The organism is Streptococcus sp. HPH0090 (genome assembly GCF_000411475.1).
Taxonomy (GTDB): Bacteria; Bacillota; Bacilli; order Lactobacillales; family Streptococcaceae; genus Streptococcus.
The window spans coordinates 257,028-372,370 of record NZ_KE150465.1 but is presented as its reverse complement, the minus strand read 5'-3'; the positions used below and the strand labels follow the sequence as shown (position 1 = coordinate 372,370).

The window sequence follows — 115,343 nt, the reverse complement described above, 5'->3', positions numbered from 1 at the left end:
ATTGAACCTTGTGTTATGTGTAGTGGGGCAATTGGGCTCGCACGGATTCCAAACGTGGTCTACGGGGCTAAAAACCAGAAATTTGGCGCTGCTGGAAGTTTGTATGATATTTTGACGGATGAGCGGCTCAATCACCGTGTGGACGTTGAAACAGGCATTTTAGAGAGTGATTGTGCAGGGATTATGCAGGACTTTTTCCGAAATCGACGTAAAAAATAATTTCTCTTTAAAAACATAAGGGAATGTGGTATAATAAATAGTGGAGCAACAGTTCTGCGTGAAGCGGGTCAGGGGAGGAATCCAGCAGCCCTAAGCGATGTGAATTGTGTGCTCTTTTTTCGTGCTTTTTTCGAATAAATAAGATAAAATAGCCTAGAATAAAAGATTAAAAGAGGATATTATGAAAATTCGTGGTTTTGAATTAATTTCTAGTTTTACAGATGAAACTTTGTTACCTAAACGTGAGACAGCACATGCAGCTGGCTACGACTTAAAGGTGGCAGAACGCACAGTCATTGCACCAGGAGAAATTGTCCTCGTCCCAACGGGTGTTAAGGCCTATATGCAACCGACAGAAGTGCTATATCTCTATGACCGTTCATCAAATCCTCGTAAGAAGGGCTTGGTTTTGATCAACTCTGTGGGTGTCATTGACGGAGACTATTATGGCAATCCAGGAAATGAGGGACATATCTTTGCACAGATGAAGAATATCACAGACCAAGAAGTGGTTCTAGAAGTTGGTGAACGCGTAGTTCAGGCTGTCTTTGCACCATTTTTAATCGCAGATGGAGATGAGGCAGACGGCGTGCGAACTGGTGGATTTGGATCGACAGGGCACTAAGACATGAATCTATTTTCCACCTAATAGAGTGAGAAATCAATTGATGGAAAGAAGAATAATGAATGAGCTATAAGGATTTTCAAGCTTTTACTGCCGAGAATTGTCTAGGGTATAAGAAGATTTATGAGATCAGTATTGGAGGATTTCTTTACCTAGCATTTCTCCCTGATGCCTATCATAAAATTCTTTGCATTTCTTCAGACTACATGTCAATCATTGACAGCGAAAATGGGCAAGTAACACCGATAGACGGAGATTACGATGAGGTAGAGTTAGTAGCCATGTGCGAGGGCTATGATTCACCTATCCCTATCGCTGGTCAATACGGTGGAAATCTCCCTCTGGATAATGACAAAGACATCAGAGTGAAAATGGATAAAGACCAATCTGAAGATTATCCCATTTTAACTATTTATTGGGAAAAAGATAAGGAAGATAGAAGCCAAATCTATAAAGGTTATTTACCCTATATTTTTGGATTTAGCCCTGATGGTCAGTATTATGTCCATGCGGATGATGGCGGACTGATTGTTCTGAAAAGAAATAGTTATTGATGTGAAAAATTAATAAGAGATTTTAAAATGAGAGGATTAGAATCATAGCAAAGAAAAAAGCGACATTTGTATGTCAAAATTGTGAATATAATTCACCCAAGTATCTAGGCCGCTGTCCAAACTGTGGGGCATGGTCTTCTTTTGTGGAGGAAGTTGAGGTTGCAGAAGTCAAAAATGCGCGTGTGTCTTTGACAGGTGAAAAAACCAAACCCATGAAATTAGCTGAGGTGACTTCCATCAATGTCAATCGAACCAAGACTGAGATGGAGGAGTTTAACCGAGTGCTTGGTGGCGGTGTGGTACCAGGAAGTCTCGTCCTCATCGGCGGGGATCCTGGGATTGGGAAATCAACCCTTCTCTTACAAGTATCGACTCAGCTGTCCCAAGTAGGGACTGTTCTCTATGTCAGCGGGGAGGAGTCTGCCCAGCAGATTAAGTTACGAGCAGAGCGCTTGGGGGATATTGACAGTGAGTTTTATCTCTATGCTGAGACCAATATGCAGAGCGTTCGTGCAGAGGTCGAACGTATCCAGCCGGATTTCCTTATCATCGATTCGATTCAGACCATTATGTCTCCTGAAATTTCAGGGGTACAAGGATCGGTTTCCCAAGTACGTGAGGTGACAGCTGAACTCATGCAGCTGGCCAAGACTAATAACATTGCCATCTTTATCGTCGGGCATGTAACTAAGGAAGGAACCTTGGCGGGTCCGCGTATGTTGGAGCATATGGTGGACACGGTGCTTTACTTTGAAGGGGAGCGCCACCATACCTTCCGTATCTTGAGAGCAGTCAAAAACCGTTTTGGTTCGACAAATGAGATTGGAATCTTTGAGATGCAGTCAGGTGGACTAGTAGAGGTACTCAATCCAAGCGAGGTCTTTCTAGAAGAACGTTTGGATGGAGCAACTGGTTCGTCAATCGTAGTAACTATGGAAGGGACGCGTCCAATTCTTGCAGAAGTACAGGCCTTGGTGACTCCGACTATGTTTGGGAATGCCAAGCGAACTACTACAGGTCTTGATTTCAATCGTGCTAGCTTGATTATGGCTGTTTTGGAGAAACGGGCAGGTTTGCTCCTCCAAAATCAGGATGCCTATCTTAAATCGGCGGGTGGTGTCAAATTAGATGAGCCTGCCATTGACCTTGCTGTAGCAGTTGCTATTGCATCAAGTTATAAGGACAAACCAACAAATCCTCAGGAATGTTTTGTGGGAGAATTAGGTTTGACTGGAGAGATTCGACGCGTGAATCGTATCGAACAACGGATCAATGAAGCTGCTAAACTTGGATTTACAAAAATCTATGTACCGAAAAATTCTTTGACAGGTATTAAACCGCCTAAGGAAATTCAGGTGATTGGAGTGACAACTATCGGAGAAGTCTTGAAAAAAGTATTTTCTTAATCGTTTTACTCGGCTTTAGATTGCAAAATATTTTGTTGTAAAATTTATAAAAACAAGGAGGAATTTCTGATGAAATTTTCTATGGATAGTCAAATGCAATTTCCTTTGGTAGAGTTGTCGCTCAACCAAGGAGAAACAGTCTTTATCCAGCGTGGAAGCATGGTCTACCATACGCCTAATGTCAGCCTCAATACCCAGCTTAATGCGAGTGGTTCTGGTTTGGGGCGTTTTGTCAAAGCTGTAGGGCGTTCCATGGTTTCTGGTGAAAGTACCTTCATTACTCAAGCCATTGCAGAGTCTGACAACGGGCACCTTGCTTTAGCACCAGATACTCCTGGTCAAGTGATTGCTCTTGAACTTGGCGAAAAGCAGTATCGCTTGAATGATGGGGCTTTTCTAGCTCTTGATGGAACGGCTTTCTATACAATGGAGCGCCAATCTATTGGTAAAGCACTTTTCGGTGGTCAAGGTGGTCTTTTCGTGATGACTACTCAAGGGCAGGGAACGCTTTTGGCAAATGCTTTTGGTTCGATTAAGAAAATTGAACTCCAAAACCAAGAAGTGACGATTGACAATGCCCATGTGGTGGCTTGGAGTCAGTCTTTAGACTATAATATCCACTTAGAAAATGGTTTCTGGCAGTCTATCGGTACAGGCGAAGGAGTGGTGAATACCTTCCGAGGTACCGGTGAGGTTTATGTACAAAGTCTCAATCTTCAAAGCTTTGCAGGTTCTCTTAACAAGTATATCCAAAAAGGTTCATAATAATAAAAAAACTAGGACAGAAACCCAAGCTAGTTGCTGGATGTCTCTGCCATAGTTTTTTATAGGAAAGTTGAAAACTGACAAGACAAAGAAAAGATGGTAAGATAGGAGATAAATAATTTGGTGTTCAAATTATCTGGCAAGTAAGAAAGTGAGTTGTCATGTCCTATTTTGAAAATTTTTTAAAGGCTAATCAAGCCTATGTAGAACTACACGGAGACCTCCATTTATCCATTAAACCCAAGACCAAGGTTACGATTGTAACTTGCATGGATTCGCGTCTCCACGTTGCGCCAGCTCTGGGATTGGCTCTGGGAGATGCTCATATCTTGCGGAATGCGGGTGGTCGAGTGACAGAGGATATGATTCGCTCATTGGTCATTTCCCAGCAGCAGATGGGGACAAGAGAAATCGTGGTTCTTCACCATACAGACTGCGGTGCCCAAACCTTCAATAACGAGGACTTCCAAGAGCATTTAAAACGTGAATTGGGAGTTGATGTATCTGGCAAAGACTTTCTTCCTTTCCAAGATGTCGAGGAGAGTGTGCGTGAGGATATGAAATTGCTTCGAGAATGCCCATTAATTCCAGATGATGTCATTATTTCGGGAGCTGTTTACGATGTAGACACAGGAAGAATGATTGAAGTATACTAATTTTTTGATTTGAAAGTGTATGTCGTACGGTGATGAGGTGATAAATTTTCGCTTCGCTATCACTAATATAAAATAGCATAAGACAAGGGGGATAAATGTCTACTCTTGTCTTATTTTTTATTGAAAAATCGAGAAAAAAGCGCTACAATGGTAGATGGAAAAATGTTGTGAAAAACACAAGTGATACATAAATACTGGAGGAAATCATGTCTTTTTCTGATTTAAAGCTGTTTGCCCTTTCTTCAAATAGAGAATTGGCAGAGCGTGTGGCGCAAGAGATTGGGATAGAATTGGGAAAATCGACTGTTCGTCAATTTTCAGATGGAGAAATTCAAGTTAACATCGAAGAATCTATCCGTGGGAAACATGTCTTTATCTTACAATCAACTAGTTCACCTGTAAATGACAATCTACTAGAGATTTTGATTATGGTTGATGCTTTGAAACGTGCCAGTGCAGAATCTGTCAACGTTGTTATGCCTTACTATGGCTATGCGCGTCAGGATAGAAAAGCAAGAGCGCGTGAACCAATTACTGCAAAACTCGTGGCAAATATGCTTGAAGTAGCTGGAGTAGATCGTTTGTTGACGATTGATTTGCACGCTGCACAGATTCAAGGATTCTTTGATATTCCTGTTGATCACTTGATGGGTGCTCCTTTGATTGCGGATTACTTTGAGCGCCGTGGTATGGTTGGTTCTGACTATGTTGTTGTCAGTCCAGACCATGGTGGGGTAACTCGTGCTCGTAAATTAGCAGAATTCTTGAAAACTCCGATTGCGATTATCGATAAACGCCGTAGTGTAGACAAGATGAATACCAGTGAAGTGATGAATATCATTGGTAAGGTTGAAGGTAAAACTTGTATCTTGATTGATGATATGATTGATACAGCTGGTACTATTTGTCATGCGGCAGATGCCCTTGCTGAAGCAGGAGCTGTTGAAGTTTATGCAAGCTGTACGCATCCAGTTCTTTCAGGACCAGCTATGGATAATATCCAAAAATCAGCTATTAAAAAGTTGGTTGTTTTGGACACTATCTACCTACCAGAAGAGCGCTTGATTGATAAGATTGCACAAATCTCAATCGCTCATCTTTTGGCAGATGCTATTATCCGTATCCACGAAAAACGTCCTCTATCTCCATTATTTAGTATTGAGAAAAGAATCTAATCTTTCACTTGATTAATGAATGTCCTAGCAGAGTTCTTCTCCTGCTAGGATTTTTTGTAGTCAAAAACTGCAAGCCTTTTCAAAATATGCTATACTGAGAAAAAGGAGGAATTCTATGACACAAGAATTTAGCAATCCAAGTGATGGAGTAATCCGTCAGTATTTAGAAACTAGCAAAACCCTAGCAGTAGTAGGTTTGTCTGACCGTGAGGAAACAACTAGCAATCGAGTGACCAAGGAAATGCAGGCTCGTGGTTATAAAATTATTCCAGTAAATCCTAAAGCTGTAGGTGGCGAAATTTTGGGAGAAAAGGCTTATGCCAGTCTAGCTGAGATTCCTTTCCCTGTAGATATCGTCAATGTCTATCGTCGCAGTGAATTTTTACCTGATGTAGCACGAGACTTTCTCAAGGCAGATGCTAAGATTTTTTGGGCGCAATTAGGACTTGAAAGCTTAGAAGCAGCCGAAATCTTGCGTGCTGGAGGATACGATGATATCGTGATGAATCGTTGCATCAAGAGAGAACATACACGTTTAATTCTTGAACAATAAAAAGGTAGCCTTTGGGCTACCTTTTGCCTTAGAAAATACCGATGAGTGTTTGCATACCGAGACTAGTCAGGATAATGGCAATCCAGCAAAAAGCTCCAAGTAGAATAGATTTACCACTGGATTTGACCATGGCGATGAGATTGGTTTTGAGACCGATAGCACTCATGGCCATGATGATGAGGAATTTGGAGAGTTGTTTGAGAGGTGCAAAAAAGCTGTTGCTGACACCGAAAGAAGTCAGAAGAGTGGTAAGCAGAGAAGCTAGGATAAAGTAGAGAATGAAAACGGGGAAGATTTTTTTGAGTTTTACTCCTTGGTTATCACCTTGTTGGCGACTTTGCCAGTATGAGAGAAAGAGAGTAATAGGGATAATAGCTAAGGTACGAGTCAGTTTGACAATGGTTGCAGACTCTAGAGTATTGGTATGATAGAGGCTATCCCAGGCGCTAGCTGTAGCTGTTACTGATGAGGTATCATTGACTGCTGTCCCTGCAAAGAGGGCAAAGCCTTCATTAGAGAGGTGAAGCCAGGCTCCTAGGGTTGGGAAGATAAGCGCTGCTAAAACATTAAAGAAAAAGATAACAGAGATGGCTTGTGCGACTTCTTTTTCCTTGGCGTGAATAACAGGAGCAGTCGCTGCAATGGCAGAACCGCCACAGATAGAAGACCCAACTCCAATCAAGGTAGCTAGCTTTGTATCAAGGTTAAAAAATCGTTGGAAAAAGAAAGCTATAATCAAAGCGATAGAAATGGTCGAAAGGATAACAGGGAGGGAAGATTTTCCAACTGCGAAGACTTGAGAGATATTGAGTCCAAATCCAAGCAAGATAACAGCATATTGAAGCAATTTTTTGGAGCTATAAGTCAAGCCGGCATCCAGTTGTTTATAGGAAGTGAGAAAGGGATGGAGAATCATTCCGATAAAAATGGCGAAAACAGGTGCTCCCACAACAGGCAGAAAGCCTCCTAAAACCCAAGAGATGATAGAAATGATCAGACAGGCTAACAGTCCTGCCCAATTTTTTGATAGAAATGACATAAAAACCTCCGAAAATAAAATACTCCTTATTATAATCTTGTTTGTCAGAAAAGTAAAATAGAAAGTGGGAATAAGGTTGCAAATAAACGGAATTTTGCGGTCAGAGAGCTTTTGTAGTATAATGGATATATGTTCTTTGATCAAGGAGGATATCTATGGACTTAACCAAACGCTTTAATAAACAATTAGATAAGATTCAAGTTTCCTTGATTCGTCAGTTCGACCAGGCTATTTCAGAGATTCCTGGAGTGCTACGTCTGACTCTAGGAGAACCGGATTTTACAACACCAGACCATGTCAAGGAGGCTGCAAAACGAGCCATTGACCAAAACCAATCTTACTATACAGGGATGAGTGGTTTGTTGACTTTGCGTCAAGCAGCTAGTGATTTTGTAAAAGAAAAATACCAGTTGGACTACAATCCAGAAAATGAAATCTTGGTCACAATTGGTGCGACAGAGGCTCTATCTGCTACTTTGACAGCTATCTTAGAAGAGGGAGACAAGGTTCTTTTGCCGGCCCCTGCCTATCCTGGGTATGAGCCAATTGTCAATCTGGTTGGAGCAGAGATTGTCGAGATTGATACGACTGAAAATGGCTTTGTCCTGACTCCTGAAATGCTGGAGAAGGCAATTCTAGAGCAAGGTGACAAGCTTAAGGCTGTCATTCTCAACTATCCAGCTAACCCAACTGGCATTACTTATAGTCGCGAGCAATTAGAAGCCTTGGCAGATGTTTTACGCAAGTATGAGATTTTCGTCGTCTGTGATGAGGTCTACTCAGAGTTGACTTATACAGGAGAAAATCATGTATCTTTGGGAACTATGCTGAGAGATCAGGCTATTATCATCAACGGTCTATCTAAATCCCATGCTATGACAGGTTGGCGTTTAGGTTTAATCTTTGCACCAGCAAACTTCACAGCTCAACTCATCAAGAGTCACCAATATTTGGTTACTGCTGCGAATACCATGGCACAACATGCTGCGGTGGAAGCATTGACAGCTGGTAAAGATGACGCAGAACCGATGAAGAAGGAGTACATCAAGCGTCGAGACTACATTATCGAGAAGATGACGGACCTTGGTTTTGAGATTATCAAACCAGATGGCGCTTTTTATATCTTTGCCAAGATTCCTGCAGGTTACAATCAAGATTCTTTTGCTTTTCTAAAAGATTTCGCTCATAAGAAGGCTGTTGCTTTTATCCCAGGTGCTGCCTTTGGACAGTATGGAGAAGGCTATGTTCGCTTATCCTATGCAGCCAGCATGGACACGATTAAAGAAGCCATGAAACGTCTTGAGGAGTACATGAAAGAAGCATGATTCAGTCTATTACGAGTCAAGGATTGGTGCTCTATAATCGTAACTTTCGTGAGGATGATAAGCTAGTCAAGATCTTTACAGAGCAAGCAGGGAAACGGATGTTTTTTGTGAAACATGCTAGCAAATCTAAACTTGCTCCAGTCATTCAGCCCTTGGTCCTGGCTCGTTTTCTCTTAAAAGTCAATGACGATGGACTCAGCTATATCGAGGATTACCATGAGGTAAAGACTTTTCCGAAAATCAATAGTGACCTCTTTGTTATGGCCTATGCAACCTATGTTGCAGCCTTAGCAGATGCTAGTTTGCAGGACAATCAGCAGGATGCATCCTTGTTTGCTTTTTTGCAAAAGACTTTAGAGCTGATGGAAGAGGGCTTGGACTATCAGGTTTTGACCAATATTTTTGAAATTCAAATTTTGACACGTTTTGGAATTAGCCTCAACTTTAATGAGTGTACTTTTTGTCACCGTGTGGGACAAGCTTTTGATTTTTCATTCAAGTACGGTGCCTGTCTTTGTCCAGACCATTATCACGAAGATGAAAAACGATGCCATTTGAATCCCAATATTCCTTATCTGCTCAATCAATTTCAAGCCATTGATTTTGAAACTTTGGAGACTATCTCACTTAAGTCCGAAATCAAGCAGGACTTGCGTAAGTTTATAGATCAAATCTACGAGGAATATGTCGGTATTCACCTAAAATCAAAGAAATTTATTGATTCCCTAGCCGACTGGGGACAATTACTAAAAGAGGAAGACAAATGAAAAAAATCGCAGTAGACGCAATGGGTGGCGATTACGCACCACAAGCTATTGTAGAGGGTGTCAATCAAGCCCTTGCTGACTTTTCAGATATTGAGATTCAACTTTACGGAGACGAAAGTAAAATCAAGCAATATCTAACAGCTACAGACCGCGTCAGCATTATCCATACAGATGAGAAAATTGATTCTGACGACGAGCCTACAAAAGCTATCCGCAAAAAGAAAAATGCTAGTATGGTCTTGGCGGCTAAGGCTGTTAAGGACGGAGAAGCAGACGCTGTTCTCTCGGCAGGAAATACAGGTGCTTTGTTAGCGGCAGGATTTTTCATCGTTGGTCGTATCAAAAATATCGACCGACCTGGGCTTATGTCAACATTGCCAACGATTGATGGTAAAGGTTTTGATATGCTGGATCTCGGAGCTAATGCCGAAAATACAGCTCATCACCTCCATCAATACGCTATCCTAGGCTCCTTCTATGCCAAGAATGTTCGTGGCATTGCAAATCCCCGTATTGGCCTTCTCAACAATGGTACAGAAAGCAGTAAGGGAGATCCACTACGCAAGGAAGCCTATGACTTATTAGTCGCTGACGAGAGTTTGAATTTTGTCGGGAATGTGGAAGCACGTGACTTGATGGATGGTGTTGCAGATGTAGTCGTAACCGATGGTTTCACGGGAAACGCTGTTCTCAAAGCTATTGAAGGTACTGCTATGGGGATCATGGGATTACTTAAGAATGCCATTGTAGGTGGTGGACTTAGAGCCAAGCTCGGCGCATTCCTTCTCAAGGATAATCTCAGAGGTTTGAAAAAACAGCTCAACTATTCAGATGTTGGTGGTGCCGTCTTGTTTGGCGTTAAGGCGCCTGTTGTTAAGACTCATGGTTCAAGTGACGCTAAGGCTGTATACAGTACACTTCGTCAAATTCGTACCATGCTTGAGACAGATGTAGTTGCACAAACTGCGCGTGAATTTTCAGAGGAATAAGGAGAATAATATGACAGATCAACAAATTTTTGACCGTATCGTAACCATCATTCAAGAGCGTCAAGGAGAAGACTTTGTCGTAACCGAAAACTTGAGCTTAAAGGATGATTTGGATGCTGATTCAGTAGATTTGATGGAATTTGTCCTAACCATTGAGGATGAATTTGGAATCGAAATCGGTGATGAAGAAATTGACAACCTCCAAAGCGTCGCAGATGTATTGGCAATTATTAAAAATAGAATATAAGAAAAAGCAACATGCTGGTCATGTTGCTTTTTTGATTGTGTGGAATATTTATTTTAACGGATTTATCAATCCATATGTTTGCTTAAACTTTTAAAAGTGCTATTTGGGTGTAGATTTTGTTTTTTTAGAAAGAGTTATCTATTTCTTACTTTGTTTGGCTAAAATAATCTTACAGAACTTTTAATTAGATTATTAAGAAAAAAGGGTAAGAATATGAAATTTAGGAAAAAACACTATCGCTCACAGATGGATCAGAAAGACTGCGGAGTGGCTTCGTTGGCCATGGTGTTTGGCTATTTTGGAAGCCATTATTCATTAGCACGTCTACGAGAATTAGCCAAAACGACTATAAATGGGACGACAGCTTTGGGGCTGGTGAAGGCTGCAGAAACATTAGGTTTTGAGCCACAAGCCGTTCAAGCAGATATGACGTTATTTGATTCTCCAAATTTAATCTTTCCTTTTGTGGTTCACGTGCTTAAGGACAAAGAATTATTTCATTATTACGTAGTGACAGGGAAGGATAAGCAGAATATCCATATAGCTGATCCAGATCCAGAGGTTAGATTGACGAAACTATCGCGCGAAAGATTTGAAGAAGAATGGACAGGGACAACTATCTTTGTGGCTCCCTCCCCAAATTATCAGCCACATAAGGACAAGAATCAGGGTTTGACTTCTTTTCTACCTATTTTGATAAATCAGAAAGGTTTGATCACCAATATCATTTTAGCGACTGCTCTAGTAACCTTGATTAATATCGGTGGTTCATACTATCTACAATCTATTATTGATACCTATGTACCAAATCAGACATCTTCGACCCTAAGTATTATTTCTATATGTCTTGTTATCGTGTATGCCCTCCAACAGATTTTGTCTTTTGCTCAAGATTACCTGTTAATTGTCCTTGGGCAACGTCTATCGATTGATGTTATTTTATCTTATATTAAACATGTTTTTCATCTACCTATGTCTTTTTTTGCAACTCGACGGACGGGGGAAATCGTGTCTCGATTTACAGATGCCAATAGTATCATAGATGCCTTAGCTTCAACCATTATTTCAATTTTTTTGGATATATCTACGGTATTGATTATTTCCATCATCTTATTTTTGCAAAATAGTAGTCTCTTTTTCATAAGCTTATTGGGTCTTCCCATTTATGCTGTAATTATATTTGCTTTTATGAAACCTTTTGAAAAGATGAACCGGAATACCATGGAAGCAAATGCAACCCTATCATCTTCCGTTATAGAGGATATCAATGGTATTGAAACGATTAAATCCTTGGCTAGCGAAAAAATATGCTATCAAAAAATTGATAGGGAATTTGTGGACTACCTGAAAAGCTCCTTTACTTATAGTAGTGCAGAAAGTCAGCAAAAAGCTCTTAAAAAACTTGCTCAACTGTCGCTAAATGTCTGCGTATTATGGATAGGGGCTAATTTCGTTATGGATGGAAAGATGAGTTTGGGCCAGCTGATTACGTATAATACACTTCTGTATTATTTCACTAATCCTCTAGAGAACATCATCAACCTTCAGAGTAAGCTTCAAACAGCTCGAGTTGCTAATAGTCGTCTTAACGAGGTGTATCTGGTCAAATCCGAGTTTGAAGAACAGAAAATGGTAGAGGATTTGAGTACGATTCAAGGAGATATGGCTTTTAAGGGAATTCACTACAAGTATGATTATGGTCAAGATATCTTATCAGATATCAATTTGACAATAAAACAGGGTTCTAAAATAGCTCTTGTAGGAGTTTCAGGATCAGGGAAGTCGACCTTAGCTAAGATGATGGTTAATTTTTACAACCCAAGTCAGGGAGAAATCAGACTGGGGGATCTGAATTTAAATCATATTGATAAAAAGTCTCTGCGCCAACATATCAACTATTTGCCTCAACAACCCTATGTTTTTAATGGAACAATATTAGAAAATCTCCTTCTCGGTGCTAAGGAGGGGACGACTCGGGAGGATATACTACGTGCAGTTGAGCTAGCAGAAATTCGTGAAGATATTGAGCGTATGCCTTTGAATTACCAGACAGAATTGACTTCTGATGGGACAGGAATTTCTGGTGGTCAACGCCAGAGGATTGCTTTGGCGCGTGCTCTCTTGACAGATGCCTCTATCTTGATTTTGGATGAGGCGACGAGCAGTCTAGATATCTTAACAGAGAAACGGATAGTAGACAATCTTATGAATCTAGATAAGACCTTGATTTTCATTGCTCACCGCTTGACTATTGCTGAACGGGTGGAGAAAGTTGTCGTTTTGGATCGGGGTAAGATTGTGGAGGAGGGGAATCATGCTGACTTGCTTGCTCAAAATAGTTTTTATACTCATTTAGTTAACTGTTAGAAAGGAGAAAGAATGCATCTTGAATTTTTAGAAAGTGCGGAATTTTATAATCGACGTTATCATAATTTTTCCAGCCGAGTGATTTTTCCTATGTCACTTTTGGTTGTGTTTACGTTTGGATTTGCAATGTTTGCAGAAAAGGAAATTAGTTTATCTTCGAAAGCTACAGTTGAACCTAGTCGTATCATTGCTAATATCCAATCAACTAGTAATAGGCGGATGGTAGTTAATTATCTGGAAGAGAACAAACAAGTGCAACGAGGAGATTTACTTGTTCAGTATCAGGAGGTTGGAGATGTGATTCAGGATGAAGCTAATGTTAATCAGTTGGAGAGTTTTAGAAATCATCAAAGTAAAACAAGTAACCTTAAGAATAGTACTACACAGCCCAATATAGGTCTCTTTTCTCAGAATTCTTCGACTGTACAAGAGCAGATAGCTTTAGAGCAAGATGATTTAGAAAGAGAAATAGGCAAAAAAAATCAAACTAGCTTACTCGAAAAAGGAACAATAAGAGCCCAGGAAGACGGAGTTCTTTATCTCAATCCTGAAAGGAATCAATCTGCGGTAGTCACAGAAGGAACATTACTGGCTAAATTATATCCACTATTAGATAGAGAAGGGAAAACAAAATTGACGGCCTATCTTAGTTCAAAAGATATTGTGAGAATCAAGATTGGAGATTCTGTACGCTTTACCACGACTAATGGCGCTAATGGTCAAGTGAGACTTGTTTCTACTATCACTAGTATTGATACAATTGCAACGAAAACTGATCAAGGGAATTTCTTTAAAATAGAAGCGGAAACAAAAATAACTCCAGAACAAGCTGAAAAGCTTAGGTATGGTTTAGAAGGCCGTTTACAGATAATTACAGGCAAGAAAAGTTATTTACGCTATTATTTGGATGATTTCTTGAATTGGGAATAATGATCACTTTTTCTTAAATAATATTTAAAAACTGTAATCCTAAAACGATTTACAGTTTTTATAAAACTCAGGAGGGAATGCATTTTCGTTCGTGAAATATTTGATTTTTACTTATCGTTGTGATAAAATGAGCTCAAGTAATACGAAAGGCGAACAAGAAAATGTCCATTAAACTTATTTATACGGGAAAAGCTAAAGATATCTATACTACAGAAGACGAACATGTGATTAGGTCCGTTTATAAGGACCAGGCTACCATGCTGAATGGTGCTCGTAAAGAGACCATCGAAGGCAAAGGTGTGCTAAATAATCAGATTTCGTCTCTTATTTTTGAAAAATTGAATGCTGCGGGTGTAGCGACTCACTTTATCGAACGTATTTCTGATACCGAACAATTGAACAAGAAGGTTACTATTATTCCTTTGGAGGTTGTTCTTCGAAATGTGACTGCGGGTTCTTTTTCTAAACGTTTTGGCGTTGAAGAAGGTTTGGACTTGGAGACTCCAATCGTTGAATTTTACTACAAGAACGATGAGTTGGACGATCCATTCATCAATGATGAGCATGTGAAGTTTTTGGATATTGCCAATGATGAACAAATTGCTTATATCAAGGAAGAAACGCGTCGTATCAATGAATTGCTGAAAGATTGGTTTGCACAAATTGGTCTGCGTTTGATTGACTTTAAATTGGAATTTGGTTTTGATAAGGATGGCAAGATCATCTTGGCAGACGAATTCTCTCCAGATAACTGCCGTCTTTGGGATGCTGAAGGGCACCACATGGACAAGGATGTTTTCCGTAGGGATTTGGGTAGCCTAACGGATGTATATCAGGTTGTGTTAGAGAAGTTGCAAGACTTGAAATAATTTGGTTGAAACGGAAAACCTTCGTCTTCGATAACATGTTTGAATAGAAATAAAGGAAATAAAATGGATAAACGTATTTTCGTTGAGAAAAAAGCTGATTTTCGTGTGAAATCGGACTCTTTAGTAAAAGAATTACAGCATAATCTTCAGTTGAAAACCTTGAAGGATCTTCGTATTGTTCAGGTTTACGATGTTTTTGGTTTGGCAGAGGACTTGTTTGCGCGTGCGGAAAAACACATCTTCTCTGAGCAAGTGACCGATACTGTTTTGGACGAGGCTACGGTTCAAGCTGATCTTGAGAAGTATGCTTTCTTTGCTATCGAAAGTTTGCCTGGTCAATTTGACCAACGTGCGGCATCTTCACAAGAAGCTTTGCTTTTGCTTGGTAGTTCAAATGAAGTAACAGTGAACACAGCGCAATTGTACTTGGTTAACAAAGATATTGATGCGAATGAGTTGGAAGCTGTCAAAAACTACCTTTTGAACCCAGTGGATTCTCGTTTCAAAGATATCACTGTTGGCATTGCGAAACAGGATTTCTCTGAGTCCGACAAGACCATTCCAAGCTTGGATTTCTTTGAAACTTATACGGCAGAAGATTTTGCACAGTATAAGGCAGAGCAAGGATTGGCCATGGAAGTGGATGATCTTCTCTTCATTCAAGATTACTTCAATTCTATTGGACGTGTTCCAACTGAGACTGAGTTGAAGGTGTTGGATACTTACTGGTCTGACCACTGCCGTCACACAACTTTTGAGACGGAGTTGAAGAATATCGACTTCTCAGCTTCTAAATTCCAAAAACAATTGCAAACGACTTATGACAAGTATATTGCCATGCGTGATGAGTTGGGACGTACCGAAAAACCTCAAACCTTGATGGATATGGCGACTATTTTTGGTCGTTATGAGCGCGAAAATGGTCGTTTGGATGACATGGAAGTATCTGATGAAATCAATGCCTGCTCTGTTGAAATTGAAGTGGATGTCAATGGTGTCAAAGAACCATGGCTTCTCATGTTTAAGAACGAAACTCACAACCACCCAACGGAGATCGAACCATTTGGTGGAGCGGCTACTTGTATCGGTGGTGCCATTCGTGACCCATTGTCAGGGCGTTCATACGTTTACCAAGCCATGCGTATCTCAGGTGCTGGTGATATCACGGCTCCAATTTCAGAAACTCGCGCTGGGAAATTACCACAACAAGTGATTTCTAAAACAGCGGCTCACGGCTATTCTTCATACGGTAACCAAATTGGTCTTGCAACAACTTATGTTCGTGAATACTTCCACCCAGGTTTCGTTGCTAAGCGTATGGAGCTAGGTGCCGTTGTCGGTGCAGCTCCTAAGGAAAATGTTGTCCGTGAAAAGCCTGCAGCAGGTGATGTGATTATCTTGCTTGGTGGTAAGACTGGACGTGACGGTGTCGGTGGTGCGACAGGCTCTTCTAAAGTTCAAACGGTTGAATCTGTTGAAACAGCTGGTGCTGAGGTTCAAAAAGGGAATGCCATCGAAGAACGTAAGATTCAACGTCTTTTCCGTAATGGAGATGTGACACGTCTTATCAAGAAATCAAATGACTTTGGTGCCGGTGGTGTCTGTGTGGCTATCGGTGAATTGGCAGATGGTCTTGAAATTGATCTAGACAAAGTACCATTGAAATACCAAGGTTTGAACGGTACAGAAATTGCTATCTCTGAATCTCAAGAACGTATGGCCGTAGTGGTTCGTCCAGAAGATGTAGATGCCTTCGTTGCTGAATGTAACAAAGAAAATATTGATGCTGTTGTCGTTGCAACAGTAACAGAAAAACCAAATCTTGTCATGCACTGGAATGGTGAAACAATCGTTGATTTGGAACGTCGTTTCCTTGATACAAACGGTGTGCGTGTAGTCGTAGATGCTAAGGTCGTTGACAAGGATGTCAAGCTGCCAGAAGAACGTCAAACATCTGCTGAAACCCTTGAAGCTGACGCTCTTGAAGTCTTGGCTGATCTTAACCATGCCAGTCAAAAAGGGTTGCAAACCATCTTTGATAGCTCAGTTGGTCGTTCAACAGTTAATCACCCACTTGGTGGTCGCTACCAAATCACACCAACGGAAGCTTCTGTACAGAAATTGCCAGTTCAACATGGTGTGACAACAACTACTTCTGTTATGGCGCAAGGGTTCAACCCTTATGTAGCAGAATGGTCTCCATATCATGGTGCTGCTTATGCGGTTATCGAAGCAACAGCTCGTTTGGTTGCTGCTGGTGCCAACTGGTCTAAGGCTCGTTTCTCTTACCAAGAATACTTCGAGCGTATGGATAAACAAGCAGAGCGTTTTGGTCAACCAGTAGCTGCTCTCCTTGGATCAATTGAAGCTCAGATTCAACTTGGTTTGCCATCTATCGGTGGGAAAGACTCGATGTCTGGTACCTTTGAAGAATTGACAGTACCACCAACCTTGGTTGCTTTTGGGGTAACAACTGCAGATAGCCGTAAGGTTCTTTCTCCAGAATTCAAAGCTGCTGGTGAAAATATTTACTACATTCCTGGTCAAGCTTTGGCACAAGAAATTGACTTTGATCTTATCAAGTCTAACTTTGCTAAGTTTGAAGCCATCCAAGCTGACCATAAAGTCACATCTGCATCAGCTGTCAAATATGGTGGTGTCGTTGAAGCGCTTGCTCTTGCAACATTTGGTAACCATATTGGTGCCACTGTAACCCTTGAAAATCTTGAGACTGCCTTGACAGCTCAATTGGGTGGATTCGTCTTCACATCTCCGGAAGAGATTTCAGGTATTGCCAAGATTGGACAAACAGTAGCTGACTTTACACTTACTGTCAATGATGTAACGCTTGATGGACACAAACTTGACAGTGCCTTCCAAGGTAAACTGGAAGAGGTTTACCCAACGGAATTTGCACAAGCAACTGAGTTGGAAGAAGTACCTGCTGTAGCATCCGATGCTGTGATCAAAGCTAAAGAAACAGTTGAGACACCAGTAGTTTACATCCCAGTATTCCCAGGTACTAACTCTGAGTACGATTCAGCTAAGGCCTTTGAAAAAGAAGGTGCAAAAGTCAACTTGGTACCATTTGTAACACTTAACGAAGAGGCTATTGTCAAGTCTGTTGACACTATGGTTGACAATATCGAAAAAGCTAACATTATCTTCTTTGCAGGTGGTTTCTCAGCAGCGGATGAACCAGATGGATCAGCTAAATTTATCGTGAACATCTTGCTCAATGAAAAAGTATGTGCAGCTATTGATCACTTCATCGAACGCGGTGGTTTGATTATTGGTATCTGTAACGGATTCCAAGCCCTTGTTAAATCAGGTCTTCTTCCATACGGTAACTTTGAAGATGCAAGTAGCACGAGTCCAACCCTCTTCTACAATGATGCTAACCAACACGTGGCTAAGATGGTGGAAACACGGATTGCCAACACCAACTCACCATGGCTTGCCGGAGTAGAAGTTGGTGACATCCATGCCATCCCAGTATCACACGGTGAAGGTAAGTTTGTCGTGACAGCTGAGGAATTTGCGGAACTTCGTGACAATGGTCAAATCTTTACCCAATACGTTGACTTTGATGGTAAACCAAGCATGGATTCAAAATACAATCCAAATGGTTCGGTCAATGCAATCGAAGGTATCACAAGCAAGAACGGTCAAATTATTGGTAAGATGGGTCACTCAGAACGTTTCGAAGATGGTCTCTTCCAAAATATTCCAGGAAATAAAGACCAGCACCTCTTTGCATCAGCGGTGAAATACTTTACTGGGAAATAAAAGGTATATAAAATGACATACGAAGTAAAATCTCTTAATGAAGAATGTGGTGTATTTGGTATCTGGGGCCACCCAGATGCTGCCAAATTGACCTATTTTGGACTCCATAGTCTTCAGCACCGTGGTCAGGAGGGGGCAGGAATCCTCTCCAATGACCAGGGGAAATTGAAGCGTCATCGTGATATGGGGCTTTTATCAGAAGTCTTCAAAAATCCTGCTAATTTGGATAAATTGACAGGAACTGGAGCGATTGGACACGTGCGTTATGCGACTGCGGGAGAAGCTTCTGTAGACAATATCCAACCTTTCCTCTTCCGCTTTCACGATATGCAGTTTGGTTTGGCTCATAATGGGAATCTGACCAATGCAGAATCGCTCAAGCAAGAATTGGAACAAAGAGGAGCAATCTTTAGCTCGACTTCTGATTCAGAAATCTTGGCTCACTTGATTCGCCGTAGCCACAATCCAAACCTGATGGGGAAAATTAAGGAAGCGCTCAGTCTTGTTAAAGGTGGTTTCGCTTATCTCTTGATGTTTGAAGATAAGTTAATTGCAGCGCTTGATCCAAACGGCTTCCGCCCTCTGTCAATCGGGAAAATGGCCAATGGAGCAGTTGTGGTTTCATCTGAGACCTGTGCCTTTGAAGTCATCGGTGCCGAGTGGATTCGCGATGTGAAACCAGGCGAAATTGTTATTATTGATGACAGTGGCATCCAGTATGACAGCTATACAAATGATACTCAGCTGGCGATCTGTTCCATGGAGTATATCTACTTTGCACGTCCTGACTCTAACATTCACGGTGTTAATGTTCATACAGCTCGTAAGCGAATGGGAGCTCAATTAGCACGTGAGTTCAAGCATGAAGCTGATATTGTGGTCGGTGTGCCAAATTCCTCACTCAGTGCAGCGATGGGCTTTGCGGAAGAGTCTGGGCTACCAAATGAAATGGGTCTTATCAAGAACCAATATACGCAACGGACCTTTATCCAACCGACTCAAGAATTACGCGAGCAAGGAGTTCGTATGAAACTCTCTGCCGTTTCTGGTGTCGTGAAAGGCAAACGTGTGGTCATGATTGATGACTCGATTGTACGTGGAACAACATCACGTCGTATTGTCCAACTTTTGAAAGAAGCGGGGGCCTCAGAAGTACACGTTGCCATTGGTAGTCCTGCTCTTGCCTATCCATGTTTCTACGGGATTGATATCCAGACACGTCAGGAGTTAATTGCGGCTAATCATACCGTTGAGGAAACTTGCCAAATCATTGGTGCGGATAGCCTGACTTACCTTTCGATTGATGGCTTGATTGACTCTATTGGGATTGAAACAGATGCGCCAAATGGCGGTCTCTGTGTGGCTTACTTTGATGGGAAATATCCAACTCCTCTCTATGATTATGAAGAAGAATATCGTAGAAGTTTAGAAGAAAAAACGAGTTTTTACAAATAAAATTCCCCATCGAAGGAAAGGAAAAGGAATAAACAAATGACAAATAAGAATGCATACGCCCAATCAGGTGTGGATGTTGAAGCGGGTTATGAAGTTGTTGAACGCATCAAAAAACACGTAGCACGTACAGAGCGTGCGGGTGTTATGGGAGCTCTTGGTGGTTTCGGTGGTATGTTTGACCTTTCAAAAACAGGTGTTAAAGAACCAGTTTTGATCTCAGGGACTGATGGCGTCGGCACCAAGCTCATGTTGGCTATCAAGTATGACAAGCATGATACGATTGGGCAAGACTGTGTGGCTATGTGTGTCAACGATATCATCGCTGCAGGTGCAGAGCCCCTCTACTTCCTAGACTATGTGGCGACTGGGAAAAATGAACCAGCTAAGCTAGAACAAGTGGTTGCTGGTGTGGCTGAAGGTTGTGTACAAGCAGGTGCGGCCCTCATCGGTGGGGAAACTGCTGAAATGCCTGGTATGTATGGCGAAGACGACTATGACTTGGCTGGATTTGCTGTCGGTGTGGCTGAAAAATCTCAAATTATCGACAGTTCAAAAGTGGCAGAGGGAGACGTCCTTCTCGGACTTGCCTCAAGCGGTATCCACTCAAATGGTTACTCACTTGTTCGTCGTGTCTTTGCGGACTATACAGGTGAAGAAGTCCTCCCAGAATTGGAAGGCAAGAAACTCAAAGACGTTCTTTTGGAGCCAACTCGTATCTATGTCAAGGCTGTTTTACCACTCATTAAGGAAGAGTTAGTCAACGGGATTGCCCACATCACAGGTGGTGGTTTCATCGAAAATGTACCACGTATGTTCGCGGATGACTTGGCGGCTGAAATTGAGGAAAGCAAAGTCCCGGTCCTTCCAATTTTCAAAGCCCTTGAAAAATATGGCCAAATCAAACACGAAGAAATGTTTGAAATCTTCAACATGGGTGTGGGGCTTATGCTTGCGGTTAAACCAGAAAATGTTGAACGTGTCAAAGAACTTCTCGACGAACCAGTTTATGAAATCGGTCGTATTGTGAAGAAAGATGGCGCAAGTGTGGTGATTAAATAATGGCTAAAAAAATTGCTGTTTTTGCCTCTGGCAACGGCTCAAACTTTCAGGTGATTGCGGAACAATTTCCGGTAGAATTTGTCTTTTCAGATCATCGCGATGCCTATGTACTTGAGCGTGCAGAGAATCTTGGGGTATTATCCTACGCTTTTGAACTCAAGGAGTTTGAAAACAAGGCAGACTATGAAGGAGCCATCGTCGAACTCTTGGATGAACACCAGATTGACTTGGTTTGTCTCGCAGGCTACATGAAAATCGTCGGGTCAACCTTGTTAGCAGCTTATGAAGGTCGTATCATCAATATTCATCCGGCTTATCTCCCTGAATTTCCAGGCGCTCATGGTATTGAGGATGCTTGGAATGCAGGTGTCGATCAGTCTGGTGTGACTATTCACTGGGTGGACTTTGGTGTTGATACCGGTAAGGTCATCAAACAAGTCCGTGTGCCACGCCTTGAAGGTGACACCCTTGATACTTTCGAAACTCGCATCCACGAAACAGAGTACAAGCTCTATCCAGAAGTGTTGGATAGTTTGGGAGTTGCACGAAAATAAGGAAGCCATCGATCGGAAAGAACATTTTCGACTGTAGCAGAGAAAGAACTTTTTTAAAAAGGAAAAGAAAGAAAATGACTAAACGCGCACTAATTAGTGTTTCAGACAAAGCGGGCATTGTTGAATTTGCCCAAGAACTAAAAGAACTCGGTTGGGACATCATCTCGACAGGTGGGACTAAGGTTGCCCTTGACAATGCTGGGGTAGACACTATCGCCATTGACGATGTGACTGGTTTCCCAGAAATGATGGACGGTCGTGTCAAGACTCTCCACCCAAATATCCACGGAGGGCTTCTCGCTCGTCGTGACTTGGATAGCCACTTGGAAGCGGCTAAGGACAACAAGATTGATCTCATTGACCTTGTAGTGGTAAATCTTTACCCATTCAAGGAAACTATCCTCAAACCAGATGTGACTTACGCGGATGCGGTTGAAAATATCGATATTGGTGGGCCATCCATGCTTCGTTCAGCAGCGAAGAACCACGCTAGCGTCACAGTCGTGGTAGACCCTGCTGACTATGCTGTTGTGCTTGACGAATTGGCAACAAACGGTGAAACCTCTTACGAAACTCGCCAACGTTTGGCAGCAAAAGTATTCCGTCACACAGCAGCATATGATGCTTTGATTGCGGCATATTTCACTGCTCAAGTGGGTGAAGAAAAACCTGAAAAACTCACTTTGACTTATGACCTTAAGCAACCAATGCGTTACGGTGAAAACCCTCAACAAGACGCAGACTTCTACCAAAAAGCTCTTCCAACGGAATACTCCATTGCATCCGCTAAACAGCTAAATGGTAAAGAATTGTCCTTCAACAATATCCGTGATGCTGACGCTGCGATTCGTATCATCCGTGACTTCAAAGACCGTCCAACCGTTGTGGCTCTCAAACACATGAACCCGTGCGGTATCGGTCAAGCTGACGACATCGAAACTGCTTGGGACTACGCTTATGAGTCAGATCCAGTGTCTATCTTTGGTGGTATTGTCGTTCTCAACCGTGAAGTAGATGCTACGACAGCTAAGAAAATGCACGGTGTTTTCCTTGAAATCATCATTGCACCAAGCTATTCTGACGAAGCACTTGAAATCTTAACGACTAAGAAGAAAAACTTGCGCATTCTTGCCTTGCCATTTGACGCTCAAGATGCTAGCGAAGTGGAAGCAGAATACACTGGTGTTGTTGGTGGTCTTCTCGTTCAAAACCAAGACGTTGTGAAAGAAAGTCCAGCTGACTGGCAAGTGGTTACCAAACGCCAACCAACTGAGACAGAAGCGACTGCTCTTGAATTCGCTTGGAAGGCTATCAAGTACGTCAAATCAAACGGAATCATCATAACCAACGACCACATGACACTTGGCGTTGGCCCTGGTCAAACCAACCGTGTGGCTTCAGTACGCATCGCTATTGACCAAGCTAAAGACCGTCTTGACGGCGCTGTTCTTGCTTCAGATGCCTTCTTCCCATTTGCGGATAACGTGGAAGAAATCGCCAAAGCAGGTATTAAGGCTATCATCCAACCGGGTGGATCCGTACGTGACCAAGAATCTATCGAGGCTGCTGATAAATACGGCTTGACTATGGTCTTCACAGGCGTGAGACATTTTAGACATTAAGAAAACGAAAGGGAAGAAAACAGTTTCTTTCCTTTTTTGCTTAAAAAAGCTAAACGAAACAAGATTAAAACGAACGTTTATGATATAATGTTAGTAAATAATTCGCAAAAGAGGTTGATGGATGAAACTGTTAGTTGTTGGTTCTGGTGGTCGTGAACATGCGATTGCCAAGAAATTATTGGAGTCTAAGGACGTTGAGCAAGTTTTCGTGGCTCCTGGTAATGACGGGATGACATTGGACGGTCTTGATTTGATCAACATCGGAATTTCCGAACATTCTAAGCTGATTGACTTCGCAAAAGTCAACGATATTGCTTGGACCTTTATCGGTCCAGATGATGCCCTTGCTGCTGGGATTGTGGATAATTTCAATGCGGCTGGACTCAAAGCCTTTGGTCCTACAAGATTGGCAGCTGAGCTGGAGTGGTCTAAGGATTTTGCTAAGGAAATCATGGTCAAATACGACGTTCCGACAGCAGCCTATGGGACCTTTTCAGATTTCGAGGAAGCTAAGGCTTATATCGAGGAGAAAGGCGCTCCAATCGTCGTCAAGGCAGACGGCTTGGCCCTTGGGAAAGGTGTCGTCGTTGCGGAAACGGTTGAGCAAGCAGTTGAAGCTGCTCACGAGATGCTTTTAGACAATAAATTCGGTGATTCAGGCGCGCGCGTGGTCATCGAGGAATTCCTTGACGGGGAAGAGTTCTCTCTCTTTGCCTTTGTCAATGGTGATAAGTTCTACATTATGCCAACGGCACAGGACCACAAACGTGCCTACGATGGCGACAAAGGCCCTAACACTGGCGGTATGGGTGCCTATGCGCCAGTTCCTCACTTGCCACAGAGCGTGGTTGACACAGCAGTTGACACTATTGTCAAGCCAGTCCTTGAAGGCATGATTAAAGAAGGCCGTCCTTACACTGGTGTCCTTTACGCTGGACTTATCTTGACAGCTGACGGCCCTAAAGTCATTGAGTTCAACTCACGCTTTGGCGATCCTGAAACACAAATCATCTTGCCTCGCTTGACATCTGACTTTGCACAAAATATCACCGATATTTTGGAAGGCAAAGAGCCAGCCATCACTTGGACGGACAAGGGTGTGACACTAGGCGTGGTTGTAGCCTCAAACGGCTACCCACTCGCTTATGAGAAGGGTGTCAAACTTCCAGCCAAGACAGAGGGTGACATCATCACTTACTATGCTGGAGCTAAATTCGCTGAAAATGGCCAAGATCTCCTCTCAAACGGCGGACGTGTCTACATGCTCGTCACAACAGCAGACACCGTCAAAGACGGCCAAAACATTATCTACAACGAACTCAACAAACAAAACACAGAATGCCTGTTCTATCGAAATGACATCGGTAGCAAAGCGATAAAAGATTAACAGATACTATATTTGTCAATGGCGAGCGAAAGCGAGCCAAAGTAAGATAATGGTCGCTGTGGTGAAAAGACCAGAACTCTTACTGTTCTGGTCGGGGGAAACTTTGAGACCCTAGGCTCAAAGTTTGGGAATGAAACCGAAGGTTTGCTTCCGTCCCCACCACCTAAGACCATTATCAAAAAAGAAAAGGATATTAACTATGAAACCAGTAATTTCCATCATCATGGGCTCAAAATCCGACTGGGCAACCATGCAAAAAACAGCAGAAGTCCTAGACCGCTTCGGTGTAGCCTACGAAAAGAAAGTTGTTTCCGCACACCGCACACCGGACCTCATGTTCAAACATGCGGAAGAAGCACGTAGCCGTGGCATCAAGGTCATCATCGCTGGTGCAGGTGGCGCTGCTCACTTGCCAGGTATGGTCGCAGCTAAAACGACCCTTCCGGTTATCGGCGTACCAGTCAAATCACGTGCCCTCAGTGGTGTGGATTCGCTCTACTCTATCGTTCAGATGCCAGGTGGGGTACCAGTCGCAACCATGGCGATCGGTGAAGCGGGTGCGACTAACGCTGCCCTCTTTGCCCTCCGTCTCCTCTCAGTAGAAGACAAGGCCATTGCAGATGCGCTTGCTAACTTTGCTGAAGAACAAGGAAAAATCGCAGAGGAGTCTACAAATGAGCTCAACTAAAACCATTGGAATCATCGGTGGTGGCCAGCTCGGTCAGATGATGGCGATCTCAGCTATCTACATGGGACACAAGGTTATCGCGCTGGACCCAGCAGGTGATTGTCCAGCCTCTCGTGTGGCAGAAATCATCGTGGCCTCTTACGACGACGTAGCTGCTCTTCGTCAGTTGGCAGATCGCTGTGATGTTCTCACTTATGAATTTGAAAATGTGGATGCTGACGGTTTGGATGCTGTTGTCAAAGAAGGACAGCTTCCACAAGGGACCGACCTACTTCGCATCTCCCAAAACAGGATTTTTGAAAAGGATTTTCTCTCTAACAAGGCTCAAGTAACGGTGGCTCCTTACAAGGTTGTGACCTCAAGACAAGATTTGACAGATATCGATCTGTCGAAAAACTATGTCCTCAAGACAGCAACCGGTGGTTACGATGGCCATGGTCAAAAGGTCATTCGTTCAGAAGCAGACTTGGAAGAAGCATACACTTTAGCGGACTCAGCAGACTGTGTCTTGGAAGAATTTGTCAACTTTGACCTAGAGATTTCTGTCATCGTGTCTGGAAATGGCAAGGATGTGATAGTCTTCCCCGTTCAGGAAAATATCCACCGCAACAACATTCTTTCAAAAACCATTGTGCCCGCTCGTATTTCAGAAAGTCTAGCTGAGAAAGCCAAAGCCATGGCCGTGCGAATCGCTGAGCAACTCAACTTGTCTGGAACGCTTTGCGTAGAAATGTTTGCGACAGCTGATGATATCATCGTCAACGAAATTGCGCCACGCCCACACAATTCAGGTCACTACTCAATCGAAGCCTGCGACTTTTCCCAGTTTGACACTCATATCTTGGGCGTTCTCGGAGTACCACTTCCTGCTATTCACCTCCATGCGCCTGCAGTTATGCTAAATGTCCTCGGCCAGCATGTCGAGGCCGCTGAAAAGTATATCGCAGAAAATCCAAGCGCCCACCTTCACATGTATGGTAAAATAGAAGCGAAGCACAATCGAAAGATGGGACATGTGACTTTGTTTAGTGATGTGCCGGATAGTGTGGACGAGTTTGGGAAAGAAGAGTTTGATTAAAAATTATGGGATTATTTAATTTCGGAAAACCAAAAGATGAAATATTAGATGCTAAGTTACAGAAGCTTACTGATGATATTAAAATAAAAAAGGTAGATCTAGCCAAATTAGAGCAACAAATAAAAAAAGGGAAAGAAGTAATCTCGCTAGATACTGAACTTGCCCAAAAGAGGAATGAGTTAGCTCAATTAAATGAGGAAATTGCCGTGGCAAATGGCAATCTAAATTTGCAGGAATTTGGTTTCTTTGAAAGACAATATAGCTTTTCTGATAGTACAAAGTATAAAGATAAATTAGATTCTTTAAGAATGCAACAAAAATCCATGGTTAAAAATGGAACTGCTGGAAGAATAATCACTCCTATGCTCTTAAATAATAGCAAAAGTAAAGGAAAGGCTATGCAGAATCAACTAATTAAAGCAGCTTTAAGAGGCTTTAATGGTGAGGCTGATGCTCTTTTAGTCAAGGTTTCAGTGGTAAATGTTGATAATAAAATTAACGCTTTAAGAAAAGTATTTGAACAGTTGAATAAAATGTATTCACGGAATTTAATTGAAATCACTTATCCATATTTAGACTTGAAAATCGAAGAGCTACGTTTAGCAGCTGAGTACGAACTTCAAAAACAAGAAGAAAAAGAGTTGCTTCGTGAACAACGGGAAAAGGAACGAGAAGATAAAAAACTTCAAGCTGAGATTAAAGCGAAACGAAAACAACTGGAGAAGGACAGAGATCACTTTAAGAATATGGTTGCCAAGGTAACAGAGTTACTGAAAGAAGCAAGAAATGATGAAGTAGATGAACTCAGACGCCAATTGATCGAATATCAAGATAAACTATCTGAATTAGATGAAATTGAAGAAGATATTGATTATCGAGAAGGTCATGCAACGGCAGGTTATGTGTATGTGATATCTAACATAGGTTCTTTTGGTGAAGATGTATATAAAATTGGAGTAACTCGTCGTTTAGAGCCATTGGAACGAATTAGGGAATTGAGTAGTGCATCTGTACCATTCCAATTTGATGTTCATGCGTTGATATTTAGTGAAGAAGCATTTACACTGGAAACAGAATTGCACAATCAACTTGCTAATTATAAAGTAAATAAGGTGAATGGACGAAAAGAGTATTTCAAAGTTCCCTTTGATGAAATTAGAAGTATTTTAGCAGCCCATAAAGAATTAACAGTGGAGCTGAATGAAGATGCTGAAGCATTTGAATACAGGCAAACAAAAGCTATTGAAGATAAACAGTTATAATAAATATCCCTCGGCTGCTAACTGATGTGAAACATCAAAAGAAAGGAAAAATAAACATGATTGATAGATATAGCCGCCCTGAAATGGCGAACATTTGGACTGAAGAAAATAAATACCGTGCTTGGCTTGAGGTGGAAATCTTGGCTGACGAAGCATGGGCTGAATTGGGGGAAATCCCTAAAGAAGATGTGGCTTTGATTCGTGAAAAAGCGGACTTTGACATCGACCGTATTCTTGAAATCGAGCAGGAGACGCGCCACGACGTGGTTGCCTTCACACGTGCGGTTTCTGAAACGCTTGGTGAAGAGCGTAAGTGGGTTCACTATGGTTTGACATCTACTGACGTGGTCGATACTGCCTATGGTTACCTCTACAAACAAGCCAACGACATCATCCGTCGTGACCTTGAAAACTTCACCAACATCATTGCTGATAAGGCTAAGGAGCACAAGTTCACTATCATGATGGGTCGTACCCACGGTGTGCACGCTGAGCCGACAACTTTTGGTCTTAAATTAGCCACTTGGTACAGTGAAATGAAGCGTAACATCGAGCGTTTCGAGCATGCAGCTGCTGGTGTGGAAGCTGGGAAGATTTCTGGTGCGGTTGGGAACTTTGCCAACATCCCACCATTCGTTGAAAAATACGTCTGCGATAAATTGGGTATCCGTGCTCAAGAAATCTCTACACAGGTTCTTCCTCGTGACCTTCACGCTGAGTACTTTGCAGTTCTTGCGAGCATCGCAACTTCTATCGAGCGTATGGCGACTGAAATTCGTGGTCTTCAAAAATCAGAACAACGTGAAGTGGAAGAGTTCTTTGCCAAAGGTCAAAAAGGTTCTTCAGCTATGCCTCACAAACGTAACCCAATCGGTTCTGAAAATATGACTGGTCTTGCGCGTGTGATCCGTGGTCACATGGTAACAGCTTATGAAAACGTAGCCCTTTGGCACGAACGTGACATTTCTCACTCATCAGCTGAGCGTATCATTGCACCAGATACAACCATCTTGATTGACTACATGCTCAACCGTTTCGGAAACATCGTTAAGAACTTGACAGTCTTCCCAGAAAACATGATCCGCAACATGAACTCTACATTCGGTTTGATCTTCAGCCAGCGTGCTATGCTTGCTTTGATTGAAAAAGGCATGACGCGTGAGCAAGCTTACGACCTTGTTCAACCGAAGACTGCCCAATCATGGGATAACCAAGTCGACTTCAAACCACTTCTTGAAGCTGATCCAGAAGTAACATCACGCCTCACTCAAGAAGAAATCGACGAAATCTTCAACCCAACTTACTACACCAAACGTGTGAATGAAATCTTTGAACGTATCGGTTTGGGTGACTAATCATAAAACAAAAAAGCGAGATTCTATCTCGCTTTTTATTTGTGCTTAATCTTTTTTCTTGCTAAGTCCATATGCTGTGAGAGCAGCCATAAGACCTGTAGCGATCAACCATTCTGAACCTTGGCTTCCTGTCTCAGGAAGTTTATTTTCTTTTACTACAGAAGCTGGACCTTGAGGAAGGGCTTTGTTTTCCTCAGCAGGAGCAGTTGCTGGAGCTGGCTCGCTTGGAATCTCTAGTACTGGTTTTTCTTCCGCAACAGGAGCTAGTCCATGTTCGTCTCCTACATGCGTTACAGGAGTTCCAACTTCGATGATTTGAGTAACTGGTTCTTGAGCGATGGCGCTGCTTACCAATGTTTTAACTTCAGTTCCATCAGCATTAGTAGTCACAGAATAGAATTGGCTACGACGTCCGTTGACACCTTCGGTTACAACACGAGTTTGTCCCTTGGCTAAGGTATCAGTCTCACGAGTGATCGTTGTAAATGGAATATCTTCATTTACAATTACAAGACGTGGTTTTGCGTCTGCAACTGGAGCAACACCTTCTTCATCACCAACATGAGTGACTGGAGTTCCAACTTCAACCACTTGGTTGACAGCTTCTTTTGTAACTTTGCTTTCAAGAACAGTTTCGGTTTCCTTACCATTTTCAGTTGCGACAGATACATAGATGGTCCGTTCGCCTTTGACACCTTCAGTGACAACTTTTTCTTGTCCTGCTGGAAGGTTAGGATTTTCTTTCTTGACAGTCTCAAAAGGAATTTCTTCCGTTCTTGTGATAAGCTCTGGTCGGTTTTCAACGTTGGCAGCAACTTCATTTTCGTCAAGACTTCCTGAGTGAGTTGCAGCTGGTTTGAGACCAAGTCTTGCAGCTTTAAGGTTGGCTACAAGCGTATCTAATTCAGCTTGTTTATTACGGTTGAGGTTGTAGTTAAGAGCATCTTTAGCAGCCTTGAGAGCATCGAGGCTTTCTGTGCTATAGCCTTCTAAGTTTTCAGGGATTTGAGCAAGTTCCTCGCGTAGAGCCTTGTAGTCAGCACGGAAGTAATCTTTGTTGTGGTCTGCAAAGGCAGTCATCAGTTCAAAGATTTCTTCTTCTTTGTACTCAGCGCTTGGTCTATCTGCCCAGATAGCAACCATACTACCAACAGTAGGTAGGTCGACTTCAGGGTATTTAGTCGATGCTAGTTGGTTAAATGGAGTTTTTTCAGTATTATCGATAGCTTTTTTGAGGAAACCACCACCATCTTCAGGTTTTTGGCCTAGGATATAGTACCAATCTCCATTCGTGTTAAGGAACTTATACCCCTTGCTTGCTAGATATTGAGGAGATGCAAGGTTATAACCCCACCAACCTTTAGACCAGTAAGAGATGATAACATCTTTATCAAACTCAACATCATCCTTGTCTTCGTAGTAGAAGCCATCGTTAAAGGCCATTGGTTGCAGACCTTTTTCTTTAGCCATGGCAGCTAGGCTATTAGCATACTCAGCAAACTTAGCATAGAGACCATACCACTTGAGGTAGTACCAACCTTGAGCATTGGTAGCATCGTTGGCATACTCATCTGTACCATAGTTAAAGATTTTAGTCTTGCCTGCAAAGAAGTCCATGTACTTGCCAATGAGGGCTTTTGTAAAGTTCATTGCTTCTTCGTTTTCAAGGTTCATAGTTGTTTTTGAGACCTTGTCAAAGTTAGCTTGAGGGTTTGCAATGCCTAATTTTTCCATAGCGACAAGCATAGCATCCATGTGACCTGGACTATTGATAGCAGGGATGAGTCCGATACCTCTATCCTTAGCATATTGGATAAGTTCAGTAATTTCAGCTTGGCTCAGAGTTGTTCCGTTTGGATCATCGTAGTATGCTTTTGTTCCTTCAATGATGGCATTTTTCACATCGTCACTTGCATAGGTCTTACCGTTTGCAGTGATGGTCATGTCATCTAGTAGGAAGCGAAGGCCATCATTTCCAAGAAGGAGGTGAAGGTCAGAGTATCCAAGTTCGCTAGCCTTATCCACGATGCGTTTGAGTTGGTCTAGTGTGAAGTATTTACGACCAGCATCGATAGAGATGACCTTATTTTTCTCAAGTTTTTCAACTTCGCGTTTAGCGTCTTCTTCTTTTTGAGCTTCTGGAGTGAAAGTCAAGTTGCTAACTGCTTCTTGGAGTTTTGCAATCGCTTGGTCAATACTATCTTGTTGAGCACGACTAAGGTTGCTATCAAGAGAGCGAATGGCTTTTTCAGCTTCTTTAACGGCTGCAATACTTTCAGCTGTGTAGCGGCTAAGGTCTGTTGGAACTTCTTTCAGAGCTTGTTCAGTAGACTCGTAGTCAGCAGCAAAGTACTCAGCATTAGAGTTTGCGAATTGACGCATGAGTTTGAAGAGACGAGATGGAGAGTAGCGAGCAGATGGAGTATCGGCCCAAGCGGCTACCATCCCACCGATAATAGGAACATCAGCTCCTTCTGTTTTTGGAACAGAAGTGATTGGTGTGCTCTTAATGCCGTTCAATCCTTGGTCTAGGTTATACCAACCTTGTCCGTCAGCATTACGTCCGAGAACATAGTACCAAGCATCATTAGTATTGAGGATTTGGTGTCCTTTTTCAGATAGAAGTTTAGATGAGGCAACATCGTAACCGCCCCAACCACCAGTCCACATAGACACGATAATGTCTTTATCAAAGGTACCAAAAGTAGTATCACTATTATAGTAAATACCGTCGTTAAAGGCCATTGGTTTAAGGCCATGAGATTTGATGATATGAGCTAGGTCATTAGCATAGGCGATGAATTTATCATAGCCCTTATCTGGGAAGCCATCTTCTGGATACCATTTATAGGCTTGAAGAACGCTCCATCCTTTGGCATCAGTAGCATCGTTAGCATATTCATCCAAACCGATGTTGAAGATTTCAGATTTGCCTGCAAAGTAAGTAGCGTATTTATCAATCAAAGCTTTTGTGAAGGCAACTGCTTTTTCATTATCAAGGTCAACGGTACGTGCAGATTCTTTACCAAAATAGTTGAAATTAGGGTTTTCAATGCCGAGTTCTTTCATAGCATTGAGGATAGCATCCATGTGACCAGGACTGTTAACAGAAGGGATAAGTCCGATGCCTTTATCCTTAGCATAGCTAATCAAGTCGGTCATTTCACTTTCAGTTAGATGATTGCCGTTTGGATCGTTGTAGTAGGCATTTGTTCCGTTTTCGACAGCACGTTTGACATCGTCACTTGCGTAAGTTTTGTCTCCTACAGTTAGGGACATATCATCAAGCATAAAGCGCAAGCCGTCATTTCCGACGAGGAGATGAAGGTCAGTATAGCCATAGTGTTTGGCCTTGTCGATGATTTCTTTCAGTTGGTCTGGAGAGAAGTATTTACGTCCTGCATCGATAGAAACAATTTTCTTTTTAGCCAGTTTTTCATTCACTTGAGCTGCTCGTTCTGTAGCGACTGCGGGTGCTTCGACCTTAGCAACTTCTTTGTTTTCTTCTTTTTCTTTTTCAGATTCTGTCTTCTTAGCTTCTTCAGTAACTTCTGGTTTTTCTGGAGCGACCTCGTTTTTAGCAGGCTCTTCTACGGTAGGAGCAGGAGTAGCTTCAACTTTTGGAGCTTCAGTATTTGTTACTGGAGCGGCGGGAGCCACTGGAGCCACATTTTCTGTTGACGGAGCAGTCTCGAGCTTTTCTTCACTCGTTGGTGGAGCAACCTCTCCAGTAGTTTGGACAGCAGGCTGATTCTCTGTTGTAGCAGGTACAACTCCATCTGCAGCAACAGCCTGGGCCTGAAAGGCAAATCCGATCAATACAGAAGCTGCTCCAATTGCATACTTACGAATGGAGAAGCGCTGTTTGTTTTCTGGTTTCATTAAAAACCCTCCCTTTTATGTTTTTGATAGCGTTTTCACATTAATCCTATTGTATGTTCTAACCTAAATAAAGTCAAGCTTTTGAGGAAATTACTATAAAAAATAGAATAAATTATAAATTAAGATATATTTTTCCAGTTTTGACTATTTTTTAGTAAAAAAGTTACTAATTATAGAATTGTTTGAAATGCTATTCTCAGGAAAGGGAGCCAATGCTATAATGGGAATATAAAAAAACTGAGACAGTTGCCTCAGGATTTTTATAGATTAGTGACCACGGTCACAAGAGATGAATTTAATTTTGTAGAAATCAGAACGTTTATAAGTTTCGATGTATTCCAAAACTTGACCAGTAGCTTCAAGCTTAGTTGTCTTAGTTTGGAAAACAGTTGGAAATTGAGTGTCGATTCCTAGGATAGAAGCGGCATGTTCTGGAGTTGGAAATACAATTTCATTAATTTCTTCAAAATGCTCGTCATTCATGTGAATGTGGTAGTCCAATTTGAAACGATTATAGATAGAACTATAGTATTCAAGGTTTGGATAGTTGGCATTGATGTATTGTTCAGGAATGTATGAACTGTGATAGATATAGGTGATGCCGTTTGTTTCACGAACACGTTCAATCTTGTAGTAGAATTGATCGCCACGTAGGCCGAGCTTTTCTAGGTATTTAAGATCGTTCCCGCGTTCGATAGAAAGAACAGTTACCTTATCGTCTTTGGTCTCGAAGATTTCTACATCAGAAAATTCAACGAGTTTATGCTTGCGGGCACGAGCTACGAATGTTCCTTTACCTTGTTGACGAACAATGTATCCGTCTTTAGCAAGGTCATTCAAGGCACGAACCACTGTGATTGAACTAACATCATACATGGAAATCAATTCTGCTTCAGTGTAGAATTTATCTCCACTAGCAAATTGACCAGAAATGATCTTATTTTTCAATTCATCTTTAATGTATTGATACTTTGGAATTGCCATATTTTCACCTCATTTTTTCCTTCTCCACTTATGATTTTAACATAAAATCTGAAAAAAGAGTAGAAAAGCACTGAAAAAATTTAAAATATCGGAATAAGAAATTAGAATACATATAAATAATTCGTGTTTTAGTCCTTGTTTTTGCTTGTTTTTCCAAATGTTGATTTTACAGGCTTTGAGAAGATTTTTAGAAAAGATTCAGTAAAAAAATAGAAAAATTTTAAAGAAAATTTCAAAAAGTATTGACATTAATCCCCGATTAGTTTATAGTTGATATAACAATACATGAAAGCGCAAACTTTTTCGTTTTTAGGGGAGGAAGAATGGCAAGATTTGAAATTAAAGATGATTTCTATCTGGATGGAAAACCATTCAAGATTTTGTCTGGTGCCATTCACTATTTTAGAGTTCCTGCGGAAGATTGGCATCATTCATTGTATAACCTCAAGGCTTTAGGCTTCAATACAGTTGAGACTTATGTTGCCTGGAACATGCATGAACCTGCTGAAGGAAAATTTAACTTTGAAGGAAATCTTGATTTAGAGAAATTTCTTCAAACTGCACAAGATTTGGGCTTATACGCAATTGTACGTCCTTCTCCATTTATCTGTGCAGAGTGGGAATTCGGTGGTTTACCAGCATGGCTCTTAACCAAGGATATGAGAATTCGGTCATCTGACCCAGCTTTCATTGAAAAGGTTGGTCATTACTATGATCAGTTGCTTCCACGTCTAGTTCCAAGATTATTGGAAAACGGTGGAAACATTCTCATGATGCAAGTCGAAAATGAGTATGGCTCCTATGGTGAAGACAAGACCTACTTGAGGGAAATTCGACGTTTGATGGAAGAACGAGCAGTGACTTGTCCGCTCTTTACATCAGATGGTCCATGGCGAGCAACTCTTAAGGCTGGGACCTTAATTGAGGATGATCTCTTTGTGACAGGGAACTTTGGTTCCAAGGCTGCTTATAATTTCTCGCAGATGCAAGAATTCTTAGATGAGCATGGCAAGAAATGGCCACTCATGTGTATGGAATTCTGGGATGGCTGGTTTAATCGTTGGAAAGAACCTATCATCAAGCGTGATCCAGAAGAATTAGCAGAAGCAGTTCGCGAGGTTTTGGAGCTAGGCTCTATCAACCTTTACATGTTCCACGGTGGAACAAACTTTGGTTTTATGAATGGTTGCTCAGCCCGAGGAACGATTGATTTACCACAAGTAACTTCTTATGATTATGACGGTCTTTTAGACGAAGCTGGAAATCCAACTGCTAAATATTTCGCAGTGAAGGAGATGATGGCGACTTACTATCCTGAGTATCCACAATCTGAACCGCTTCACAAGGAAAGTATGGAAGTTGAAGCGATTCCGCTAGTCGAGAAGGTTTCTCTATTTGAAACCTTGGATGACCTATCAAGTCCGATTGAAAGTCTCTATCCTAAGAAAATGGAAGAACTTGGGCAAAGTTATGGCTACCTACTCTATCGTACAGAAGCTAGTTGGGATGCAGATGAAGAACGTATTCGAATTATTGACGGAAGAGATAGAGCTCAGCTCTTTGTAGACGGCAAGTGGATTGCCACTCAATACCAGACTGAAATCGGCGAAGATATCTTTTGTCAAGGAAAAAAGAAAGCGCTCTCCAACATTGATATACTCATTGAAAATATGGGACGTGTCAACTATGGACACAAATTCTTAGCAGATACCCAGCGAAAAGGAATTCGCACAGGTGTTTGTAAAGATTTGCATTTCTTACTCAACTGGAAACAATATCCGCTTCCACTTGATAATCCTGAGAAGATTGATTTCTCAAAAGGATGGACAGAAGGGCAACCTGCCTTTTACGCTTATGACTTTGAAGTTGAGGCGCCAAAGGATACCTATTTAGACTTATCTGAGTTTGGTAAAGGGATTGCTTATATCAACGGACGCAATCTAGGTCGTTTCTGGAATGTTGGCCCAACCTTATCTCTATATATTCCACACAGCTATCTCAAGGAAGGTGCTAACCGCATCATTATCTTTGAAACAGAAGGGGAGTATAAAGAACACATACATTTAACTCGTAAACCTACACTAAAACAAATAAAGGGGGAAAACTTATGACAATTGTAGGATGCCGTATCGATGGGCGCTTAATTCACGGACAAGTAGCAAACCTTTGGTCTGCTAAACTGAATGTTTCACGTATCATGGTCGTTGACAATGAAGTTGTGAACAACGATGTTGAAAAAAGCGGCTTGAAACTTGCAACACCACCAGGTGTAAAACTTAGTATTTTGCCAGTTGATAAAGCAGCAGCGAATATTCTTGCTGGTAAATATGATAGCCAACGTCTTTTGATTGTAGCACGCAAACCTGACCGTTTCCTCGGTTTGGTAGAAGCAGGTGTGCCACTTGAAACTGTCAATGTCGGCAACATGTCTCAAACACCAGAAACTCGTGCTATCACACGTTCTATTAACGTTGTAGATAAAGACGTAGAAGATTTCCACAAATTGGCGGAAAAAGGTGTTAAACTTACTGCTCAAATGGTTCCAAATGATCCAGTTTCAGACTTTTTGAGCTTATTAAAATAGGAAAAAATTTTTAGGAGGTCATTGTTATGATACAATGGTGGCAAATTTTACTTCTCACTTTGTACTCAGCTTATCAAATCTGTGATGAGTTGACGATCGTTTCTTCTGCAGGTTCGCCTGTATTCGCTGGTTTCATTACTGGTTTAGTCATGGGAGATTTGACAACTGGTTTGTTTATCGGTGGTAGCTTGCAGCTGTTCGTACTTGGGGTAGGTACCTTCGGTGGCGCTTCTCGTATCGACGCAACTTCTGGTGCGGTTCTTGCGACTGCTTTCTCAGTTTCACAAGGAATCGAAACAGACCTTGCGATCACTACAATCGCTGTACCAGTAGCAGCACTTTTGACTTACTTCGACGTACTTGGTCGTATGACTACAACATTCTTCGCTCACCGTATTGATGCTGCGATCGAACGCTTTGACTATAAAGGAATCGAACGTAACTATCTTCTTGGTGCAGTTCCTTGGGCTCTATCTCGTGCCCTTCCAGTATTCTTCGCCCTTGCTTTCGGTGGAGAATTCGTACAAGGTGTTGTAAACCTTGTTAAAGAATACCAATGGGTTGCAGACGGTTTGACTCTTGCAGGTCGTATGCTTCCAGGTCTTGGATTCGCTATCTTGCTTCGTTACCTTCCAGTTAAACGTAACCTTCACTACCTTGCTATGGGATTCGGTTTGACAGCTATGTTGACTGTACTTTACTCAAACGTAACAAGTCTTGGTGGAGCAGTTGCTGGAATCATTGGCACTCTTCCTGCTGAAGTTGCTGAAAAAATTGGCTTTGTTAACAACTTCAAAGGATTGTCTATGATCGGTATCTCTATCGTGGGTATCTTCCTTGCAGTTGTTCACTTCAAGAACAGCCAAAAAGTTGCTGTAGCAGCACCTTCTACACCATCAGAAAGTGGGGAAATTGAAGATGACGAATTCTAATTACAAATTAACAAAAGAAGATTTTAATCAAATTAACAAACGTAGCTTGTTCACTTTCCAATTGGGATGGAACTACGAACGTATGCAAGCATCAGGTTACCTTTACATGATCTTGCCACAATTGCGTAAAATGTATGGAGATGGAACTCCTGAGTTGAAAGAAATGATGAAAGTTCATACTCAATTCTTCAACACTTCACCATTCTTCCACACAATCATCGCTGGTTTTGACCTTGCTATGGAAGAAAAAGATGGCGTTGGTTCAAAAGATGCGGTTAACGGTATCAAGACAGGTTTGATGGGACCATTCGCTCCTCTTGGAGATACTATCTTTGGCTCACTTGTTCCTGCTATCATGGGATCTATCGCTGCAACAATGGCTATCGCTGGTCAACCTTGGGGTATCTTCCTTTGGATCGCTGTTGCAGTAGCTTATGACATCTTCCGTTGGAAACAGTTGGAATTTGCCTACAAAGAAGGGGTTAACCTTATCAACAACATGCAAAGTACTTTGACAGCTTTGATTGAAGCTGCATCTGTACTTGGTGTATTCATGATGGGTGCTCTTGTAGCAACAATGATCAACTTTGATATTTCATACAAATTGCCAATCGGTGAAAAGATGATTGACTTCCAAGACATCTTGAACTCAATCTTCCCACGTTTGCTTCCAGCAATCTTCACTGCCTTCATCTTCTGGTTGCTTGGTAAGAAAGGTATGAACTCTACAAAAGCTATCGGTATCATTATCGTGCTTGCCTTGGCTCTTTCTGCCTTTGGTAAATTTGCACTTGGAATGGGCGCATAATTTATGGCTAAATCATTGATTTTAGTGAGCCACGGTCGTTTCTGTGAAGAACTTAAAGGTAGCACAGAAATGATTATGGGACCACAAGACAACATTCATGCGGTAGCTCTTCTTCCAGAAGATGGACCAGAAGAATTTACTGCAAAATTTGAAGCTGCTGTTGAAGGTTTGGATGATTTCCTAGTCTTTGCAGATCTTCTAGGTGGAACACCATGTAACGTGGTGAGCCGTCTAATTATGGAAGGTCGCGACATTGAACTTTATGCAGGAATGAATCTTCCAATGGTCATTGAATTTATCAATGCAAGCCTAACGGGCATCGATGCAGACTACAAGAGTCGTGCGTCAGAAAGCATTGTGAAAGTTAATGATTTATTAGCTAGCTTCGATGACGATGAAGATGAATAAGATGTCAAAAACCATCTTATAGAAAATAGACATGGGAATGGGAGCGACTCCCATTCCCATGTTTTCAATCATGAAACAATATTAGATTAGAGGTTTTCAATGCTAGATTATACAAAAGAAGATTTGCTTGAGTTGGGAGCAGAGATCACCACACGCGAGATTTACCAACAACCAGATGTTTGGAAGGAAGCTTTTGAATCTTACCAAGCACGCCGTGATGAAATTGCAGCCTTTTTGCAAGGAATTGCAGATAAACATGACTACATTAAGGTTATCCTGACTGGTGCTGGAACTTCGGCTTATGTAGGCGACACCTTAGTTCCATACTTCAAGGAAGTCTATGACGAACGTAAATGGAATTTCAATGCTATTGCGACAACAGATATCGTTGCAAACCCACAAACTTATTTGAAAAAAGATGTGGCAACTGTTTTGGTATCATTTGCACGTAGCGGAAACTCACCTGAGAGTGTAGCAACGGTTGACCTGGCTAAGGCCTTAGTTGATGAGCTTTATCAAGTAACGATCACTTGTGCGGCTGAGGGGAAATTAGCACTTCAAGCTCACGGTGATGATCGCAACCTCTTGCTCTTGCAACCGGCAGCTTCTAATGATGCTGGATTTGCTATGACATCAAGCTTTACTTCAATGATGTTGACAGCACTTTTGGTCTTTGATCCAACTGAATTTGCTCTTAAAGCTGAACGTTTTGAAGTGCTTTCTAGTCTTGCTCGTAAAGTTCTTGACAATGTGGCAGATGTGAAAGAGTTGGTTGACCTAAACTTTAACCGAGTGATTTACTTAGGTGCAGGTCCATTCTTCGGACTTGCTCATGAGGCACAACTGAAAATTTTGGAATTGACTGCTGGTCAGGTTGCGACAATGTATGAAAGTCCAGTCGGCTTCCGTCACGGTCCAAAATCTCTTATCAATGAAGATACTGTAGTTTTAGTTTTTGGTACTACAACGGACTATACTCGTAAGTATGACTTAGACTTGGTTCGTGAAGTTGCAGGGGACCAAATCGCTCGTCGCGTTGTTCTCTTGAGTGATCAAGCTTTTGGTCTTGAAAACGTTAAGGAAGTAGCACTTGGCTGTGGCGGTGTCTTGAATGACGTTTACCGTGTATTCCCTTATATTGTTTATGGTCAATTATTTGCTCTCTTGACTTCGCTTAAGGTTGGCAACAGACCTGATACACCATCACCTACAGGTACAGTAAACCGCGTCGTTCAAGGTGTTATTATTCACGAATTCAAATAATAAGGAGAAAAGGATGAAAACATACACAGAACGTGTATTTGGGAAAGTTGATGACAAGGATGTCCTAGCCTATCGTTTTGAGACGGATGCTGGCTACCAACTAGAAGTCATGACTTACGGTGCGACAATTCTACGCTATGTAACTCCTGATAAGGCTGGTAATTTTGCCAATGTTATCCTAGGCTTTGATGATTTTGATAGCTATGTAGGTAACAGTCCTAAACATGGAGCGAGTGTAGGTCCAGTTGCAGGTCGTATCGCAGGTGCGACATTCGAATTGAACGGGAAAACCTATGAACTTGAAGTCAATAACGCAAGCAACTGTAACCACAGTGGCTCAACAGGTTGGGATTCTAGTCTGTTTGAGCTAGTCGAGGTGAGCGACCATGGTTTGACTCTTTACACAGAAAGAACAGACGGTACAGGAGGTTTCCCTGGAAACCTTAAAATCTGGATTAGCTACCACTTGGAAGAAACTGGTGCTTACGAAGTTAGCTACAAGGTGACGACGGACCAGGATACCTTGGTCAATCCAACCAACCATAGCTACTTTAACTTGTCTGGCGATTTCACTCAGACTGTTGATCGCCATGTCTTCCAATTGAACACCGAGGGTATCTATCCAATCGCTCCTGACGGTGTCCCAGCTAAAGCTCCAGATGCTAATCGTGATGTGGTCAAACATATCTACAATGGCGCCTTGTTGAAAGATATCTTTGCAGAAGAAGATGAGCAAATCCAACTCGTATCTGGTTTGGACCACCCATTTGCTCTGCCTGCAGGACATGACAATGCTGGTTTCTTGTATGACCAAAATTCAGGTCGATTCTTACTCTTTAAGACAGAAGCGCCTTGCTTTGTAGTTTATACAGCAAACTTTGTGGATGAGAGTGTCATCATCGCTGGTCAACCAATGATTCAACACAATGGGATTGCTCTTGAAGCACAGGCTTTACCAGATGCTATTCACAGTGACCTGAAAGATCAAGTCATTCTCAAAGCAGGTGAGACTTTCACTAGCAAAACTCGTTACGAAATTGTCGTTAAATAATAAAAAATTCTCTGAAGTCATAGGATTTCAGAGAATTTTTTATTATTCTTCATCTGGTGTGAGAATCATCGGAATGATGATTGGTTCACGTTCAGTATTTTCGTAAAGGAATGGTCGAATGGCGTTTACGATAGCACCATTGACAGATTGGACGCTGGCATCCTTGTTTTTTAAAGCGATACGAATAGCATTGAAAAGGATGCGTTGACTTTGACGGATCAAGTCGCCAGATTCGCGCATGTAGACGAAACCACGACTAAGGATATCTGGTCCAGAAATAATCATCTGAGACTCAAAGTCTACCGTTGCAACAGCAAGTACGACACCATCTTCGGATAGGTCTCGGCGGTCTTTTAGGACTGCTGCTCCGATTTCGCCGATACGATTTCCATCGACGTAGATATCTTGAGCGTTGAAATGACCAGCGATACGAGCAGAGTTTGCAGTAAGGGCAAGGACATCACCATTGCTCATGATAAAGATATTGTCCTTCTCAACTCCAGTATCTACGGCAAGTCCAGCGTGGACTTTTTGCATGCGGTATTCACCGTGAACAGGCATGAAGTATTTTGGTTTGATGAGGCGGAGCATGAGTTTTTGTTCTTGCTGACCACCATGTCCAGATGTATGGATGTTGTTAATCTTACCATGGATAACTTCAACACCAGCTTCAGAAATGATGTTAATCAGCTTGTTAACGCTAGTGGTGTTTCCTGGAATTGGGCTAGATGAGAAGATAACCGTATCACCAGGCTGGAGTTGCACCTGACGGTGAGTTCCGTTAGCGATACGAGAGAGAGCCGCCATGGGTTCACCCTGGCTACCCGTACAGAGGATAAGAATTTCACCGGCAGGGTAGTCTTTGATTTCATTTGGCTCGATAAAGGTTCCCTTAGGGGCCTTGATGTAACCAAGTTCAATCCCATTGACAATGGCTTTCTCCATAGAGCGTCCAAAGACAGCAATCTTACGACCTGTTTTAACAGCAGCATCAGTCGCTTGCTGGAGACGGAAGATATTTGAGGCAAAGGATGCAAAGATAATACGTCCTTCGATACCTTGGATAATCTTCATGATAGACTGGCCAACGACCTTTTCAGAGTTTGTAAAGGTTGGCACTTCAGCATTTGTTGAGTCAGAGAGTAAGCAAAGCACTCCGTCTTCACCTAGGGCTGCCATACGGTGCAAGTCTGCAGGTTCACCAACTGGTGTAAAGTCAAACTTAAAGTCACCGGTACAGACGATTTTTCCTTGAGGTGTGTGGATGACGATACCCAAAGGTTCTGGAATCGAGTGAGTTGTTCTAAAGAAAGTTGCCTTGAGATTTTTAAAGGTCAACTCAGTGTTGTGGTTGATTTCGTGAAGTGTAGCGTTGCGCAAAAGTCCGTGCTCTTCGAGTTTGCCACGGATCAAGGCAAGAGCTAGAGGTCCTGCATAGATAGGGATATTTGCTTGCTTGAGCAAGAACGGAATACCTCCGATATGGTCCTCGTGTCCGTGGGTAATCAAGAGAGCCTTGACGCGGTCGATATTTTCGACAATGTAAGAGTAATCAGGGATAACGTAGTCGATACCAAGAAGATCATCCTCGGGGAATTTAATCCCTGCATCAACGATGATGATTTCGTCTTGGTATTCGATTCCGTATGTGTTTTTACCGATTTCTCCTAGACCACCAATGGCAAAAACGCCTACTTCTTCTGGTTTAAGAGTATAGGCCATATTAGAACTCCGTAACTTCGAATGCGCCAGTTTCTTTTTCGTAGTCAAGTAGTTTGTCAGATAAGAGTTCGATGTATTCTACGTTATATTCTGGGCGGTTTTTTTCAACAAGTTCACGGGCAATAATGCGTCCTTCAAGCTCTGAACTAGCATCGATGTCTAAGTAAAGTGAGCGTGTTGTTTCACGACGTGGGCTACGGTCTTTTGTTTCTTGATAAAAAACTTTGTAAATCATGTGTTTCCTTTCTGTTTTCAGGTCAGCTGTATTCAAAAAATTACCAGCTTGAAGCTGTTTGTTTCCATTTCATTTTCTGTCTGGATTGACCTTGATTCGTTACAATTATCTCAATTATAACATAAAAAGGGAAATTAGTAAAAGCAGGAAACATGAAAGTAAGGAGCTTGAAATGCGTTTCATTTTACCTTGTCTAAGTATTTGAAGACATCAGATGCAAGTGCTATAATAAAGTTAGAAAAGAGGTTTTTCCTTATGAAGGAGGGCACGATATGTTTCAACTAGCTATTGTCATTCGTCTTCTGGCCTTTGCGATATTTGCTGCCTGTGTTTACGGTGGCAATTTACTATTTCTTCGTCTAGAACATAGAAAACTAGCTGTATATTGGAAAATTGTCTTTGTAACACTGTATTCCATTTTCCTCCTTCTGGTGACCTATGTGGTTTGGCTTGTATTTTACTTTGGTTTGAATGCTTAGGCGATTGTCCTGTCTGTTTGGCAGGACAATTTTGTTTCGGGGCAAAGAAAATTCCCATGCGGGGGCTTTTGTAGTATAATAGTAAACAGACAAAAAGATAGGAATGTGTTATGAAAGTATTAGCCTTTGATACGTCTAGCAAGGCTCTGTCTCTAGCTATTTTAGAGGACAAGCAGCTTCTTGCCGAGACCACGATTAATATCAAGAAAAATCACAGCATTACCCTTATGCCTGCCATTGATTTTTTGATGGCCAGTCTAGATTTGACACCAAAGGACTTGGATCGAATCGTCGTGGCAGAGGGGCCTGGTAGTTATACTGGCTTGCGAATCGCCGTAGCAACTGCCAAGACCTTGGCACATACCCTGAACATTGAGTTGGTGGGGATGTCTAGCCTTTTAGCTCTGGTACCGAGCCAGCAGGAAGGTTTGGTTGTTCCTTTGATGGATGCGCGTCGCAACAATGTTTATGCAGGGTTTTATGAAAATGCCCAACCTGTCCTTCCCGAAGCCCACTTGTCTTTTGCGGAAGTTTTGGAGCAAGTCAAGGATGCTGAACAAGTCACTTTTGTCGGTGAAGTGGGAGCCTTTGCTGAGCAAATCCAAGAGCGTTTACCACAGGCTTGCTACCAAGAAATCTTGCCAAATGCGGCTAATCTAGCTCTTTGGGCCTGGGACAAGGAAGCAGAATCCTTGCATGACTTTGTGCCAAATTACCTCAAACGTGTCGAAGCTGAGGAAAACTGGCTCAAGAATCACACCGAGTCTGGAGAATCTTACATCAAACGCCTATGATTGAAATCAAACGAATCCAACAACAGCCTGATTTGTCTCAAGCTATCTACGCAGTGATGACGGATGTTTATCCCGTCAGTCCTTGGACGTTGGAACAAATCCAAGCAGACCTGTCTCAAGATCAGACCTGGTATGCTCTTGCTTTTGATGGGGTAGAAGTGATTGGTTTTCTAGCAGTGCAGGAAAATTTTTTTGAAGCAGAAGTTCTGCAAATCGCTGCCAAGAAAGCTTATCAGGGTCAGGGAATTGCGTCAACCTTATTTGCTCAATTACCGACGGACAAGGAGATTTTTCTCGAAGTCAGAAGGTCAAATCAACGAGCGCAAGCATTTTACAAGAAAGAAAAAATGGCGGTCATCGCTGAGAGAAAGGCCTACTACCATGATCCAGTTGAGGATGCCATTATCATGAAGAGAGAAATAGATGAAGGATAGATATATTTTAGCATTTGAGACATCTTGTGATGAGACCAGTGTCGCCGTACTGAAAAACGACGATGAGCTCTTGTCCAATGTCATTGCTAGTCAAATTGAGAGTCATAAACGTTTTGGTGGCGTAGTGCCAGAAGTGGCTAGCCGCCACCATGTTGAAGTCATTACAGCCTGTATCGAGGAAGCTCTAGCAGAGGCAGGGATTACCGAAGAGGACGTGACAGCTGTTGCCGTTACCTATGGGCCGGGCTTGGTCGGAGCCTTACTAGTTGGTTTGTCCGCTGCTAAGGCCTTTGCTTGGGCACATGGACTTCCTTTGATTCCTGTGAATCACATGGCTGGTCACCTCATGGCGGCTCAAAGTGTAGAACCATTGGAGTTTCCTTTGCTAGCCTTATTAGTCAGTGGAGGACACACAGAGTTGGTCTATGTTTCTGAAGCTGGTGATTATAAGATTGTTGGGGAAACGCGTGATGATGCAGTTGGTGAAGCCTATGATAAGGTCGGCCGTGTCATGGGCTTGACCTATCCAGCAGGTCGTGAGATTGATGAGTTAGCTCATAAAGGTCAGGATGTGTATGATTTCCCTCGTGCCATGATCAAGGAAGACAATCTGGAGTTTTCATTCTCAGGTTTGAAGTCTGCCTTTATCAATCTCCACCACAATGCCGAGCAAAAGGGAGAAAGCTTGTCCAAGGAAGACCTTTCTGCCTCCTTCCAAGCAGCAGTTATGGATATTCTCATGGCAAAAACCAAGAAGGCCTTGGAGAAATACCCTGTTAAAACCCTCGTTGTGGCTGGTGGCGTCGCTGCCAATAAAGGCCTCAGAGAACGCTTAGCAGCTGAGATTACCGATGTCAAGGTTATCATTCCACCTTTGCGCCTTTGTGGAGACAATGCAGGTATGATTGTCTATGCTAGTGTTAGCGAGTGGAACAAAGAAAACTTTGCAGGCTTGGAGCTAAATGCCAAACCTAGCCTGGCTTTTGATACCATGGAATAAAGAGTTAGCCTAGGGTTAGCTCTTTTATCTTGGACAAATGCCCGAGTTTTTTAGTATAGTAGAAATATGAGATTTAAAAAAACAATCAGTGTTGTGCTTGCTCTAGTAGTACTGTTGCTGTCTTTAATGGTTTTTCGGATGTTTCAAAAGACGCAATTGGTCATGTTTGAATCCGTTTCTTTTAATATGCCCCTCGAATCTTTTGAAAAAGCGTTTGGAAAACCTCATGAAATAGTAGAAGAGACAGAAACAGGCTATCACAATCCTTGGCGTGCAAAAGATCCTTATCTCTTTAAAACTGGGCGCCTTTTCTACGACTATGAAAATTTTAAATGGAAAGGTTATAGTGGTCGCGTGACCTTTACTTTTTCAAAATCACATCGTTTACAAGGGGCGCCGGTTTATTTCCCTGTAGCTACTAAAGATCAACAAAAAGAAATATTCTATAAAGTGACCCAAGATATGAAAGCAGAAATCGAAGCTTTACCAAACTTTCAGTCTTTGAAAGTTGATGCTTTGGTGGGGTATGATGTTGGTTATCGATTTAAGGTCAAAATGAAAGGGCAAGGGAGAGAACTCTGGATTGATGTCTATCCTACAGAATATGAGAATAAGGATAATCCTGAGAACAACCAATATAATATTGCAATCGATCAATTTCGATGGTAGTTACCCTAGCGTGCTTGTTTTGAATGCTTGGTAGTAGAATGCTGTATTTGTAAGAATGAGGAGGTTTATGAAAGAAAAAGGATTTTGGGAGGGTGTACAAGCAGCTGTACCGACGGCTTTAGGTTATATCAGCATCGGTCTTGCCTGTGGGATTATCGGATCTCCCTATGTAACACCTGTGGAAATGGGCTTGATGAGCCTCTTTGTCTATGCTGGGAGTGCCCAGTTTGCCATGATAGCCTTGATAGCAGTTCAAGCGCCTGTGGCAGCTATTGCTATGACCGTCTTTTTGATCAATCTGCGTCTCTTTTTGTTGAGTTTACATGCTTCGACTTATTTCCGTCAGACCAGTCTCTGGCATAATATCAGCATGTCTAGCCTTTTGACCGATGAGACCTATGGGGTCTTGATGGGTGAGTTGGTGCATACGGACAAGGTCAATCCCATGTGGATGCATGGGAACAATCTCAATAGCTATCTAGCTTGGTTTGTCGGAACTGTTGTCGGAACAACCCTCGGTGGACTTTTGCCAAATCCAGAAGTTTTTGGCTTAGATTTTGCCCTAGTGGGGATGTTTATTGGGATTTTCACTTCCCAGTTTCAGATTATGCAAAAACGGATTCCCTTACGCAATCTCTTCATCATTCTTGGAGTTGTTGCTGTTTCCTTTTTTGTACTCTTGACAGTAGTGTCTCAGTCGCTAGCTGTCCTGTTTGCGACCTTGCTAGGTTGTACCATGGGGGTGATTTTAGATGGTCAGTAAGTATATTTTAATGGCAATCGTCTTTTCTGGATTGGTGACTTGGATTCCGAGAATGATTCCTTTCATCCTTGCCAAGTACAAGGGTTTGCCGCCTATCGTAGAGCGCTTTTTGAAATTTCTCCCAGTTTCAATTATCTTTGCCTTGATTCTTTCAAGTGTTGTGAGCGGAAAAGTTGGAAGCTTCCCACAGATAAAATGGTTGGACTTTTTAGTAGTCTTTCCGACAGCCTTTGTAGCCTTTCGTTACCGCAATCTGGTGGGGACGGTCCTTTTTGGAGTGATCTTAGTTGCTGCCTTACGTTTTATCTTTTAAATCAGCTATAAAGAAAACTTATGGCAAAGATAGAAATCATATAATAGCGTAATTGCTTTTTTTCTGTTAAGATAAGACTATATTCTATTTTGGAGGAAATATTATGAAGAAAATTATTAAATATTCATCACTTGCTGCTCTAGGGCTTGTAGCCGCAGGTGTATTGGTAGCTTGCTCAGGCGGTGAAAAGAAAGATGCTGCATCTGGTGAAGCAACATCTAGTAAAAAAGAAATTATCGTTGTAACCAATGCTACACCAAAACCATTCAACTATGAAGAAAATGGCGAATTGACTGGTTACGAGATTGAAGTGGTTCGCGCTATCTTTAAAGATTCTGACAAGTATACTGTCAAGTTTGAGAAGACAGAGTGGTCAGGTGTTTTTGCAGGACTTGATGCTGATCGTTACCAAATGGCGGTTAGCAACATCAGCTACACTAAAGAACGTGCTGAAAAATACCTTTATGCAGCTCCAACTGCTAAAAACCCTAACGTTCTTGTAGTGAAAAAAGATGACTCTAGCATCAAATCGTTTGATGATATCGGTGGAAAATCAACAGAAGTTGTTCAAGGAACAACATCAGCTAAACAGCTAGAAGACTACAACAAACAACACTCAGATAACCCAACTATCCTTAACTACGTTAAAGGGGACTTCCAACAAATCATGGTACGTTTGAGTGATGGCCGATTTGACTACAAGATTTTTGATAAAATCGGTGTAGAGACAGTCATCAAGGACCAAGGTTTGGATAACTTGAAAGTTATCGAACTTCCAAGCGACCAACAACCTTACGTATACCCACTTCTTGCCAAAGGTCAAGATGAGTTGAAGGCATTTGTGGACAAACGCATCCAAGAATTATATAAAGATGGAACCCTTGAAAAGCTATCTCAACAGTTCTTTGGTGGTTCGTACCTTCCAGCAGAAGCTGACATTAAATAAGTTTGTAAATCATCCACTCTTTCAGAGGTGGATGATTTTGCGACTTTCAGACATATAGTTTCAAACTATATGTCTGCCTATCTAATAACAATTTGCGAAATCAAATAAAGTATGAGATACTATTACGGTATTATTTTTAAAGGAGAATGAATCATGAAAATCAAAAAATGGTTAAGCGTAGCAGCTATCGCTACAGTAGCAGGCCTTACACTTGCAGCTTGCGGAAATTCAGACAAGAAAGCAGACAATACAACTACAGTTAAAATTGCAACTGTTAACCGTAGTGGTTCAGAAGAAGCACGTTGGGACAAAGTCCAAGAATTGGTTGAAAAAGACGGAATTAAATTGGAATTCACAGAGTTTACAGACTACTCACAACCAAACAAAGCAACTGCTGATGGTGAAGTAGACTTAAACGCTTTCCAACACTACAACTTCTTGAACAACTGGAACAAAGAAAACGGTAAAGACCTTGTAGCGATTGCAGATACTTATATCTCACCAATCCGCCTTTACTCAGGTAAAAACGGTGAAGAAAACAAGTACACTAAAGTGGAAGAAATCCCAAATAACGGTGAAATCGCAATTCCAAATGATGCTACTAACGAAAGCCGTGCCCTTTACCTTCTTCAATCAGCTGGTTTGATTAAATTGGATGTTTCAGGAACTGAACTTGCTACAATCGCAAACATCAAAGAAAATCCAAAGAACTTGAAAATCACTGAGTTGGATGCTAGCCAAACAGCTCGTTCATTGACATCAGTTGATGCAGCGGTTGTCAACAACACTTTTGTTACAGAAGCAAAATTGGACTACAAGAAAGCACTCTTTAAAGAGCAAGCTGACGAAAACTCAAAACAATGGTACAACATCATCGTTGCGAAAAAAGATTGGGAATCATCACCTAAAGCTGATGCAATCAAGAAAATTATCGCAGCTTACCACACTGACGAAGTGAAAAAAGTTATCGAAGAAACTTCAGACGGCTTGGATCAACCAGTTTGGTAATAAACACAGGGAGGTGGGAGAGATTTTTTCCACCTCTTGCTTTTATATAAAGCCTAAAGCAAATGAAATCTACTTGTATTGATTTCAAAGGTACAAGTCCTAGTAGAAAGGTAGAGATAAAATGGTTTTCCCTAGCCAAGAAGAACAAATTGAAAAGTTTGAAAAGGATCATGTAGCGCAGCATTACTTTGAAGTTTTGCGTACCTTGATTTCTAAAAAATCAGTCTTTGCCCAACAAGTCGGCCTGAAAGAGGTGGCTCGTTATCTAGGCGAAATCTTCAAGCGTGTAGGTGCAGAGGTCGAGATTGACGAGAGCTATACAGCGCCTTTTGTCATGGCACATTTCAAAAGTTCACGACCAAATGCCAAGACTATCATTTTCTACAACCACTATGACACAGTACCTGCGGATGGCGACCAAGTCTGGACAGAGGACCCTTTTACGCTTTCTGTCCGTGATGGTATTATGTATGGACGTGGGGTCGATGATGACAAGGGGCATATCACTGCTCGCTTGAGTGCTCTGAGAAAATATATGCAGCATCATGATGACTTACCAGTCAATATCAGCTTCATCATGGAAGGCGCAGAGGAATCTGCCTCTATGGACTTGGACAAATATCTAGAAAAACATGCGGACAAACTTCGTGGTGCAGATTTATTGGTCTGGGAACAAGGAACCAAAAATGCTTTGGAACAGCTAGAAATCTCTGGTGGGAACAAGGGGATTGTGACCTTTGATGCCAAGGTTAAGAGTGCCGATGTGGATATCCACTCGAGCTACGGCGGAATTGTAGAGTCAGCTCCTTGGTATCTCATTCAAGCTTTGACCAGTTTGCGATCTGCGGATGGACGTATTTTAGTCGAGGGCTTGTACGATCATGTGCAGGAGCCTAATGAACGTGAGTTGGCCTTAGTTGAAACCTATGCCCAACGCAATCCAGAGGAGATCAGCCAGATTTATGGCTTGGAATTGCCTCTTTTACAAGAGGAACGTACAGCCTTTCTCAAACGGTTCTTCTTTGAACCAGCACTCAATATCGAAGGAATTCAGTCAGGTTATCAAGGTCAAGGAGTTAAAACAATTCTGCCAGCAGAAGCTAGTGCCAAGTTAGAAGTTCGCTTGGTCCCTGGGCTAGAACCACATGATGTTTTAGAGAAAATCCGGAAACAACTAGACAAAAACGGTTTTGATAAGGTAGAATTGTACTATACCTTGGGTGAGATGAGTTATCGAAGCGATATGAGTGCACCATCTATTCTCAATGTCATTGAGTTGGCCAAGAAATTCTATCCACAGGGCGTATCGGTCTTGCCAACAACGGCTGGGACAGGTCCTATGCATACAGTCTTTGATGCCTTAGAAGTACCCATGGTTGCCTTTGGTCTAGGAAATGCTAATAGCCGAGACCATGGTGGAGATGAAAATGTGCGAATCGCCGATTATTACACCCATATTGAATTAGTAGAGGAGCTGATTAGAAGTTATGAGTAGAGATATTATCAAGTTAGATCAGATCGACGTTACTTTTCACCAGAAGAAAAGAACTATCACAGCGGTCAAGGATGTGACCATTCACATCCAAGAAGGGGATATCTACGGAATTGTAGGATATTCTGGAGCAGGGAAATCAACCCTAGTACGTGTTATTAATCTCTTGCAAAAACCATCTGCAGGTAGAATTACCATTGATGATGATGTAATTTTTGATAATAAGGTGACTTTGACTGCGGGACAATTGCGCCGCAAACGTCAAGATATTGGGATGATTTTTCAACACTTTAACCTTATGAGTCAAAAAACGGCCGAGGAAAATGTAGCCTTTGCCCTCAAACACTCTGGCCTTAGCGAGAAAGATAAGAAGGCTAAAGTGGCTGAATTATTAGACTTGGTCGGTCTTGCGGATCGTGCCGAAAACTATCCTTCACAACTTTCTGGAGGCCAAAAACAACGTGTGGCTATTGCGCGTGCCTTGGCCAATGATCCAAAAATCTTGATTTCAGACGAGTCAACTTCAGCTCTGGACCCTAAGACAACGAAACAAATCTTGTCGCTCTTGCAAGATTTGAATCGTAAGCTAGGTTTGACCATTGTCTTGATTACACATGAGATGCAGATTGTCAAAGACATTGCTAACCGTGTGGCAGTCATGCAGGATGGCCGCTTGATTGAAGAGGGCAGTGTTCTTGAAATCTTCTCAGATCCTAAGCAACCATTGACTCAGGACTTTATCTCAACTGCGACAGGTATTGAAGAAGCCATGGTCAAGATTGAGAAACAAGAAATTGTAGAGCACTTATCTGAAAACAGCATTTTGGTACAACTCAAGTATGCAGGAGCTTCTACAGATGAGCCACTTTTGAATGAGTTGTACAAACACTACCAAGTAACAGCCAATATTCTTTATGGAAATATTGAAATTTTGGATGGTACCCCTGTGGGTGAGCTTGTTGTTGTTTTGTCTGGAGAAAAAGAAGCATTGGCAAGCGCTCAAGATGCCATCCGTCAGGCTGGTGTGCAACTAAAAGTATTGAAGGGAGGACAGTAAGATGGCAGAGTTGATTCAAACATACTTACCAAACGTCTATAAGATGGGCTGGTTAGGTCAAGCAGGCTGGGGAACAGCTATTTATTTGACGCTTTATATGACAGTTTTTTCCTTTATCATTGGAGGATTCCTAGGACTAGTTGCAGGACTTTTCCTTGTCTTGACAGCTCCTGGTGGTGTCTTAGAAGATAAATTTGTCTTTTGGGTTTTGGATAAGATTACTTCAATCTTCCGTGCGGTTCCCTTTATCATTCTCTTGGCAGTCTTGTCGCCCTTCTCACATCTAATCGTAGGAACAAGTATTGGGCCGAATGCCGCTATTGTACCACTATCTTTTGCGGTGTTTGCTTTCTTCGCTCGTCAGGTTCAAGTAGTTTTATCAGAGCTTGATGGAGGTGTCATCGAGGCAGCCCAAGCCAGCGGAGCTACATTCTGGGATATCGTGGGTGTTTACCTTTCAGAAGGGCTTCCAGACCTGATCCGTGTGACGACTGTAACTTTGATTTCTCTTGTCGGTGAGACAGCTATGGCGGGAGCAGTAGGTGCTGGCGGTATCGGTAACGTAGCTATCGCTTATGGATTTAACCGTTACAATCACGATGTGACTATCTTGGCGACTATCATTATCATTTTGATTATCTTTTCTATCCAATTCTTGGGAGATTTCTTGACCAAGAAATTAAGTCATAAATAAAAAAGAGCCAATCGGCTCTTTTTATGATGTTTTTTTTTCTGCAATTTTTTTAATAAGCACTTGTCCAATAAGGGCACCAAGTAGAGCACCGATAAGGATACTTGCTACAAAGAGAAGGATAGTGCCAGGATTCGGTGCGACCATGATGCGGTCAATATAGTCCTGAGATTTGCCACGAGCTACGAGGGTTGCTATATAAGCCTGAGGAGTTAGCCACATCAGTAGGATAGGGCCAGTAGTACCAAATGCAAAGATTAGGAAGGAAAGAAGGTTTTTGATCTTATCTTTGTAGTGACCTAGATGAGCGATGCCATCCGCTGCAAGCCCGCAGATAATCCCTGGTAGAAAAGCTCCAGCGCCATGTTTACTAGCTAGGAAAAATAGAGAAATCACAAGCCCAATCGTTGTAATCACTCCAAAACGAGGAACCTTTGCTAAAAGGATCATATAGACGCTACCACCCACAAGAGCAGAAAAGGCGGGGGCATAAAACATATTTCCAGTGTGGTCGACAAGGTTCCCTAGTAGAACCCCCACTCCGATACAGAGAAAGTAGACAAGGGCAACAACAAGGGTTGTCAAGATATTCTTTTTCATAAGTTCTCCTTCGTATATCTGATGATATTCATTGTATCATGCCTGTGGCAGATTGTAAATGCTAGTTGAAATCAGGTATTTGGGTGAAAATGATAACAACTGTGCATGGTCAAAGCTATTTCTTTACTCCTCCGACTGTCCCAATCCCTTTATTTATGGTAAAATAGGACTATTAAGTTAGAAAGAGGAACCTCTATGAAATTACAAAAACCAAAAGGAACGCAGGATATTTTACCTGCTGAGTCTGCCAAATGGCAGTACGTTGAAGGCTTTGCGCGTGGAATTTTCAAACGTTACAACTATGCAGAAGTACGTACCCCTATTTTCGAGCATTATGAAGTCATTAGTCGTTCTGTTGGAGACACAACTGATATCGTAACCAAGGAAATGTATGATTTTTACGACAAGGGTGATCGCCATATTACCCTCCGTCCAGAAGGAACTGCTCCAGTCGTTCGTTCTTATGTGGAAAACAAACTTTTCGCACCAGAAGTGCAAAAGCCAAGCAAGTTCTACTACATGGGCCCAATGTTCCGCTATGAGCGGCCACAAGCAGGTCGTTTACGGCAATTCCACCAGATTGGTGTGGAGTGCTTTGGCTCTAGCAATCCAGCTACGGATGTGGAAACTATCGCTATGGCAGCCCACTTCTTGAAAGCAATCGGCATTCAAGGTGTCAAACTACACCTCAACACTCTTGGAAATCCTGAAAGTCGTGCAGCCTACCGTCAAGCCTTGATTGGCTACTTAACACCGCTCAAAGATAGCTTATCTAAGGATAGCCAACGTCGTTTGGAGGAAAATCCTCTTCGTGTCTTGGACTCGAAGGAAAAAGAAGACAAGGTGGCAGTGGAGAATGCACCATCTATCTTGGATTACCTCGATGAAGAAAGCCAAGCCCACTTTGATGCTGTTCGTCAAATGTTGAAAAATCTTGGAGTAGACTATATCATCGATACCAACATGGTGCGTGGTTTGGACTACTACAACCACACGATTTTTGAGTTTATCACAGAGATCGAAGGCAATGAATTAACAGTTTGTGCAGGTGGTCGTTATGATGGCTTGGTTGCCTACTTTGGTGGCCCTGAAACTGCTGGTTTTGGATTTGGACTTGGGGTGGAGCGTCTTCTTCTAGTCCTTGAAAAACAAGGTGTGGCCCTCCCTATCGAAAACGCTCTAGACGTTTATATTGCAGTCTTGGGTGAAGGAGCAAATATTAAGGCTCTAGAGTTAGTACAAGCACTTCGCCACCAAGGTTTCAAAGCAGAACGAGATTACCTTAACCGCAAACTCAAAGCTCAGTTCAAGTCAGCTGACGTTTTTGCAGCTAAAACTCTTATTACTCTAGGAGAGAGCGAAGTCGAAAGTGGCCAAGTGAAGGTCAAGAACAACCAAACTCGAGAAGAAATAGAAGTATCTCTTGAGTCTATTAGTCAGAACTTTACTGAAGTCTTTGAAAAATTAGGATTTTAATGGTAGCATTCAAGCTGGGAGATACTTCCCAGCTTTTTTAGTTTAATTCGTCATAACTTTATTAAAAAGCCGACTGTTAAAATTAATATTTTTAAAAACGGTCGGAAAAAAATCATATTTTTATATAAAAGAGAAGGATGTTATTCAAAACTATTGTAAACGGATACAAAAAATGCTATGATATACCTGATGAATAAAAAGGAGTCAATTATGCAGAACTTTAAAAAGAACGCGATGCGTATGTTCGGATTTGTGGGGATACTCGTGTTATCTTTGACGGTGCTTACGACGGTGTTTGCTGCGGATGTTATAGATTATACAAATAAAACGACCATCACTGTTGACGGTCAACCATTAACAGCTGATACTCAAATCAGTACCGGTAAAGCCTTAGAGGCAACTAATAACATTTCATTTCCTGACAGTCAACAAATTAATGAAGGAGATGTGCTTGTACTTGACCTTCCAAAAGAATTGGGATTGATTACCAAGCTTGAATTTCCAATAACACACAGTAGTGGCGAGATAATTGGGAATGCAGTGACAGATCCAAGTACACAAAAAGTGACCATCACTTTTACGGACTATTTCTCTAAGAATTACAAAGATAAAGTTATGACTTTGAAATATGCTGTTCGTCCTAATGTAACGAATTTGCCAGAATCAGGGAAATATACTTTCCAATTTGGTACTGATAACTTTACACTCAACTATGATAAGACGGACGGAGAAGCTGGTGACTATGAAATGAAATATGGTTATCAAGATTCAGAAAATCCTAACCGTATCAAGTGGCGTATTGTTCTGAATGCTGTTCAAGATAAGTTGAATAACATGGTCATCAAGGATGACTTTAGTGACAGTGGACAAGTCTTGGTAGAAAGTTCATTCCGTGCAGTTCGTTATGCGACTCAACCAGAAAAGATTCCAAATGAAGCAGCACTTCTAAAATTGGAACCAATTGATAACTTCAGTAATAAAGCAGAATTCACTCGAAATGCGGATGGCAAAATCACAGGATTCACCATTAACTTTGGTGATAACTGGAATTGGGCGATGTACATCGAGTACACAACAGAGTTGACTTCAGAACTTCCAAAAGATACAAAAGTTGCCAATGTTTTGGAATGGTCAGCAAGTAATTTCAACAAGTCACGTTCGATTGAGGCCTTGACGCGATTAGAAACTGCTTCAGGTGATGGTAGTGGTGATAGAACCACTACAACCACTTCAACAACAACTACAGAAGCACCGACGACAACTACAACAACAACGACAGAAGAACCAACAACCACTACAACCACAACAACAGAAGCGCCGACCACAACTACAACGACTACAACAACAGAAGAACCAACAACCACTTCAACTACAACAAGCACTACTGTAACTACAGTTCCAAGCCCTTCTGAAACAACAACGACAGAAGATAAACCAGAACTTCCTAAAACTGGGGAAGCAATGGGGACTGGCTTGGTAATTGCAGGGATTGTTATCTTATCAGGTACAGTTGTATTGAATCGCAAATATAATAGATAATAGAGGAGAGAGCCATGCTCTCTCTTTTTAAAAATTATGCAAAACAATGTATGAAAAACCACATTTTGCCAGCCGGAATTGCGACTGTTTAATAAAAATTATGTCCCTTAAAGTTGCAAATAATCTAAAATTCTCTTAAAAGGAAACAAATCAGAGAAAGAATTCATTAGATACTTTAAATCACTTGCAATAATAAATAAATATGATATAATCAGTTTTAAAAATGACGATTTTGTGTTGTTATTTTAAAAAGAAAAGGGAGCCATAATGAAAAAGTTTGCAAAAACTAGTTTTGTGCTGTCATTATTTATTTCGATATTGACAGTATTTTTTGTGGTGTCAGCTGGCAAGGTATCTGCTGACACATCTAAAAAAGTGGATGTTATCACAGAAGTCAAGATTCAAAATGACAAGGGCGAAGCTTTAACAGGACCGGTTGGCCGATTCGATAATTTCCGTCTGAATGCAAAATTTGCTTTAGAAGGAAAAAATGTTAAAGCAGGGGACACGACTGAAGTTAGCATTGCCTCTCCGATTGATATCAAGTCTCAGGATTTTGAAATTAATGACTCAATTACTGGTAAACTGATTGCCAACGCAAAGGTTGATGCAACTGCTGGTAAAATTATCTTGACCTTTACAAAATTTGTGGAAGAAAAAAATGACGTTTCAGGTTCATTCTTCTTCTATGCTCAAGTCAATAAAGTGAAATCTCCAAATGATGGAGAAGTTCCGGTTAAAGTCTCTGTAAATGATAAAGAGAAATTCACTGGTAAAGTCACAAGCGGGACAATCGGTGGAGGATATCGCTACTCTATCATTAAATCAGGTTGGAGCGAAGCAGGAAACAAAGAGCTTGGCTTCCGAATTTCTGTCAACAGAACCAATGAAGTTATTAATGATGCTGTTGTCACAGATACCTTAAAATCACCAGGCCTTACTTATAAGCCAGGAAGCTTCAAGATTAAAAAAGGTACTTGGGAATATAGCAATGGTAAATGGGAACTCAAAAACGCAAAAGATGTAACTGCTAACTATCAAGTAAATATTAATGGAAATTCGTTTTCTATTAATCTGGGTAACATTACTGCGGATGACCAATTTGCAATTGAATATAGAACTGATGTGAACTATACTGTAGTTGATGGTGAAAAAATTCTTAACCAAGCTACTATCAAGGGAAGCAATAAGGATGAATATGCATCAAACAGTACAGTGAAAATCCAAATTGCTGGTGGTGAAGGTATTGGTTACGAGTTCAGTATCAAGGTTACTAAGGTAGACGAGCAAAACGGACCTCTTAAAGGTGCAAAATTCCAAGTTGTTCGTCAAGCAACTGGCCAAGTTATCGGTGAATTTGAATCAGATGCTAACGGTGAATTCACTGTTAAAAACATCTTGCGTGACAAATACATCATCAAAGAAATCCAAGCGCCAGCGGGTTATGAGTTGGCAGCAGATACTGTTGTTGAAGCTGGAGAATTTAAAACACCAAAAGCACCAGTGGCTAAGACGATTGTAGATCAAAAAACCACTACAACCACTACCACTACCACAACAACAGAAGAACCAACAACGACTACAACGACAGAAGCGCCGACAACGACTACAACCACTACAACGACAGAAGCGCCGACAACGACTACAACCACTACAACGACAGAAGAGCCGACGACCACTACAACAACAGAAGCAACAACCGAGGCGACAACAGTATCAACTTCTGAAACAACTGAGGCGACAACAGTGTCAACTTCTGAAACAACAGAAGCAACTACTGTAACTACAGAAGAGCCAACAACTACAACAACTACGACTACAACAACAGAAGAACCCACTACCACTACAACAAGCACCACAACAACTACAACCACCACAGTTCCAACACCTTCTGAAACAACAACTACAGAAGACAAACCGAAACTTCCTCAAACTGGAGAAACAGTGGGAACAAGTTTGGTGCTTGCAGGTGTCCTTATCTTATCTGGAACAGTTGTTTTGAAATGTAAGTGTTCTAATAAATAATTGTTGAGTTTCTTTAAAGAGGAGAGAGCAGAGTTCTCTCCTTTTTTAAAAGTAAATAGTAAATGGAGCATCCAGATGAAACTATCAATTCTTATCACTCTTTTAAATGAAGAATTAGTTCTAGCTCAAACGCATAAAGCCATTTCTGAACAGTTAGAGAGTATGATTTTATCCGAAGAACTATCTGATTACGAAATTCTCTATGTGGATGATGGAAGTAGTGATAGCACTCTAGAGCTAATCGATGCTATTGCAAATGAAAATCCGCGGGTGAAGTATATCAGCTTTAGCAGAAACTTTGGACGCGAGAGTGGAATTCTTGCTGGTTTTAAGTATGCAACTGGCGATGCAGTCATGGTAATGGATGGAGATTTGCAACATCCGCCCTACCTTATCCCTCTCTTTGTAGAAGCTTATAAAGAAGGCTACGATATTGTCAGTGGCCAGAGAAGTCGAGAAGGGGAGTCATTTGTAGGAAGCTTCTTTGCTCGTAGTTTCTATAAATTTTCTAACCACTCCATGGATGTCAAATTGACAGACGGAAAATCTGAATTACGACTCCTAAGTAAGAGGGCCGTTGATGTATTTGTTTCACTACCAGAGTACAATCGTTTCAACAAAGGACTCTATGAGTGGATTGGTTTTAAAGAAAAGGTTATCCCTTATAAAAATGAAGTTCGTAAAGCAGGAAAAAGTAAATTCGGCTTTAAAAAGTCTATGAATTATGCTTTCCAGGGGATTATCTCATTTAATGATCGCCCACTCAGAATTTGTATCCAATTTGGTTTTATCAGCATGGCTTTGTCTCTACTCTACATTGTATATGAGTTTTGCAAATTTATCTTTTCTTCAGACTATACGAGTGGCTATTTTACGACAATAGCAGCCATTATCTTGTTTAGTAGTGTGCAATTGATCTTCATCGGTGTACTTGGAGAGTATATCGGAAAGATTTATTACGAAGTGAAGCAACGTCCTCACTTTATCGTCGCGAAAAGCAATATTGACCAAGCTGAAAAAGATAAGATTGGATAAGATGATATAGGAGAAATCAATCATGAATAAGTGGTTAATGCGTTGGCAAGAGTTGAAAGGGAAACATGCCCAAGCCTTGCTTTATACAATCAGCGCCTTATTACCGATGACAATCATGCTGGTTGTCTGGTTCTTCATGGGTAGTTATCCCTTTGGAAATAAAAGTCTGATGGCAGTTGACTTTGGTCAGCAGTATATCAGCTTTTTTGGCTTGCTTAAGAATGCAGTACTTACTGGGAATCTAAGCAGCCTGACCTATTCCTTCACCAAATCTCTCGGTGGAGATATGATTGGGGTTTTAGGTTACTACTTGATGAGTCCCTTTAATATCTTTTATATTATTATCCCCTTCAAACACTATGGTTTGGCGGTCTTTCTTACCATTTGGCTCAGATACGGTGCAATCGGACTTTCTTTCTCTCACTTTCTGATCAAGCGCTATAAGGGTGCAGAATCACGTATGTGGTTGGTACCCCTATTTGCAACAGCCTATGCTCTATCAGGTATGCTCGTTTCTTATCAGATGAACGTTATCTTCTATGATGCCATGATCATGCTACCGCTCGTCATCATTTATCTAGAAGATCTCTTGGATGGTGGAAGACCCTATCGCTATGCCTTTATTCTAGGGCTAACAGTCTTTTTGCAATTTTATATGGGCTATATGATTTCGATTTTTATCGTCCTATACTCTTGCTATTATGTTTCACCGCGTCTCTCTATCCAAGGAAATTTAAAACAAAAGCTGAAACACTTCCTAAGTCCTTTGGTGAAAACATTTGCCTTCTCTGTCATTGGAGTTGCTATAGCTTCGATATTGATCGTACCAGTATTTTATAATCTTCTTGAGAGTAAGGGGCAGGTTGGAGATGCTATGAGGTTCTCCTTTGCCTTTCAAATCAATCCTGTAGATATCCTATCGAAGCTTGCTATCGGTGGTTTTGATACGGCTTCTGGTTGGTCGGCTGGGCCTAACCTTCCAAATATCTATATCGGTGCTTTAGGATTTATTGGTTTCATCCTTTACTTTACATCGAAACAGGTAGCCAAGGAAAAACGTTGGGCTGCAGGTGCTGTTACCCTCGTTTTCTTGATTTCCTTTGTCAATGAATTTGTAAGTAAAATATGGCATATGGGACAAAACCCAGCTGGATTCTTTTTCCGTTTCTCATGGCTGTTCTCTTTCTTTATGCTTGTTTTAGCCTACCAAGTAATCAAGGGACAAGTAGAGGTTTCTCGCAGAGGAAAACTGCTTTCAGCTATATTACTGGTTTTATCAGCTATTTATCTCTATACCAAAAATTTCACTTATCTACCAAAAACCCAGCCTGAAGCTTTGACTCAGTTCCTATCAAAGAACTTCATCGTATTTTGGCTTTTACTAGTAGCAATTTCAGGTGCCCTTTCGTACCTCTATTGGAGTCGTTCTCGTAAAGCTCCTCAAGTGAAAAAAATCGTACTCTTGATAGCTTGCTCTGTTGTGTTTCTTTTGGGAATTCTTCTCCAAACGGGTTATCTCTTATCTCAGGTTGTCTTAACCTTGCTGGTCTATTTGGCAGTTATCTTCTTACTGCGCACAAGAATGACCAGATTAGCAATTCTTGCCTTGTCTGCCCTAACCATCTTTGAATTAGGATACAATGCTTATCTATCTCAAGTGACCTTTGGTTATGCAGATGTGGATAAGTTTGTAGATGCAACAGTATCTGTAAAACAAGTGACAGACGATGTTCAAAAACAGGCAGATCAACCATTCTACCGAATCGCCACAACCTTCGCCTATTCAAAAACTGTACCATCACTTGTTTCTTACCCAGGTTTAAGTACCTTTAGTTCTAGCTTAGAGCGTTCTACCATGGACCAATTTGCCTACATGGGTGACCAAGGGATTAATGCGGCAACTGAGTATGAAAATGGTACTCTGTTAACAGATGCCTTATACGGGGTTCGCTATTATATGGATATCAAGGATTTGGAACCTGCTCAGAAAGAAGCTCATCCTGAGAGAATGTACTTCACTCGTTTTGCAAGTCGTTTTGATATGCACCGTTATTTCACGCGTAAGGTCTATGAAGACGAACGCTATATTGTGTACGAAAATCCCAATTCCTTCCCATTAGCTTATGGAACAAATGATTTGGTAAGAAATATCAACTTCGGTAAAAACAATGCTATCCAAAATCAAAACATCATCCTCAATTCTATGGAAGGTGCGAAAAAAGGCGAGGAAAACTACCTTGACTACTTCAAACCTCTAGCATACGGCGATGTTGAAATAGAAAATCTAACAGAGGAAAATGTCGACAAAGAAAAAGGAACGGCAGTCTACAAGCGTGTGGATTCTTCCAAAGATGCAGTGGTTCGCTACCGAATTACTCCGCGAACAGACTTGACTTATTACTTCTTTGTACCTGCAAGTCTAAATTCAGATAAAGATTACTCCGTTCTTTTGAATGGCAAGTGGTTTACTCATTCTAAGAGAAATACGCAACGTCAACTTTGGCAAATCGCAGATAATGCGATGGATCAAGAATCTGTACTTGAGTTCCGCTTTAAAACTGATAAGGTTGACCTTTCAAACGCAGGTGTTTATCGCGCAGAGATCAGTCAAATCCAAAGTGCTTTAGAAAAAAGAAAGGCACAAGGTCTACAAGTTGAGAAATTCTCAAATACTCATATCGTCGGTTCAGTGAATATTACTGACGACAGTAAATATATGATGACTTCCATCCCTTATAGTGAGGGTTGGAAAGTGAAGGTCGATGGCAAGGATGTCCCTGTGACAAAAGCATGGAACAGCTTTATCTCATTCCCGATTACCTCAGGACAACACAAAGTAGAATTTGTATTCTCCCAAAAAGGAACAATTACAGGTGCTTTGCTGACTCTCATCAGTCTATCAACGCTGTATATCATCAGAAGAGATTACAAAAAAGAAGATAAAAAGCAAGTAAAAGAAGATTCAGATGCTTCATCAGCTGAGTAAGCAATCTTCTATTAACTATAAGAAAAAAATATGGTCAGGATACCACTCCTGACCTTTTTCTTTTGCAAAATGACAAAAATTTTAAACTTTTTGACAAATATGCTTGTCAAAAATAAAAAGATATGTTACAATGAAATCAAGATAAGAACAAAGGAGTAAAAAAGACATGCTTAAAAATCGTCTAAAAGAGCTTCGAGCTCGCGATGGTCTGAATCAAACTGAACTGGCCAAGCTAGCAGGCGTGTCCAGGCAGACCATCAGTTTGCTAGAACGGGATGAGTACACACCATCCATTGTTATTGCCCTGAAGATTGCTCAGATCTTTCATGAGCCAGTCGAGTCGGTCTTTCGCTTAGAGGAGGATGAGTGATGAACAAGTATAAAATGATTTATTATCTATGTATCGTTGTGTTTATCGTAAATTTTTTGGCTATGATTGGAAGCCTATTTGGTTGGTTTACGATCGTAGAAGGCAAGTACCTCTTCTGGAATAATATAGTGCTACTATTAGTCTTTAGATGGGTAGAGAAAAAAATAAAGTTTAAAGAGATCCTAAAAGGAGAAAAGTTATGAAAGAGTTTTTAGCAGGTTTTCAAGTCGATACAGAGAACAAAGCACTTGCAGGTGTTTGTGCAGGTTTAGGAAATTATTTTAACATTCAAGCCAATATCATTCGTTTGGTGACAGTCTTCTTGTTCCTCTCTTCGACGGAGATTGGGATTATAACAGTAACTCTCTATGCTTATCTAGCAGGTTGGCTTGGGAATGAACCCTTGGGGGATGGAGCAAAAAAAGCTAGAAATCAAGCTATTCTCTTACTTGCTGTTTGTTTGCTTTTGGTATCACTAGGAGCAGAAGGTTTGACAGCTATTTTTGAATCAGGTAAGTCCCTAGGTCAATGGTTGTCTGGCTTGTTTTAGAAAGAGGTTAAAAGATGGAAAAGAAACATGTCATTTTCGCACTGAAACTTTTTATTGCCGGAGTTTTATTAGGAATACTTGCTGGTTTCCTTGGCGTTAATCCTTTAGGTATCAATCAAGGGCAAGTAGTCATTGCCTTGGAATCACTCTTTCTTTTTCTAGGCCTGATTACGACGATTCTAACTTTTTATTTCATTAGAAAAAGTCATAAGGCTTATAAGAGCTACCAAAGAGAAGAAGAGGACGAAGAAAACGAACAAGACTATCTTGCTATGTATCGTTTCTTGGATTATGGTACGGTAGCTTGGAATGTTTGCCAAATTAGTATGCTAGCCTGCTTACTTTTAGATTTGGGAGGTTTAGGCCTATCAGCAGCATCCTTACTTTTGATAGTTGTAGGTATCTGGTCGGGTGCTTACTGCCTCAAAATCACTAGCAAGGTCCGTAACTACAAACTGTCTATTATGGCAACCCCTAAGGAAGTTTTGGAATACCTCGATACTTATGATGAGGGAGAAAAACAGGCTGAAATGGAAGAAGCTTACTTGATCTTGTTCAAGGTCAATCAAATCCTCATTCCTGGCATCTATGTTGTCTTAGTAGTACTATCTGTAGTATTGGGTCAAGTGCAGTTGGTTGCTCTACTCGTAGCAGTTGTCATCCATTTGTACACGAATGTTGCACAGTTGCGAAAAACAAAACGTTATTTTAAATAGGAGAATCTTATGAAAACACTTAAAAATATCGGTTGGTATAGCCTTACTTTCTTATCATTTATTATGATTTATACTTTTATTCAGGGTGTAGGTGTGGCAGCGATGAAGTTGGGAGCACCTGACTACGTTTTTGTCCCTGTTTATGTCTTATTAGCAGGAATCTTCACCTTCGTTACCTACAAGTGGTATAAGACAGGAACTGTTACGATTGAAAAAACAGCCCTTAACAAATACATCTGGTTACCTGCCTTAGTATTGGCCCTTGTCATTGTTGCTCAATTCTTTTTGCCAAATGATCCGTCAGTCAATCAACAGACGGCAGAACAATTGACTCATAATCAACCTCTCTTTTCTTTCTTTATGGTGGTGGTCTTTGCGCCCCTGACAGAAGAATTAACCTTTAGAGGTATGCTAGCTCGCTATGTCTTCCCTCAACAGGATAATGTCAAGCAAACAGTTCTCTTTCTTCTTGTAAGTAGTATCATTTTTGCTCTCGTTCATTTCCCTGGCACTCCACAGCAATTCCTAGTTTATGCTTCACTTGGCTTTAGCTTGGGCTTGGCTTATATTAGCAAAGGTGGTCTAGCTTATAGTATAGCCCTACATGCTTTGAATAATTTAATCGCATTTTTAATGATAGTCATGCTATAATAGACTCAGGAGGAAGTCATGAAACGAGTGATATTATTAGCAGTGATTCAGGCAGTTGTTCTCTTTTTTATCATTGGAGTGCTTGCCTATGCTTTAAAAGGGGATTTCTTTTATAACTATTTAGCAGTAATCTTCGCACCAATCGCAGGTATTATGCGATTTGCGACGGCTTATGCAACGGAGATTGTTCTCCCTAAAAAGGCGGCAGAGATTGCGGAAAAGCGTAAAAAATAAAGAAAACCTAAATCCAGCGAATGACTTTGCTGGATTTTTTCATTTATGAGAGGATTCTCTCAACTTTTCTGATGATTTTCATGAAGAGCCTGCGCTTTTATGGTAAAATAGTAACAGAATAAAAGAGGAGAGAAAACATGAAACGTAGTATGTATGCTGGTCGTGTTCGTGAGGAGCACATCGGACAAGAAATTACCTTGAAAGGCTGGGTTGCTCGTCGTCGTGACCTTGGTGGTTTGATCTTTATCGACCTTCGTGACCGTGAAGGAATCATGCAATTGGTCATCAACCCTGAAAAAGTATCAGCAGAGGTGATGGCAACAGCTGAAAGCCTTCGTAGTGAATTTGTCATCGAGGTGACTGGTCAGGTTGCTGCACGTGAGCAAGCAAATGACAAGTTGGCGACTGGAGCGGTTGAACTGAATGTAACGGCTCTTACTGTGCTTAATACAGCCAAGACAACACCATTCGAAATCAAGGATGGCATTGAAGCGAACGATGATACACGTCTACGTTACCGTTACCTTGATCTTCGTCGTCCAGAAATGTTGGAAAACCTTAAGCTTCGTGCCAAGGTAACGCATTCTATCCGTAACTACTTGGATGAGTTGGAATTTATCGATGTGGAAACACCATTCCTTTCTAAGTCAACACCAGAAGGGGCGCGTGACTATTTGGTGCCATCTCGTGTCAATAAAGGGCATTTTTACGCTCTTCCTCAAAGTCCGCAGATTACAAAACAGTTGTTGATGAATGCTGGATTTGACCGTTACTACCAAATTGTTAAATGTTTCCGTGATGAAGACTTGCGTGGAGACCGCCAACCAGAGTTTACTCAGGTCGACTTGGAAACTTCTTTCCTTACTGAACAAGAAATTCAAGACATCACAGAAGGTTTGATTGCGCGCGTGATGAAGGAAACAAAAGGCATCGAAGTGACACTGCCATTCCCTCGTATGAAGTACGATGATGCCATGGCTCTTTATGGTTCTGATAAACCTGATACACGTTTTGAGATGTTGCTTCAAGACTTGACAGAAGTTGTCAAGGGTGTTGATTTCAAAGTCTTCTCAGAAGCACCTGCCGTTAAAGCCATCGTCGTCAAAGGCGCAGCAGATAACTACTCACGTAAAGATATCGATAAGATGACAGAAGTAGCCAAACAGTATGGTGCTAAAGGTCTTGCTTGGGTCAAGGTTGTCGACGGTGAATTAAACGGTCCAGTTGCTAAGTTCTTGACTGGTATTCAGGCAGATTTGACAGCAGCACTTGGTCTTGAAGATAAGGACTTGGTTCTCTTTGTGGCAGACACACTTGAAGTAGCCAATGCAACACTTGGTGCCCTTCGTGGACGTATTGCTAAAGAACTAGGCTTGATTGATAACGATAAATTTAACTTCCTTTGGGTAGTTGACTGGCCAATGTTTGAATGGTCAGAAGAAGAAGGCCGTTACATGAGCGCCCACCATCCATTTACCCTTCCTCAAGCAGAAACTGCTCATGAACTTGAAGGAGATTTGGCTAAGGTTCGTGCCATTGCCTATGATATCGTATTGAATGGTTATGAACTTGGTGGTGGTAGTCTTCGTATCAACCAAAAAGAACTCCAAGAACGAATGTTCAAAGCTCTTGGATTCTCAGCTGAAGAAGCAAATGACCAGTTTGGTTTCCTTTTGGAAGCTATGGACTATGGTTTCCCACCACACGGTGGTTTGGCTATCGGACTTGACCGTTTTGTCATGCTCTTAGCAGGAGAAGAAAACATCCGCGAAGTTATTGCCTTCCCTAAGAACAACAAGGCAACTGACCCAATGACGCAAGCACCATCAACAGTAGCTCTTAAACAATTAGAGGAACTTAATCTACAAGTAGAACAAGATGAAACAAACGAAACTAACTAAAAAGTGGTACCATTATCTGCGCCGCTTTGCTTATCGGGTGAAGATTTTGCGCGTTTTGCAAAGTATCTCCCGAGAAAAATACGATGAAAAAATCTCAGCTTCTCTGGTATATGGTTTTCTATCAGCAGTAGCCGTCAATTTCTTCTTCCAACCTGGACACGTTTATTCGAGTGGAGCAACAGGTTTGGCCCAAATCATTTCTGCACTTAGTAATCACTGGTTTGGCTTTTATTTCCCGATTTCAGTAGCATTTTACGCCATCAATATTCCGCTCATGATTCTGGCCTGGTACCAAATTGGGCATAAGTTTACGGTTTTTACCTTCATCACGGTATCTATGAGCTCGCTCTTTATCCAGTTTGTACCTGTGGTGGTCTTAACAGAGGACCCAATCATCAATGCCCTCTTTGGGGGTGTTGTTATGGGGCTGGGAATCGGCTTTGCGTTACGCCATAATATCTCCAGTGGAGGAACAGATATTGTCAGCCTTACCATTCGTAAGAAGACAGGCCGTAATGTCGGAAGCATCTCCTTCCTAGTGAATGGGACCATTATGCTGATTGCAGGCTTGACCTTTGGTTGGAAATATGCTCTCTATTCTATGATTACTATCTTTGTTTCAAGTCGTGTAACGGATGCAGTTTTTACCAAACAAAAACGCATGCAGGCCATGATTGTTACTAGTAATCCGGATGCGGTGATTGAAAAAATCCACAATAAATTACACCGTGGGGCGACTATGATTCATGATGCCGAAGGGACCTATAACCATGAGCGTAAAGCGATTTTGATTACGGTTATCACTCGTGCAGAATTCAATGATTTTAAGCATATCATGAAGCAAGTTGATCCGACAGCCTTTGTTTCTGTATCTGAAAATGTTCATATTTTAGGACGATTTGTTGAGGTTGAAAACTAATTAGTCAAACAGAAGACTACATAAAAAACCAACTCTAAATTAGAGCTGGTTTTTATTTTTCAATAATTTCATGTGCAATCACTTGACGATAGCAGATTTTCCGGTTTTCTTTGACGTCATTGATAATTTGAAGAATAGTTTCGAACGAAGTTCGACCAAGTAATAGGCTATTGATATCCACGTAGGCAGCTAGATTTAATCTCGGATTGACAGAGTCAAAGCTAAGAACAGGGATGTTGAGACCGTGTTCACTAAGGTAGTTGCAAACCCCTTCGGCTAAAAGGCTATCAGTCGTGATAATGGCATCAGTCTGAGGATCGTGTTTGAATAGCTGTTTGCTAAAATTATATCCCTTTTCTTCAAGGAATTCATCAGCGAAAAAGGTACGATGACTATCCAGAGGCAGTTTGCTTTCTTGCAGAGCTTGTAGGTATCCAGCCAAGCGGTCTTGAGTAACGTAGAGTTTCTTAGCCCCTCCGATAAAGGCAATGCGATTGCATCCTTTTCTAATAAAGAAATTTGTAGCATCATAGCCAGCCTGAACATTATCATTATCAACGAGCGGGATAAAAGGCGAGAGTGATTTCCCTAGAATGAGGAAAGGAAACTGTTCGTCAGAAACCAGTTTTACTAAGGGATCATTCTCTTGTGCATACAGGAAAATCAAACCATCTACACGTTTTCCATAGACCATCTGAGAGATAGCATCTAGGCGTTCTTTTTCGTTTTTTCCAGTGGCGATTTGAATGGCATAGTGATTTTCTGAGGCAACCTGTGCAATCCCTCTCAGAACAGAAGGAAAGAAGGGGTTTTGATAGAAAGCATCAGAGTCGTCTGGAAGAACCAAACCAATGACCTGCGTGTAACTGCTAACTAAGCTTCGCGCATTGAGATTGGGATGATAATTGAGTTCTTTCATTGCCTTGCGAACTCGTTTTTTTGTCTCATCGCTAATAGTTGATTTGTTTTGAATAACACGGGTTACGGTTGAGGGTGAAACCCCTGCAGCCTTGGCCACGTCTTTAATCGTAACAGGCATAATAATCTCCTACTTATGGTAGTCTGGATCACGGAAATGCGTTTTGTAAAAGATAGTGACCAGGTACAGAACAAATAAAATATTTTGAATAGTAATTAAAGTTGACATGTTTTGGCCTAGGAGACCGAGAATCATGGCAAGCAAAGTTGGTAATCCTAAACAGTTCAAGATGAAATGATAGCACTCTTTATAGGTCTTAAATGAGAAGAGACGTGATTTTTTCGTAAAGTAGAGCAAGAGGCTAGAACCTAGAGCGACAATGAAAAAATTAAGTCCGAAGAGGAAACTAGAACCTAGCACAAGAAAGAGGCTAATATAGACACGATTCTGTTGGTACCAGTCTTTAGAAATGGCTTGCGTTAAGCTTTCCTTGTTTTGGAAACTTTCAGTCGTGATCGCATGATAGCGAATGCTGGTTAGTTCTTTTCCTTGCTTGCTGATGACGAGTTGCTCAGGTTCAAAATGAAGAAGTAATTCCTCAGGGAAACTTGAACTAGAAGTATCTCCAATTTGAACAGAAGCTTGATGAGGAGTTGACCCCGTATAGCTTAGTTTACCATCTACAATCTGAGCATTCTTAGCTAGATCCTGAACGACTTCGTCCGTCAAAGGAGCGTAGACATCATCGATAAAAGTTTCTAAGGGATAAGTCTCTTGAGAGCTGTTCTGAATGGCGATAGGGACCATAGACAAGCTAATCAAGAATATACTGGTAAAAATCAGTTGAAACCAGTTTAGACCAAAACGATGAGAGAGGGGCTTACGGAATCCCCAAATACTATTAAAATAAGAAAACGGATATGGTAACATAAATCTCTTTCTATAGGCATTTTTCTATACGAGTATTATATAGAGAAATGGTTTTTATTTCAAGCGGGGATAGTAGAATCCTTGGTAAAAGTGAATGTTTGTCATGGTTTGTTCACTAACTAACAAGGAAAACTCAGTAAGTTCTTGTTTCTCACCAGACAATCAATGTACAAGTTCAAAAAGAAAAAAGGGTGGCGAGGGTATATTACCCCTTGTCGCCACCGCTTGTAAGTCCTGAAACGAAGTTCTTTTGCAAGAAGAAGAAGAGTGTACAGATTGGAAGAGCAATGAGGATAGCACCTGCTGAGAAGTAAGCAATCTTCAAGTTCTTCGCATTGTTGACGAAGGTTTGTAGACCAACGGCAACTGTAAAGTATTCTTTCTCACGAAGCAAGAAACTAGAGAGGATATAGTCTCCGAAAGGTCCCATGAAGGCCCAGAGTGCTTGTACGGCAACCATTGGGCGAACAAGAGGGAGAACGATTTGCCAGAAGCGGCGGAAGTGTCCTGCACCATCCAGTTTTGCAGACTCATCAAGAGACATTGGTACGGTGTCAAAGTAACCTTTCATCAACCAAGCGTTCATAGGGATACCACCACCGACGTAGAGGAAGATGAGGAACCAGCTATGGTTAAGGGCGTTCAACATGAGCGCCATAACGAAGAAGGCTGTCAAAGCGGCCATTGTAGGCACCATTTGGATAATCAAGAAGAAGACCAAACTTTGCTTACGAGCCAAGAAGTTGTAACGGCTGTAGGCATAACCAGCAAGTACGATAATACTTGTCTGAACGACCATAGTGACCAAAGCGATGATCAAAGTATTAAGGTACCATGTACCGTACAAGGTTTCTGTAAAGAGTCCTTTGAAGTTATCAAGACTAAAGTTGACATTGCTGTCGAGTTTGAAGGCTACTACGTTACCGGCCTTGAAGGCTGACATAATCGTGATTAAAAGTGGATAGATAATGACGATTGAAAGTCCAATCAAGTAGAGGTAAGTGAGGGTTTGAGTCAGTCTACGTTTGAGTTTGATTGAGTTATTCATCTTAGACGTCCTCCATATCAAATGCGTGTAGTTTCTTGAATGCAATCATAGAAATAGAGATGACAATGATTGAAATAATCAAGGTAACGGCAGCTGCCATAGAGTATTGAGGAGCTGTACCAGTCGTCAAGCGGTAAATCCATGAAATCAAGATGTCGGTTGAACCAGCTCCACCACCGACACTACCAGGACCCCCACCATTGAAGAGGTACATGATAGAGAAGTTGTTGAAGTTGAAGGTGTATTGGCTGATCAAAGTAGGTGCCGCAACAGCCAAAATCATTGGGAAAGTAATGTTGCGGAATTTTTGCCAAGCGTTTGCACCATCGATATAAGCTGCTTCATACAAGTCATTTGGAATTGACTGAAGGATACCGAGAGTCAAGACATAGATATAAGGGAATCCAAGCCAACCTTGCATCATAATCAAGGCAATTTTAGTCCAAGTTGGGTTTGTCTTCCAAGGAATAAGAACGCCATCTAAGAAAGGAAGAAACTTAGCAAAGATAGGCAATACTTGAGTGTTGATAGCTCCGACACTGTCGTTAAACATGTTTGAGAATGTCAAGATAGTGATGAAGGCTGGAACTGCCCAAGGAAGAAGGAAGATAACACCAAAGATACGTTTTCCTTTGATGAATGGTTGGTTAGCGATAATAGCAGTAAAGATACCGAGTACGATTTGCAAAGTAGATGCAGATAAAGCCCAGATAATAGTCCAAGAAAGAACAGAACCGAAGGCTGAACGGAAGGTACTCAAGCTCCAGATATTTGTGAAGTTAGTCAATCCAACCCAATCCAACAATTTATTTGGTGGTAAATGTTGGAAATCATAGTTGGTAAAGGCAATCATCAAGGTTACAATAACTGGGAAGATGATAGCAAATGTCATGGCAACATAAGATGGGATGATGAGTAAGTATGGGAACCCATTTTCATAGATTCCTTTAATCATATCCTTTAATGTCAATGGGACAGGAATGCCATTATTGATACGTTTTGCAATCGTATGAGCGTCTTTAATATTGAAAATATAGAATGCTAGATAAACAATTACAAAGATAGAGTGAAATGCACCACGAATCAACATGAAGAGAGAGTTATCACGTCCAGGTTTTTCACCGAGTGTGATCAAATTGCTCAATTCAGGTGCTGCAAGTGCTACAAAATAGAGGACAAAAACTACTGTTACAGCAAGGAAGATAAAACCTTTAGCTTTTTGTTTGTTATAGATTTGCCCCAACCCAGGAATCAATGAAAGCAAGGCTGCTTTTTTTGGTTGTTGTTCCATGAGTGCTCCTTTCATAAGATATGAGCTCAGAGCTCGATGCTAATCAGCAAGGTTACTGAAAACATTGTCAGTGTATTTAAAAATCAAGGGAGATATTTGAATTATCTCCCTTGAAGCAATCAATTAGTTACCAAATTTTTGTTGGATTGTTTCTTTGATCAATGTCACAGCATCGTTAGCAGCTGTTTTAGCATCTTTTTTACCACTTACAGCGTCAAAGAGCATTGTTTTCGCTGGGTCCCAAACAGTTGACATTTGAGAGATGTTTGGCATTGGTTGAGCGTTCTTGAACTGTTCGATAACGGCAGTTGTCAACTCATCTTTTTTACCTTCTGCGTAAGCGCGAGCTTCAGTGTTCGCTGGGATTTCGTTAGTAGCATCGTAGAATGCTTTTTGTTGTTCAGTTGAAACAAGGAAGTCTACAAATTTTTGAGCCCCTTCAAGGTTTTTAGTGCTTGATGGGATGATCCAAGCTTTACCACCACCAAAGGCTGCGTAGTTTTTACCGTTTGGAAGTGTTGGGATAGTTGCAACACCGTAGTTCACTTTAGCATCTTTGAATGCTTGAGCTTTCCAAGGACCATCGATGATTGCAGCTGTTTTACCTTCTTGGAATTGAGTTTGGATCAAGTTTGCAGCACCTTCAGTGTCTTGCATACCTTTAGGCCATTTTTCGTACCAAGTCTTAGCGTATTCGATACCTGCGATAGCACCATCGTTAGCAAGACCGATATCTTTAGGATCTTTACCGTGGTCACCAAATACGTAAGCACCGTTACCTGCAAGAAGTCCGTATGCGTAGTAGAAGTTAGTCCAGTCAGCTAGGAAAGCAGTTGTTTTTCCTTCTTCACCAGCAAAAGCGTATTTGCTATCTTTAGCAAGGTTTTCTAGGTCAGCAAATGTTTTTGGAGCTTCTTTAATCAAATCTTTGTTATAGTACATAACAAGTGATTCGATAACTGCAGGAGCACCGTAAACTTTACCACCAACAGTTACAAGAGATTTAGTAGTGTCATCTGTTTTAGCACCGTCGCTCAAAGTAACTTCTGAAAGTTGTCCGTCAGTACCAAGGCTACCTACACGGTCGTATGGTGCCATCATGACATCAGCAGCTTTACCTGATTGGTTGTCAAGTGAAAGGTTGTCAAGTCCACCTAATTGGTCACCAGTTTTAATAGTAACTTTTACACCAGCTTCTTTTTCGTAAGCTTTTGCAGCTGATTCTGCGAATGCTTTATATTGATCTTCAACGTAGAAAGTGATTTCTTGACTTCCTGATGCTGAAGAATCAGCAGCTTTATCAGCAGTTTTGCTTCCACAAGCTACCAAAAGCAAGCTAGCAAGAGTAGCAGTACCAAGTACAGCAGCGCTCTTCATGAATTTAGTTGACATAGTGTATTCCTCCTAAAGAATAACAAATTTTAATTTCGAGGAAACGCAAACGTTTTCCCTTATGACCCTAGTATAGCACAAACAGAAAACGGTTGCAAGCGTTTTTTTAAAAAATTTTTAAAAAGCTTAAAATTAAGAGAAACCGAAAACTGTCAACATAATAGGAAGAAAAAGTAAATAATTAAGACAAAATTGTTCGGAAATGGACAAATGGAAACGATTGCGCAATTTTTTTTGAAAAAATATCAAGTTAAGAGAAGAGGATATAGTAAATTTTATTTTTAATAATATAAATAAATCAAAAAAAGTTTTCTAAAAACGCTTGCATTTCTTTTGGAAATGGGTTATACTTTAATTAGCGCAAACGTTTGCGCAAAAATTGAAGTAATTAACAATATAAACACTTGAGGTGCTAATATGAAAAAACGTCAAAGCGGTGTGTTGATGCACATCTCATCACTTCCAGGAGCATACGGAATAGGATCATTTGGTCAAAGCGCCTATGATTTCGTTGACTTCTTGGTTCGTACTAAGCAACGCTACTGGCAAATCCTTCCTTTGGGAACAACTAGCTATGGAGATTCTCCATACCAATCATTCTCGGCCTTTGCTGGAAACACTCATTTTATCGACCTTGATATTTTAGTGGAGCAAGGTTTGTTGGAAGCAAGTGATCTTGAAGGTGTGGATTTTGGTAACAACCCAACTGAAGTTGACTACGCTAAAATCTACTATGCACGTCGTCCGCTTTTAGAAAAAGCAGTTAAACGTTTCCTTGAAGTTGGAGATGTCAAGGATTACGAAAAGTTTGCTCAAGAAAACCAATCATGGCTTGAACTCTTTGCTGAGTATATGGCGATCAAAGAGCATTTTGACAATCTTGCTTGGACTGAATGGCCAGATGCTGATGCTCGTGCTCGCAAAGCTTCAACTCTTGAAAGCTACCGTGAGAAATTGGCAGACAAGCTTGTTTACCACCGCGTAACACAATATTTCTTCTTCCAACAATGGTTGAAATTGAAAGCATACGCTAATGACAACCACATTGAAATCGTTGGAGACATGCCTATCTACGTGGCAGAAGACTCAAGCGATATGTGGGCAAATCCGCATCTCTTCAAAACAGATGAAAACGGAAAAGCAACTCACATTGCAGGATGCCCACCAGATGAGTTCTCTGCAGACGGTCAGCTTTGGGGTAACCCAATCTATGACTGGGAAGCAATGGATAAAGATGGTTACAAATGGTGGATTGAACGCTTGCGTGAAAGCTTCAAAATCTACGATATCGTTCGTATCGACCACTTCCGTGGATTTGAGTCTTACTGGGAAATCCCTGCTGGTTCTAAAACAGCGGCACCTGGTAAATGGGTGAAAGGACCTGACTACAAACTCTTTGCAGCTGTTAAAGAAGAACTTGGTGACTTGAACATCATCGCTGAAGACCTTGGATTCATGACTGATGAAGTTATCGAGCTTCGCGAGCGTACGGGCTTCCCAGGAATGAAAGTTCTTCAATTTGCCTTCAACCCAGAACATGAAAGTATCGACAGCCCACACTTGGCACCAGCAAACTCAGTTATGTACACAGGAACACACGATAACAACACTGTTCTTGGTTGGTACCGTGATGAGATCGACGATCCAACACGTGAGTACATGGCGCGTTATACAAACCGCAAGGAATACGAAACAGTAGTACATGCTATGCTTCGTACAGCATTTTCATCAGTAAGCTTTATGACTATCGCTACTATGCAAGATTTGCTAGAGTTGGATGGTTCAGCTCGTATGAACTTCCCATCTACTCTTGGTGGAAACTGGTCATGGCGTATGACAGAGGATCAATTGACTCCTGCTGTCGAAGAAACTTTGCTTGACTTGACTACAATTTATCGCCGAATCAATGAAAATTTGGTAGAATTAAAGAAATAAGACATTATCAGGAGACACAAAAAATGTTACCATTAAAAGAATTTGTACAAAATCGTTACAATAAATCTATCGCAGAATGTAGCAATGAGGAGCTTTACCTTGCTCTTCTTAACTACAGCAAACTAGCAAGCAGCCAAAAACCAGTCAACACTGGTAAGAAAAAAGTTTACTATATCTCAGCTGAGTTCTTGATTGGTAAACTCTTGTCTAACAACTTGATTAACCTTGGTCTTTATGACGAAGTTAAAAAAGAACTTGCTGACGCAGGTAAAGAGTTGATCGAAATCGAAGAAGTAGAATTGGAACCATCACTTGGTAATGGTGGTTTGGGACGTTTGGCAGCCTGCTTTATCGACTCAATTGCTACACTTGGTTTGAACGGTGACGGTGTTGGTTTGAACTACCACTTTGGTCTTTTCCAACAAGTTCTTAAAAACAACCAACAAGAAACAATTCCTAACGCTTGGTTGACTGACCAAAACTGGTTGGTTCGCTCAAGCCGTAGCTACCAAGTGCCATTTGCACACTTCACATTGACATCTACTCTTTACGATATCGATGTACCTGGTTACAAAACAGCTACTAAAAACCGCTTGCGTTTGTTTGACTTGGATTCAGTTGACTCTTCTATCATCGAAGATGGCATTAACTTTGATAAGACAGACATCGCTCGCAACTTAACTCTTTTCCTTTACCCAGACGATAGCGACAAACAAGGTGAATTACTCCGTATCTTCCAACAATACTTCATGGTTTCAAACGGTGCGCAATTGATCATCGATGAAGCAATCGAAAAAGGAAGCAACTTGCATGACCTTGCTGACTACGCAGTTGTACAAATCAACGATACTCACCCATCAATGGTGATTCCTGAGTTGATCCGTCTTTTGACTGAACGTGGTATCGAACTTGATGAAGCAATTTCTATCGTTCGTAGCATGACTGCCTACACAAACCACACAATTCTTGCTGAAGCCCTTGAAAAATGGCCTCTTGAATTCTTGGAAGAAGTGGTTCCTCACTTGGTACCAATCATCAAAGAATTGGACCGTCGTGTTCGTGCTGAATACAAAGATCCAGCTGTTCAAATCATTGATGAAAACGATCGTGTACACATGGCCCACATGGATATCCACTACGGATACAGCGTAAACGGGGTTGCAGCTCTTCACACTGAAATCTTGAAGAACTCAGAGTTGAAAGCTTTCTACGACATCTACCCAGAAAAATTCAACAACAAAACCAACGGTATCACATTCCGTCGTTGGCTTATGCATGCTAACCCAAGCTTGTCTCACTACTTGGATGAGATTCTTGGACGCGAATGGCACCATGAAGCTTCTAAATTGGAAGACCTTCTTTCATACGAAGACAAGGCTGCTGTCAAAGAAAAATTGGAAAGCATCAAAGCTCACAACAAACGTAAATTGGCTCGTCACTTGAAAGAGCACCAAGGTGTGGAAATCAATACAAACTCTATCTTTGATATCCAAATCAAACGTCTTCACGAATACAAACGTCAACAAATGAACGCTTTGTATGTGATCCACAAATACTTGGACATCAAGGCTGGTAACATCCCTGCTCGTCCAATCACAGTATTCTTTGGTGGTAAAGCAGCTCCTGCCTACACTATCGCTCAAGATATCATCCACTTGATCCTTTGCTTGTCAGAAGTGATTGCAAACGACCCAGCAGTAGCTCCACACTTGCAAGTGGTTATGGTTGAAAACTACAACGTTACTGCAGCAAGCTTCTTGATCCCAGCATGTGATATCTCTGAACAAATCTCACTTGCTTCTAAAGAAGCTTCAGGTACTGGTAACATGAAATTCATGTTGAACGGAGCTTTGACTCTTGGTACTATGGACGGGGCAAACGTGGAAATCGCTGAGTTGGTTGGCGATGAAAACATCTACATCTTCGGTGAAGATTCAGAAACTGTTATCGACCTTTACGCGAAATCAGGTTACAAATCAAGCGAATTCTATGCACGTGAAGCTATCAAACCATTGGTTGACTTCATCGTGAGCGACGCTGTTCTTGCAGTTGGTAAGAAAGAACGCTTGGAACGTCTTTACAATGAATTGATCAACAAAGACTGGTTCATGACTCTTCTTGACTTGGAAGACTACATCAAAGTGAAAGAGCAAATGCTTGCTGATTACGAAAACCGTGACGCATGGTTGGATAAAGTCATCGTCAACATTGCTAAAGCAGGATTCTTCTCATCTGACCGTACAATCGCTCAGTACAATGAAGATATCTGGCACTTGAACTAAGATTCTTTGCATCAGATTATAAAATAAAACGCATCTTAAATAGATGCGTTTTTTGATTTTAGCTATAAAAGAGTAGGGACTTTTATAGAAATTTACCCATCCTGTTAAAAAGCTAGCACAATATAGGAAAAACAGGTATACTATTGTTAATTAAAATGAATCATATCAAGGATAGGGAAAATTATGACAAAAAAATTAGCGTTGGCAGTAGTACTTTTTGGAATGGCACTGTTGACATTGACAGGTTGTTTTATGAAAAGCAGTCGAAGATTTATCGAGGGGAAGGCTGCTGAGCTCAGCAAGGTCTACCCAACAGAAAATCTAGAAGATCTGTTTGAAAAGTTTCCGGGTGGGTTTAGTATTTGGAGTGAAGACCTTTACGATTACAACGAGGAGGGTTATCTCTTCCAATCTGTAAAGTTAAATGGTGATATCGAGGCTCGAAAAATTATTGGAACTATTTTATGGGAGAAAGTAACTTTTGATAATGATGATAAAAGACATACAGAAGTACTCTATGAAGGTGGAGTAGTTTATAAAGATGGAATGATTCAATTGATGGATCCTCAGGCAAATGCGACGATAAGGAATCCTAAACTATTGCTCCAAGAATTTACAATCAATAGAAATACTCTGTCGAAATTAAAATTGGGGAGAAAAAGCTATAGTTTTGAAACAGGGAGCGCAGATATTGACTATACTCTATCGGATCCGATTTTAAACAACTACATGGGGGTGGAGCAGGATAAAAAATTAAAAATGATTTTTTATATCATGTCTGAAACTGTCGAAAATAAGGCCTATAGCTATACTTTAGATATTAAAGATGGGCATAACTCTCATTCGGAATTATTTAGTGGTTACAAAAGCAAGCAATATAAACTTTATAATGATTGATGGAGGAATTTATGAGGAAAAAATTAGCGCTGACAGCAATACTTTTGGGAGTGGCGTTGTTGACTCTATCTGGATGTAGTCTAAAGAGTAGCCGAAGATTTATTGAAGGGAAGGCTGCAGAGTTAAGCAAGGTCTACCCAACGGAAAATCTAGAAGACTTGTTTGAAAAGTTTCCGGATGGGTTTCAAATCCGTATAACAGATACTGAAAAGAAAGATGAAAACTCACCAACAATAATTTACCAAACGGTTTTAAATGGTATTTCTGAAACCAAAGAAATAAAAGGAGAAATTACTAAGGAAAGCTCACTTAAAAATTCAGATGGGAAAATTGAAGAAGAAATTTTATTTAAAGGAAATGTCTACTACAAAGATGGCAGTCTTCATTTATCGGAAGGAAATTCTTCTAAAAATAAAGAAAAGGGTGATTTAAAGCACTCACGTCTTTTAATGCAGGAATTTTCTATTTCAAGGTCGAGTTTAAAAAGTCTAGAAGTAGTTCGGAAAGGCTATAGCTTTGAGACAGGTTCTGCCAGTATCACCTATAAGCTCAAAAATGAACAAGTGAATGATTATTTAGGTTTAGAAAATGATGCTCAACCTAATATGGTTATTAATATTCCTGAAACAACGGTATCAGGAAAGAACTACAGCTACTCCATCATTTTTAGAAAAGATAAGCTCTCTTATTCAGAAGGTATTGTTGGAAAACTAAAAGGTAATTAAAATGAGCGATAGTAAAATAACTATCTTGGATTCTGAGAAGTAGGAGTAATTTATGACAAAAAAATTAGCGTTGACAGCAATACTTTTGGGAGTGGCGTTGTTGACTCTATCTGGATGTAGTCTAAAAAGCAGTCGAAGATTTATCGAGGGGAAAGCTGCAGAATTAAGCAAGGTCTATCCAACAGAAAATCTAGAAGATTTGTTTGAGAAGTTTCCGGATGGGTTTCAGATAGATGTTATGGATGCTGAAAATCTTGAAGAAGATGAAAGAACCTCATCAATAATTTATCATTTAATATTAAATGGGATTTCGGAAACGAGAGAAATTAAAGGGAAGTACACTAAAGAAAAAGCATTTAAAAATTCATCAGGGAAGATAGAACATGAAATGTTGTATCAAGGAGAGGTTTACTATAAAGGTGGTAGTCTTCACTTGTCAGATGACACCGATGCTAACAATAAAGAGAAAGGTGACTTAAAACATACACGTCTTTTAATGCAGGAATTTTCTATTTCTAGGTCTAGTTTAAAAGGACTAGAAGTTGTTCGGAAAGGCTATAGTTTCGAGACGGGTTCTGCCAGCATCACATATAAGCTTAAAAATGAACAAGTGAATAATTATTTGGGCTTAGAAAATGATGATCAACTTAATATGGATATCAATATTTTTGAACCAACGATAGCAGGTAAAAGTTATGGTTATACTGTTATTTTTAGAAAAAATGATATTGATCATTCTGAGATGATTACTGGAAAACTAGAGGGAGAGTAGTAATGAGCGATTATAAAGAATACAAACTACTAGATGGACAGAATCCAACACTGGATGCTTCAGATTTGTCCTATGAATTTGAAAAAGCTAGAATTAATGGTGCTACTGATGAAGATGTTGACAGTTTCTACTCTAAAGAAGAAAATAAAATCATGCCCCATAATTTCACATATCTATCCAGCTTTCGTGATCCTGTGACAGGGACGAGCGGGGTTGCCTTTAAAGATGAAACAAGTGGAAAAACCATCATTGTTTATACAGGAACCAATCCGGATAGTGACTCGTTCAACGACGTGTTCAAGACTGATGTAGTTAGTATCGCCTTTGGAACGGGCCATCATTTGAATCATTGTCTAGTCGCTTAGATTGAAACCGCGTCCAAAAACTGATATAATAGAGGAGCTATTTTGAGTTCTGTGAGAGAGGAGCAGTTCATGTTTAAAAAAATTGCAATGCTGATGTTAGTAGGAGGCGTAGGAATGATGGTGTTAGCTGGATGTAGTCTAAAGAGTAGTCGAAGATTTATCGAAGGGAAAGCTGCTGAGCTCAGCAAGGTCTACCCAACGGAGAATCTAGAAGACTTGTTTGAAAAGTTTCCGGATGGGTTTCAGATTCGTATAACAGATACTGAGCAAAAAGATGAAAACTCTCCATCTTTAAACCAGGAAATTACATTATCTGGAATTCCTGATACCAAAGAAATAAAAGGAAAAGTTATCAAGTCGACTTCTCAAGTTAATGCTAATAACAAATATGAAGAAACGACTGATTTTGAAGCAGATATCTATTATAAGGGCGATCGAATTTATATAGTCAATTCAAACGACACTTCACAAGATATGTTAAAACATTCACGACTTTTAATTCAGGAATTTTCTATTTCGAGGTCGAGTTTAAAAAGCCTAGAAGTAGTTCGGAAAGGCTATAGTCTTGAGACAGGTTCTGCCAGCATCACCTATAAGCTTAAAAATGAACAAGTAAATGATTATTTAGGTTTAGAAAGTGGTGCCCAAATTAATATGGACATCAATATTTTTGAACCGACGATAGCAGGTAAAAGTTATGGTTATACTGTGATTTTTAGAAAAGATAATCTTTATCATTCAGAAGTTATTGTTGGGAAATTAGAGGAAAATTAATCATGAGTGATAATAAAGACTATACTGTTCTAGATGGGACTAATCCAACACTTGATGCTTCGGATTTGTCCTATGAATTTGAAAAAGCCAGAATTAGAGGGGCGAATGATGCTAATGTGGCAAAACATTACCAGGATGAAGAAAATAAAATCATGCCCGAGAATTTTCAGTATCTATCCAGTTTCCGTGATCCTGATACAGGGACGAGTGGGGTTGCCTTTAGAGATAAGACAAGTGGAAAAACGATCATTGCCTATACAGGAACCAACCCTAATAGTGACTTTTACAATGACGTGATCAAGACCGATGGTGTTAGTATTGCCTTTGGGATGGGCCATCATTATGATTCGGCTTATCAGTTTTACGAAAATGTTCTGAAAGAGAACGGTTTAAATCCAGAAGATGTTATCCTGACCGGTCACTCCTTGGGAGGGAATGTCGCTCAGCGAGTCGCTCTCAAATACAATGCTCCGGAAACCATTGTCTACAATGCGGCGCCTCTCTATATCCCTGCTGGCCTGAGCATTTTTTCTGCTAAAAATATTGCAGCGATAGATAGAGACAAGGCTAGTTTTACAGGGAACATCACACGTATTACGACACAGCAAGATCCACTGAATAATATATCTGATCGGGTTGGTGGAGTATATGTCGGTAAAGAGTATGTCATCCCTGATTCAGGCGGTCACATGATGGGAGATTTGCGAGCAGTCGCTGGCGATATCAAGTATACCATTGCGATGGACAACATGAAAAGAAATACGGATCAAAGCCTAAAACGTGTGCAGAGCAAGAAAGATCGCTTTAAAGTCAATGACATCGGTACGGCTGCTCCAAATGGTTTGTCCAAGGCAGAACTCATCGCACTAGACTCAGAGCAGGCTCTGGTTGTTGCTAGCGGATTATCCACTACTTCCAGTGCAACGGTTGATTTGATAGCTGCAAAAGGGACGAGTGCAGTCGATAAGGCTCTGACTGTGTATAAAAGCCTCGGAGATGTACCATTCGGTTTTCTCCTATCCTCAGATGAAGTCAGAGAGACTTACAATGAATGTAATATCAACTATGGAACTATTGTTGAAGCGGTAGATAGTCATTGTCGAACTGTTAAAAAGACCGCGAAGACAGTAGCAACTTCATTTACAAATTTGGAGACAAAAATAAAAGCAGGGATTGAACAAACTGTTCAGAAAGATAAAGAATTACAAGGATTAATTGCTCATGGATAAGTGGAGTGAGATTAGGGCTAAGTTAGTGGATGCCCAAGAAGGGCTCTACAAGATAGATGATGAATACCGAAAATCAAAGAATGACTTGGATACTAAGTGGGAATTTTTAGGAGATTTTTATAGAGGCTTAGACCAAAAATTTGACGAAAAGCATTCGATTATTTTGTCAGAGTATTCAAAAATGCCGGATGCGACTGAGGAAATGCTTGATGCCGCAGTGGAGACGATTCGTCGCTATCAATGGGTGAATGAAGAGGAGTTTAAAACCCGGCAACGTGAACTAGAAAGAAAATACGATGATTTAGAAGATAGCTATAAGAAAAAGTATCGTAAACAAGAGAGTGTCGTTGAACAGCTTTCTAGTGAACTAAAAGCATGTCAGACAGATGAAAAGTAGGAGAAAAAAATGGGATTATTTGAAGATGCCGGGACTGGAATTTATGACTTTGCTTCAGATACAATGGACAACATCGGTACTGTATCTTCTGGTATCAATAATTTTGCTAGGGAGCATATTCCAAGTGTGAGACTAGTAGAAGATGTAATGCACGGGGCTTACGACTGGGGAATAGATCAGTTACGTTCTTTTGAAGCTTATAGCGAGATTGAGAAGAGCCTAGAAAGGTCGCTTATCAGAACATTGTATGTGCCAGCTAAAAAACGGGCTACAGCTCGAATTATTGAGAAATTTGACAAAGAAGCGAAAAAAATAGGTACAAAGACCAAGCAAGAGATTGATTCTATAAATAATCAAATCGATGCAGAAATCAAAGGAGAGTTTTCCAACGCTATTCAAGATACAGTTAGTAAAGAAAATCTTAAATGGGAAAATTTGATTTAAAGTGAGGTGGCAAAGGCTGGCTCGCTTTTTGTTACAATAATCAAACCCGCATCTCAAGAAGAGGTGCGGGGTTTTGTCTTATCTCAAAAATTCATTCACAGTACTTTTCCAACTAGAATCTCTGCTTCGATAGTAATTTCTGTCAACTGACTCCAGTCAATCTTGCTCTGGTTGACATGAAAGAGTAGGGGTGTCATACTGAGTAATGCTTGTCGCTGCTCTGCTGTGATGGGTTTGGTCAGAGAAGCACTCTGACTAGATTGGATGCTGAAGTGTTCCTGGAAGTGGTCTTTGATATCTTGGTTGGAATAGTCCTTTTTTGTCAGCTGGTCCTGTACCAATTGACGGATTTCCTTGAGGTGGTTTTCAGTAGGAATAACCTTGATTAAGATGCCGTCCTTTGATAAGACTCGTCGGAATTCTCCGTAGTTGGCAGGTGAGAAGATATCAAGTAGGATATCCATGCTGGTGTCTTTTATAGGAAGGCGAGCCAAGTCACCGACAAACCAATTGACCGCCCAGTTGGGTTCGCTTTTGGCAGCGATTTGGACTGAGTCTTTTGAAATGTCAAAGGCGTAAAAGATTTTATCAGAGTGCCTTTCTTGGAGCTTGCGAGAGTAGAAGCCTTCGCCGCAACCGATGTCCAAGATGGTTTTTGCGGATGGTTTAGTCGCTAGTATGTCGGAGATACCTTTTAAGATAGCCTGATAAAAGCCAGCTTCTAGGATTTGCTGACGATTTTGGAAATTTTCTTTGTCATAGTTGGCGGATTGTTTGATTTGAGGTGCCAGATTGACGTAGCCGAATTTTGCCAGGTCGAAAGAATGGCGATCGCTACACTTGAGACTGCTCTCGACCAAGGTTAGGTTTTCTTGGCAGATAGGGCAGGCAAAGGCACTAGCAGATGCAAAACGCTGGAGTTTTGGTTTGAGGTTTGTATTCATAGTTTTAGTCTAGCAAAAAAAGAACTGGATGGCAAATGCATCCAGTTTGTTTTTTAGTATGTTAGAACGAAGTATTTTTTCTTACCACGGCGGATTACAGTGAGTTCATTTTCTAATTTATCTGCATCACTCAAGACATAGTCAAGGTCTTGAATGCGATCGCCGTTGACGTAGATAGCTCCATTTTGAACATCTTCACGGGCTTGGCGTTTTGAGTTAACCACACCAGAAGATACGAGCAATTCTACGATGTTGTGATTTTCGTCTGCTTGTACTTGGTAGTTTGGCACACCACGAAGTCCTTGTTTGAGTTCTTTGACAGAAAGGTTTTTGATATTTCCGGCAAAGAGTTGCTCAGTGATGTTGAGGGCTTCTTTGTAGGCTTCTTCACCGTGGACAAGTGTTACAACTTCACGAGCTAGGACTTTTTGAGCCAAGCGTTCGTGTGGAGCAGCTTCAAACTGTTTACGGATCTCTTCAATCTCATCGAGTGACAAGAAAGTAAAGATTTTCAAGAAGCGAACAGCGTCAGCGTCCATGACATTCATCCAGAATTGGTACATTTCGTATGGAGAAGTCTTTTCAGGATTGAGCCAGACTGCGTTTCCTTCTGATTTACCAAATTTCTTACCAGTTGCATCTGTGATGAGTGGAACAGTGATAACGTGACCAGTCTTGTCAGCTTTACGACGAAGCAATTCAGTACCAGCTGTCATATTCCCCCATTGGTCAGAACCACCGATTTGAAGGGTTACATTGTGCTCTTGGTTAAGGACAAAGAAGTCGTACCCTTGCATGATTTGGTAGGCAAACTCAGTGTAAGAAATCCCTGTTTCAATACGTTTCTTCACAGACTCCTTGCTCATCATGTAGTTGACAGTGAAGTATTTTCCGATATCACGGAGGAAATCAATGAAGCTGATGCTGCCAAACCAGTCGTAGTTGTTGACCATGACAGCTTTATTTTCACCATTTTCAAAGTCAAGAAAGCGAGAAAGTTGTCCTTGGATAGACTTGACCCAGCCATCTACTGTGTCTTTTGTTTGGAGACTACGTTCAGCATCTTTGAAGGACGGATCTCCGATGAGACCTGTAGCACCGCCAACGAGCGCATAAGGTTTGTGACCTGCTAGCTGCAAACGACGACTTGTCAAGATTGCGACTAGGTGACCTAGGTGAAGGCTGTCAGCAGTTGGATCGTAGCCAGTATAATAAGAAACTTGACCTTCTTCTAGGGCTTTACGCAAAGCTTCTTCATCAGTCGTTTGAAAAATCAAACCACGCTCTTTTAGCTCATCAAAAATGTGCATGTGTCTTTTCTCCTTTTTAAAATATTGTTTCTACCTATTGTACCACAAAGTGAGGAAATAACCTAGTAAAATCGGGAAGAAAGTTGCTGCTTGGACTTTTTTGGAAACGAATGAAATATGGTATAATAGCACTAGCTTATACTCAATGAAAATCAAAGAGCAAGCGAGGAAGCTAGCCGCAGGTTGCTCAAAACACTGTTTTGAGGTTGTGGATAGAACTGACGAAGTCAGTAACACATATACGGCAAGGCGAGACTGACGTGGTTTGAAGAGATTTTTGAAGAGTATTGTTTTCAGAGAAATAGATAAAAACAGTTGAGAAAGGGGCTGAAAAATGTCTCATATTATTGAACTGCCAGAAGTCTTGGCCAATCAGATTGCAGCAGGAGAAGTGATTGAACGTCCTGCCAGCGTAGTTAAAGAGTTGGTTGAAAATTCTATCGACGCTGGCTCTAGCCATATTATTGTTGAAATTGAAGAAGCTGGTCTTAAGAAAATCCAAATCACCGATAATGGTCATGGGATTGCCCACGATGAAGTCGAGTTGGCTCTCCGCCGTCATGCGACCAGTAAGATTAAGAATCAAGCGGATCTCTTTCGGATTAGAACACTTGGTTTTCGTGGTGAAGCTCTGCCTTCTATCGCTTCTGTCAGTGTTTTGACTTTGTTGACAGCGGTGGATGGTGCCAGTCACGGGACCAAGCTAGTGGCTCGAGGAGGAGAAGTAGAAGAAATTGTGCCTGCGACTAGCCCTGTAGGGACTAAGGTTTGTGTGGAGGATCTCTTTTTCAATACACCAGCTCGTCTCAAGTATATGAAGAGCCAGCAGGCAGAGTTATCTCATATCATCGATATCGTTAACCGTCTAGGTTTGGCCCATCCTGAGATTTCCTTTAGCCTGATTAGCGATGGCAAGGAGATGACACGAACAGCTGGTACGGGGCAACTGCGCCAAGCCATTGCGGGCATTTATGGTTTGGCTAGTGCCAAAAAGATGGTTGAGATTGAGAATTCTGACCTAGACTTTGAAATTTCAGGTTTTGTCTCATTGCCTGAATTGACGCGGGCTAATCGTAACTACATCAGCCTCTTTATCAATGGCCGTTATATCAAAAACTTCTTGCTCAATCGTGCCATTTTAGATGGTTACGGCAGCAAACTCATGGTGGGGCGTTTTCCACTAGCCGTTATTCACATTCAAATCGATCCTTATCTGGCAGATGTCAATGTGCATCCAACCAAGCAAGAAGTACGGATTTCCAAGGAAAGAGAGCTGATGGCGCTAGTTTCAGAAGCTATCTCAAAGAGTCTCAAAGAGCATACCTTGATTCCAGACGCCTTGGAAAATCTTGCCAAATCTACCGTTCGCAATCGTGAAAAAGTAGAGCAAACGACTTTGCCCCTGAGAGAAAATACGCTCTACTATGAAAAAAATGAACCTATAAGACCGACGCAAGCTGAGGTAGCAGACCATCAGGTAAACTTGACAGAAGAGAAGCAGGATTTGAACCTCTTTGCTAAGGAAACATTAGACCAGATAACCAAACCAGCCAAACTGCATTTTGCAGAGAGAAAGCCTGCTAGCTATGACCAACTGGACCATCCAGAGTTAGATTTAGCTAGTTTGGATAAGGCTTATGATAAGCTGGAGCGAGAAGAGTCTTCGAGCTTCCCAGAGTTGGAGTTTTTCGGGCAAATGCACGGGACCTATCTCTTTGCCCAAGGTCGAGATGGGCTCTACATCATAGATCAACATGCAGCTCAGGAGCGGGTTAAGTACGAGGAGTACCGCGAGAGTATCGGCAATGTTGACCAGAGCCAACAGCAACTCCTTGTGCCCTATATCTTTGAATTTCCGGCGGATGATGTCCTTCGTCTCAAGGAAAGAATGCCTCTCTTAGAGGAAGTGGGCGTCTTTCTAGCAGAGTACGGGGAGAACCAATTTATCCTAAGGGAACATCCTATTTGGATGGCAGAAGAGGAAATCGAGTCAGGTATCTATGAGATGTGTGATATGCTTCTTTTGACTAAGGAAGTTTCGATCAAGAAATACCGAGCAGAGCTAGCAATCATGATGTCCTGCAAGCGGTCTATCAAAGCCAATCATCGTATCGATGACCACTCTGCTAGACAGCTCCTCTATCAGCTCTCTAAATGCGACAACCCATACAACTGTCCGCACGGACGTCCTGTTTTGGTCCACTTTACCAAGTCAGATATGGAAAAGATGTTCCGTCGCATTCAAGAAAATCATACCAGCCTACGAGAACTAGGCAAATACTAATACTCTTCGAAAATCTCTTTAAACTGCGTCAGCCTTACCTTGTCTAACTTAAGTTATGCCTACGGTTAGCTTTCTGGTTTACTCTTTGATTTTCATTGAGTATAAATTGAAGGGAAAATTATGTACGAATATCTAAAAGGTATCATTACAAAAATTACTGCTAAATACATCGTTCTTGAAGCTAACGGCATCGGCTACATCCTACATGTAGCTAATCCTTATGCTTACTCAGGACAAGTCAATCAAGAAGCGCAAATCTATGTGCATCAAGTCGTTCGCGAAGATGCTCACCTGCTTTACGGTTTCCGTTCAGAAGACGAGAAAAAACTCTTTCTCAGCTTGATTTCGGTGTCGGGCATTGGCCCTGTTTCTGCTCTTGCTATTATCGCGGCGGATGATAATGCTGGCCTCGTTCAAGCGATTGAGACTAAGAATATTACCTACTTGACTAAATTCCCTAAAATCGGGAAGAAAACAGCCCAACAGATGGTTCTGGACCTAGAAGGTAAGGTGGTTGTGGCAGGTGACGACCTCCCTGCTAAGACTACAGCTCCATCTAGCAATGACAACCAAGAATTGGAAGAAGCTATGGAAGCCATGTTGGCATTGGGCTACAAGGCGACCGAGCTTAAGAAAATCAAGAAATTCTTTGAAGGAACTTCAGATACTGCTGAAAACTACATCAAATCTGCCCTTAAGATGTTGGTGAAATAATGGGTATTGCTCGAATTAATCTAGTTGAAGCAAGAAATAGTAGCAACCATGTCAAGATAAATTTTACAAATGGGAAGATTGATACACTATGGCTACACTGTACCGTTTTTCCGTTATTTTGTAAAAATTGTCAACAGAGCCAAACAGGATTATTCTTGCATAGTGGCTCTCGCTATGGTCAAGTTGGCTCACTTCCTTGTGAATTTTGTGGTGCGAGTATTGATATAGTGGATCATGATAATATAGTAGAAAGTATAAAGGTGAATGATGAGCCTTGTTCTTTCGAGAAACTCTACCTGTTAGGTGCAGATTATATTGAATGGTTTGAAGAATGGTATGGGATAACAATGGCTCCCGAAAGCTTATTTGAGGGTTGGACTGATTGGATGTCTGTAGACCAGCTTCGAGAACAGATTGAAACATTAACTGGAATAGAAACAGATGATGGTGTAAGGTATCAAACGGACGAGAGATTAAGCCCTCTGCCGCCAGATATTAATCGTTGGATTAATCTATTGGATAAGTCTACTGTTCCCTTGCCTGATTATGTTTCAAAGATAGGAGATTAAGATGCCAAAACGTTGTGGCTGGGTCAAAATGACCAATCCGTTATATATAGCCTACCATGATGAGGAATGGGGCCAGGCCCTCCATGATGACCGAGCACTTTTTGAGTTGCTCTGTATGGAGACCTATCAGGCTGGTCTTTCTTGGGAAACGGTGCTTAATAAACGGCAGGCTTTCCGTCAAGCTTTTCATGGTTACCAAATTCAAGCTGTTGCAGACATGACGGATGAGGAACTGGAGGCTTTGATGGACAATCCAGCTATCATCCGCAATCGTGCTAAGAGTTTTGCCACCCGAGCAAACGCCCAGGCCTTTTTACAAGTTCAGAAAGAGTATGGCTCTTTTGATGCTTATCTCTGGTCTTTTGTAGAGGGGAAAACCATCGTTAACGATATCCCGGACTACAGTCAAGCACCAGCCAAAACGCCTTTGTCTGAAAAAATATCCAAGGATCTCAAAAAACGTGGTTTTAAGTTCACTGGACCAGTCGCTGTCTTGTCCTATCTGCAGGCTGCAGGGCTAGTTGATGACCACGAGAATGATTGTGAATGGAAAAGTGGAAATAAGTGATGTTAGATGACTGGAACATCAGAGAATATAGAAAAAGCTGAGAGTCTTATCTCAGCTTTCTTTGTTATAATCAAAGTGGATGACTTGCTCCGTTGCATCTACATGGGCGTGGACTCCGAAGGGGACAATTGCTCTTGGAGTTGCGTGTCCGACATTCAGATTATAGACAATTGGGATATTGCTATCAATGATATCCAATAGTGCCTCTTTATAGTCGTCATAGAAAGTATCATCCATAGGTTTCCCGACCAAGAGTCCTCTGATGACCTCGAATATACCAGTTTCCTTTAAAGTCCGCAACATCTTTTTGAAGTCTTCTGGCTCAGGCTTTTCTTCGCTTGTTTCTAGCAAGAGGATCTTTCCTTCCCAGTCTGACAAGTCAGGGAAAAGTTTGTATTCTTGGCAGAGCTCCGTGCTGTCTGCGTATCGAGAGTTGTCAAAGATATCGTAGAGAGATTCGAGGCAACCACCGAGGATTTCTCCCTCGAACTGGGCATTTCCTTGTAACAAGTCAAAACCAGTATTTGTATGATTGATACGAGGTGTTCCTAGAGCTTTGGGACTGAAGTCAGTTCGTTCCTCATACCAAACGTCACTAGGGCGAATTTCTGAGATTTTTCCAGTCTCAATCAATTCTTTAAAGTAGTGGCAGCTATATGGCAACATTTCTTTGTCTAACTCACAAATGTCTGCTAGAAATGATTGGCCGTAAAAAGTCTTGATTCCTAGTTTATGCAACATGAGATGGTTCATGGTCGTATCCGAGAAGCCAAGAAAAATTTTTTGTTTGATTACTTTTTCTAGTTGGTCATTTTCAAAAAGATAGGGTAATAAACGATAGGTATCGTCTCCACCGATGGCGCATAGGATCATGTCGATGCTATCATCAGAAAAGGCTTGAATCAAATCCTCCGCACGAGCTTCAGGATGGTCCTTGATAAACTCTAAGCCTTTTAGTGAATGGGGTAAAAAGATAGGATTGAGTCCGAGGCCCTTGAGACGTTGAATACCCAAGTCCACTTCGTGTTTGACAAAGTCTTCTCCGATAATCCCACTAGATAAACTTATAATACCAATAGTAGAAACCATATCTCATCCTCCTAGAAATAAATTGATGCTATTGTATCACAAAAGAAGAGGAGAAACAACAAGAATTAGAATCAGAAAAAGGCTTTTAGATCAAGAAAGTAAGCAAAAAAGCAACCAATTAGGTGGTTGCTTTTATAGTAGTTAATTTCTTATAGAGCAGTAAGGAAGGTCAGTCCGCCAAGGATAACCCCAGCCGAGTTTGGAATGATTAGAATCCAGTCTTTCTTAGGCTCTTTTGTCCATCCATAAATGACCCAGATTAAGCAAGAGACTGCTGCTGATAAAGGTTGAAATGGTTGAGCTTTATTTCCTTGTAAATTGGCAAAAATTTGGGGGATGTAGGCTATAAATACAATAATCCCGATAAAGGCACCAATTGAACCAACAACTTGATTAATTCTCTGTTTAGTCATATATATTTCTCCTTATTACTTTATTAGTATAACAGAAAAACAACTTGGATTCAAGGACAAAACCTCGGGATTCTAAGGAAAGACTTTACATTAGAATGTTATTAGAAAATGTGTCTACTTCTTTTGAGAATCGAAAAATGATTTGGAGACAGAATAAAAGTAGTGTGTCTACAAAACACACTACTTTTTTTGTTTATCTTAATATCTAGCAGGTCCAGCACTTGCGCTCTTGATGTTGAAACGTTTTTTGAGGTAGAAACGTAGGGCAAGGAGAGCTCCTCCAATCACCAATAAAACAAGTGGTGGGAGGCTGATGTTGATGGCTTGTGGAAGGAAGTTGCTCAAGAAGAGAATGAGAACCCATGCAAACATAGTTGCTAACATAACCAAAAGTGATTTCCAGAATGGAGGGCGTTGGCTACGGTCAGTATCTGGTCCGTAGTAGCGGTAGATGAAGTGATAGAGAAGGTAAAAGGCAACTCCACCAAAGGCCCCTACACTGATAAGTGTTACCAATCCGTAAGCTACGGGTTGGTTTGAGAAGAAGCTCATCAAGGCGCTAACCACTGCAAACAGTCCTGTGATGAAAAGGGCTGAATCCAACATCATCAATTTTGGATCGTCATTTTCCTTTGGATGTTCTTTTTCGTATTGCTCTTTTTCACTAAAGCTGTGAGCCCAGTGAGTTGGTGCTCCGTAGATAGAACGAGCAGTCACTCCCTTTGGTTGCTCCTCAAGGATATGAGGAATCACTTCTTCAAGGATAGCCTTGATTTCAGCATCTGTCTTTCCGTCCTTGAGAAATTGTTGGGTTGCAATGTGGATAAATTCCTGGTTTTTCTTTGTTAATTCTTTTAAATCAATCTGTGACATAATAACTCCTGTTTAGAACCATTTTTTATGGATGAGGTAAAGAGTGAGAGAAACACTCATAGCAAAGGCGATAAAGACGATGAGCCAGAAAGCATGCGGTTCTCCGTTTAAAGGGATTTCATTGTCCTTAAAGTTCATTCCGTAAGCTGAGAAAATCATGGTTGGGATGGACATAACGATGGTCACGAGGGCCAAGGTTTTCATGATATTGTTCTGGTTGTTTGAAATGATAGAAGCGAAGGTCTCTGTCATAGAGTGAAGGACGTTTCCATAGATGTCCGCCATCTCGATGGCCTGTTGCGTTTCAATCAAGGTATCTTCCAGTAAGTCTTCATCTTCAAGGTATTTCTTGATATTGCTGGTTGCGCTGGTCAATTTCTTAATCACGCGCTCGTTAGTCTTCAGAGAAGCCTTGAAGTAGACGATGGTCTTTTCTAATTCCATGAGTTCAATCAATTCTTCGTTTCGAGTAGATTTGTGAAGTTGGCTCTCAATCTGCTCACTCTTACGTTCGATTGAACGGAGGGCGGTTAGGTAAATCTCCGCGTTGCGGTAGAGAATCTGGAAGATGAAGCGTGAACGCATGAAGGTATAGAAATTGCGAAGCCTACGATTGATAAAGATATCAAGAAGTGGGAGAGGCTCCAAACAGGTAGTGATAATAGCCTCTTCTGTGATGATAATCCCCAAGGGAATAGTCACGTAGTAGGTCTGGTTATTTCTTTCCTCTGTGATTGGGACGTCTACGATGATCAAAGTGTACTCATCTTCGATGGTGATACGAGACATCTCTTCCGCATCGAGCGGTGCACGGAGATCGGCGATATCAATATCAAAGGCCGATGCGATTTCCATCGATTCGCTTTGAGTAGGATTGACGAGATTGATCCAAGTGCCCGGCTGGAGCGTATCAATCTCTTTAAATTCAGTTGTAGTTGAGAGAAAGACTTGCTTCATATCTCCTATCCTTTCCTAATCTAATCCGTGTTTCAGTGATTTTTGACACCGTACTATTATACTACAAAATCGGCTTTTTTGGTAATAGAATTTCACTTTTTTTGGTATAATGGAAAGCAACAATGAACTAGAAAGAAGTAATATGCAAGATAAGATTGTTATCCATGGGGCACGCGCCCATAATTTAAAAAATATAGATGTGGAAATTCCGCGTGACAAGCTAGTTGTGGTGACGGGACTATCTGGATCAGGAAAATCTAGTTTGGCCTTTGATACCCTTTATGCTGAAGGGCAACGTCGCTACGTTGAAAGCCTGTCAGCCTATGCTCGTCAGTTCTTGGGCAATATGGAAAAGCCAGATGTGGATTCTATCGATGGTCTCAGCCCTGCCATTTCCATTGACCAGAAAACGACCAGTAAAAATCCTCGTTCGACGGTTGGAACAACGACGGAAATCAACGATTATCTACGTCTTCTTTATGCACGTGTAGGAACACCCTACTGTGTCAATGGACATGGGCCTATCAAGGCTTCGTCTGTAGAGCAGATTGTGGACAAGGTTTTGGAATTGCCAGAGCGCCAGCGTCTGCAGATTTTGGCTCCTGTTGTTCGTAAGAAAAAGGGTCAGCATAAGACGCTGATTGAAAAGATTCAAAAGGATGGTTACGTCCGTGTCCGTGTCGATGGAGTTGTCTATGACGTGACTGAAGTTCCTGAACTTGAAAAGAATAAACAACACAACATTGACGTGGTGGTAGACCGTATCATTATCAAGGATGGTATCCGTAGTCGTCTCTTTGATTCGATCGAAGCAGCTCTCCGTATCGCTGAAGGATATGTCGTTATTGATACTATGGATGATTCAGAGTTGCTCTTCTCAGAACACTATGCTTGTCCAGTATGTGGATTTACGGTTCCAGAGTTAGAACCTCGTCTCTTCTCCTTCAATGCACCGTTTGGTTCCTGTAGTGAGTGTGATGGTTTGGGAATCAAGCTAGAGGTTGATACGGATTTAGTAGTACCAGATGCTAGCAAAACTCTTCGTGAGGGAGCCTTAGCACCTTGGAACCCTATCTCTTCTAACTATTATCCAAATATGCTGGAACAAGCCATGACAGCCTTTGGAGTGGATATGGATACGACTTTTGAGGACTTGTCTGAGGCGGATAAACATCTCATTTTTTATGGTTCAGATGGGAAAGAATTCCATTTCCACTATGAGAATGAATTCGGTGGAGTTCGTGATATCGACATTCCATTTGAAGGTGTTATAGGAAATATTAAACGTCGCTATCATGAAACCAATAGCGACTATACCCGCACACAGATGCGCCTTTATATGAATGAGCTAACCTGTGGTACTTGTCACGGTTATCGTCTCAATGATCAGGCCTTATCTGTTCGAGTAGGGGGAGAAAAAGGACTCCATATCGGAGAAATTTCAGACCTCTCCATTGCAGACCACTTAGAAGCTATTGATCAGTTGAGTCTATCAAAAAATGAAGCCATTATTGCTCGTCCGATTCTTAAGGAAATCAAGGACCGCTTGACCTTCCTCAATAATGTCGGTCTTAACTATTTAACGTTATCCCGTTCTGCAGGAACATTATCAGGTGGGGAGAGCCAACGTATTCGCTTGGCGACTCAGATTGGTTCCAACCTCTCAGGAGTTCTCTATATTCTTGATGAGCCGTCTATCGGTCTTCACCAGAGGGACAATGACCGTCTGATTGCCAGTCTGAAAAAGATGCGTGATTTGGGGAACACCTTGATTGTGGTAGAACACGATGAAGATACTATGCGAGAAGCCGATTATCTGATTGACGTTGGTCCTGGAGCAGGTGTCTTTGGTGGAGAAATTGTTGCTGCAGGAACGCCTAAGCAGGTAGCTCGCAACAGCAAGTCCATCACAGGACAGTATCTATCAGGAAAACGCGCGATTCCTGTACCGTCAGAGCGTCGCGTTGGCAATGGTCGCTTTATCGAAGTGACAGGTGCGCGTGAGAATAACTTGCAAAACATCACCGCTCGTTTCCCACTAGGAAAATTCATTGCGGTGACAGGTGTCTCTGGTTCAGGGAAGTCTACCTTGATTAACAGCATCCTCAAAAAGGCTATTGCACAAAAGCTCAATCGCAATTCAGACAAGCCTGGTAAGTTTAAGGCGATTACAGGAATTGAGCATATCGACCGTCTGATTGATATTGACCAGAGTCCTATTGGAAGAACACCAAGGTCCAATCCCGCAACCTATACAGGTGTCTTTGATGACATTCGAGACCTCTTTGCTCAGACAAATGAGGCCAAGATTCGAGGTTACAAAAAGGGGCGTTTCAGTTTCAATGTTAAGGGTGGTCGCTGTGAGGCCTGCTCAGGTGACGGGATTATCAAGATTGAGATGCACTTCTTGCCAGACGTATACGTAGCTTGTGAAGTCTGCCATGGGACCCGCTATAACAGTGAAACGCTGGAAGTTCATTATAAGGAAAAGAATATCTCGCAAGTTTTAGATATGACCGTCAACGATGCGGTAGAATTTTTCAAACACATTCCGAAAATTCAACGCAAACTCCAGACTATCAAAGATGTTGGTCTAGGCTATGTGACCTTGGGACAACCAGCTACGACACTTTCTGGTGGAGAAGCGCAGCGTATGAAGCTGGCTAGCGAACTCCATAAACGCTCGACCGGTAAATCCTTCTACATTCTAGATGAACCGACAACTGGTCTTCATACCGAGGATATCGCGCGTCTACTGAAGGTCTTGTCTCGCTTTGTCGATGATGGTAATACAGTTCTCGTGATTGAGCACAATCTAGATGTCATCAAAACAGCAGACCATATCATCGATTTAGGTCCAGAAGGCGGTGTCGGTGGTGGTACCATCATTGCAACAGGAACTCCAGAGGAAGTAGCTGCTAATGAAGCTAGCTATACAGGACAGTATTTGAAAGGAAAGTTACATCATGAATAAACGTGTGCAAGCATTTCTCGATAAAATGCAAGAAAAAGAACTAGATGGAATCATTATCAACAACCTTAAAAATGTCTACTATTTGACAGGATTTTGGGGTTCAAATGGAACAGTCTTTATCAGTCGTGACCGTCAGGTGTTAGTGACAGATGCTCGCTATATTATCGCTGCCAAGCAAGAAGTTACTGGTTTTGAGATTTTTGCAGAACGTGATGAGTTGGCAACTATCGCAAAGATTGCAAAAGACATGGGCCTTTCTCGTATCGGGTTTGAAGATGAGATTTCAGTTTCTTATTACCATCGCATGCAAACCGCCTTTGAAGGTTTAGAACTAGTTCCACAGACACAGTTTGTTGAAGCCCTTCGTATGATTAAGGATGAGACAGAGATTGCGACTATTCGTAAAGCTTGTTCCATCTCAGACCAAGCTTTCCACGATGCTCTTGACTTTATCAAGCCAGGTAAGACAGAAATTGAAATTGCCAACTTCCTGGACTTCCGTATGCGTGAATTAGGCGCTGCTGGTTTGTCTTTTGATACGATTCTAGCGAGTGGAATCAACTCTTCTAAACCTCATGCCCACCCAATGCACAAGCCAGTAGAACTAGGCGAAGCTATTACCATGGACTTCGGTTGTCTTTACGAGCATTATGTGAGTGATATGACTCGTACCATCTACCTAGGCCATGTCAGCGACGAACAAGCAGAAATCTACAACACCGTTTTGAAGGCTAACCAAGCTCTGATTGACCAAGCTAAGGATGGCTTAGGTTTCCGTGATTTTGATAAAATCCCTCGTGATATTATTGTGGAAGCAGGCTATGGAGAATACTTTACACACGGTATCGGGCACGGTATTGGACTTGATATCCACGAAGAACCTTACTTTAGCCAAACTTCCAAAGAAGTTATCAAAACTGGTATGGTCTTGACGGATGAACCTGGTATTTATATTGAAGGTAAATACGGAGTTCGTATCGAAGATGATATCCTGATTACAGATACAGGTTGTGAGTTATTAACCCTTGCTCCAAAAGAATTAATCGTAATCTAAGAAAAATGAGATAAATCGTTGACTTTTACTAGTTAATGGTTTATACTGAAAGGCGAAAACGGTAGGTGAGGCTACCATAGGGATACGGATGACTACCGCAAAGCAGTGGAGACACTACTCGTTGGTCAACAGTCCTGGTCGCGAAGGTCAAGACTAAGCTCATTACATCGCCCTATGGAGTTAAAGCTTGAACGAAAACAGACAATAAGTTTTTTAGTCCTGCCATTTTATGGCAGGACTTTCTGCTGTTTTAAAACAAAGAAAGGAGACAAACGATGCAAATTGACGATCATCCAGAACCGCACATACACAGCCAATCGCTGATTTGTGTCGTTCTGTCCTTATAAAGTGATTGGTCCCTGTGTATGAAATTACCATTCATACAGATAGGAGAAACCGATGAAAACTACAAAAGAAAGATTAGCGACTGCTATTCAAACTCCATTAAAAGATAGTCTAGCTTTTTACCATACAAGTCTAAAAGGCTTAGACCAAGAACAGGTCGAAGAAAACCGTGACCTATATGGTGAAAACACCATCACAAAGGGTCAAGAGGATTCCATCTTTAAAAAGATTTATGAGTCCATTATCAATCCTTTCACAATCATTTTGCTTGTGATTGCCTTTATCTCTCTCGTTACAAACGTCTGGCTTGCCAAACCTGGTCAAGAGGACCCGACAACCTCTATCATTATCGTTGTCTTGGTTTTGATTTCAGGAGGCATCCGTTTTGTCCAAGAGTTGCGGAGTGACAAGGCAACAACCAATCTTTCAAAAATGATTGTCAATACAGCAACTGTTATTCGCGATGGTCTTGAACAAGAGTTACCCATCGATGACTTGGTTGTGGGAGATCTCGTGAAATTGAGTGCGGGAGATATGATTCCAGCAGATGTCATCTTATTTGAATCACGCGACTTTTTCGTTCAACAATCAGGTTTGACTGGAGAAAGTGATGCAGTCGAAAAGCTTGCTTTAAATAAAGCTACTACTCAAAATGTAGAGAGTCTTTTAGAGGCAGAATCTTTGGCATTCATGGGGACAAACGTTATCTCAGGAAGTGCTACAGCTATGGTTCTAGCGGTTGGTGATGATACCATGATGGGAGCCATCGAGCAAACTCTCAACACCTATGATGAGCCAACTTCTTTTGAACGTGAAATGAACAGTATTTCTTGGCTCTTGATCCGTTTGATGCTTGTCATGGTTCCGATTGTGTTTTTCGCAAATGGTTTGACCGATGGAGACTGGCTAGAGGCTGGAGTCTTTGCCTTGAGTGTTGGTGTCGGACTCACACCAGAAATGCTTCCAATGATTATTACAGCCAGCTTGGCCAAGGGTTCTATTATCATGGCCAAGGAAAAGGTGGTTATCAAAAAACTCAATGCTATCCAGGACTTAGGAGCAATCGATATCCTATGTACGGATAAAACTGGAACTTTAACGCAGGATGAGATTGTTTTAGAATATCCTTTGGATATTCACGGTGATTTGGATATGGCGGTCTTAAGAAGAGCTTATCTAAATTCACATTTTCAAACTGGTTTGAAAAACTTGATGGACCGTGCCATTATCAGTAGAACTGAAAAAGAAGCTAAAGAACACGTTATCCTACAAAATTTGGATACTAGCTTCCAAAAAATCGACGAACTTCCATTTGACTTTGAACGCAGACGCATGAGTGTCATCGTCAAAGACGATAGCAATGTCGTTAGTATGGTTACCAAAGGCGCTTTAGAAGAAATGTTGAACATTTCGACACATGTGGAGTACCGCGGAGAAATCATTCCCCTAACCGAAGACATTCGCCAAGAAGTACTAGCAGAAGTAGCGCAATTAAACCGTCAAGGTTTGCGTGTTTTAGGTGTAGGTTACAAATCAGGTCTACGTGAAGACTATGCCTATACCGTGACTGATGAAAGCGATATGATTCTTACTGGTTATCTTGCCTTCTTGGATCCACCAAAACCATCTGCAGCACCCGCTATTCAGGCTCTACTTGAGCATGGTGTCAGAACAAAAATTTTAACTGGGGATAACGAAAAAGTAACCCAAGCTATCTGCGAAAAGGTTGGTTTGGATGTTGAACACATCCTTTTGGGAGCTGATATCGACCAAATGACAGACCAAGAATTGGCAGAAGCGGTTGAAAGTGTAACAGTCTTTGCTAAATTGTCACCTGACCAAAAAGCGCGTATCATTCTACAGTTAAAGAGAAATGGACACGGTGTTGGTTATATGGGTGATGGTATTAACGATGCCCCATCTATGAAGGTAGCGGATGTTGGTATTTCTGTGGATACAGCAGTTGATATCGCCAAGGAAACTGCGGATGTTATTTTGCTAGACAAGGATCTCATGGTTCTTGAAACTGGTATCGTTGAAGGTCGTAAGGTCTACGCTAACATGACCAAGTACATCAAGATGACCGTTAGTTCAAACTTTGGGAATATCTTCTCACTCCTTGTTGCGAGTATCTTCTTGCCATTTTTACCAATGGCTCCTGTTCATCTCATTGTCCTAAATCTAGTCTATGATTTGTCTTGTGTGGCATTGCCATTTGATAATGTGGATCAAGACTTCCTCAAACAACCCCATACATGGGAAGCAAAATCCATTACGCGATTTATGGTTTGGATGGGCCCAATATCATCTATCTTTGATATTTTGACATTTATCTTCCTCTACTTTATCATTGTTCCTTTGGTAACAGGTCATCACTATGTTCATGGATCAGAATCTGCCCTTCAGTTTATTATCTTGTTCCAAACAGGTTGGTTCATCGAATCTATGTGGTCTCAAACCATGGTTATCCATATGCTTCGTACCGCAAAAGTTCCTTTTCTACAAAGCAGACCGGCTTGGCTTGTGATTTTTACAACTTTGGTTGCAGCTTTCTTTGTAACTAGTTTACCTTATGGACCACTAGTAAATATCCTTCATTTAGCTCCGTTGGGACTGCCATACTTCTTGTTTTTGGTCGGTATTATTTTCTTGTATATGTTTAGCGTCACTGTTATTAAAAAATTATACATTAAGAAGTACAAAGAATGGTTATAGTTCGTGTTTTGTCAAGAAAAAAGGGAAAAAACTGGGGAAAAAGTTAAATTTTTTTAAAAATAGGTCGCAAGTCGGATGTTTTTTATGGTATAATAGAATAAACTGATAGTAACATGTAGCGAAAGGGGTAGGGACATGATCAAAATTTATACAGTCTCAAGTTGTACTAGCTGTAAAAAAGCGAAAACCTGGCTTAATGCCCACCAGTTAAGTTATAAAGAACAAAACCTCGGTAAAGAAGGAATTTCTAGAGAAGAATTATTAGATATTCTTACAAAAACAGACAATGGAATTGCGAGCATTGTATCATCAAAGAATCGCTACGCTAAAGCTCTTGGAGTTGATATCGAAGATTTGAGTGTCAATGAAGTGCTTAACTTAATCATGGAGACACCACGTATCCTAAAAAGTCCGATTCTCGTTGATGAGAAACGATTGCAAGTCGGCTATAAGGAAGACGATATTCGTGCTTTCTTGCCACGCTCTGTCCGCAATGTAGAAAATGCAGAAGCACGTTTACGTGCAGCACTATAAAACATAAAGGCTGGGAGTGACTCCTGGCCTTATTTGATATGTAAATAAGGAAAATTGAATATGAAAAAGATAGTTATCGGTACAGTTGCCCTTCTATTTTTACTAGCTGGCTGTGGTCAGAAAAAAGAATCCGCGGAGCCTTCTAAAGATACAACGACAGAAGCTCTCCAATCAACTCTACCTGTTTTAGAAAATGCGAATAACAATACAGTTGTAACCAAGACTCTTGTTCTACCTGTTGACGAAAATGGTGTACAGCAAACCCAGACAATTACCTATAAGGGTAAACAATTTTTGACATTAACGATTCAGCAAAAACGACAAGTTTCAGATGAACTCAAGAGCTACATTGCCGAGCATGGATTAGAGCAGGCAAAGAGTGCTTTGAAAGAAGAGGAAGACAAAGATGAGTCAGTTCAAGCAGCTCGAAAAATTCCTGGTTTTAGCCTTGAAACTAATCTTTTAAGTGAGACTGAGATTGAAACCAAAACAAGTTATGATTTTCAAGTCCTAGATGTTAAAAAGGCAAGCGAAAGCGAATATTTAAAAAATGTTGGTTTGGAAAATCTACTAAAAAACGAACCAGAAGAGTATATCGCAAATCGAGTTGCGAGTGGTGCGACAGTCCAGTAAGAAAGTCGCAGAAAATCAACAAAATCAGACTGTGTGATTTGTAGAACGGCTGTGAATGTGCTATAATAGTACTATTCTAAGGAAAGAGGGTGTTAGAATGGGATTTACTGAAGAAACCGTACGTTTTAAATTGGACGATTCCAATAAAAAAGAGATTAGCGAAACATTGACAGAAGTCTATGCTTCCTTGAATGAGAAGGGGTATAACCCTATTAATCAAATTGTGGGCTATGTTCTCAGTGGAGACCCAGCTTACGTTCCTCGTTACAATAACGCAAGAAATCAAATCCGTAAATATGAACGCGATGAGATTGTTGAAGAATTGGTTCGCTACTACCTTAAGGGACAAGGAGTCGATCTATAACCAATGAGAATTATGGGATTGGACGTTGGTTCCAAAACGGTAGGAGTAGCGATTAGCGATCCGTTAGGTTTTACAGCGCAAGGGCTTGAAATCATCCAAATCAATGAAGATCAAGGAGAGTTCGGTTTTGAACGACTCAAGGAATTGGTTGACACCTATAAGGTGGAGCGCTTTGTTGTTGGTTTACCTAAAAATATGAACAATACCAGTGGACCGCGAGTGGAAGCGAGTCAAGCATATGGAGAAAAACTGGAAGAACTCTTTGGTTTGCCAGTAGAATACCAGGATGAGCGCTTGACCACGGTTGCTGCGGAACGCATGTTGATTGAGCAAGCAGACATTAGTCGTAACAAGCGTAAAAAAGTTATTGATAAATTGGCAGCTCAGTTGATTTTGCAAAATTATTTAGATAGAAAATTTTAAGACAGAGGAGAAACTATGTCACACGATCACAACCACGATCACGAAGAACGTGAACTTATTACACTTGTAGATGAGCAAGGAAACGAAACTTTATTTGAAATCCTATTGACTATTGACGGAAAAGAAGAATTTGGTAAAAACTATGTTCTTCTTGTACCAGTTAATGCAGAAGAAGATGAAAACGGTGAAGTTGAAATCCAAGCATACTCATTCATCGAAAATGAAGATGGAACTGAAGGTGAATTGCAACCAATCCCTGAAGATTCAGAAGATGAATGGAACATGATTGAAGAAGTCTTCAACAGCTTTATGGAGGAGTAAAAACATCCAGTGGATGTTTTTAGCCCAACTCCCAGAAACTAGAAAGAGTTGGAACATCCGGGGGGGGGATTCTACCCCATATTGAAATTAAAACAAGCTAGGTTCTAGCAAATGAAGTAAAAAGCGAAGAGAATCTTCGCTTTTTTATTAAGGATTAAGGAGATAAGCGTGTTTGAAGTAGAAAAATGGCTCCATAGTCGGATTGGATTGAATTTTAGATCAGGTTTGGGACGGATGCAAAAAGCAGTGGATTTACTGGAGAATCCTGAGCAAACCTATCCAATTATCCATGTGACGGGAACAAATGGGAAAGGGTCGACCATTGCCTTTATGAGAGAGCTTTTTGTCTCTCACGGCAAGAAAGTTGGGACCTTTACTTCGCCCCATATTGTCAGCATTCATGATCGTATTTGCATCAATGGGAATCCCATATCGGATGCCGATTTTATTCGTATAGCTGATCAAGTTAAGAAAATGGAGCTGAAACTTCTAGAAACCCACGATCAGTTATCTTTTTTTGAGTTGCTGACCTTGATTGCTCTACTCTATTTTAGGGAGCAAGAAGTGGAGCTGGTTTTGGTGGAAGTTGGAATTGGTGGACTACTTGATACCACTAATGTGGTAACTGGAGAGATTGCTGTTATCACGTCCATCGGCCTCGATCATCAGGAGACTTTGGGCGATAGTTTATCAGCTATTGCTGAGCAGAAAGCAGGGATTTTTAAGTTAGGCAAATCAGCTATTATTGCCAATCTAGCACCGGAGGCACAGTTCGTTTGTCAAAGAACTGCTCATGATTTGGATGTGACTCTCTACCAAGCTGATCGAGATTTTTCTTTCAAGAATGGTCATTTTTCTTCTTCTCTTGCGAATCTGAACCAACTAAAATTAGGTTTGGAAGGGGCCTATCAGGAGGAAAACGCAGCTCTCGCTATACAAGCCTTTCTATTGTTTATGAATCAGAGAGGTGAGAAAGCTGATCAAGAAGCAGTAAGAGCTGCCTTGCGAGTTACCAGATGGGCAGGAAGGCTAGAAGCTATCACTGAGCACATTTATCTGGATGGGGCTCACAACCTACCAGCCTTGGAGCGTTTGGTTGAATTTATCCAGGAAAAAAATCAACAAGGTTATCAAGCTCAAATTCTTTTTGGAGCTTTAAAGCGTAAAGATTACAGTGGTATGCTTGGATATCTGACGAAACATTTACCAGACCTCCCTCTCTATGTTACTAGCTTTGATTATCAAGGTTCTTTGGAGGAGCAGGACTTGGGAGATTATCAGAAGGTTGCTTCCTATCGAGAGTTTTTAGATGGCTTTGAAAGTTCTGCAGGGGAGAAAGAGTTACTGTTTGTGACAGGTTCTCTCTACTTTATATCAGAGGTCCGTGCATACCTCTTGGGTTATGAATCTATTGATTGACCTCCCTTCCCTTATTTGATATAGTTGAGGTGGAATGTTTCAGCAGGCTTTTGCTACTTTTAGCCACCAAAAGAAAGGAGCTATCATGACATTAAAAAGATTCACACTTTCTCTTGCAACACTGGCAAGTCTTAGTCTCTTAGTCGCTTGTTCAACAAAAGGACAAACAACTTCGGCACCTCAAACAAGCACTAGTTCAGAAGTGATAACAAGTCAGGTATCTGAGTCAACAACAGCTAGCGCTACGAATGCTACAACCGTCAATATGGATGGTACCTATAAGGGGCAGGACGAGGGTGATAGCATTACGCTCGACGTGACAGGAAATACCGGGACGTGGACAGAAGTGGAAGCGGATGGAGTACAGGAAGTTAAGAAGGTAACCTTTGAACCAGAAAATCAGAAAGTCATCATCGGAGATGACGTCAAGATTTATGTGGCAGAAGAGAACCAAATCATCATCGATGATATGGACCGTGAGGTTTCAGATCGTATTGTTTTAAAAAAATAGATATTTTAAAGGATTTGGTTCTGGATAAAACAGGTGCAAATCCTTTTTTTATGGATAATTATATGAAAAAAGTTCTATACTCAAGGGCCTGTATTTTAGCCAAAAGTATAGAACTACTGATTTATAGGTTATGATTTATAGGAATCGTTCTTGTAAAAAGTGAGCGACGCCATCTTCTTCATTGGTCAATGGTAATTGCTCATCTGCAAAAGGTAAGAGAGCAGGATTTGCATTTTTCATGGCATAACCTTTGCCTGCAAAAGCGAGCATTTCTTGGTCATTATGTTCGTCACCAAAAGCAATCAAATTCTGTTTGTCCATATTCATGACATTGAGAAGATATTCGAGGGCAAAGGCTTTGTGGACTCCTTTGGGAGTACATTCGAGGATGTTTAAAGGCCCACCCCAAGTGTTAATATTGAGTTGGTGCTTGTAAAAACTGTTCATCTCTTCAGCTAGTGCATATTTATCGTCTGCCCTAGTTTGTAATAAAATACAGTTAGGTCCCTTGGTCACTAAGTCAGACTTGAATTGATTTTCTGGGCGAAAGTTTTCAACACCAAATAATTTAGGATCGGCAATTTCTTGGTCTGGGGCCGTAATGTAAAACTTTTTACGATATTCTCCAGCGATAAAGTCTGCCTCAATCTCCTCTTTTCGTTTTACGATATCCAAGAGGTATTTTTTGTCCACAGTCAGACACTTTTCATGTTTCCAAGTCTTACCTGGCAGATGGGTAAGTGAGCCATTGAAATTGATCATAGGGGTTTCGAGTTCAAGTTGGTTATAAAAATCTTTGGCCATTCGGTAAGGGCGACCAGTTGCAATAACGACTTGGTGGCCTTTTTTAGAGATTTTCTTAATTGTTTCAATAGTAAAGTCAGAAAGTTTGCTTTCAGAGTTGAGTAGAGTTCCGTCTAAATCGACGGCAATCATTTTTTTAGTCATAAAATCCTCCCGAATCTAGTTTCAGATAAGATGTTTTCTATTATATCAAAAAGCTAAGAGAAAAGCTGACAATAAGTAAAAACAAAAAGAATAATATCTGATAAGATTTTTATAATTCGGTAAAAATACCTTGAAAAGATGAATGATTGGTGTTATAATAGTCATATTGTTCGTAAAATGACAAAGGAGATTAAAAATGGACAAACTATTTAAACTAAAAGAGCACGGGACAGACGTCCGTACAGAGGTTCTTGCTGGTTTAACAACTTTCTTTGCAATGAGTTATATTCTCTTTGTAAACCCTCAAATGCTTTCACAAACAGGAATGCCTGTTCAAGGTGTATTCTTGGCAACAATCATCGGTTCTGTTGTGGGAACTTTGATGATGGCTTTCTATGCTAACTTGCCATATGCACAAGCCCCAGGTATGGGACTAAACGCCTTCTTTACATTTACCGTCGTATTTGGGATGGGCTATACTTGGAAAGAAGCTCTTGGGATGGTCTTCATCTGTGGAGTTATTTCACTGATTATTACATTGACCAATGTTCGTAAAATGATCATTGAATCTATTCCTACAACACTTCGCTCAGCAATTTCAGCTGGTATTGGTGTTTTCCTTGCTTACGTTGGTATTAAGAATGCTGGTCTTTTGAAATTCTCAATTGACCCAGGTACTTATACTGTAGCTGGTGAAGGAGCAGATAAGGCTCAAGCGGCGATTACTGCAAATGCTTCAGCCGTTCCAGGATTAGTAGATTTCAATACTACAGCAGTTTTGGTAGCTCTTGCAGGTCTTGCTATTACTATCTTCTTTGTTGTTAAAGGTATCAAAGGTGGGATCATCCTTTCTATTTTAACAACGACTGTTCTTGCCATTGCAGTTGGTCTTGTTAATGTGTCAGGGATTGACTTCGCTAGCAACAATCTTTCATCAGCAGTTAACGACCTAGGAACTTTGTTTGGTGCTGCTCTTGGTTCAGAAGGTTTAGGATCTTTGATTTCAAATACTTCTCGTTTGCCAGAAACTTTGATGGCTATTCTTGCCTTCTCATTGACAGATATCTTTGATACTATCGGTACTCTTATCGGTACTGGAGAAAAAGTTGGTATCGTTGCGACAAGTGGTGAAAACCATGAGTCAACTAAATTGGATAAAGCTCTTTACTCTGATTTGGTAGCAACTTCAATTGGTGCCATTGCAGGTACTTCAAACGTTACGACTTATGTTGAGTCAGCAGCAGGTATCGGTGCTGGTGGACGTACTGGTTTGACAGCCCTAGTTGTTGCAATCTGTTTTGCTTTGTCAAGTTTCTTTAGCCCACTTTTAGCGATTGTTCCAACAGCTGCGACTGCACCAATTCTGATTATTGTCGGGATTATGATGCTCTCTAACTTGAAAAACATTCCTTGGGATGATATGTCAGAAGCAGTTCCAGCCTTCTTTACATCTATCTTTATGGGATTCAGTTACTCAATCACACAGGGGATTGCCGTTGGTTTCTTGACTTATACTTTGACAAAGATTGTTAAAGGTCAAATCAAAGAAGTACATGTTATGATCTGGATTTTGGATGCTTTGTTCATCTTGAACTACATCAGCATGGCTCTTAACTAATGACAAAAACTTTAAAAAAAGAAGGAGAAATCTCCTCCTTTTTTATTAGTAGAAATGTCGCAAAAGAAAACTTTTTGGTATAATGATAACATGCACATAAAAAATGAAGATGAACTCATTGCTCTTGGACAAGAATTAGGCTCTTTGCTGGAGAAAAATGATGTATTGATTTTGACCGGTGAATTAGGTGCTGGTAAAACAACGCTAACCAAGGGCCTGGCTAGAGGCCTAGGGATTCATCAAATGATTAAGAGTCCTACTTATACCATCGTTCGAGAATATGAAGGACGTCTCCCCTTGTATCACTTGGATGTTTATCGCATTGAAGGAGATGCAGATTCTATCGACTTGGATGAATTTCTTTTTGGTTCAGGTGTGACAGTTATTGAGTGGGGACACCTATTGGGTGAGGACCTTCCATCAGATTATCTAGAATTAGAAATCCTGAAAGATGGTGAGGGACGCGAAGTTGTCTTTCATGCCCATGGTCAACGAGCAACAGAGCTCTTGCAGAGGTTGACGGATGGAGTATGATCTTTTAATCCGTGAAGCAGAAATCCAAGATGCTTCAGCTCTTATTACACTTTTGGATCAGATTGGTCAGGAATCTAGCTTTACTAGCCTAGATGAAAATGGAATTGCAATGACTGAATCTGCAATGCAACATTTTATTGACAAGCAAGCCCAGTCGGATAACCAGATTACTCTACTAGCTTTTTTGAATGATGAGTTAGCAGGAGTCATCAATATTACGGCGGATCAACGTCCACGAGTTCGACATATTGGCGATGTCTTTTTGGGCATCAAAAAAGCATACTGGGGAAATGGTCTCGGTAGTATCCTGTTGGAAGAAGCTATTGAATGGGCCCAGTCGAGTGGAAGTATTCGACGCTTACAACTGACAGTTCAAAAACGAAATCTAGCAGCTGTTCATCTATATAAAAAGATGGGCTTTATCATAGAAGGCCAGCAGGAACGTGGTGCTTGTATAGAAGGAGGAGAGTTTCTTGATGTCTACCTGATGGGGCGACTGATAGACGAATAAATGTATGGCAAAAAAAATAATCGGAATGTTTTTAGGCTTTGTTCTTGTGACAGTTCTTGGTGTGGGAGCTTATGCCTATACTATTTATCAACAAAGTACGCAGACTTTGGCCAAAACCTATAAACAAATTGGGGAAGAAACTAAAGTCATCGAGGCAACTGAGCCTTTGACAATTTTACTGATGGGTGTGGATACAGGTAACGTTGAGCGTACAGACCCATGGGCGGGTAACAGTGATTCGATGATCTTGGTAACAGTAAATCCTAAAACCAAGAAAGTTGTGATGATGAGTTTGGAACGTGATATCCTGACACAAATCCAACAACCAGATGGTAGTGTTAGAGAAGCGAAACTCAATGCTGCCTATGCTGATGGTGGGGCAGAACTAGCTATTTCAACTATTCAGAAAATGATGAATATCCATATCGACCGTTACGTGATGGTCAATATGCATGGTCTTCAAAGAATGGTTGATGCTGTCGGTGGTATCACAGTAAACAATACTCTAGGTTTCCCAATCTCTATCCAAGACCAGGAGCCATTTAATACTATTTCTATCGGTGTTGGAGAACAGACACTAAATGGTGAAGAGGCGCTGGTGTATTCACGCATGCGCTATCAAGATCCAGAAGGAGATTACGGTCGTCAGAAACGTCAACGCGAAGTTATTCAAAAGATTGTTGAGAAGATTCTTAGCTTGAATAGTGTTAGTCACTACCAAGAAATTCTGAAGGCTCTTAGCGATAATATGCAGACAAATATCGAGATTACGACAACAACCATTCCTCAGTTGATGGGTTACCAAGATTCCTTTAAAAACATTGAATCTCAACAGTTGCGTGGAGAGGATGCAATGATTGATGGGACATCCTACCAAATCGTGTCATCTGCTCATATGTTAGAAATGCAAAATCTTTTGCGTCGTTCATTGGATAAACCAGAGGTTACGGAATTAGAGACAAATGTAGTCTTGTATGAAAATATTTATGGACGCTTGCCACAAACTACTGGTTCTGCTGCAGATCAGGAACAACAAGGGCAACAAGTACAACCAGAACAATAAGAAATGAATACTCAAATCGTAGGAATTTTCCTGCGATTTTTTCAAAGAAATCCGAATAGGTAAGTAGGAGGAAAAAATGAAAGCGGAAATTATAGCTGTTGGAACAGAAATTCTAACAGGTCAAATCGTCAATACCAATGCTCAGTTTTTGTCTGAAAAGCTAGCTGAAATCGGAGTTGATGTATACTTCCAGACGGCCGTTGGAGACAATGAAACTCGACTCATATCCTTGTTGGAGATTGCTAAGGAACGGAGTAATCTGGTTATCTTAACGGGAGGATTGGGGCCGACAGAGGATGATTTGACCAAACAAACCTTGGCTCAATTTCTAGGGCTTGATTTGACTTTTGATCCTCAAGCACAGGCTAAATTGGATGATTTCTTTGCTCATCGACCAGACTATGCACGAACTCCAAATAATGAACGTCAAGCTCAAATTGTTCAGGGGGCAATCCCGCTCCCAAATGAAACGGGACTAGCAGTTGGTGGTATGATTGAGGTGGCTGGCGTGACTTATGTTGTCCTACCAGGTCCGCCAAGTGAACTAAAACCCATGGTTTTAAATGAATTACTACCAAGATTGACAACAGGAGCTAAGTTGTACTCACGTGTGCTACGTTTCTTTGGCATTGGTGAAAGTCAGCTAGTAACGATTTTGTCAGATTTGATTGAAGAGCAGACAGATCCAACCATAGCACCGTATGCAAAAACAGGAGAGGTGACTCTGCGTTTGTCTACAAAGGCTACTAGTCAAGAAGAAGCTAGAAAGGCCTTGGATAATATAGAGGAAAAAATCTTTGCACGTCAGACTTTTGAAGGAATTGCTTTAAAGGAAATCTGCTATGGTTATGGCGAAGAAGCGAGTCTAGCCAGCGTAGTTGTTGAGGAGTTGAAAAAGAAAAAGCAAACTATCACAGCTGCAGAAAGTTTGACAGCAGGGCTTTTCCAAGCGACTTTGGCAAACTTTTCGGGAGCATCAACAATCTTTAAAGGTGGTTTTGTCACTTATAGCCTGGAAGAAAAAGCTAAGATGTTAGACATTCCACAAGTAGAGTTGGAAGAATATGGAGTCGTTTCAGCATTTGCTGCGGAAAAAATGGCTGAGCAGGCACGCCTCAAAACCCAGTCAGATTTTGGGATTAGCTTGACAGGAGTAGCTGGTCCGGATAGCCTAGAAGGGCATCCAGCAGGGACAGTTTTCATCGGCCTATCTCAAGCATCAGGTACCGAAGTCATTCAAGTCAATATAGCTGGAAGAAGCCGAGCGGATGTTCGTAAGATTGCGGTTATGCATGCGTTTAACTTAGTTCGCAAAGCTTTATTAAGTGACTGACTTTTGATATAATAGAAGAAGGTTCTTAGAATCATTAAAATATAGGAGAACAAAATGGCGAAAAAACCAACAAAAAAATTAGATGAAATTGGGAAAAAATTTGGAGCTGACCGTGAAAAAGCTTTGAATGATGCGCTTAAATTGATTGAAAAAGACTTTGGTAAGGGTTCAATCATGCGCTTGGGTGAACGCGCAGAGCAAAAAGTACAAGTGATGAGTTCAGGCTCTTTGGCCCTTGATATTGCACTTGGTTCAGGTGGTTATCCAAAGGGACGTATCATTGAAATCTACGGTCCAGAATCATCAGGTAAGACAACAGTAGCCCTTCATGCTGTAGCACAAGCACAAAAAGAAGGTGGAATTGCAGCCTTTATCGATGCGGAACACGCGCTCGATCCAGCCTATGCAGCAGCTCTTGGTGTTAACATTGATGAATTGCTCTTGTCACAACCAGACTCAGGTGAGCAAGGTCTTGAAATTGCAGGAAAATTGATTGACTCAGGTGCAGTTGACCTTGTCGTTATTGACTCGGTTGCAGCTCTTGTACCTCGTGCAGAAATCGATGGAGATATCGGAGATAGCCACGTTGGTCTTCAAGCTCGTATGATGAGTCAGGCTATGCGTAAGCTTGGAGCTTCTATCAATAAAACAAAGACAATTGCAATCTTCATCAACCAATTGCGTGAAAAAGTAGGGGTTATGTTTGGTAATCCAGAAACAACTCCTGGTGGACGTGCCCTTAAATTCTATGCTTCTGTCCGTTTGGATGTTCGTGGAAGCACACAAATCAAGGGAACTGGTGACCAAAAAGATACTAACGTCGGTAAAGAAACTAAGATCAAAGTTGTGAAAAACAAGGTTGCTCCACCGTTCAAAGAAGCTCTTGTTGAAATCATGTACGGGGAAGGTATTTCTAGAACTGGTGAACTCTTGAAGATTGCTAGTGATTTGGATATCATTCAAAAAGCAGGTGCTTGGTACTCATACAAGGGTGAAAAAATCGGACAAGGTTCTGAAAATGCTAAGAAATACTTGGCAGATCACCCAGAAATCTTTGATGAAATTGACCACCAAGTTCGTGTTCAATATGGTTTGATCGAAGAGGAAGAAGGTTCTAAAGCAAGTGCTGCAGCTGATACGGATTCTAACCAAGAAGTAACTCTTGACTTGGGCGATGCTCTTGAAATCGAAATTGAAGAATAAAAAATAAAAGTAGCAGTTCTCTGCTACTTTTTTATTTCGTGAGGACTAGTGTTCACTAAAGCGTCGGTATTCGATGCGAAAGTCGAAGTAATTCTCTTCTTGCAATTTTTGAAAGATGTTTCGATAGGCCTCTTCATCAAAATGGTCGCCACGGTAGAGAATTTCAAAACTCATTCCCTCGTATTCTAAAAAGGCATTGGCAGTTTTAAAACCATTTTGTAAGTAGAAGTCCATGCGGGCCTTTCGTTGTTCGTGATTATCACATTCTTCGTCCAATCGCTCTACTTCAAGAATCATGGTACGCTGGTAAAAATCAATGAGTTTTTCAATGATTTCTCTCCCGTATCCATGACTACGAAGATGGGGCATGATGGCAAAGAAGCTGATGTAGAATGCTTTTTGGTTGGAAATGGCAAAGGCAAAGCCGACAAATTCTTCTTCGTTATAAAAAGCGAAAAAGTGGGCGTCATCTCTATCCTGGTAACTTAAAAATTCTTCCAAGGAGACGCGTTCTTCTTCAGGAAAGGCTTCCTTGTTTAATTGGTCAACTTTCTCAAGGTCTGGGAATACATCTGTAATTAACTGGCTTGTTAAGCTCATACATACCCTCCTTTTCTGTCACGATTATACCAGATTGTTTGTATCTAGGCAACGCTTTCTTATTCTTCCTCCCTTGTTCCTCTACTAGAAAGCTGATATAATACCCTTATGAATAAAAAATCAACGGTAGACCTGATTCATGGTCCAATCCTTCCTTCACTGATTAGTTTTGCATTACCAATTTTACTGTCCAATATCTTTCAGCAACTTTACAATACAGCTGATATTTTGATTGTTGGGCGTTTTTTAGGGCAAGATTCCTTGGCGGCAGTCGGAGCTACGACAGCCATTTTTGATTTAATTATCGGTTTTGCTCTCGGAGTTGGAAATGGGATGGGAGTAGTTATCGCTCGTCTTTACGGTGCTCGTAATTTTGCTAAGATTAAAGAAGCTGTTGCAGCGACTTGGATTTTGGGTGCCATCCTGAGTGGTCTTGTCATGCTGATGGGCTTCTTTGGCCTTTATCCGCTTTTGCAGTACCTAGAAACACCTGCAGAAATTCTCCCCCAATCCTATGAATATATTTCCATGATTGTTAGCTGTGTGGGAGTTAGTTTTGCTTATAATCTCTTTGCAGGATTACTGCGCTCGATTGGAGATAGCCTTGCTGCGCTTGCTTTCCTGATTTTTTCAGCTATCGTTAATGTGATTCTGGATTTGTATTTTATTACACAACTTCAGTTGGGAGTTCAGTCTGCTGGACTTGCAACCATTATCTCGCAAGGATTGTCAGCAATCCTTTGTTATTTCTATATTCGCAAGAGTGTTCCAGAGCTTCTTCCGGGCCTCAAACATTTCAAATGGAATAAGGCGCTCTATGTGGATCTCTTGGAACAGGGGCTAGCCATGGGCTTGATGGGGTCAATCGTTTCTATCGGAAGTGTTATTTTGCAATCCTCTGTCAATAGTTTTGGAGCAGTCATTATCAGTGCTCAAACGGCAGCACGCCGAATCATGGCCTTTGCCTTGTTGCCAATGACGGCTATTTCAGCTTCGATGACGACTTTTATCTCTCAAAACTTTGGGGCGAAACGTCCAGAACGTATAGTTCAAGGCCTCCGTATTGGGAGCTATTTGAGTATGTCTTGGGCAACCTTTGCCTGTATTTTCCTATTTTTTGCAAGTCCTAGCCTAGTTTCTTTCCTGGCAAGTTCGACAGACGGCTACCTGATTGAAAACGGGACTTTATACCTGCGTATTAGTTCGGTGTTCTATCCATTTTTAAGCCTGTTATTGATCTATAGAAATAGCTTGCAGGGGTTAGGGCAAAAACTCTTGCCCCTCGTATCTAGCTTTATCGAGTTGTTTGGGAAAATTATTTTCGTGGCTTGGATTATTCCTTGGTCAGGTTATACTGGAGTTATCCTATGTGAACCGCTACTCTGGCTTGTTATGACTGTTCAACTTTACTTCTCACTTTCCCAACATCCTTGGATAAAAGAAGGTAAGAAAATCGTAGCAGCCGGCGGGAAATCCTAGCCTAGTTTACAAAAGAAAATCCATTTCCTCTAGTGAAAATCGGATAGACTTGTGTTATAATAAGAAAGATTAAAATGTGAAAAAAGGAGATTCCTAATGGGACGTAAATGGGCCAATATCGTAGCCAAGAAAACGGCTAAAGATGGAGCTAACTCTAAAGTATATGCAAAATTTGGTGTAGAAATCTATGTAGCAGCTAAAAAAGGTGAACCAGATCCAGAACTAAACACTGCTTTGAAATTCGTTATCGATCGTGCCAAACAAGCGCAAGTGCCAAAACACGTGATTGATAAGGCTATCGATAAAGCAAAAGGAAATACAGACGAAACCTTTACAGAAGGACGTTACGAAGGATTTGGGCCAAATGGTTCAATGTTGATCGTTGATACCTTGACTTCAAACGTTAACCGTACAGCTGCCAATGTCCGTGCTGCTTTTGGTAAAAACGGTGGAAACATGGGAGCTTCAGGTTCTGTATCTTACCTATTTGACAACAAAGGTGTTGTCGTCTTTGCAGGTGATGATGCTGATGCCATCTTTGAGCTTTTGCTTGAAGCAGATGTCGATGTAGACGATGTAGAAGCAGAAGAAGGAACAATCACTGTCTACACAGCTCCAACTGACCTTCACAAGGCTATCGTTGCTTTGCGTGAATCTGGTATTGAAGAATTCCAAGTAACTGAATTGGAAATGATTCCTCAATCAGAAGTTGAGTTGTCAGGCGAAGATTTGGAAACTTTTGAAAAACTTTACAGTGTTCTTGAAGACGACGAAGACGTACAAAAAATCTACACAAACGTAGATGGATTCTAATAAAAAAGCGAGCAGCTATTAAGTCTGTTCGCTTTTTAGTTATCTTAGACTCTTACTCCATCATCAGTTCGCTCTGTTCTGTCTAATCCTAGGGCAAATTTACGGATGAGAAGAAACTGACCATTTTCCTGTTTTACGAAAGTCAGTACCACTGTCTTAGTATTAGAACCGAGTGAGACATAGGAGATTTTTTTAATCTCATAGTCGCTTGAAGCAGATTCAATTTCAGAATCCGGCTGGCCATGCTTGCTGATGATATCTTTGTAGTTGGAGCCGCCTTTTCCTCTGTTTGCAGTGTCTCCCTCTATCAAAGCATCAAACTGTTCCTGGGTCCAAGAGAAGGTATCAGTATCTTCGATATCCTCTTCATCATGATCTTCGTCTGGTCTATAATCTGGTAATTTTCCAAATTCCTCATTTTCTGTTAAAGAGGTCAGACTTCTATATGGGTGTCGAAAGTTTTTAGCCAAGTCAGTAAAGACACCAGAAGGTAATACTTGCGTCATTAAGACAAGAAAAATGGATCCAATGCCTAGGGCGGTTCCGATAATAGCTAATATTTTACGATTTTTGAGATTAAGGCCAATACCAAAAATGCCTAGGGCGATAGCAATAATAGCAAAGAAAAAGGCTAGAATGCTAATGATTGGTAGCCAGGAACCAAGAAGGGCCAGGGTTCCAAAGATGATGGCAAAGATTCCTAAAATTTTCTCTTCCTTATGTTTCATTTGTGAGCTTCTCATTTCTAATCAGGGTGTATTCTTATAGGTGTGAGATAGTGTTTATTATAGATAAAATAAGAGCTGATGTCAATTTCTGCTTAGATAGTTCTCATGAAAACTTTTTTCTTGACATCTTTTCTGGAAATGATAAAATAGTTCTCATGGAAACCAATTGGTTCTCGTGGGAACTATTTTGTTTAGAAGGGGGAAATCATGGATAAACCGATGTTGGTCTTTAAACGTTTTGGTCATCAGATTCACCTCATGGTGCAAAAGGAAGCCAAGCGTTGTGGTATCGAATTTATGGGTGGACCACAAGGTCAGGTTCTCCGTTTTTTAGATTGTCGTGAGCAGGATCAAGAATTGACGCTTATCAAGGATATTGAACAAGAACTCAATGTCACCAAGTCAGTTGCTAGTAATTTAGTGAAGCGCATGGTGCAAAATGGTTTGGTGGAGTTGGAGGCGAGTCCAAGTGATAAACGGGCAAAATTTGTTCATTTGACTGAAAAATCTCGCTCTCAAATGAAGCAGGTCAAGTCTTTCTTTGATCGAATTGACCGCAGTTTACTCGATGGAGTATCTGAAGAAAAACTAGCTATTTTTGAGGAAGTCATGGCTCAACTACAAGCCAATGTAGAAAAAATAGGAGGGGAAGATGAAGAAACTCGCTAAGCGTATTACAGGAAAAGAGTGGGGAATGATTCTCTTGACCATACTCTTTACCTGTTTCTCGGTCTATCTAGAGTTAGAAGTACCGACTTACATTTCAGAAATTACAGCATTACTTGGGACACCAGGGACGCAGTTGGATGCACTTTGGTCACCAGCTATTAAGATGATGGGCTTGTCA

At 41.1% G+C, this 115,343-nt stretch carries 110 protein-coding genes, 1 other RNA gene, 1 pseudogene and 1 riboswitch (2 of these 113 cut by a window edge); of the genes and pseudogenes, 92 read left to right on the top strand and 20 right to left on the bottom strand.

The window, feature by feature from the left end; translation table 11 throughout:
• The 9 genes from tadA to HMPREF1481_RS09465 all read left to right on the top strand — a co-directional run.
• Nucleotides 1–219 carry the 3' portion of a tRNA adenosine(34) deaminase TadA gene (gene tadA, locus HMPREF1481_RS09500; protein WP_016466442.1) on the top strand. 249 nt of this gene lie to the left of the window's left edge, so the window shows 219 of its 468 coding nt (coding positions 250–468); its start codon lies off the left edge, out of view; the stop codon is at nt 217–219.
• 32 nt (nt 220–251) lie between these two features.
• An RNA gene (gene ffs, locus HMPREF1481_RS10765) (signal recognition particle sRNA small type) lies at nt 252–345 on the top strand.
• A 55-nt stretch (nt 346–400) separates the two neighbouring features.
• Nucleotides 401–844, top strand: a complete 444-nt coding sequence (locus tag HMPREF1481_RS09495) for a dUTP diphosphatase (protein ID WP_016466441.1) — start codon at nt 401–403, stop codon at nt 842–844.
• Nucleotides 845–906: 62 nt separating this feature from the next.
• Nucleotides 907–1,398: a hypothetical protein gene (locus tag HMPREF1481_RS09490; RefSeq protein ID WP_016466440.1), complete on the top strand. Its 492-nt coding sequence runs from the start codon at nt 907–909 to the stop codon at nt 1,396–1,398.
• 41 nt (nt 1,399–1,439) lie between these two features.
• Nucleotides 1,440–2,804: a DNA repair protein RadA gene (gene radA / locus HMPREF1481_RS09485; RefSeq protein ID WP_142321323.1), complete on the top strand. Its 1,365-nt coding sequence runs from the start codon at nt 1,440–1,442 to the stop codon at nt 2,802–2,804.
• Between the two features lie 69 nt (nt 2,805–2,873).
• On the top strand, nt 2,874–3,569 hold the full coding sequence (locus HMPREF1481_RS09480; RefSeq protein WP_016466438.1) for a TIGR00266 family protein: 696 nt from the start codon (nt 2,874–2,876) through the stop codon (nt 3,567–3,569).
• A gap of 161 nt (nt 3,570–3,730) precedes the next feature.
• A complete protein-coding gene (locus HMPREF1481_RS09475; RefSeq protein ID WP_016466437.1) occupies nt 3,731–4,225 on the top strand; it encodes a beta-class carbonic anhydrase in 495 nt (164 codons plus the stop codon).
• A gap of 206 nt (nt 4,226–4,431) precedes the next feature.
• On the top strand, nt 4,432–5,400 hold the full coding sequence (locus HMPREF1481_RS09470; protein WP_016466436.1) for a ribose-phosphate diphosphokinase: 969 nt from the start codon (nt 4,432–4,434) through the stop codon (nt 5,398–5,400).
• A 115-nt stretch (nt 5,401–5,515) separates the two neighbouring features.
• Complete coding sequence (locus tag HMPREF1481_RS09465) at nt 5,516–5,953, top strand: CoA-binding protein (protein WP_016466435.1); 438 nt, start codon at nt 5,516–5,518, stop codon at nt 5,951–5,953.
• 28 nt (nt 5,954–5,981) lie between these two features.
• On the opposite strand, the gene HMPREF1481_RS09460 is transcribed toward HMPREF1481_RS09465, so the two are convergent.
• Nucleotides 5,982–6,992, bottom strand: coding sequence for a YeiH family protein (locus HMPREF1481_RS09460; RefSeq protein WP_016466434.1), 1,011 nt, complete (start codon nt 6,990–6,992; stop codon nt 5,982–5,984).
• A gap of 155 nt (nt 6,993–7,147) precedes the next feature.
• Between HMPREF1481_RS09460 and HMPREF1481_RS09455 the strand changes: the two genes are divergently transcribed.
• The 17 genes from HMPREF1481_RS09455 (at nt 7,148) to purB (ending at nt 28,735) form a co-directional block, all read left to right on the top strand.
• Nucleotides 7,148–8,317, top strand: coding sequence for a pyridoxal phosphate-dependent aminotransferase (locus tag HMPREF1481_RS09455; RefSeq protein ID WP_016466433.1), 1,170 nt, complete (start codon nt 7,148–7,150; stop codon nt 8,315–8,317).
• The gene (gene recO, locus HMPREF1481_RS09450) at nt 8,314–9,084 is read left to right on the top strand and encodes a DNA repair protein RecO (protein WP_016466432.1); all 771 of its coding nucleotides are present in this window, start codon (nt 8,314–8,316) and stop codon (nt 9,082–9,084) included. Before HMPREF1481_RS09455 ends, recO begins: the two co-directional genes overlap by 4 nt.
• Nucleotides 9,081–10,073 carry a phosphate acyltransferase PlsX gene (gene plsX / locus HMPREF1481_RS09445; protein WP_016466431.1) on the top strand — a complete coding sequence of 331 codons (993 nt, stop codon included), beginning with the start codon at nt 9,081–9,083 and terminating at the stop codon, nt 10,071–10,073. The genes recO and plsX overlap by 4 nt, the downstream gene beginning before the upstream one ends.
• A 10-nt stretch (nt 10,074–10,083) precedes the next feature.
• On the top strand, nt 10,084–10,320 hold the full coding sequence (locus HMPREF1481_RS09440; RefSeq protein WP_016466430.1) for an acyl carrier protein: 237 nt from the start codon (nt 10,084–10,086) through the stop codon (nt 10,318–10,320).
• 213 nt (nt 10,321–10,533) lie between these two features.
• The gene (gene comA / locus HMPREF1481_RS09435) at nt 10,534–12,687 is read left to right on the top strand and encodes a peptide cleavage/export ABC transporter ComA (RefSeq protein ID WP_016466429.1); all 2,154 of its coding nucleotides are present in this window, start codon (nt 10,534–10,536) and stop codon (nt 12,685–12,687) included.
• 12 nt (nt 12,688–12,699) lie between these two features.
• Nucleotides 12,700–13,617, top strand: a complete 918-nt coding sequence (locus HMPREF1481_RS09430; RefSeq protein ID WP_016466428.1) for an HlyD family efflux transporter periplasmic adaptor subunit — start codon at nt 12,700–12,702, stop codon at nt 13,615–13,617.
• A gap of 161 nt (nt 13,618–13,778) precedes the next feature.
• Nucleotides 13,779–14,486 carry a phosphoribosylaminoimidazolesuccinocarboxamide synthase gene (gene purC / locus HMPREF1481_RS09425; protein ID WP_016466427.1) on the top strand — a complete coding sequence of 236 codons (708 nt, stop codon included), beginning with the start codon at nt 13,779–13,781 and terminating at the stop codon, nt 14,484–14,486.
• A 63-nt stretch (nt 14,487–14,549) separates the two neighbouring features.
• A complete protein-coding gene (locus tag HMPREF1481_RS09420) occupies nt 14,550–18,275 on the top strand; it encodes a phosphoribosylformylglycinamidine synthase (RefSeq protein WP_016466426.1) in 3,726 nt (1,241 codons plus the stop codon).
• Nucleotides 18,276–18,287: 12 nt separating this feature from the next.
• The gene (purF, locus tag HMPREF1481_RS09415) at nt 18,288–19,730 is read left to right on the top strand and encodes an amidophosphoribosyltransferase (protein ID WP_016466425.1); all 1,443 of its coding nucleotides are present in this window, start codon (nt 18,288–18,290) and stop codon (nt 19,728–19,730) included.
• 36 nt (nt 19,731–19,766) lie between these two features.
• On the top strand, nt 19,767–20,789 hold the full coding sequence (gene purM / locus HMPREF1481_RS09410; RefSeq protein ID WP_016466424.1) for a phosphoribosylformylglycinamidine cyclo-ligase: 1,023 nt from the start codon (nt 19,767–19,769) through the stop codon (nt 20,787–20,789).
• On the top strand, nt 20,789–21,343 hold the full coding sequence (gene purN / locus HMPREF1481_RS09405; RefSeq protein WP_016466423.1) for a phosphoribosylglycinamide formyltransferase: 555 nt from the start codon (nt 20,789–20,791) through the stop codon (nt 21,341–21,343). The genes purM and purN overlap by 1 nt, the downstream gene beginning before the upstream one ends.
• A 74-nt stretch (nt 21,344–21,417) precedes the next feature.
• Nucleotides 21,418–22,965, top strand: coding sequence for a bifunctional phosphoribosylaminoimidazolecarboxamide formyltransferase/IMP cyclohydrolase (gene purH, locus HMPREF1481_RS09400; RefSeq protein WP_016466422.1), 1,548 nt, complete (start codon nt 21,418–21,420; stop codon nt 22,963–22,965).
• A 121-nt stretch (nt 22,966–23,086) separates the two neighbouring features.
• Complete coding sequence (purD, locus tag HMPREF1481_RS09395; RefSeq protein ID WP_016466421.1) at nt 23,087–24,352, top strand: phosphoribosylamine--glycine ligase; 1,266 nt, start codon at nt 23,087–23,089, stop codon at nt 24,350–24,352.
• A 199-nt stretch (nt 24,353–24,551) separates the two neighbouring features.
• Nucleotides 24,552–25,040, top strand: a complete 489-nt coding sequence (gene purE, locus HMPREF1481_RS09390) for a 5-(carboxyamino)imidazole ribonucleotide mutase (RefSeq protein WP_016466420.1) — start codon at nt 24,552–24,554, stop codon at nt 25,038–25,040.
• Nucleotides 25,027–26,118 carry a 5-(carboxyamino)imidazole ribonucleotide synthase gene (purK, locus tag HMPREF1481_RS09385; protein WP_016466419.1) on the top strand — a complete coding sequence of 364 codons (1,092 nt, stop codon included), beginning with the start codon at nt 25,027–25,029 and terminating at the stop codon, nt 26,116–26,118. Before purE ends, purK begins: the two co-directional genes overlap by 14 nt.
• Before the next feature lie 5 nt (nt 26,119–26,123).
• Nucleotides 26,124–27,380 carry a DUF4041 domain-containing protein gene (locus HMPREF1481_RS09380; protein ID WP_016466418.1) on the top strand — a complete coding sequence of 419 codons (1,257 nt, stop codon included), beginning with the start codon at nt 26,124–26,126 and terminating at the stop codon, nt 27,378–27,380.
• Nucleotides 27,381–27,436: 56 nt separating this feature from the next.
• Nucleotides 27,437–28,735: an adenylosuccinate lyase gene (purB, locus tag HMPREF1481_RS09375; protein WP_016466417.1), complete on the top strand. Its 1,299-nt coding sequence runs from the start codon at nt 27,437–27,439 to the stop codon at nt 28,733–28,735.
• 45 nt (nt 28,736–28,780) lie between these two features.
• Here the strand turns inward: purB and strH are convergent, their stop codons facing one another.
• The gene (gene strH / locus HMPREF1481_RS09370) at nt 28,781–32,617 is read right to left on the bottom strand and encodes an LPXTG-anchored beta-N-acetylhexosaminidase StrH (protein WP_016466416.1); all 3,837 of its coding nucleotides are present in this window, start codon (nt 32,615–32,617) and stop codon (nt 28,781–28,783) included.
• 267 nt (nt 32,618–32,884) lie between these two features.
• Nucleotides 32,885–33,601: a GntR family transcriptional regulator gene (locus HMPREF1481_RS09365; RefSeq protein ID WP_016466415.1), complete on the bottom strand. Its 717-nt coding sequence runs from the start codon at nt 33,599–33,601 to the stop codon at nt 32,885–32,887.
• Between the two features lie 323 nt (nt 33,602–33,924).
• On the opposite strand from HMPREF1481_RS09365, the gene HMPREF1481_RS09360 reads away from it, so the two are divergent.
• The 7 genes from HMPREF1481_RS09360 (at nt 33,925) to HMPREF1481_RS09330 (ending at nt 40,647) form a co-directional block, all read left to right on the top strand.
• Complete coding sequence (locus HMPREF1481_RS09360; RefSeq protein WP_016466414.1) at nt 33,925–35,712, top strand: glycoside hydrolase family 35 protein; 1,788 nt, start codon at nt 33,925–33,927, stop codon at nt 35,710–35,712.
• Nucleotides 35,709–36,185: a PTS system mannose/fructose/N-acetylgalactosamine-transporter subunit IIB gene (locus HMPREF1481_RS09355; RefSeq protein ID WP_006149635.1), complete on the top strand. Its 477-nt coding sequence runs from the start codon at nt 35,709–35,711 to the stop codon at nt 36,183–36,185. The genes HMPREF1481_RS09360 and HMPREF1481_RS09355 overlap by 4 nt, the downstream gene beginning before the upstream one ends.
• Before the next feature lie 26 nt (nt 36,186–36,211).
• Nucleotides 36,212–37,117 (top strand): PTS mannose/fructose/sorbose/N-acetylgalactosamine transporter subunit IIC, encoded by a 906-nt coding sequence (locus tag HMPREF1481_RS09350; RefSeq protein WP_016466413.1) that lies wholly within the window; start codon nt 36,212–36,214, stop codon nt 37,115–37,117.
• Nucleotides 37,104–37,925 (top strand): PTS system mannose/fructose/sorbose family transporter subunit IID, encoded by an 822-nt coding sequence (locus HMPREF1481_RS09345; RefSeq protein WP_016466412.1) that lies wholly within the window; start codon nt 37,104–37,106, stop codon nt 37,923–37,925. The genes HMPREF1481_RS09350 and HMPREF1481_RS09345 overlap by 14 nt, the downstream gene beginning before the upstream one ends.
• Nucleotides 37,926–37,928: 3 nt before the next feature.
• Nucleotides 37,929–38,333: a PTS sugar transporter subunit IIA gene (locus tag HMPREF1481_RS09340; protein WP_016466411.1), complete on the top strand. Its 405-nt coding sequence runs from the start codon at nt 37,929–37,931 to the stop codon at nt 38,331–38,333.
• A gap of 99 nt (nt 38,334–38,432) precedes the next feature.
• A complete protein-coding gene (locus tag HMPREF1481_RS09335; RefSeq protein ID WP_016466410.1) occupies nt 38,433–39,596 on the top strand; it encodes an SIS domain-containing protein in 1,164 nt (387 codons plus the stop codon).
• A gap of 13 nt (nt 39,597–39,609) precedes the next feature.
• Nucleotides 39,610–40,647 (top strand): aldose epimerase family protein, encoded by a 1,038-nt coding sequence (locus HMPREF1481_RS09330; protein ID WP_016466409.1) that lies wholly within the window; start codon nt 39,610–39,612, stop codon nt 40,645–40,647.
• A gap of 42 nt (nt 40,648–40,689) precedes the next feature.
• On the opposite strand, the gene rnjA is transcribed toward HMPREF1481_RS09330, so the two are convergent.
• Nucleotides 40,690–42,369, bottom strand: coding sequence for a ribonuclease J1 (gene rnjA, locus HMPREF1481_RS09325; RefSeq protein ID WP_004250408.1), 1,680 nt, complete (start codon nt 42,367–42,369; stop codon nt 40,690–40,692).
• 1 nt (nt 42,370) lies between these two features.
• Entirely contained in the window at nt 42,371–42,604 is a 234-nt protein-coding gene (locus tag HMPREF1481_RS09320) for a DNA-dependent RNA polymerase subunit epsilon (protein ID WP_016466408.1), read from the bottom strand.
• A 272-nt stretch (nt 42,605–42,876) separates the two neighbouring features.
• Here HMPREF1481_RS09320 and HMPREF1481_RS09315 point away from each other — a divergent pair, with 272 nt between their 5' ends.
• From HMPREF1481_RS09315 to HMPREF1481_RS09260, 12 genes are all read left to right on the top strand, one after another.
• Nucleotides 42,877–43,083 carry a hypothetical protein gene (locus HMPREF1481_RS09315; protein WP_016466407.1) on the top strand — a complete coding sequence of 69 codons (207 nt, stop codon included), beginning with the start codon at nt 42,877–42,879 and terminating at the stop codon, nt 43,081–43,083.
• A gap of 110 nt (nt 43,084–43,193) precedes the next feature.
• Nucleotides 43,194–43,877, top strand: coding sequence for a tRNA (adenosine(37)-N6)-threonylcarbamoyltransferase complex dimerization subunit type 1 TsaB (gene tsaB / locus HMPREF1481_RS09310; protein WP_016466406.1), 684 nt, complete (start codon nt 43,194–43,196; stop codon nt 43,875–43,877).
• The gene (rimI, locus tag HMPREF1481_RS09305) at nt 43,874–44,311 is read left to right on the top strand and encodes a ribosomal protein S18-alanine N-acetyltransferase (protein WP_016466405.1); all 438 of its coding nucleotides are present in this window, start codon (nt 43,874–43,876) and stop codon (nt 44,309–44,311) included. The genes tsaB and rimI overlap by 4 nt, the downstream gene beginning before the upstream one ends.
• The gene (gene tsaD, locus HMPREF1481_RS09300; protein ID WP_016466404.1) at nt 44,301–45,311 is read left to right on the top strand and encodes a tRNA (adenosine(37)-N6)-threonylcarbamoyltransferase complex transferase subunit TsaD; all 1,011 of its coding nucleotides are present in this window, start codon (nt 44,301–44,303) and stop codon (nt 45,309–45,311) included. Before rimI ends, tsaD begins: the two co-directional genes overlap by 11 nt.
• A gap of 66 nt (nt 45,312–45,377) precedes the next feature.
• Nucleotides 45,378–45,980, top strand: coding sequence for a hypothetical protein (locus HMPREF1481_RS09295; RefSeq protein ID WP_016466403.1), 603 nt, complete (start codon nt 45,378–45,380; stop codon nt 45,978–45,980).
• Between the two features lie 67 nt (nt 45,981–46,047).
• Nucleotides 46,048–46,743, top strand: coding sequence for an AzlC family ABC transporter permease (locus HMPREF1481_RS09290; protein ID WP_016466402.1), 696 nt, complete (start codon nt 46,048–46,050; stop codon nt 46,741–46,743).
• On the top strand, nt 46,733–47,056 hold the full coding sequence (locus tag HMPREF1481_RS09285; protein ID WP_016466401.1) for an AzlD domain-containing protein: 324 nt from the start codon (nt 46,733–46,735) through the stop codon (nt 47,054–47,056). The genes HMPREF1481_RS09290 and HMPREF1481_RS09285 overlap by 11 nt, the downstream gene beginning before the upstream one ends.
• Nucleotides 47,057–47,159: 103 nt before the next feature.
• Entirely contained in the window at nt 47,160–48,002 is an 843-nt protein-coding gene (locus HMPREF1481_RS09280; RefSeq protein WP_016466400.1) for an amino acid ABC transporter substrate-binding protein, read from the top strand.
• Nucleotides 48,003–48,155: 153 nt separating this feature from the next.
• Nucleotides 48,156–49,010, top strand: a complete 855-nt coding sequence (locus HMPREF1481_RS09275; protein ID WP_016466399.1) for a MetQ/NlpA family ABC transporter substrate-binding protein — start codon at nt 48,156–48,158, stop codon at nt 49,008–49,010.
• Between the two features lie 121 nt (nt 49,011–49,131).
• Nucleotides 49,132–50,505, top strand: coding sequence for a M20 family metallopeptidase (locus HMPREF1481_RS09270; protein ID WP_016466398.1), 1,374 nt, complete (start codon nt 49,132–49,134; stop codon nt 50,503–50,505).
• Nucleotides 50,498–51,559, top strand: coding sequence for a methionine ABC transporter ATP-binding protein (locus HMPREF1481_RS09265; RefSeq protein WP_016466397.1), 1,062 nt, complete (start codon nt 50,498–50,500; stop codon nt 51,557–51,559). The genes HMPREF1481_RS09270 and HMPREF1481_RS09265 overlap by 8 nt, the downstream gene beginning before the upstream one ends.
• 1 nt (nt 51,560) lies before the next feature.
• On the top strand, nt 51,561–52,253 hold the full coding sequence (locus tag HMPREF1481_RS09260) for a methionine ABC transporter permease (protein ID WP_006149603.1): 693 nt from the start codon (nt 51,561–51,563) through the stop codon (nt 52,251–52,253).
• A 21-nt stretch (nt 52,254–52,274) separates the two neighbouring features.
• Here HMPREF1481_RS09260 and HMPREF1481_RS09255 read toward each other — a convergent pair whose 3' ends face one another.
• Entirely contained in the window at nt 52,275–52,850 is a 576-nt protein-coding gene (locus HMPREF1481_RS09255) for an MptD family putative ECF transporter S component (RefSeq protein ID WP_016466396.1), read from the bottom strand.
• A gap of 195 nt (nt 52,851–53,045) precedes the next feature.
• On the opposite strand from HMPREF1481_RS09255, the gene hisS reads away from it, so the two are divergent.
• From hisS to HMPREF1481_RS09190, 13 genes are all read left to right on the top strand, one after another.
• Nucleotides 53,046–54,326, top strand: a complete 1,281-nt coding sequence (hisS, locus tag HMPREF1481_RS09250; RefSeq protein ID WP_016466395.1) for a histidine--tRNA ligase — start codon at nt 53,046–53,048, stop codon at nt 54,324–54,326.
• Between the two features lie 210 nt (nt 54,327–54,536).
• Nucleotides 54,537–55,865 (top strand): LPXTG cell wall anchor domain-containing protein, encoded by a 1,329-nt coding sequence (locus HMPREF1481_RS09245; protein WP_016466394.1) that lies wholly within the window; start codon nt 54,537–54,539, stop codon nt 55,863–55,865.
• Nucleotides 55,866–56,132: 267 nt separating this feature from the next.
• Nucleotides 56,133–57,890, top strand: coding sequence for an LPXTG cell wall anchor domain-containing protein (locus tag HMPREF1481_RS09240; protein ID WP_016466393.1), 1,758 nt, complete (start codon nt 56,133–56,135; stop codon nt 57,888–57,890).
• Between the two features lie 75 nt (nt 57,891–57,965).
• Nucleotides 57,966–58,925: a glycosyltransferase PgfS gene (pgfS, locus tag HMPREF1481_RS09235; RefSeq protein WP_016466392.1), complete on the top strand. Its 960-nt coding sequence runs from the start codon at nt 57,966–57,968 to the stop codon at nt 58,923–58,925.
• A gap of 22 nt (nt 58,926–58,947) precedes the next feature.
• Nucleotides 58,948–61,911, top strand: coding sequence for a glycosyltransferase PgfM1 (gene pgfM1, locus HMPREF1481_RS09230; RefSeq protein ID WP_016466391.1), 2,964 nt, complete (start codon nt 58,948–58,950; stop codon nt 61,909–61,911).
• 166 nt (nt 61,912–62,077) lie between these two features.
• Nucleotides 62,078–62,281, top strand: coding sequence for a helix-turn-helix transcriptional regulator (locus tag HMPREF1481_RS09225; RefSeq protein WP_000916944.1), 204 nt, complete (start codon nt 62,078–62,080; stop codon nt 62,279–62,281).
• Complete coding sequence (locus tag HMPREF1481_RS10930) at nt 62,281–62,484, top strand: hypothetical protein (protein WP_016466390.1); 204 nt, start codon at nt 62,281–62,283, stop codon at nt 62,482–62,484. Before HMPREF1481_RS09225 ends, HMPREF1481_RS10930 begins: the two co-directional genes overlap by 1 nt.
• Entirely contained in the window at nt 62,481–62,831 is a 351-nt protein-coding gene (locus tag HMPREF1481_RS09215) for a PspC domain-containing protein (protein ID WP_016466389.1), read from the top strand. Before HMPREF1481_RS10930 ends, HMPREF1481_RS09215 begins: the two co-directional genes overlap by 4 nt.
• 14 nt (nt 62,832–62,845) lie before the next feature.
• Nucleotides 62,846–63,547, top strand: a complete 702-nt coding sequence (locus tag HMPREF1481_RS09210; protein ID WP_016466388.1) for a DUF3169 family protein — start codon at nt 62,846–62,848, stop codon at nt 63,545–63,547.
• A gap of 9 nt (nt 63,548–63,556) precedes the next feature.
• Entirely contained in the window at nt 63,557–64,198 is a 642-nt protein-coding gene (locus HMPREF1481_RS09205; protein WP_016466387.1) for a CPBP family intramembrane glutamic endopeptidase, read from the top strand.
• 18 nt (nt 64,199–64,216) lie between these two features.
• Nucleotides 64,217–64,432, top strand: a complete 216-nt coding sequence (locus tag HMPREF1481_RS09200) for a hypothetical protein (RefSeq protein ID WP_016466386.1) — start codon at nt 64,217–64,219, stop codon at nt 64,430–64,432.
• 137 nt (nt 64,433–64,569) lie between these two features.
• Nucleotides 64,570–66,333, top strand: a complete 1,764-nt coding sequence (gene aspS / locus HMPREF1481_RS09195; RefSeq protein WP_016466385.1) for an aspartate--tRNA ligase — start codon at nt 64,570–64,572, stop codon at nt 66,331–66,333.
• Nucleotides 66,311–67,252 carry a YitT family protein gene (locus HMPREF1481_RS09190; RefSeq protein ID WP_016466384.1) on the top strand — a complete coding sequence of 314 codons (942 nt, stop codon included), beginning with the start codon at nt 66,311–66,313 and terminating at the stop codon, nt 67,250–67,252. The genes aspS and HMPREF1481_RS09190 overlap by 23 nt, the downstream gene beginning before the upstream one ends.
• Nucleotides 67,253–67,304: 52 nt before the next feature.
• Here HMPREF1481_RS09190 and HMPREF1481_RS09185 read toward each other — a convergent pair whose 3' ends face one another.
• The 5 genes from HMPREF1481_RS09185 to HMPREF1481_RS09165 form a co-directional block, all read right to left on the bottom strand.
• Entirely contained in the window at nt 67,305–68,291 is a 987-nt protein-coding gene (locus tag HMPREF1481_RS09185) for a LacI family DNA-binding transcriptional regulator (RefSeq protein WP_016466383.1), read from the bottom strand.
• A gap of 9 nt (nt 68,292–68,300) precedes the next feature.
• Complete coding sequence (locus tag HMPREF1481_RS09180; protein WP_016466382.1) at nt 68,301–69,101, bottom strand: DUF1189 domain-containing protein; 801 nt, start codon at nt 69,099–69,101, stop codon at nt 68,301–68,303.
• A gap of 205 nt (nt 69,102–69,306) precedes the next feature.
• Nucleotides 69,307–70,149 (bottom strand): sugar ABC transporter permease, encoded by an 843-nt coding sequence (locus HMPREF1481_RS09175; protein WP_016466381.1) that lies wholly within the window; start codon nt 70,147–70,149, stop codon nt 69,307–69,309.
• Between the two features lies 1 nt (nt 70,150).
• Complete coding sequence (locus tag HMPREF1481_RS09170) at nt 70,151–71,440, bottom strand: carbohydrate ABC transporter permease (RefSeq protein WP_016466380.1); 1,290 nt, start codon at nt 71,438–71,440, stop codon at nt 70,151–70,153.
• 123 nt (nt 71,441–71,563) lie between these two features.
• Entirely contained in the window at nt 71,564–72,832 is a 1,269-nt protein-coding gene (locus HMPREF1481_RS09165) for an extracellular solute-binding protein (protein WP_016466379.1), read from the bottom strand.
• A 417-nt stretch (nt 72,833–73,249) separates the two neighbouring features.
• Between HMPREF1481_RS09165 and malQ the strand changes: the two genes are divergently transcribed.
• The 10 genes and pseudogenes from malQ (at nt 73,250) to HMPREF1481_RS09115 (ending at nt 82,652) form a co-directional block, all read left to right on the top strand.
• A complete protein-coding gene (gene malQ, locus HMPREF1481_RS09160) occupies nt 73,250–74,767 on the top strand; it encodes a 4-alpha-glucanotransferase (RefSeq protein WP_016466378.1) in 1,518 nt (505 codons plus the stop codon).
• A gap of 23 nt (nt 74,768–74,790) precedes the next feature.
• Complete coding sequence (glgP, locus tag HMPREF1481_RS09155) at nt 74,791–77,049, top strand: glycogen/starch/alpha-glucan family phosphorylase (RefSeq protein WP_016466377.1); 2,259 nt, start codon at nt 74,791–74,793, stop codon at nt 77,047–77,049.
• Nucleotides 77,050–77,232: 183 nt separating this feature from the next.
• A complete protein-coding gene (locus HMPREF1481_RS09150) occupies nt 77,233–77,946 on the top strand; it encodes a hypothetical protein (protein WP_016466376.1) in 714 nt (237 codons plus the stop codon).
• On the top strand, nt 77,946–78,671 hold the full coding sequence (locus HMPREF1481_RS09145) for a hypothetical protein (RefSeq protein ID WP_148510639.1): 726 nt from the start codon (nt 77,946–77,948) through the stop codon (nt 78,669–78,671). Before HMPREF1481_RS09150 ends, HMPREF1481_RS09145 begins: the two co-directional genes overlap by 1 nt.
• Before the next feature lie 52 nt (nt 78,672–78,723).
• The gene (locus HMPREF1481_RS09140) at nt 78,724–79,443 is read left to right on the top strand and encodes a hypothetical protein (RefSeq protein ID WP_016466374.1); all 720 of its coding nucleotides are present in this window, start codon (nt 78,724–78,726) and stop codon (nt 79,441–79,443) included.
• A gap of 2 nt (nt 79,444–79,445) precedes the next feature.
• A pseudogene (locus HMPREF1481_RS09135) lies at nt 79,446–79,784 on the top strand (hypothetical protein); the annotation flags it as partial.
• Between the two features lie 93 nt (nt 79,785–79,877).
• Nucleotides 79,878–80,582 (top strand): hypothetical protein, encoded by a 705-nt coding sequence (locus HMPREF1481_RS09130; RefSeq protein WP_016466372.1) that lies wholly within the window; start codon nt 79,878–79,880, stop codon nt 80,580–80,582.
• Nucleotides 80,583–80,584: 2 nt separating this feature from the next.
• Nucleotides 80,585–81,811, top strand: coding sequence for a hypothetical protein (locus HMPREF1481_RS09125; protein ID WP_016466371.1), 1,227 nt, complete (start codon nt 80,585–80,587; stop codon nt 81,809–81,811).
• Complete coding sequence (locus tag HMPREF1481_RS09120) at nt 81,804–82,208, top strand: hypothetical protein (protein ID WP_016466370.1); 405 nt, start codon at nt 81,804–81,806, stop codon at nt 82,206–82,208. The genes HMPREF1481_RS09125 and HMPREF1481_RS09120 overlap by 8 nt, the downstream gene beginning before the upstream one ends.
• Nucleotides 82,209–82,217: 9 nt before the next feature.
• The gene (locus HMPREF1481_RS09115; protein WP_016466369.1) at nt 82,218–82,652 is read left to right on the top strand and encodes a hypothetical protein; all 435 of its coding nucleotides are present in this window, start codon (nt 82,218–82,220) and stop codon (nt 82,650–82,652) included.
• A gap of 95 nt (nt 82,653–82,747) precedes the next feature.
• Here HMPREF1481_RS09115 and HMPREF1481_RS09110 read toward each other — a convergent pair whose 3' ends face one another.
• Nucleotides 82,748–83,596, bottom strand: coding sequence for a putative RNA methyltransferase (locus HMPREF1481_RS09110; protein WP_016466368.1), 849 nt, complete (start codon nt 83,594–83,596; stop codon nt 82,748–82,750).
• Between the two features lie 53 nt (nt 83,597–83,649).
• Entirely contained in the window at nt 83,650–84,906 is a 1,257-nt protein-coding gene (gene tyrS / locus HMPREF1481_RS09105) for a tyrosine--tRNA ligase (RefSeq protein WP_016466367.1), read from the bottom strand.
• A 334-nt stretch (nt 84,907–85,240) separates the two neighbouring features.
• Here tyrS and mutL point away from each other — a divergent pair, with 334 nt between their 5' ends.
• The 4 genes from mutL to HMPREF1481_RS09085 all read left to right on the top strand — a co-directional run bounded on the left by mutL (nt 85,241) and on the right by HMPREF1481_RS09085 (nt 89,041).
• Nucleotides 85,241–87,190 carry a DNA mismatch repair endonuclease MutL gene (gene mutL / locus HMPREF1481_RS09100; RefSeq protein ID WP_016466366.1) on the top strand — a complete coding sequence of 650 codons (1,950 nt, stop codon included), beginning with the start codon at nt 85,241–85,243 and terminating at the stop codon, nt 87,188–87,190.
• Nucleotides 87,191–87,310: 120 nt separating this feature from the next.
• The gene (ruvA, locus tag HMPREF1481_RS09095) at nt 87,311–87,904 is read left to right on the top strand and encodes a Holliday junction branch migration protein RuvA (protein WP_016466365.1); all 594 of its coding nucleotides are present in this window, start codon (nt 87,311–87,313) and stop codon (nt 87,902–87,904) included.
• A complete protein-coding gene (locus tag HMPREF1481_RS09090) occupies nt 87,904–88,473 on the top strand; it encodes a hypothetical protein (RefSeq protein ID WP_016466364.1) in 570 nt (189 codons plus the stop codon). Before ruvA ends, HMPREF1481_RS09090 begins: the two co-directional genes overlap by 1 nt.
• 1 nt (nt 88,474) lies before the next feature.
• A complete protein-coding gene (locus HMPREF1481_RS09085) occupies nt 88,475–89,041 on the top strand; it encodes a DNA-3-methyladenine glycosylase I (RefSeq protein ID WP_016466363.1) in 567 nt (188 codons plus the stop codon).
• A 51-nt stretch (nt 89,042–89,092) separates the two neighbouring features.
• Here HMPREF1481_RS09085 and HMPREF1481_RS09080 read toward each other — a convergent pair whose 3' ends face one another.
• The 4 genes from HMPREF1481_RS09080 to HMPREF1481_RS09065 all read right to left on the bottom strand — a co-directional run bounded on the left by HMPREF1481_RS09080 (nt 89,093) and on the right by HMPREF1481_RS09065 (nt 92,373).
• Nucleotides 89,093–90,130: a S66 family peptidase gene (locus HMPREF1481_RS09080; RefSeq protein WP_016466362.1), complete on the bottom strand. Its 1,038-nt coding sequence runs from the start codon at nt 90,128–90,130 to the stop codon at nt 89,093–89,095.
• 149 nt (nt 90,131–90,279) lie between these two features.
• A complete protein-coding gene (locus tag HMPREF1481_RS09075) occupies nt 90,280–90,543 on the bottom strand; it encodes a SemiSWEET family transporter (RefSeq protein WP_016466361.1) in 264 nt (87 codons plus the stop codon).
• Nucleotides 90,544–90,741: 198 nt separating this feature from the next.
• On the bottom strand, nt 90,742–91,416 hold the full coding sequence (locus HMPREF1481_RS09070; protein WP_016466360.1) for a DUF1129 domain-containing protein: 675 nt from the start codon (nt 91,414–91,416) through the stop codon (nt 90,742–90,744).
• Nucleotides 91,417–91,428: 12 nt separating this feature from the next.
• Nucleotides 91,429–92,373, bottom strand: coding sequence for a magnesium transporter CorA family protein (locus tag HMPREF1481_RS09065; protein ID WP_006149653.1), 945 nt, complete (start codon nt 92,371–92,373; stop codon nt 91,429–91,431).
• A gap of 142 nt (nt 92,374–92,515) precedes the next feature.
• Here HMPREF1481_RS09065 and uvrA point away from each other — a divergent pair, with 142 nt between their 5' ends.
• The 10 genes from uvrA (at nt 92,516) to HMPREF1481_RS09015 (ending at nt 103,666) form a co-directional block, all read left to right on the top strand.
• Complete coding sequence (gene uvrA / locus HMPREF1481_RS09060; RefSeq protein WP_016466359.1) at nt 92,516–95,347, top strand: excinuclease ABC subunit UvrA; 2,832 nt, start codon at nt 92,516–92,518, stop codon at nt 95,345–95,347.
• Complete coding sequence (locus HMPREF1481_RS09055) at nt 95,340–96,401, top strand: M24 family metallopeptidase (protein WP_016466358.1); 1,062 nt, start codon at nt 95,340–95,342, stop codon at nt 96,399–96,401. The genes uvrA and HMPREF1481_RS09055 overlap by 8 nt, the downstream gene beginning before the upstream one ends.
• A 50-nt stretch (nt 96,402–96,451) precedes the next feature.
• A riboswitch (M-box (ykoK) riboswitch) is annotated at nt 96,452–96,608 on the top strand.
• 192 nt (nt 96,609–96,800) lie between these two features.
• Entirely contained in the window at nt 96,801–99,461 is a 2,661-nt protein-coding gene (gene mgtA / locus HMPREF1481_RS09050; RefSeq protein ID WP_016466357.1) for a magnesium-translocating P-type ATPase, read from the top strand.
• A gap of 135 nt (nt 99,462–99,596) precedes the next feature.
• Entirely contained in the window at nt 99,597–99,995 is a 399-nt protein-coding gene (spx, locus tag HMPREF1481_RS09045; RefSeq protein WP_000591164.1) for a transcriptional regulator Spx, read from the top strand.
• Nucleotides 99,996–100,055: 60 nt separating this feature from the next.
• A complete protein-coding gene (locus tag HMPREF1481_RS09040) occupies nt 100,056–100,628 on the top strand; it encodes an SP0191 family lipoprotein (RefSeq protein ID WP_016466356.1) in 573 nt (190 codons plus the stop codon).
• 97 nt (nt 100,629–100,725) lie between these two features.
• Nucleotides 100,726–100,992, top strand: coding sequence for an IreB family regulatory phosphoprotein (locus HMPREF1481_RS09035; RefSeq protein WP_004250500.1), 267 nt, complete (start codon nt 100,726–100,728; stop codon nt 100,990–100,992).
• Nucleotides 100,993–100,995: 3 nt separating this feature from the next.
• Nucleotides 100,996–101,415 carry a Holliday junction resolvase RuvX gene (gene ruvX, locus HMPREF1481_RS09030; protein ID WP_016466355.1) on the top strand — a complete coding sequence of 140 codons (420 nt, stop codon included), beginning with the start codon at nt 100,996–100,998 and terminating at the stop codon, nt 101,413–101,415.
• A gap of 15 nt (nt 101,416–101,430) precedes the next feature.
• Nucleotides 101,431–101,736, top strand: coding sequence for a DUF1292 domain-containing protein (locus HMPREF1481_RS09025; RefSeq protein ID WP_000017624.1), 306 nt, complete (start codon nt 101,431–101,433; stop codon nt 101,734–101,736).
• 168 nt (nt 101,737–101,904) lie between these two features.
• Nucleotides 101,905–103,155, top strand: a complete 1,251-nt coding sequence (locus tag HMPREF1481_RS09020) for a bifunctional folylpolyglutamate synthase/dihydrofolate synthase (RefSeq protein ID WP_016466354.1) — start codon at nt 101,905–101,907, stop codon at nt 103,153–103,155.
• An 85-nt stretch (nt 103,156–103,240) separates the two neighbouring features.
• Entirely contained in the window at nt 103,241–103,666 is a 426-nt protein-coding gene (locus HMPREF1481_RS09015; RefSeq protein WP_016466353.1) for an SP_0198 family lipoprotein, read from the top strand.
• Between the two features lie 135 nt (nt 103,667–103,801).
• Here the strand turns inward: HMPREF1481_RS09015 and HMPREF1481_RS09010 are convergent, their stop codons facing one another.
• Entirely contained in the window at nt 103,802–104,614 is an 813-nt protein-coding gene (locus HMPREF1481_RS09010; protein ID WP_016466352.1) for a Cof-type HAD-IIB family hydrolase, read from the bottom strand.
• Between the two features lie 196 nt (nt 104,615–104,810).
• Here HMPREF1481_RS09010 and HMPREF1481_RS09005 point away from each other — a divergent pair, with 196 nt between their 5' ends.
• The 6 genes from HMPREF1481_RS09005 (at nt 104,811) to recA (ending at nt 110,876) form a co-directional block, all read left to right on the top strand.
• Nucleotides 104,811–106,232, top strand: coding sequence for an NCS2 family permease (locus tag HMPREF1481_RS09005; protein ID WP_016466351.1), 1,422 nt, complete (start codon nt 104,811–104,813; stop codon nt 106,230–106,232).
• Nucleotides 106,233–106,322: 90 nt separating this feature from the next.
• A complete protein-coding gene (tsaE, locus tag HMPREF1481_RS09000) occupies nt 106,323–106,766 on the top strand; it encodes a tRNA (adenosine(37)-N6)-threonylcarbamoyltransferase complex ATPase subunit type 1 TsaE (RefSeq protein ID WP_016466350.1) in 444 nt (147 codons plus the stop codon).
• Complete coding sequence (locus HMPREF1481_RS08995) at nt 106,756–107,277, top strand: GNAT family N-acetyltransferase (protein ID WP_016466349.1); 522 nt, start codon at nt 106,756–106,758, stop codon at nt 107,275–107,277. The genes tsaE and HMPREF1481_RS08995 overlap by 11 nt, the downstream gene beginning before the upstream one ends.
• Before the next feature lie 4 nt (nt 107,278–107,281).
• Nucleotides 107,282–108,340, top strand: a complete 1,059-nt coding sequence (gene lytR, locus HMPREF1481_RS08990; RefSeq protein WP_025173308.1) for a glycopolymer--peptidoglycan transferase LytR — start codon at nt 107,282–107,284, stop codon at nt 108,338–108,340.
• Between the two features lie 76 nt (nt 108,341–108,416).
• Complete coding sequence (locus HMPREF1481_RS08985) at nt 108,417–109,673, top strand: competence/damage-inducible protein A (protein WP_016466347.1); 1,257 nt, start codon at nt 108,417–108,419, stop codon at nt 109,671–109,673.
• 54 nt (nt 109,674–109,727) lie between these two features.
• Entirely contained in the window at nt 109,728–110,876 is a 1,149-nt protein-coding gene (gene recA, locus HMPREF1481_RS08980) for a recombinase RecA (protein WP_016466346.1), read from the top strand.
• 45 nt (nt 110,877–110,921) lie between these two features.
• Here the strand turns inward: recA and HMPREF1481_RS08975 are convergent, their stop codons facing one another.
• Nucleotides 110,922–111,476, bottom strand: coding sequence for a GNAT family N-acetyltransferase (locus HMPREF1481_RS08975; RefSeq protein ID WP_016466345.1), 555 nt, complete (start codon nt 111,474–111,476; stop codon nt 110,922–110,924).
• Nucleotides 111,477–111,584: 108 nt separating this feature from the next.
• On the opposite strand from HMPREF1481_RS08975, the gene HMPREF1481_RS08970 reads away from it, so the two are divergent.
• Both HMPREF1481_RS08970 and HMPREF1481_RS08965 read left to right on the top strand, forming a co-directional pair.
• Nucleotides 111,585–112,955, top strand: coding sequence for an MATE family efflux transporter (locus tag HMPREF1481_RS08970; protein ID WP_016466344.1), 1,371 nt, complete (start codon nt 111,585–111,587; stop codon nt 112,953–112,955).
• A gap of 96 nt (nt 112,956–113,051) precedes the next feature.
• Nucleotides 113,052–113,768, top strand: coding sequence for a YebC/PmpR family DNA-binding transcriptional regulator (locus HMPREF1481_RS08965; protein WP_016466343.1), 717 nt, complete (start codon nt 113,052–113,054; stop codon nt 113,766–113,768).
• A 44-nt stretch (nt 113,769–113,812) separates the two neighbouring features.
• Here HMPREF1481_RS08965 and HMPREF1481_RS08960 read toward each other — a convergent pair whose 3' ends face one another.
• Complete coding sequence (locus tag HMPREF1481_RS08960) at nt 113,813–114,496, bottom strand: hypothetical protein (RefSeq protein ID WP_016466342.1); 684 nt, start codon at nt 114,494–114,496, stop codon at nt 113,813–113,815.
• A gap of 207 nt (nt 114,497–114,703) precedes the next feature.
• On the opposite strand from HMPREF1481_RS08960, the gene HMPREF1481_RS08955 reads away from it, so the two are divergent.
• Both HMPREF1481_RS08955 and HMPREF1481_RS08950 read left to right on the top strand, forming a co-directional pair.
• Nucleotides 114,704–115,165, top strand: a complete 462-nt coding sequence (locus HMPREF1481_RS08955; protein ID WP_016466341.1) for a MarR family winged helix-turn-helix transcriptional regulator — start codon at nt 114,704–114,706, stop codon at nt 115,163–115,165.
• A protein-coding gene (locus HMPREF1481_RS08950; RefSeq protein ID WP_016466340.1) for an ABC transporter ATP-binding protein crosses the window boundary here: on the top strand, nt 115,149–115,343 show its beginning. Its footprint extends 1,575 nt past the window's final position; only the first 195 of its 1,770 coding nucleotides appear in the window; it begins with the start codon at nt 115,149–115,151; its stop codon lies off the right edge, out of view. Before HMPREF1481_RS08955 ends, HMPREF1481_RS08950 begins: the two co-directional genes overlap by 17 nt.

What these genes read in the sequence shown, in the direction of transcription:
- HMPREF1481_RS09295 (WP_016466403.1), top strand. Translation starts at nt 45,378, where the DNA reads ATGAGATTTAAAAAAACAATCAGTGTTGTGCTTGCTCTAGTAGTACTG.
- purM (WP_016466424.1), top strand. Translation starts at nt 19,767, where the DNA reads ATGACAAATAAGAATGCATACGCCCAATCAGGTGTGGATGTTGAAGCG.
- HMPREF1481_RS09275 (WP_016466399.1), top strand. Translation starts at nt 48,156, where the DNA reads ATGAAAATCAAAAAATGGTTAAGCGTAGCAGCTATCGCTACAGTAGCA.
- HMPREF1481_RS09065 (WP_006149653.1), bottom strand. Translation starts at nt 92,373, where the DNA reads ATGAAGCAAGTCTTTCTCTCAACTACAACTGAATTTAAAGAGATTGAT.
- purD (WP_016466421.1), top strand. Translation starts at nt 23,087, where the DNA reads ATGAAACTGTTAGTTGTTGGTTCTGGTGGTCGTGAACATGCGATTGCC.
- HMPREF1481_RS09015 (WP_016466353.1), top strand. Translation starts at nt 103,241, where the DNA reads ATGACATTAAAAAGATTCACACTTTCTCTTGCAACACTGGCAAGTCTT.
- mutL (WP_016466366.1), top strand. Translation starts at nt 85,241, where the DNA reads ATGTCTCATATTATTGAACTGCCAGAAGTCTTGGCCAATCAGATTGCA.
- HMPREF1481_RS09335 (WP_016466410.1), top strand. Translation starts at nt 38,433, where the DNA reads ATGCTAGATTATACAAAAGAAGATTTGCTTGAGTTGGGAGCAGAGATC.
- HMPREF1481_RS09110 (WP_016466368.1), bottom strand. Translation starts at nt 83,596, where the DNA reads ATGAATACAAACCTCAAACCAAAACTCCAGCGTTTTGCATCTGCTAGT.
- purE (WP_016466420.1), top strand. Translation starts at nt 24,552, where the DNA reads ATGAAACCAGTAATTTCCATCATCATGGGCTCAAAATCCGACTGGGCA.
- HMPREF1481_RS09350 (WP_016466413.1), top strand. Translation starts at nt 36,212, where the DNA reads ATGATACAATGGTGGCAAATTTTACTTCTCACTTTGTACTCAGCTTAT.
- HMPREF1481_RS09145 (WP_148510639.1), top strand. Translation starts at nt 77,946, where the DNA reads ATGGAGGAATTTATGAGGAAAAAATTAGCGCTGACAGCAATACTTTTG.
- HMPREF1481_RS09315 (WP_016466407.1), top strand. Translation starts at nt 42,877, where the DNA reads ATGTTTCAACTAGCTATTGTCATTCGTCTTCTGGCCTTTGCGATATTT.
- HMPREF1481_RS09140 (WP_016466374.1), top strand. Translation starts at nt 78,724, where the DNA reads ATGACAAAAAAATTAGCGTTGACAGCAATACTTTTGGGAGTGGCGTTG.
- HMPREF1481_RS08955 (WP_016466341.1), top strand. Translation starts at nt 114,704, where the DNA reads ATGGATAAACCGATGTTGGTCTTTAAACGTTTTGGTCATCAGATTCAC.
- HMPREF1481_RS09225 (WP_000916944.1), top strand. Translation starts at nt 62,078, where the DNA reads ATGCTTAAAAATCGTCTAAAAGAGCTTCGAGCTCGCGATGGTCTGAAT.
- purN (WP_016466423.1), top strand. Translation starts at nt 20,789, where the DNA reads ATGGCTAAAAAAATTGCTGTTTTTGCCTCTGGCAACGGCTCAAACTTT.
- HMPREF1481_RS09210 (WP_016466388.1), top strand. Translation starts at nt 62,846, where the DNA reads ATGGAAAAGAAACATGTCATTTTCGCACTGAAACTTTTTATTGCCGGA.
- HMPREF1481_RS09430 (WP_016466428.1), top strand. Translation starts at nt 12,700, where the DNA reads ATGCATCTTGAATTTTTAGAAAGTGCGGAATTTTATAATCGACGTTAT.
- HMPREF1481_RS09290 (WP_016466402.1), top strand. Translation starts at nt 46,048, where the DNA reads ATGAAAGAAAAAGGATTTTGGGAGGGTGTACAAGCAGCTGTACCGACG.
- HMPREF1481_RS08985 (WP_016466347.1), top strand. Translation starts at nt 108,417, where the DNA reads ATGAAAGCGGAAATTATAGCTGTTGGAACAGAAATTCTAACAGGTCAA.
- comA (WP_016466429.1), top strand. Translation starts at nt 10,534, where the DNA reads ATGAAATTTAGGAAAAAACACTATCGCTCACAGATGGATCAGAAAGAC.
- HMPREF1481_RS09380 (WP_016466418.1), top strand. Translation starts at nt 26,124, where the DNA reads ATGGGATTATTTAATTTCGGAAAACCAAAAGATGAAATATTAGATGCT.
- HMPREF1481_RS09180 (WP_016466382.1), bottom strand. Translation starts at nt 69,101, where the DNA reads ATGTTACCATATCCGTTTTCTTATTTTAATAGTATTTGGGGATTCCGT.
- uvrA (WP_016466359.1), top strand. Translation starts at nt 92,516, where the DNA reads ATGCAAGATAAGATTGTTATCCATGGGGCACGCGCCCATAATTTAAAA.
- HMPREF1481_RS09265 (WP_016466397.1), top strand. Translation starts at nt 50,498, where the DNA reads ATGAGTAGAGATATTATCAAGTTAGATCAGATCGACGTTACTTTTCAC.
- tsaB (WP_016466406.1), top strand. Translation starts at nt 43,194, where the DNA reads ATGAAAGTATTAGCCTTTGATACGTCTAGCAAGGCTCTGTCTCTAGCT.
- HMPREF1481_RS09360 (WP_016466414.1), top strand. Translation starts at nt 33,925, where the DNA reads ATGGCAAGATTTGAAATTAAAGATGATTTCTATCTGGATGGAAAACCA.
- HMPREF1481_RS10930 (WP_016466390.1), top strand. Translation starts at nt 62,281, where the DNA reads ATGAACAAGTATAAAATGATTTATTATCTATGTATCGTTGTGTTTATC.
- glgP (WP_016466377.1), top strand. Translation starts at nt 74,791, where the DNA reads ATGTTACCATTAAAAGAATTTGTACAAAATCGTTACAATAAATCTATC.
- HMPREF1481_RS09240 (WP_016466393.1), top strand. Translation starts at nt 56,133, where the DNA reads ATGAAAAAGTTTGCAAAAACTAGTTTTGTGCTGTCATTATTTATTTCG.
- HMPREF1481_RS09025 (WP_000017624.1), top strand. Translation starts at nt 101,431, where the DNA reads ATGTCACACGATCACAACCACGATCACGAAGAACGTGAACTTATTACA.
- spx (WP_000591164.1), top strand. Translation starts at nt 99,597, where the DNA reads ATGATCAAAATTTATACAGTCTCAAGTTGTACTAGCTGTAAAAAAGCG.
- HMPREF1481_RS09365 (WP_016466415.1), bottom strand. Translation starts at nt 33,601, where the DNA reads ATGGCAATTCCAAAGTATCAATACATTAAAGATGAATTGAAAAATAAG.
- HMPREF1481_RS09320 (WP_016466408.1), bottom strand. Translation starts at nt 42,604, where the DNA reads ATGATTTACAAAGTTTTTTATCAAGAAACAAAAGACCGTAGCCCACGT.
- HMPREF1481_RS09190 (WP_016466384.1), top strand. Translation starts at nt 66,311, where the DNA reads ATGAAACAAACGAAACTAACTAAAAAGTGGTACCATTATCTGCGCCGC.
- HMPREF1481_RS09170 (WP_016466380.1), bottom strand. Translation starts at nt 71,440, where the DNA reads ATGGAACAACAACCAAAAAAAGCAGCCTTGCTTTCATTGATTCCTGGG.
- HMPREF1481_RS09285 (WP_016466401.1), top strand. Translation starts at nt 46,733, where the DNA reads ATGGTCAGTAAGTATATTTTAATGGCAATCGTCTTTTCTGGATTGGTG.
- HMPREF1481_RS09040 (WP_016466356.1), top strand. Translation starts at nt 100,056, where the DNA reads ATGAAAAAGATAGTTATCGGTACAGTTGCCCTTCTATTTTTACTAGCT.
- ruvX (WP_016466355.1), top strand. Translation starts at nt 100,996, where the DNA reads ATGAGAATTATGGGATTGGACGTTGGTTCCAAAACGGTAGGAGTAGCG.
- HMPREF1481_RS09080 (WP_016466362.1), bottom strand. Translation starts at nt 90,130, where the DNA reads ATGGTTTCTACTATTGGTATTATAAGTTTATCTAGTGGGATTATCGGA.
- tyrS (WP_016466367.1), bottom strand. Translation starts at nt 84,906, where the DNA reads ATGCACATTTTTGATGAGCTAAAAGAGCGTGGTTTGATTTTTCAAACG.
- HMPREF1481_RS09035 (WP_004250500.1), top strand. Translation starts at nt 100,726, where the DNA reads ATGGGATTTACTGAAGAAACCGTACGTTTTAAATTGGACGATTCCAAT.
- HMPREF1481_RS09125 (WP_016466371.1), top strand. Translation starts at nt 80,585, where the DNA reads ATGAGTGATAATAAAGACTATACTGTTCTAGATGGGACTAATCCAACA.
- mgtA (WP_016466357.1), top strand. Translation starts at nt 96,801, where the DNA reads ATGAAAACTACAAAAGAAAGATTAGCGACTGCTATTCAAACTCCATTA.
- HMPREF1481_RS09340 (WP_016466411.1), top strand. Translation starts at nt 37,929, where the DNA reads ATGGCTAAATCATTGATTTTAGTGAGCCACGGTCGTTTCTGTGAAGAA.
- HMPREF1481_RS09075 (WP_016466361.1), bottom strand. Translation starts at nt 90,543, where the DNA reads ATGACTAAACAGAGAATTAATCAAGTTGTTGGTTCAATTGGTGCCTTT.
- HMPREF1481_RS08960 (WP_016466342.1), bottom strand. Translation starts at nt 114,496, where the DNA reads ATGAAACATAAGGAAGAGAAAATTTTAGGAATCTTTGCCATCATCTTT.
- HMPREF1481_RS09205 (WP_016466387.1), top strand. Translation starts at nt 63,557, where the DNA reads ATGAAAACACTTAAAAATATCGGTTGGTATAGCCTTACTTTCTTATCA.
- purK (WP_016466419.1), top strand. Translation starts at nt 25,027, where the DNA reads ATGAGCTCAACTAAAACCATTGGAATCATCGGTGGTGGCCAGCTCGGT.
- HMPREF1481_RS09345 (WP_016466412.1), top strand. Translation starts at nt 37,104, where the DNA reads ATGACGAATTCTAATTACAAATTAACAAAAGAAGATTTTAATCAAATT.
- HMPREF1481_RS09280 (WP_016466400.1), top strand. Translation starts at nt 47,160, where the DNA reads ATGAAGAAAATTATTAAATATTCATCACTTGCTGCTCTAGGGCTTGTA.
- aspS (WP_016466385.1), top strand. Translation starts at nt 64,570, where the DNA reads ATGAAACGTAGTATGTATGCTGGTCGTGTTCGTGAGGAGCACATCGGA.
- HMPREF1481_RS09470 (WP_016466436.1), top strand. Translation starts at nt 4,432, where the DNA reads ATGTCTTTTTCTGATTTAAAGCTGTTTGCCCTTTCTTCAAATAGAGAA.
- HMPREF1481_RS09010 (WP_016466352.1), bottom strand. Translation starts at nt 104,614, where the DNA reads ATGACTAAAAAAATGATTGCCGTCGATTTAGACGGAACTCTACTCAAC.
- HMPREF1481_RS09490 (WP_016466440.1), top strand. Translation starts at nt 907, where the DNA reads ATGAGCTATAAGGATTTTCAAGCTTTTACTGCCGAGAATTGTCTAGGG.
- tsaD (WP_016466404.1), top strand. Translation starts at nt 44,301, where the DNA reads ATGAAGGATAGATATATTTTAGCATTTGAGACATCTTGTGATGAGACC.
- HMPREF1481_RS09005 (WP_016466351.1), top strand. Translation starts at nt 104,811, where the DNA reads ATGGACAAACTATTTAAACTAAAAGAGCACGGGACAGACGTCCGTACA.
- recO (WP_016466432.1), top strand. Translation starts at nt 8,314, where the DNA reads ATGATTCAGTCTATTACGAGTCAAGGATTGGTGCTCTATAATCGTAAC.
- HMPREF1481_RS09085 (WP_016466363.1), top strand. Translation starts at nt 88,475, where the DNA reads ATGCCAAAACGTTGTGGCTGGGTCAAAATGACCAATCCGTTATATATA.
- HMPREF1481_RS09245 (WP_016466394.1), top strand. Translation starts at nt 54,537, where the DNA reads ATGCAGAACTTTAAAAAGAACGCGATGCGTATGTTCGGATTTGTGGGG.
- HMPREF1481_RS09130 (WP_016466372.1), top strand. Translation starts at nt 79,878, where the DNA reads ATGTTTAAAAAAATTGCAATGCTGATGTTAGTAGGAGGCGTAGGAATG.
- HMPREF1481_RS09355 (WP_006149635.1), top strand. Translation starts at nt 35,709, where the DNA reads ATGACAATTGTAGGATGCCGTATCGATGGGCGCTTAATTCACGGACAA.
- HMPREF1481_RS09460 (WP_016466434.1), bottom strand. Translation starts at nt 6,992, where the DNA reads ATGTCATTTCTATCAAAAAATTGGGCAGGACTGTTAGCCTGTCTGATC.
- HMPREF1481_RS09115 (WP_016466369.1), top strand. Translation starts at nt 82,218, where the DNA reads ATGGGATTATTTGAAGATGCCGGGACTGGAATTTATGACTTTGCTTCA.
- HMPREF1481_RS08995 (WP_016466349.1), top strand. Translation starts at nt 106,756, where the DNA reads ATGGAGTATGATCTTTTAATCCGTGAAGCAGAAATCCAAGATGCTTCA.
- purC (WP_016466427.1), top strand. Translation starts at nt 13,779, where the DNA reads ATGTCCATTAAACTTATTTATACGGGAAAAGCTAAAGATATCTATACT.
- purH (WP_016466422.1), top strand. Translation starts at nt 21,418, where the DNA reads ATGACTAAACGCGCACTAATTAGTGTTTCAGACAAAGCGGGCATTGTT.
- tsaE (WP_016466350.1), top strand. Translation starts at nt 106,323, where the DNA reads ATGCACATAAAAAATGAAGATGAACTCATTGCTCTTGGACAAGAATTA.
- pgfS (WP_016466392.1), top strand. Translation starts at nt 57,966, where the DNA reads ATGAAACTATCAATTCTTATCACTCTTTTAAATGAAGAATTAGTTCTA.
- HMPREF1481_RS08970 (WP_016466344.1), top strand. Translation starts at nt 111,585, where the DNA reads ATGAATAAAAAATCAACGGTAGACCTGATTCATGGTCCAATCCTTCCT.
- HMPREF1481_RS09440 (WP_016466430.1), top strand. Translation starts at nt 10,084, where the DNA reads ATGACAGATCAACAAATTTTTGACCGTATCGTAACCATCATTCAAGAG.
- HMPREF1481_RS09215 (WP_016466389.1), top strand. Translation starts at nt 62,481, where the DNA reads ATGAAAGAGTTTTTAGCAGGTTTTCAAGTCGATACAGAGAACAAAGCA.
- HMPREF1481_RS09465 (WP_016466435.1), top strand. Translation starts at nt 5,516, where the DNA reads ATGACACAAGAATTTAGCAATCCAAGTGATGGAGTAATCCGTCAGTAT.
- HMPREF1481_RS09270 (WP_016466398.1), top strand. Translation starts at nt 49,132, where the DNA reads ATGGTTTTCCCTAGCCAAGAAGAACAAATTGAAAAGTTTGAAAAGGAT.
- HMPREF1481_RS09070 (WP_016466360.1), bottom strand. Translation starts at nt 91,416, where the DNA reads ATGTCACAGATTGATTTAAAAGAATTAACAAAGAAAAACCAGGAATTT.
- HMPREF1481_RS09090 (WP_016466364.1), top strand. Translation starts at nt 87,904, where the DNA reads ATGGGTATTGCTCGAATTAATCTAGTTGAAGCAAGAAATAGTAGCAAC.
- HMPREF1481_RS09165 (WP_016466379.1), bottom strand. Translation starts at nt 72,832, where the DNA reads ATGTCAACTAAATTCATGAAGAGCGCTGCTGTACTTGGTACTGCTACT.
- purF (WP_016466425.1), top strand. Translation starts at nt 18,288, where the DNA reads ATGACATACGAAGTAAAATCTCTTAATGAAGAATGTGGTGTATTTGGT.
- HMPREF1481_RS09480 (WP_016466438.1), top strand. Translation starts at nt 2,874, where the DNA reads ATGAAATTTTCTATGGATAGTCAAATGCAATTTCCTTTGGTAGAGTTG.
- malQ (WP_016466378.1), top strand. Translation starts at nt 73,250, where the DNA reads ATGAAAAAACGTCAAAGCGGTGTGTTGATGCACATCTCATCACTTCCA.
- HMPREF1481_RS09150 (WP_016466376.1), top strand. Translation starts at nt 77,233, where the DNA reads ATGACAAAAAAATTAGCGTTGGCAGTAGTACTTTTTGGAATGGCACTG.
- HMPREF1481_RS09255 (WP_016466396.1), bottom strand. Translation starts at nt 52,850, where the DNA reads ATGAAAAAGAATATCTTGACAACCCTTGTTGTTGCCCTTGTCTACTTT.
- rimI (WP_016466405.1), top strand. Translation starts at nt 43,874, where the DNA reads ATGATTGAAATCAAACGAATCCAACAACAGCCTGATTTGTCTCAAGCT.
- HMPREF1481_RS09055 (WP_016466358.1), top strand. Translation starts at nt 95,340, where the DNA reads ATGAATAAACGTGTGCAAGCATTTCTCGATAAAATGCAAGAAAAAGAA.
- lytR (WP_025173308.1), top strand. Translation starts at nt 107,282, where the DNA reads ATGGCAAAAAAAATAATCGGAATGTTTTTAGGCTTTGTTCTTGTGACA.
- purB (WP_016466417.1), top strand. Translation starts at nt 27,437, where the DNA reads ATGATTGATAGATATAGCCGCCCTGAAATGGCGAACATTTGGACTGAA.
- hisS (WP_016466395.1), top strand. Translation starts at nt 53,046, where the DNA reads ATGAAATTACAAAAACCAAAAGGAACGCAGGATATTTTACCTGCTGAG.
- recA (WP_016466346.1), top strand. Translation starts at nt 109,728, where the DNA reads ATGGCGAAAAAACCAACAAAAAAATTAGATGAAATTGGGAAAAAATTT.
- HMPREF1481_RS08965 (WP_016466343.1), top strand. Translation starts at nt 113,052, where the DNA reads ATGGGACGTAAATGGGCCAATATCGTAGCCAAGAAAACGGCTAAAGAT.
- HMPREF1481_RS09495 (WP_016466441.1), top strand. Translation starts at nt 401, where the DNA reads ATGAAAATTCGTGGTTTTGAATTAATTTCTAGTTTTACAGATGAAACT.
- HMPREF1481_RS09200 (WP_016466386.1), top strand. Translation starts at nt 64,217, where the DNA reads ATGAAACGAGTGATATTATTAGCAGTGATTCAGGCAGTTGTTCTCTTT.
- strH (WP_016466416.1), bottom strand. Translation starts at nt 32,617, where the DNA reads ATGAAACCAGAAAACAAACAGCGCTTCTCCATTCGTAAGTATGCAATT.
- HMPREF1481_RS09260 (WP_006149603.1), top strand. Translation starts at nt 51,561, where the DNA reads ATGGCAGAGTTGATTCAAACATACTTACCAAACGTCTATAAGATGGGC.
- plsX (WP_016466431.1), top strand. Translation starts at nt 9,081, where the DNA reads ATGAAAAAAATCGCAGTAGACGCAATGGGTGGCGATTACGCACCACAA.
- HMPREF1481_RS09175 (WP_016466381.1), bottom strand. Translation starts at nt 70,149, where the DNA reads ATGAATAACTCAATCAAACTCAAACGTAGACTGACTCAAACCCTCACT.
- HMPREF1481_RS09475 (WP_016466437.1), top strand. Translation starts at nt 3,731, where the DNA reads ATGTCCTATTTTGAAAATTTTTTAAAGGCTAATCAAGCCTATGTAGAA.
- HMPREF1481_RS08975 (WP_016466345.1), bottom strand. Translation starts at nt 111,476, where the DNA reads ATGAGCTTAACAAGCCAGTTAATTACAGATGTATTCCCAGACCTTGAG.
- HMPREF1481_RS09420 (WP_016466426.1), top strand. Translation starts at nt 14,550, where the DNA reads ATGGATAAACGTATTTTCGTTGAGAAAAAAGCTGATTTTCGTGTGAAA.
- HMPREF1481_RS09455 (WP_016466433.1), top strand. Translation starts at nt 7,148, where the DNA reads ATGGACTTAACCAAACGCTTTAATAAACAATTAGATAAGATTCAAGTT.
- rnjA (WP_004250408.1), bottom strand. Translation starts at nt 42,369, where the DNA reads ATGGCCTATACTCTTAAACCAGAAGAAGTAGGCGTTTTTGCCATTGGT.
- HMPREF1481_RS09120 (WP_016466370.1), top strand. Translation starts at nt 81,804, where the DNA reads ATGGATAAGTGGAGTGAGATTAGGGCTAAGTTAGTGGATGCCCAAGAA.
- ruvA (WP_016466365.1), top strand. Translation starts at nt 87,311, where the DNA reads ATGTACGAATATCTAAAAGGTATCATTACAAAAATTACTGCTAAATAC.
- HMPREF1481_RS09185 (WP_016466383.1), bottom strand. Translation starts at nt 68,291, where the DNA reads ATGCCTGTTACGATTAAAGACGTGGCCAAGGCTGCAGGGGTTTCACCC.
- HMPREF1481_RS09330 (WP_016466409.1), top strand. Translation starts at nt 39,610, where the DNA reads ATGAAAACATACACAGAACGTGTATTTGGGAAAGTTGATGACAAGGAT.
- pgfM1 (WP_016466391.1), top strand. Translation starts at nt 58,948, where the DNA reads ATGAATAAGTGGTTAATGCGTTGGCAAGAGTTGAAAGGGAAACATGCC.